Below are 115,070 nucleotides of genomic sequence, written 5' to 3'. Positions count from 1 at the left end.
GCCCGCGATGTGCGTGTCGTAGTCGTAATCGGGCAGCCGGCCGCGCAGATAGCGATGCAGCGCGACCGTATAGAGCAGCGCCTGCAGGTGATACGCGTGGTCGGCCATCGCGACGTCGAGCGCACGCGGGCCATAGGCATCCGGCGTCGTGCCGAGATGGTTCGACTTCCAGTCGACGATCCAGTAACGGCCGTCGTGTTCGACGATCATGTCGATGAAACCCTTGATGAAACCGGCGAGCGTACCCGCCTCCAGTGCAATGTCCGGATAGCCGTGCGCGACCAGCAGCCGGCGCAGCGCCATCAGGTCGAGCGACGGCGCCGGGAACAGGAAGCCCATTTCGTCGAGCCGCCTCGCCGGATCGAGATCGGCGAGCCGCATGCCCGGCACGAGCTCGGTATGCACGACGTCGTCGACGAGCCGCACCATCATCGCCGGCAGGCGCGTCGCAAGCTCCGGCCCGGCCTCCACCGGCCGGTCGTGCAGCGCGCCGAGCGCGGCCGCGTGCCACGATTCGGGCGCCGTGAACCGGCTGAGCTCGAACAGGCGGTGCAGGCATTCGCCGGCCGCCGCGCCGCGCGGGAACGCGAGAATGTCGTCGTCCGGCGGCTCGGCCGCAACCGTATCGGCCAGCATCAGTTCGCCGTCCGGCGTCACCGCGGCGAGCGCATCGTGATCGGGACGCAGTTCGTCGTCGGGCACGGCCGCGACGCCCGCCTCCTCGCGCGCCATCGATGCGGTCAGCGAGCTGAAGCTCGCCATCCGCCACGCATCGCGCAGCACGCGCGTCGCATGGCGCGCCGCGAGCGTCTGCGACGCGTCGTGGCCGGCCACGAGACGCTCGCGGCGTGCAGGCACCGGCAGCGGCGAAACACTCACGGGGCCGCCCGCAAGCGCGCGCCACGCCGCATCGAGCGCGGCTTCGTCGGGTGGCTCGTCGAGCCACGCATCGAACGCATGGCCGGCGCCCGCGACGAGCCAGTTGAGCACGCTGCGCCGCGCTTCGCGCGTCGAGCGCGACGACAGGTAGGGGCCGGCCACGACATAGCAGCGATAGACCGCGCGCGTGAGCGCCACGTAGACGAGCCGCGCGCGCTCCGCGGCCTGCTCGCGCAACACCTGCCGCGCCGCGTGCGCGGCCGCTTCGTCGTCGCATCCGTAATGCAGCACCGCATCGCCCGCGTTGTCGTGATACTCGCGCGCATCGGGCAGCGCGGACGACGGCGGCTCGCGCAGCCCGCCGTCGTTCAGGAACGGACAGAACACGATCGCGTATTCGAGCCCCTTCGACTTGTGCACCGTGACGATCTGCACGAGGTTGCGGTCGGACTCGAGCCGCAGCTGCGCTTCCTCGCCGCCGCCGTCGAGCCGCTGCGCGGCAAGCCAGCGCAGCGTCGGCGCGATGCCCGGCTGCGCGGATGCACGCGCCTGCGTCAACTCGGCCAGATGGTTGATGTCGGTCACGCGGCGCTCGCCGTCCGCACCGGCCATCAGCCGTTCGGCGATCCGCAGCTCGCGCGTGAACGTGCGCCACATCACCGCGAAGCCGCGTTCGCGCCATAGCAGCCGATACCGCGAGAAGCGCTCGACCCAGCTCATCGCATCGGCACTGTCGGCCGCCGCTGCGCCGGGTGGCGCATCGCCGTCGCCCTGCTCCATGCGCCACAACGCGCCGGCATCGAGCCCGAACCAGTCGGACGCGAGCGCCGCGCGCAGACGCCGCAGGTCGCCCGGCGCGTCGATCGCCGCCAGCACGCGTTCGAGCTGCTCGGCGTCGCCGGTCAAGAACACCGACGCCTGCGCCAGTTCGACGCTGCCGATGCCCCACGTCGCGAGCACGCGCTTCACGAGGCTGCCCTGCCGGTGCGTCTGCACGAGCACCGCGATGTCGCCCGGCGACAACGGCGTGTCGCCCAACCGCACGCGCCCGTCACGCGCGCCGCGCATCAGCCGCGCGATCTCGGCCGCGCAGGCTTGCGCGGCCTGCGCTTGCGCATCGCGCTTGAGCAGCGTGCCCTCGCCGCCCGGCAGCGCCCACACGCGGAAATCGCCGGCTGGACCCGGATCGGTTTCGTCGACGAACGGCGCACGCACGCGCGTGCCGGCGCGCACCGCGTAATAGTCGAGCCCGTCGAGCACGAATGCGCGCGGATTCGACATGAAGAAGCGGTTGCACGCATCGACGATCGCAGGCGTCGAGCGCTGGTTCACCGCGAGCGTGTAGCACGCGCTCGCCCGTGCGCGCGCCGCGAGATAGGTGTGTAGATCGGCCGCGCGGAAACTGTAGATCGCCTGCTTCGGATCGCCGACGAGGAACAGCGGGCCGCCCGGCGCGAAGATCCGGTCGAAGATCGCGAATTGCAGCGGATCGGTATCCTGGAACTCGTCGATCAACGCGGCCGGATAACGTGCGCGCAGCGTCTCGGCAAGCCACGGATGCGCGTGCAGTGCGTGATACAAGTTCGCGAGCAGATCGTCGAACGACACGACGCGCCGCGTGCGCTTGCGCTCGGCCAGCGCGCCCGGCGCCATGTCGAGCCATTCGGCGATCAGCGCGAGCCAGCGCGCGCGCTGCGCGGCCTCGGCCGCGGCCACCGCCGCTTCGAGCGCGTCGGCCACTTCGAAGAACGCGTGTGCGGGCGTCGCGCCGCCTTTTTTCGTCGCCTTCGTCAGCGCGGTTTGCGTAAGCTTCAACGCGGCTTTCGGCAGTGCGGCCGTCGCGTCGCCCTGCTCGAAATGCACGGCCCACGCGGCGAGCGCATCGGCAACCGCGTCCGGCTTGTGGGAGCGCTGATTGAGCGCGGGCTGCGCGGCGCGCAGCAGCGCATCGATCGCGTCACGCTCGGCGGCCCACATCCGCGCCGCCTCGGCGAAACATTCGGCCGCCGCCGCTTCGGCCGATTCGTCCGGCTCGGTCACGCCGTCCCAACGCAGCGCGGCGAGCGGCTTCTTCAGCCGGCGCGCGAGCTGCGCATCGAGCGCGGCCGGGCCGGCGCCCGATTCGACAAGCCAGGTCGCGAAGCCCGGCCAGCGCGCGGCCGCCGGCTCGACGCGCGTGCGCCAGAAATCCGCCGCGAGTTCGAAGCGCAGCGACGCATCGTCGGCCTCCATGTCGAACGCGAACGGCATCGCCGCCGCGAACGGCGCTTCCTGCAGCGCGCGCTGGCAGAACGCGTGAATCGTATGGATCGCGGCCTGGTCGAACGCGCGCAGCGCGCGGCGGATCCGCTTCACGGCCGTCTCCGGATCGAGCGCGCCGCCTTCGCCGAGCGTGGTCTCCAGCAGACGCGCGATGAACGGATCGCCGCCGTCGTCGCCCGTGTCGAGCGCATGCGCAAGCTGCGCGAGCCGGCCGCGAATCCGCTCGTGCAGCTCGGCCGTCGCCGCTTTCGTGAAGGTCACGACGAGGATTTCGTCCGCGCCGAGATCCTTTTCGAGCAGCAGGCGCACGTACAACGCGCAGATGTTCCAGGTCTTGCCGGTGCCGGCCGACGCCTCGATCTGGTTGACGCCGTCGAGCGGGCACGCGAACACGTCGAGTTCGAGCGCCTGCTGCGGCTGCGACATAGCGCTCATGCGACCTCCTTCAGATGCTCGACGAGCGGCTCGAACACGAGCCGCGCGAGCGTGCCGAACGGCTCGTCGAGCGACGGATGCGCGCCGCGCCACGCGATCGCGATAGCCGGATCGTCGGCTTCGCTCACGACCCGCTCGTTGATCCACACGCTCGCGGCCTTCGCCTCGCCATCGGATACCCTCGCCCATGCACTGCGCGGGAAAAACCGCAGTGGCATGCGCCGCCCCGCGCGAAACAGCGCGGCCAGCGGCGCGAGCCGTTCGAGCGGCGCCGCAACGGGCGTCAGCTCGAACGCACCGCCGCTGCCGAACCACAGCGTGCGGCGCGGGCCGCCGGGCTCGACCGCGCAATAGACGAGATGGGCGAGCCACGCGGACAGATAGTCGCGCGCGCTCGGCCGCGCATAGCGATAGATGACCTGCCCGGCCGGCGTCAGCCGGTTCAGCGTGCCGTGCAACTCGAGCGGCGCGCTCACCGCGTCGGCCGACAGCATCGCGTCGTCGGCGCCGAACAGCGCCTGCTCGGTGTCGGGCCACTTCGGCACGACGGTGAGCGAGAACGGCCGCCGCTCGATGCCATCGGCGAGCGCGCGGCGTACGTTCGACGCAAGCTGCGTCATCGAACCAAGCGCCTGGTCCCGCCACACCGCGCCCGTCGCGCCGCCGGGCAGCTCGGGGCTCGCGTCCGCGATGCGCAACGCGTGATCGTGCACGCCGCCGTCGCCCGCTTCGATCAGGAGCGGCAGCACGCGCTCGGCCAGCGCGTCGCTACCGGCAAAGTCCAGCGCGAACGGCTCGGTATCGAGCAGTTCGGCTTGCGCGTCGGCCAGCACGATGCCGAGCCGGCCGCGCAGCAACGCTCGCGCCGGATGCCGCCAGAAGCGTTCGAATTCGCTGAATGCGACGGGCTCGACCGGCTCGGCCGGCAGCGGCTGCGCGAAGAACGGCTGCTCGCGCGGCCCGTCGCGCGACGCGTCGGCAGCCAGCAGCGCCGCGAGCGTCGCCCGCTCGGCGTCGTACGAAACGAGATCGCTGCCCGGCTGGAAATATGCGGCGGCGAACGGTTGCAGCGGATGCTCGACGATGAACGCGCGGCGCGCGGCGTCGACCGCGTCCGGTGCGGCGCCGGGCCCGGCCGTGACGATCGCCAGATGATCGAGCAGTTCGTCGACGAGCGCCGCGGGCGGCAACGGCGCATTGTCGCGAATGCTGCGGCCCGTATAGGCGATCAGCAACCGGTCGCGTGCGGCCAGCAGCAAATCGAGAAACAGATTGCGCTCGTCGTCGCGGCGCTGCCGGTCGCCTAGCTTCGGCAGCACGGCCATCAGGTCGAATTCGTCCGCGCGCGCGAGGCTCGGCAGCACGCCGTCGTCCATCCCGAGCAGGCACACGACGCGATACGGCAGCCCGCGCAAGCTCGTCAGCGACGAGAACGTGACGCCGCCCCACGGCACGCCGCCGCGGGCCGGATCGTCGAGCGCCGCCGCGAGCCCCGCGCGGACGACGGCCGCCGGCAACGCCTCGTCGGGTGCGCCCTCCGTCATCGCGGCCAGCATCGCGTCGAGCGCGTCGCGCACGCCGGCCAGCGCGTCGGCATACGCGGCGCCCGAATCGAAGAAGCGCGCGAGCGTGTCGGCAAACAGTTCGCTCCAGCCGCGCGGCGTGTGCGACTCCGCGAGCCGCCGCGCGAAGCCGTCGAGATCGTCGGTGAAGCGCGCGAGCCGGCCGAGCAGTTCGGCCTCGCTGCCGGCGGCCGCCTCGATGGGTAGCCACGCGCCGATCGGAGCCGCGCCTTCGGGCATCGCATAGCCGAGAAAGAGCCGCGCGAGCGCATCGGAGAACGTATGGCGCGGCGCGGGCACGGCCGCGTCGTCGCTCGCGAGCGGCGACAAACCGCGCCGCGCGCCGGCGGCCGCGAGCCAGGTCTGCACCGTTTCGAGCGCGGCCGCGTCGATGTCGTAGCGCGCGGCCACCGCGTCCACGCGCAGCCATTCGACCAGCTCCGGCGCGCCGACCTGCCGCTCCGGCAACGCGAGCCAGTCGAGCAGCACGCGCGCGACCGGGTTCGCCTGCGACGGCGGCAGGCCGGTGATCCGGTAAGGCACGCGCGCGCCGCCGGCGCCGGCCGTGCCGAACACCGCGTCGATCAGCGGCCCGGCCGCGGCGAGATCGGCCACCGCGACGAGCACGTCGGACGGCTGCAGGCTCGCATCGGCATCGAACCACGCGAGCAGCCGGTCGTGCAGCACCTCGAGCTGGCGCGCGAGGCTGTGGCACACATGCACCTCGATTCCGCGCTCGACCGGCGTGTCGCCGAGTTCGGCTTCCGGCTGCAGGTCGAGGATCGCGTTCTGCACGCGCGCGAGCCAGGTGGGCGCGGGATTCTCGACGAAACGCGACGCATCGCCCGACGCGGCGCTTTCCGTCAGTTCGTGCAGCATGTGCAATTGCGCCTGCGTCTGCCTGCCCCATTCGGCGAGCAGCGGATGGCCGACTTCCTGATAGTCGCGCCGCCCGGCCGCATCGAGCGCCTCGGCGTGCGCGGCGGTCACGATGTCGAACCAGAATTCGCGGCACGGGTTCAGCGCGTAGACGCGCACGTCGATCCAGCGCGACAGTTCGCGCAACAGCGCGACGTGCAGCGGCGGCATCGTCGGCAGCGCGAACACGCTGACCGATTCGGGCCAGTCGGCACGTGCGAGCGCATCGGCATCGAGATGGCGCGCCTCGACGAGGAAGCGGTGCGCCGGCGGCGTGCCGCTGTCGCTCAGCTCGGCGAGTAGCGCGCGCCACAGCGCGGCCTGCCAGCGTTCGTCGTCGCGCGCGGCGTCGCCGATCCCGCGCGGTGCGCCGTCGCCCGCGAGCACCGATTCGCCGGCCTGCCACGCGGCCAGCCATTCGGGGCGATAGGTCAGGTAGTGATCGAGCACGGCCGCGACGCGATGGGCCAGTTCGTAGCGCATCGCGTCGTCGGAGGCCGACAGATACGCGGCCAGCCGCGGCGACGCGAGCCACGGCGCGTCGCCTGCCGCCTGCGCGAACAGCCGGTAGCAGCGCCACACGAGGCGGTCGGGCGCGAACGGCGAACGCTTGGGGACCTCCATCACGCGGCCGATCTGCGCCCACAACCATTGCGCGAGATAGGTGAACTCGACGTTCGCGCACACGCCGTTGCGCGCGGCGATGTCGAGCTCGAGGCGGCGGCGCAGCGCCGCGCTCGGCACGATGACCTGTTGCGGCGCCCACGGGCCGCTGCGGGCCGGGAACGCGGCCAGATCCTCGAGCAGCGCGTCGGCCAGCGTTTCGTGACGGTTCGAATAGAAGAGATGGAGCATGAAGCGGGCGTCGGAACCTTGCACCGGCGGGGCCGGGCGAACAGGATCACCAAGGATAGCAAATGGGCCGCCGCCGCGAACCTCGGCCGGAAAGCCAGGTTTTGCGGAACGCGAAATACGATAGACTCGTCGCCAGTCAATACGCCGCCCCGGCGTCTTCGTCTGTCATTCAGCTCATCGATGCGCTATTCGGTCGAAATCAGAAAGTTTTTCTACAGCCAGTACTTTTTCGGCGGCCTGCGGATTGCGGTCGGCGTGTCGCTGCCGGCCGTGTTGTGCCTGATCGTGTTTCACAACCGGGACCTCGGCTTCACGATCTCGACGGGCGCGCTCGGCGCGTGCGTGGTCGACATGCCGGGCCCGCTCAAGTACAAGCACAACGAAATGCTCGCGTGCAGCGTGATCGGCTTCCTCGCCGCGCTCGCGACCGGCCTCGCGACACCGAACATCTTCGCGCTGTGGCTCACGATCGTGCCGCTCACGTTCGTGCTGTCGCTGATCGTCGTCTACGGCAACCGCTGGCCGCAGATCAGCTTCGCGACGCTGTTCATGATGGTGATGACGCTCGAGGAGAAGTTCACGCCGCTGCAGGCGTTCGTCAACGCCGGCTGGATTCTGGCGGGCGGCCTCTGGTACACGTACTGGGCCACGCTCGTGTCGCAATGGCAGGCGCGCCGGATCGAGCAGCAGGCGCTGGCCGAAAGCCTGTTCGCCTGCGCCGACTACCTGCTCGCGCGCGCGCAGTTCTACGATCTCGACGCCGATCTCGACGAGTGCTACCGCAATCTCGTCGCGCGGCAGATCACCGCGGTCGAAACGCAGGAAACCGCGCGCGACATCGTGCTGCGCAACCTGCCGAAGCTGCGGCGCGGCAAGCTCGACGCCGGCCGCACGGCGATGTACAACCTGTTCATCAACAGCGTCGACCTGCACGAGCTGTTCGTCGGCGCGCACACCGATTATCCGCTCGTGCGCAACACGTTCGGCGGCTCGGACCTGATCATTTTCTACCGCGACCTGATCCGCAAGGCCGCCGCCGATCTCGAGGAGGTCGGCCTCGCGGTGCTCGAAAATCGCGCGCCGCATTCGCACATCAGCGTGAAGGCCGAGCTGCGCGCGATCGAGTACGAGATCGAGCTGATGCGCAAGAAGAACTTCGCGGCCACCCACGCGGAAGCCTACGCGGCCGTGCTCGCGACATTCCGGCGCATCTGGAGCGCGACGCGCCTGATCGACCGGATGCGCCGCAACCTGTCGGGCCGCGCCGATCCGCAGCAAACCGAACTGAAGATCGACAAGGCGCTCACGCGCTTCCTGCAGCGCCGCCGCATGTCGCCGCTGCTGATCTTCTCGAACCTGAACATGCGCTCGCCGAGCTTTCGCCATGCGCTGCGCGTGACGATCGCCGTCGCGGTCGGGTTCTGGATCGGCCGGCTGCTGCCGCTCACGAACGCATACTGGATCGTGATGACCACCATCATCATCCTGAAGCCCGGCTATTCGCTGACCAAGCAGCGCAACGCGGCGCGTATCGTCGGCACGCTGATCGGCTGCGCGGCGAGCGTCGCGCTGATCTACACGGTCAAGGATACGCACCTGCTGATCGCGATCATGTTCGGCTCGATGGTGATGAGCTACAGCCTGCTGCTGTTCAACTATGCGGCGAGCGTGGTCTTCACGTCTTCGTACGTGCTGCTGATGTTCCACCTGCTCGCGCCGGGCAGCATGCGGATCATCGGCGAGCGCGCGATCGACACGGTGGTCGGCTGCATGATCGCGATCGCCGCGAGCCGGCTGTTCCCGTACTGGGAATACCGGCTGATGGGCAAGCTCGTCACCGACATGCTGACCTCCACCCGCAAGTATTTCGAGGCCGTGTGGCGCGCCGGGCGCGGCATGTCGCCGCCGCCGGTGCCGGCCGCCGACGGCGCCGCCGTCGTCGCGGGCGTCGCGGCCGCGATCGAGTCGCCGGCCGCCAGCCTCGACGACGACTACCGCTACCGCCTCGCCCGCAAGGACGTGCACATCGCGTTCGCGAACCTCGGGCAGGCATTCCAGCGGATGATGATCGAGCCGAAGGCACATCAGCGCTTCGTGCCCGAACTGAACGACCTGCTCGTGCAGACGCACGTGCTTGGCGCGCAGATCACCGCTGCCGCGCCGCTGATCCGCAGCGCATGCGCGGCCGATGGCAGCCTCGTCCACGACGACGCGCTGCAGCGCGGCCTCGCCGCCGTGCTCGACAATCTCGAAAAGGCCGAGGCCGGCGAACCGCCGCCCGCCGACCAGCTCGAAGCGTCGAAGCAGATCACGCGCGATCTCGACGCGATGGTCGTGTCCGCGGAAAAATCCGACGCGGTCGGCGCCGAGCTCACGCACGACCTGAAGGTGCTCGCACACCAGTGCAAGCAGATGCTCGCGTCGTCGCTGCTGATCCGCAAGGATGCGAGCGTGATCCGCTTGCCCGCCTGACGGCCGATGTCCGCGCCGGCAGGCCGGCCCGCGCACGACGCGGCTCGGCCACCGGCGCGCTCCGGTTCAACGATCCCCCGAAGCATGCCCCGCCCGCTTCAAGCAGCCTGCGCCCGCAGCGCGCGACTGCCCGACGCCCCGTTCCGTTCGCCCGCCATTCTTGGAATACCCGATTCCGGCCGCGAGGTCCGGCTTGTTATCATTCGTTCACATTCAAGTTGTATATACAACTTGACGCATTCGAACCGGCCTCGCGCGCCAGGTTCGTCGCATAACGATATCGGAGACTCGATAAAAAACTTGCAGCGCCATCTGAGCGCGCGGCACATCCGCTTTCTCGCGCTGGGCTCGGCGATCGGCACGGGCCTGTTCTACGGTTCGGCATCCGCGATCCAGCTCGCCGGCCCGGCCGTGATCCTCGCGTACATCCTGGGCGGCGCGGCCGTCTACATGGTGATGCGCGCGCTCGGCGAGATGGCCGTGCGCGAACCCGTCGCCGGCTCGTTCGGCCACTACGCGACCGGGAACCTCGGCCCGTTCGCGGGCTTCGTCACCGGCTGGACCTACACGCTCGAATGGTGATCGTCGCGATCGCCGACATCACCGCATTCGGCATCTACATGGGCTTCTGGTTTCCGGACGTGCCGCAATGGATCTGGGTGCTCGGCGTCGTCGCGATCATCTGCGGGCTGAACCTGTGCCACGTGAAGGTGTTCGGCGAGCCCGAATCGAGCGCCGAAGTCGCCGCGCTGAAGTTCAAGGTGCCGCTGTGGCCCGTCGCGCCGGCGCTGACGATCGCCTTCATGGGCTTCGTGATCGTGATGCTCGGCTGGTTCGACGATACGCGCGTCGCGCTCTACGTCGGCGCGGCGTGGCTCGCGCTGCTCGCGGCCGTGTTCTACATACGGATCCGCCCGAAATTCGCCGCTGCGTCACGTTGACGCACGGCTGACCTGCCGATGCGGCGCGCCGGTTCCGCGCGCGCCTTCCGCCGTCCCGGTTCCGCACGGCGCCCGTCGCGCCGTACACCGCGGAGCCACTCCCTTCGCCTGCCCACGCGCGACCCGGCCGGGCCGCGCACCGGCCCGTCAGTGCGACGCCGCGCTCGCGGCCTCGGCCGGATGGGCCTCGTCGTACGCGTGCTTCTGCGAAATCGCGTTGTACAGGATCGTCCCGATCACGAGCAGCACGGCCACGACGATCAGGATGCTCACATTGCGGACAGGGTTCTTCTTGCGCTGATCGTTCATGGTCGGTGCCGCTCCGTCAAATTCGTCGAAGCGGGCATTCTACGCGCTTGCGCCCGCGCTGCGCCGCCTCGCTCGCCGGTCTCCGCCCCCGGCCGCTCCCCCGCTTTCCGCAAGCTTTCGTTTGTTAATCATTCCCATTTCGATTTAGAATCCATCGTCTTTCAATTTGTAATGCTTCGGGTCGCGCGGGCGGCAGGCGCGCCGCGGAACGCTCCCTCGTCCACCTGCCGCACCGGAGTCTCCATGTCGAATCCGCGCACCCGCCTGCTGCCGCTCGCCGGCGCCCTCGCCCTGACCGCGGCCGCCTTCGCGCCGCTTGCCCAGGCGGCCGAGGAAGTGAGCCTGTACACCACCCGCGAGCCGAAGCTGATCCAGCCGCTCATCGACGCGTTCACGAAGCAGAGCGGCGTCAAGGTCAACACGGTGTTCGTGAAGGACGGCCTGCTCGAACGCGTGAAGGCGGAAGGCGCGCAATCGCCGGCCGACGTGCTGATGACGGTCGACGTCGGCAACCTGCTCGACCTCGTCGACGGCGGGCTCACGCAGCCGGTGCGCTCGAAGGCGCTCGACGACGCGATCCCCGCGAACCTGCGCGGCGCGAACGGCGACTGGTACGCGCTGTCGCTACGCGATCGCGTGCTGTACGTCGAAAAAGACCTGAAGGTCGATGCGTTCCGCTACGAGGATCTCGCCGATCCGAAATGGAAGGGCAAGGTCTGCATCCGCTCGGGCCAGCATCCGTATAACACCGCGCTCGTCGCGGCGATGATCGCGCACGACGGCGAGGCCGCGACCGAGACATGGCTGCGTGGCGTGAAGGCGAACCTCGCGCGCAAGGCGACCGGCGGCGACCGCGACGTCGCGCGCGACATCCTCGGCGGCATCTGCGACGTCGGCCTCGCGAACGCGTACTACGTCGGCCACATGAAGCATGCCGAGGCCGGCAGCGATGCGCGCAAATGGGGCGACGCGATCAAGGTCGTGCGCCCGACGTTCGCGAATGCGAAGAGCGGCGGCACGCACGTGAACATCAGCGGCGCGACGGTGGCAAAGCACGCGCCGCACAAGGCCAACGCGGTGAAGCTGCTCGAATACCTGGTGTCGCCGGAAGCGCAGGCGCTGTATGCGCAGGCGAACTACGAATATCCGGTGCGCGCGAACGTGAAGCTCGACCCGGTGATCGCGAGCTTCGGCACGCTGAAGGTCGACCCGCTGCCGCTCGCGGATATCGCGAAGCATCGCAAGCAGGCGAGCCAGCTCGTCGACAAGGTCGGCTTTGACAACTGACGCATCGCCCGCGGCCCGCGCCTGCCGCGAGCCGCGCGGCCCACGTCCGCGGCCGCGACTACGCGCGGGCAGCCTGTGGCTGCTCGCGGCGTTGACGATCGCCGCGGCGGTCGCGGCGCCGGTCGCGGTGCTCGTGGCCGCCGCGTTCGACGCCGATCTCGCGCACTGGCGGCATCTCGCCGAATTCGTGCTGCCGCAGGCGCTCGTCAATACGCTGCTGCTGCTCGCCGGAGTCGGCACGATCGTGTCGATCGTCGGTACCGGCTGCGCCTGGCTCGTCACCGCGTACGATTTTCCCGGCCGCCGGATCCTGACCTGGGCGCTGCTGCTACCGCTCGCCGTCCCCACCTACATCGTCGCGTTCGCGTATCTCGACCTGCTGCATCCGATCGGCCCCGTGCAGGGCGCGATCCGCTGGCTGCTCGGCTTCGACAGCCCGCGGCAGTTCCGCCTGCCCGACCTGCGCTCGCTGCCCGGCGCGATCTTCGTGCTCGGCTTCGTGCTGTATCCGTACGTCTATCTGAGCACGCGCGCGATGTTCGTCACGCAATCCGCGAGCCTGCTCGAAGCCGCGCGCACGCTCGGCGCCGGCCGCGTCGCGACGTTCTGGCGCGTCGTCGTGCCGCTTGCCCGGCCGGCGATCGCGGTTGGCGTGAGCCTCGCACTGCTCGAAACGCTGAACGATATCGGCGCCTCGGAGTTCCTCGGCGTGCAGACGCTGACCGTGTCCGTCTATACGACGTGGATCACGCGCTCCGATCTCGCCGGCGCCGCGCAGATCGCACTCGCGATGCTCGCGATCGTCGTCGGCATGATCGCGCTCGAACGCTACGGGCGCCGCCGTCAGCGCTACGCGCATGGCCGGCGCATGCGGCCGATCGCGCCGCGCCGCCTGACCGGCCCGGTCGCGCTGGGCGCCGCGGTGCTCGGCTGGCTGCCCGTCCTGCTCGGCTTCGGCGCGCCGGCCGCGTACCTCGCGGTCGAAACGGCCAAGCGGCTGCACCTCGTCGGCGGCGTGTCCGCGCAACTGATGACGGGGCTCGCGAACACGCTGACGATCGCGACCGCCGCCACCGCCGCGACGCTCGCGTGCGGGCTCGTCGTCGCGTGGGCCGCGCGCACGCAGCGCGACAGCGCCCGGGCGGGCCCTGCCCGCCTGTGCGCGCGGATCGCGAGCCTCGGCTACGCGGTGCCGGGCACCGTGCTCGCGATCGGCCTGCTGATGCCGTTCGCGGCGGCCGATCGGCTGTTCGGCGCGGTGCTCGGCCGCGACGGCCTGCTGCTGATGGGCTCGGCCGCCGCGCTCGTAATCGCCTATACCGTGCGCTTTCTCGCGATCCCGGCCGGCGGCATCGAGGCCGGCCTCGCGCGCATTCCGCCGTCGCTCGAACAGGCCGCGCGCTCGCTCGGCGAGACGGCCGGCGGCACGCTGCGCCGCGTCCACCTGCCGCTGTTGCGGCCCGCGCTCACAACGAGCGCGCTGCTGGTGTTCGTCGATGCGATGAAGGAATTGCCGGCCACGCTGCTGCTGCGCCCGTTGAATTTCGACACGCTCGCGACCTGGCTGTATGCGGAAGCCGCGCGCGGCACCTATGAAGAAGGCGCGGTCGCCGCGCTCGCGATCGTGCTGGCCGGGCTCGTGCCCGTGATCCTGCTCGCCCGCACCCGCCACAAGATCGGAGCCTGACACCGTGAACCTGCTCGAACTCGACGACCTCTGCGTCGCCTACGACACGCCGCACGGCCGCCGCATCGTGGTCGACGGCCTGAGCCTCGCGCTGCCGCGCGGCGAGATCGGCTGCCTGCTCGGTGCGTCCGGCTGCGGCAAGACCACCGTGCTGCGCGCGATCGCCGGCTTCGAACCCGTGCGCATGGGGCGTATCGTGCTGGACGGCACGCCGGTCGCGGCGCCGTCGCTCGACGTGCCGCCCGAGCGACGGCGCATCGGCATGATGTTCCAGGATTACGCGCTGTTCCCGCACCTGAGCGCGGCCGACAACGTCGCGTTCGGGCTGCGGCGCATGCCGAAGGCCGAACGGCGGCTGCGCGTCGCGGAGATGCTCGACCTCGTCGGCCTCGCCGATGCCGGCGACGCGTATCCGCACGAACTGTCGGGCGGCCAGCAGCAGCGCGTCGCGCTCGCGCGCGCACTCGCGCCGTCGCCGGAACTGCTGCTGCTCGACGAACCGTTCTCGAATCTCGACGTCGATACGCGCGAGCGACTCGCGTTCGAGCTGCGCGACATCCTGAAGCGCACGGGCCACACCGCGATCCTCGTCACGCACAACCAGGCGGAGGCGTTCGCGATCGCCGACCGGATCGGCGTGATGAAGGACGGCGAACTCGCGCAATGGGACACGCCGTATGCGCTGCATCACCATCCGGCCAGCCCGTTCGTCGCGGATTTCGTGCGACGCGACGCGCTGGCCGACGAACGTGCACGCGCACTGGCGCGCGGCCGCTGAAGCCGCGCCGCCGCGCGGCGGCATGCCCGTCAGGCGGGCTCGGCCAGATCGCGCACGGGCAGCGCGGTCGAATACTTGATCTGCTCCATCGCGAACGACGAACTGACGTCGAACAGCGGCACCGTGCGAATCAGCTGCTTGTAGACGCGGTCGTAGTCGTCGATGCCCGTCACGACGACGCGCAGCAGGTAATCGGTCTCGCCGCTCATCCGGTAGACCTCGACCACTTCCGGCATGTCGCGCACCGCCTGCGTGAAGCGCTGCGCCCATTCCTCGGTGTGCTGGTTCGTGCGGATCGCGACGAACACGGTCGTGCCGACCCCGAGCTTGCGCGGATCGCACAGCGCGACCTGCGCGCGAATCGCGCCGGTTTCCTTCAGCCGCTGCACGCGCTTCCAGCACGGCGTCTGCGACAGGTTCACGCGCTGTGCCAGCTCCGCGATCGGCAGCGTGGCATCCGCCTGCAGCAGCTCCAGCAGCTTGCGATCGATGGCGTCCATTTCTCCCTTCCCTCGTCGATAGAAATTTATTCTATTCATCCTGCCCGACGGGGAACAATATGAAAACTGTCTCGGCGCGTCGACCGGTGTAAATACCGATCCGTCACGCACTCGCCGCGCCAATGAAACAGGCGACGCCACCCACGCGGGTGGCGTCGCCTGAAAGACTGCTCGGTGCGTCGCGGCTTGCGCGTCGCGCCCTGGCCGGCGCGCACGCGCCACCGGCCGTCATGCCGCTCAATACGCGACCGTCGCGACCTCGCGCACGAAGCTGTCCTGCTCGAGCGCGTCGACGAACGCGACCGCGTAGTCTTCCGCCGAGATCTTGCTGTTGCCTTGCGCGTCCACGATCAGCTTGCCGACGCCCGTGCGGAACCTGCCCGTGCGCTCGCCCGGCGCGATCAGCGCGGCCGGCGCGAAGAAGGTCCAGTCGAGATCGGCGACCGTCTTCAGGTAGTCGAGTGCGTCGCGGTGCGCAAGCGCGACCGCCTTGTACGCGTCCGGGAAGCCTTCGGTGTCGACGAGCTGCTTGCCCGGCGCGACTTCCAGCGAACCGGCGCCGCCCACCACGACGAGCCGCTTCAAGCCGGCCTGGCGCGTGCCGGCGACCAGCGCCTTCGCGACCGCGACGACCTGCGCCGCATCTTCCTGCTTCGGACCGTACGCGCTCGCGACGACGTCATGGCCCGGCAGCGCGACCGCGATGCTGGCCGCGTCGAACAGGTCGGCCGCCTTCGCGGTGATGCCGTCGCCGGATGCGCCCGGACGGCGCGACAGCGCCGTGACGCGGTGGCCGCGCCGCACGGCTTCCGCCGCGATGCGCGAGCCGATCATGCCGGTGGCGCCGAACAGCGCGATATTCAACGAACGTTGCGTCATATCGATTCTCCAGAGTTGAAAATATGTAACACTATTAATTACACATAAGGCCGAAAAAAACGGGGCGAAGCCCCCGTTGCGCCGATCGCCGCGCATGCGCGCCGTCCGGCTTCCCGCCCTGCCTGTCGTCGGCACCCCCCGTCGGCACCCGCCGTCGGTCATCCGCCGGTGCGCGCCGCCCGTTGCGTGCGCTGCTCCCGATCCAGCATGTCGGCCGTCACGTCAACGAGCGTGCGCGTGGCGAGCGACGCCTCCATCGCGCGCTGCGCGTCGCCGATATAGCCGGTCAGCACGCCCTGGATGTGCCGCCCGACGAGACATGCCGGATTCGGCGCCTCGCGGTGCAGCGCGAACAATTGCGCATCGTCGACCGCGCGATACACGTCGAGCAGCGTGATCTCGCCGGGCTCGCGCGCCAGCAGCGCACCGCCGCCCGCGCCGAGTTGCGACGTGGTCAGCCCTGCGGCCGCCAGCATCGACAACAACCGGCGAATCAGCGCCGGATTCGTATTCACGCTGCCCGCGATGATGTCGGACGACAACGGTGCGCCTTCCTGCATCGACAGCAAGGCGAGCACGTGAACGGCAAATGCGAACCGGCTGCTGGTATTCATTCGTGACTCACTCGGCGACGCCGCCCCAAACCGCGACCGGCGACATGTGTAACCATCATAATTACATTTTACGGATCGTGCAAGCCCGCGTTATTCGCCGCTCGCGGGTTGGGTCCCCGCGGCGCCCCGCTGGCTCCACTGCTGGAGTTTCTTGCCGGCTTCGGCGATCTTCGCGCCCGCTTCGGAAGCCGCATGCGCGACGACGGCGGACGCCGCCGCGTCGAACTGTGCCTGCGCGGCCGACGCGAGGCCGCTCGCGGACAACGGCGGCACGGCCGACGCCGCGGACGCGATGCCGGCCTTCGCCGCGTTGATCTGTTGATTGACGGTGCTCGCCACCTGATCGAGCGCCTTGGCCGCATTGTTCGCAGCATCGGCGGCCGCGCTCGCGGCCGTATCGGCTTGCGTGGCCGGCGTGCCGGACTTCTCGCACCCCGCGAGCAACAACAGCGCACCGGCGGCCACGGCCGCCAGCACGGACCCGGGCGCGCGACGCGCCCGCGATGTCTTCATGTTCATCAGCAATCTCCGGCCGCGCCTGGCGCGACCTCGTGGTTGGACCGGGGTCGATGATACCGCCTGTGGAACAGGCCCAATGACGACCCGCCATTAAAAATGCCTTTCAATTTCGGATTCGTCTGATTCAATCGCACGCGCCACGCCTCTAAAGTGGGCACGCTTCAATCCGCTTCGTACCTGCCCCCTTTTCCCCGTATGGCTTTCCTCGTTGATTGGCTCATCGCCCTGGCCGCGCTGCTCGCCGCCACCCTGTTCCTGTGCCTGCGTGCGCCATCGGCGCGCCGGCTCGCCGAATCCGGCCGGCCGCGCCGCATCGCCTGTGCGCGCCTGCTCACGCAGGCCGTGATCGGGTTCTGGACGGCCGCGCTGATCGTCGCGCAAGGCATCCTCGGCGCCGACGGCGACGGCCAGTCCCTCGCCAGCTTCGCCGCGCTCGCGTTCGCCGCGCTCGGGCTGGCGACCGTCGCCGCGTACTGGTCCGCGTGCGCGCTGCGGCTGCGCCGGCCGCCCACCCTCTTCCCGCGGCACTGACGCGCCAGATCGGTGCGCGTCAACGCGCCCAGCCGCCCCACCTCGTTCGTCGTACGCACCAGTTCGATACACACCGCACCACGTCCGTGCACCGGGCACCCGCCGCGGCCCACGCGGATCACGCCCCGATCCCGTGCACGATTCACCGGAATACCGCATCGCGCGGGAGCGCGGGCACCAATTCCACGCAATCGTTCACCACGTTGGCTCGATACTTGCATTCTTCGCCCGTTTTTGCGCAAGGAAGCCACGGCATGGATGGTCTGAAATCCGGCGTCGACACACTGTTCCTGTTGATCGGCGCCGTCATGGTGCTCGCGATGCACGCGGGCTTCGCATTTCTCGAACTCGGCACGGTCCGCAAGAAGAACCAGGTCAACGCGCTCGTGAAGATCCTGGTCGACTTCTCGGTGTCGACGCTCGCGTATTTCCTCATCGGCTATACGATCGCGTACGGCGTCGAATTCTTCGACGACATCGGCACGCTGTCGCAGCACAACGGCTACGCGCTCGTGCGCTTCTTCTTCCTGCTGACGTTCGCGGCGGCGATCCCGGCGATCGTGTCCGGCGGCATCGCCGAGCGCGCGAAGTTCAATCCGCAGCTCGTCGCCACGCTGATCATCGTCGGCTTCATCTATCCGTTCTTCGAAGGAATCGCGTGGAACGAGCGCTTCGGTGTGCAAGCCTGGCTCACGCACGCGTTCGGCGCGCCGTTCCACGACTTCGCGGGCTCGGTCGTCGTGCATGCGTTCGGCGGCTGGGTCGCGCTGCCGGCCGTGCTGCTGCTCGGCGCGCGCCATGGCCGCTATGCGAAGGACGGCCGGATCGCCGCGCACCCGCCGTCGAACATCCCGTTCCTCGCGCTCGGCGCGTGGGTGCTCGCGGTCGGCTGGTTCGGCTTCAACGTGATGAGCGCGCAGACGCTCGACAAGATCAGCGGCCTCGTCGCGGTGAACTCGCTGATGGCGATGGTCGGCGGCACGCTCGCCGCGTGGATGGCCGGCCGCAACGACCCGGGCTTCACCTACAACGGGCCGCTCGCGGGCCTCGTCGCGGTATGCGCGGGCTCCGACGTGATGCACCCGATCGGCGCGCTCGTCACGGGCGCCGCGGCCGGCGCGCTGTTCGTCGCGATGTTCACCTGCGTGCAGAACCGGTGGCGCATCGACGACGTGCTCGGCGTCTGGCCGCTGCACGGGATGTGCGGCGCGCTCGGCGGCCTCGCGGCCGGCGTGTTCGGGCTGCCCGCGCTCGGCGGGCTCGGCGGCGTGTCGTTCCTGTCGCAGCTCGTCGGCACGCTCGGCGGCATCGCGATCGCGACCGTGGGCGGCACGCTCGTCTACGGCGCGCTGAAGGCGACGGTCGGCCTGCGTCTCGATCGCGAAGCCGAATTCGACGGCGCGGACCTGTCGATTCACCGCATCTCGGCCACGCCGGAGCGCGATTGAGCGCAAACGCTTGCGGCCGGCGTCCGTCAGCTCACCCGACGGACGCCCGACGCATCATTACGTTTTCGATTCAAAAAACTTTCATCTAGCGTCCTTACACTTCGGTCCAGTTTTCAATACGCCTTCGCGAAGCTTGCCGCTCGCGTGCTTCGCGAAGGCCATGCTTCCAACCACCGAAACTGGACTCCACATGCCCGCGTTGCCCAATGCTTCCCGTCGTCAGGCCCTGAAGATCCTCGCCGGCGCGCCGATGCTTCCCCTTTCCGGCCTCGCGCTGCCCGCCCTGCTGACGGGTTGCGGCGGCGACGACGATCCCGCGTCGACGCCGGTCGCCGCTGCCTATACGTCGGCGGCATTCTCGGCGATGGCCGCGCCGACGCTCGACAACGCGGCCGCGATGGCCACGACGACGGTCGGCTCGACGCTGTCGGTGTCGTTCTCGGACGGCTCGTCGCGCAACTTCAAGCTCGCGTACAAGCCGTTCTTCGTGACGGGTGATCTGGTGCCGGACGGCAACGGCGGCACGACGCTCGCGGGCGGCTACTACGACATCAACAACCAGCCGATCATCGATCGCTCGGTCGCGGGCAAGGAACGCCAGTTCTATTCCGACTGCCCGGACGGCAGTTCGCTGCTCACGCTGAAGAACGCGAACGTGCCCGGCGTGAAGGGCAACGCGGTGTTCGCGGTCGTGCAGTTCGAATACACGACGCGCGACCAGGCGAGCGTGTCGCAGTACGGCCAGTTGCCGTCGCCGATCGCGGTGATCACGCTCGACCAGGACCCGGCCACCGGCGCGCTGAAGGTCGTGAAGTACCACAACGTCGACACGTCGAAGGCGCACGGCCTGTGGATCACCTGCGGCGCGAGCCTGTCGCCGTGGGGCACGCACCTGTCGAGCGAGGAATACGAGCCGGACGCGACGAAGGCCGCGACCGACGCGCAGTTCAAGGCATTCAGCAAGAACACGTTCGGCGACGAGACGAAGGCCAACCCCTACCACTACGGCCACCTGCCCGAGATCACCGTGAATCCGGACGGCACCGGCACCGTGAAGAAGCACTACTGCCTCGGCCGCATCTCGCACGAGCTGATCCAGGTGATGCCGGACCAGCGCACCGTGATGATGGGCGACGACGCCACCAACGGCGGCCTGTTCATGTTCGTCGCGGACAAGGCGGCCGACCTGTCGGCCGGCACGCTGTACGTCGCGAAGTGGACGCAGACGTCGTCCGCCGGCGCGGGCACCGCGACGCTCACGTGGATCAGGATCGGCCACGCGACCAGCGGCGAGATCGAAGCGCTCGCGAATACGCTGAAGGCGTCGGACATCATGGATCTGGTGACCACCGATCCGAACGATGCGAGCTACACGAAGATCCACTTCGGCGGCAAGTTCAACTGGATGCGCGTGAAGCCGGGGATGGAAAAGGCGGCCGCGTTCCTCGAGACGCACCGCTACGCGGCGCTGCTCGGCGGCAGCATGGCGTTCACGAAGCTCGAAGGCACGACCGTGAACGCGAAGGACAAGATCGTCTACACGGCGATGTCGCGGATCGAAACGTCGATGGTCAAGGGCAACGCGGTGTCGCGCGACGTCGCGATCGACAAGAAGATCGCCGCGGGCGCCGTCTACGCGCTGAACCTGAAGGCCGGCCAGCGCGATACGACGGGCGCCGCGATCGACAGCGAATGGGTGCCGGTCGACATGGGCGCGCCGGCCGCGCTGGTCGGCGAGGATCTCGCCGTGGCCGATGCGCTCGGCAACCTCGCGAACCCGGACAAGATCGCGAACCCGGACAACCTGAAGTTCTCCGAAAAGCTGCGCACGCTGTTCATCGGCGAAGACTCGGGCATGCACGTGAACAACTTCCTGTGGGCCTACAACGTCGACACGAAGTCGCTCGCGCGCGTGCTGTCGTGCCCGGCCGGCGCCGAATCGACGGGCCTGCACGCGGTCGACGAGATCAACGGCTGGACGTACATCATGAGCAACTTCCAGCACGTGGGCGACTGGGAATCGCCGCTGCACGACAAGGTCAAGCCGACGCTCGATCCGCTGGTGCGCGCGAACTACAAGGATCGCTTCGGCGCCAGCGTCGGCTACCTGACGGCCGAGCAGACCGGCATCAAGCTCGCGAAAGGCTGATCGGCCGCGCGCGAGGGGGCGTTGCTCGTCAGCCGGGCACGCCCGCCCCTTTCTTCATCATCGTTCATTCGTCGGCGCTCCACGCCGTTTCACGCGCGATGCCCCCTGCGGGCATCGCGCTTTTTTTTGCGTGCGGCAATCGTGCTGGCGGCGCAAATCGCGCGCGCAAGCAGGCGCGACACCGGCCAGCGCGGGTGTTTGCGGCGATGAGGGGATAATACGGGCCTGACGCGTCCGGGCGGACGGTCGAAAAGACGGGCAAAAAAAAGCGCCACGGAGACCGTGGCGCTAAAAAAGTTCTAGCCATTCCGAGGGCCGTGCTAGAACCTGAGAGACTGCGCAAAACATCGTTGCCGGTTAAACTCTTGAAACGATGTTTCGAAAACGTGAGACATTCTTTCCGTTTCCGCCCGACAAGTCAAGCGGTATTTGCACCGGTTCATGCACTTTCCGGCAATGCTCTTTTGAGCGTTTTCCTAATAAACCAAGGGTGAACCCGTAAAATCTCATCCAGTGACCGGATCGCCCGCGGAACGTGCATCCTTTGACAATAGTCCTACAATACCAACAAAATTGAAATCGAGTTTCGGAATTAGAGAGAATCCCTCGTGTCGACACCTGTAACCTCGCCCGCGTCGCGGGACCGTGAATCGTCGCCCGACGAGATCACCGCCCTTGCCCGCGGTCTCGCCGTGCTGCGCCGCATCGCGGCTGCCGACGCCCCCGTCAGCAACCGCGAACTGACCGAATTGACCGGCATCCCGAAGCCGACCGTCTCGCGCATCACCGCGACCCTCGTCAGCGCCGGCTTCCTGTTCCAGTTGCCCGACAGCGAGCGCTTCGTGCTCACCGCGTCGGTGCTCGAACTGAGCCACGGCTTCCTGCGCAACTTCGACATCCGCGCGCGCTCGCGGCCGTTCATGATCGAGCTGGCCGAGCGCACGTCGCTGTCCGTGCACCTCGCGGTGCGCGACCGGCTCGACATGGTCGCGATCGACGTGATCCGCCCGCGCTCGGCCGTGCTCGTCACGCGCCTCGAAATCGGCTCGCGGATGGACATCGCGCGGACGGCCGTGGGCCGCGCGTATCTCGCCGCGCTCGAGGACGACGAACGCCGCCTGCTGCTCGAGTCGCTGCGCGCCACCGCCGGCGACGACTGGCCGCACGTATCCGCCCGCCTGACGCCCGCGCTCGACGAAGCGATGCGCGACGGCCACGCGATCGCGATCGGCGAATGGCGCGAAGGGCTCAATGCGGTCGCGGCCGGTTTCGTCGGCCCGTCGGGCCAGCGCTACTCGGTGAATTGCGGCGGCGCCGCGCATCAGTGCCCGCCCGAATGGCTGCGGGAACACGTGGTGCCCGCGCTGCAGGAATGCATCGCGAAAATCACCCGCGAAATCGGCGGCGCGCCGGCCCGGCGCATCGGCCTGTAATCGTTTCGTCATCGCGCCGTCGCGTTGTGTAACGACCGTAACCCGTTGAAAGATAGACCGCTGGACTGTAACGGGGACGGCACGTAGGATCATGCCCATCGTCGCGCCGCACTCGCGGTGCGCACCGCTCTTTTCCCGCGCGGATCGGCGGGGCCCCGGACCGAGCCGGGCCGCCCCGTCCCGTCACCCGCACGCCCACGCGCGGCCAGCAGCCCGATTTCCGGCCCGCCGCGCCGTCTTCCTGACAGAACACGATGGATAACGAACAAAAGCCCACGCCCCCTTCGAAAGACCCCGCACCCGCTGTCGCCCGGCGCCCGCGCCGCACGCTGCTGATCGGCACCGTCGCGGTCGTCGTGATCGGCGGCCTGTTGTGGTGGCACCCGTGGAGCCGCACGCCGGCGGCCGGCAGCACCGCGAAAGGCGCGGGCGCCAGCGCCGCCGCGGGCAGCCATCGGGGCCGCGGCGGCCCTGCGGCGATGGCGAACATTCCGCAGCCGGTGCAGGTCGCGACCGCGACGCAGGGCGAGATGCCGATCGTGCTGTCCGCGCTCGGCACCGTCACGCCGCTCGCGAACGTGACGGTGAAGACGCAGCTGTCGGGCTACCTGCAGTCGGTGTCGTTCCAGGAAGGCCAGCTCGTCAAGAAAGGCGACGTGCTCGCGCAGATCGACCCGCGCCCGTACCAGGTCGCGCTCGAGAACGCCGAAGGCACGCATGCGCGCGATGAGGCGCTGCTCGCGACGGCCCGCCTCGACCTGAGGCGTTACCAGACGCTGCTGTCGCAGGACTCGATCGCGTCGCAAACGGTCGATACGCAGGCGTCGCTCGTCAAGCAGTACGAAGGCGCGGTGAAGACCGACCAGGCCGCGATCGATTCGGCGAAGCTCAATCTCACGTATGCGCGCATCACGGCGCCCGTCTCGGGCCGCGTCGGCCTGCGCCAGGTCGACCCCGGCAACTACGTGACGCCCGGCGACACCAACGGCATCGTCGTGATCACGCAGTTGCAGCCGATGAGCGTGATCTTCACGACGTCGGAAGACAACCTGCCGCAGATCCTCAAGCAGGTGAACGCGGGCCAGAAGCTGTCGGTCACCGCCTACAACCGCAACAACACGGTGCCGCTCGAGACCGGCTCGCTCGCGACCTTCGACAACCAGATCGACACGAGCACCGGCACGGTCAAGCTGCGCGCGAATTTCGATAACAAGGCAGGCATGCTGTTCCCGAATCAGTTCGTGAACACGCGGCTGCTCGTCGACGTGGTGCGCAACGCGACGATCGTGCCGACCTCCGCGGTGCTGACGGGCTCGATCGGCCAGTTCGTCTATGTCGTGAAACCCGACAACACGGTGACGGTGCGCAAGGTCACGATCGGCCCGGTCGACGGCGAACGCACGAGCATCGTCAGCGGCGTCGCGCTCGGCGAGCGCGTGGTGACCGACGGCTCGGACCGCCTGCGCGAAGGCTCGAAGATCTCGATTCCGGCCGACAAGCCGAAGGGCGCGTCGGGCACGCACGGCGCCAGCGCGGCGTCGGGTGCCTCGGGCGCCGCCGGTCATCGCGGCGGACACAAGCACGGCGCGTCGCAGGCCGCGGCCCCCGCGGCCCAGTAACGCGCGGGCCGCTCGATGAATCCATCCCGTCTCTTCATTCTCCGGCCGGTCGGCACCGCCCTCCTGATGGCGGCGATCATGCTGGCCGGTCTCGTCGCGCTGCGCTTCCTGCCGCTCGCCGCGCTGCCCGAGGTCGACTATCCGACGATCCAGGTCCAGACCTTCTATCCGGGCGCGAGCCCGGAGGTGATGACGTCGTCGGTCACCGCGCCGCTCGAACGCCAGTTCGGGCAGATGCCGTCGCTGAACCAGATGTCGTCGCAAAGCTCGGCCGGCGCGTCGGTGATCACGCTGCAGTTCTCGCTCGACCTGCCGCTCGACATCGCCGAACAGGAAGTGCAGGCCGCGATCAACGCGGCCGGCAACCTGCTGCCGTCCGACCTGCCGGCCCCGCCGATCTACGCGAAGGTGAACCCGGCCGACGCGCCGGTGCTGACGCTCGCCGTCAAGTCGAAGACGCTGCCGCTCACGCAGGTGCAGGATCTGGCCGACACGCGCCTCGCGATGAAGATCTCGCAGATCGCCGGCGTCGGCCTCGTCAGCCTGTCGGGCGGCAACCGCCCGGCCGTGCGGATCCAGGCAAACCCGACCGCGCTCGCGAAGTACGGGATGAACCTCGACGACCTGCGCACGACGATCTCGAACCTGAACGTCAACACGCCGAAGGGCAACTTCGACGGCCCGACGCGCGCGTACACGATCAACGCGAACGACCAGCTGACGAGCGCCGACCAGTACAACAGCGCGGTCGTCGCGTACAAGAACGGCCGCCCGGTGATGCTGACCGACGTCGCGACGGTCGTCGCCGGCTCGGAGAACACCAAGCTCGGCGCGTGGGTGAATGCGGACCCGGCGATCATCCTGAACGTGCAGCGCCAGCCGGGCGCGAACGTGATCGCGACCGTCGACGCGATCAAGGCGCAGTTGCCGAAGCTGCAGGAAACGCTGCCGGCCGCGCTCGACGTCGAGATCGTCACCGACCGCACGACGATGATCCGCGCGGCCGTGCGCGACGTGCAGTTCGAGCTGCTGCTCGCGGTCGCGCTCGTCGTGCTGGTGATGTACTTGTTCCTCGCGAACGTCTACGCGACGATCATCCCGAGCCTGTCGGTGCCGCTGTCGCTGATCGGCACGCTCGCGGTGATGTACATGGCCGGCTTCTCGCTGAACAACCTGTCGCTGATGGCGCTCACCATCGCGACCGGCTTCGTCGTCGACGACGCGATCGTGATGATCGAGAACATCGCGCGCTACGTCGAGGAAGGCGAGACGGGGCTCGAGGCCGCGCTGAAGGGCTCGCGGCAGATCGGCTTCACGATCATCTCGCTGACGGTGTCGCTGATCGCGGTGCTGATCCCGCTGCTGTTCATGGGCGACGTGGTCGGGCGCCTGTTCCACGAGTTCGCGATCACGCTCGCGGTGACGATCGTGATCTCGGCGATCGTGTCGCTCACGCTCGTGCCGATGCTGTGCGCGAAGCTGCTGCGCCATTCGCCGCCGCCGGAGAGCCACCGCTTCGAGGCGCGCGTGCACCGCGCGATCGACTGGGTGATCGCGCGCTACGCGGTCGCGCTCGAATGGGTGCTGAACCGCCAGCGCTCGACGCTCGTCGTCGCGCTGCTGACGCTCGGGCTGACCGCCCTGCTCTACGTGTACGTGCCGAAGGGCTTCTTCCCCGCGCAGGACACCGGCGTGATCCAGGCGATCACGCAGGCGCCGCAGTCGATCTCGTACGGTGCGATGGCCGAACGCCAGCAGACGCTCGCGGCCGCCATCCTGAAAGACCCGAACGTCGACAGCCTCACGTCGTTCATCGGCGTCGACGGCAGCAACATCACGCTGAACAGCGGCCGGATGCTGATCAACCTGAAGGCACGCGACGCACGCACCGAAACCGCCGCGCAGATCATCCGCGACCTGCAGCAGCGCGTCGCGAACGTCACCGGCATTTCGCTGTTCATGCAGCCGGTGCAGGACCTGACGATCGACTCGACGGTCAGCCCGACGCAGTATCAGTTCATGCTGACGAGCCCGAACTCGGACGAATTCGCGACCTGGGTGCCGAAGCTCGTCGCGCGGCTGCAGCAGGAGCCGTCGCTCGCCGACGTCGCGACCGACCTGCAGAGCAACGGCCAGTCGGTCTACATCGAGATCGACCGCGCGAGCGCCGCGCGTTTCGGCATCACGCCGGCGACCGTCGACAACGCGCTATACGACGCGTTCGGCCAGCGCATCGTGTCGACGATCTTCACGCAGTCGAACCAGTACCGCGTGATTCTCGAGTCGGAGCCGAAGGAGCAGCACTACGCGCAATCGCTGAACGACATCTACCTGCCGTCGGCCGGCGGCGGTCAGGTGCCGCTGGCGTCGATCGCGTCGTTCCACGAGCGGCCGTCGCCGCTGCTGGTCGCGCACCTGTCCCAATTCCCGTCGACGACGATCTCGTTCAACCTCGCACCGGGCGCGTCGCTCGGCGAAGCCGTCAAGGCGATCGAGGCCGCCGAGAAGGACATCGGCCTGCCCGGCTCGTTCCAGACTCGCTTCCAGGGCGCGGCGCTCGCGTTCCAGGCGTCGCTGTCGAACCAGTTGTTCCTGATCCTCGCGGCGGTCGTCACGATGTACATCGTGCTCGGCGTGCTGTACGAGAGCTACATCCACCCGATCACGATCCTGTCGACGCTGCCGTCGGCCGGCGTCGGCGCGCTGCTCGCGCTGATGATCACCGGGCACGACCTCGACATCATCGGGATCATCGGCATCGTGCTGCTGATCGGCATCGTGAAGAAGAACGCGATCATGATGATCGACTTCGCGCTCGAGGCCGAACGCGTCGAAGGCAAGCCGCCGCGCGAGGCGATCTACCAGGCGTGCCTGCTGCGCTTCCGGCCGATCCTGATGACGACGCTCGCCGCGCTGCTCGGCGCGGTGCCGCTGATCGTCGGCTCCGGCGCGGGTTCCGAGTTGCGCCAGCCGCTCGGGATCGCGATCGCCGGCGGCCTGATCGTGTCGCAGGTGCTCACGCTGTTTACGACGCCCGTGATCTATCTCGGCTTCGACTCGCTCGCGCGCCGCGCGCGCGGCTGGTTCGAACGCCACGGCCCCGACGCCGGCAAGCGTACGGGTGCGTAATCGATGAACCTGTCGCGCCCCTTCATCACCCGCCCCGTCGCGACGACGCTGCTCGCGCTCGGCGTCGCGCTCGCGGGCCTGTTCGCGTTCATCAAGCTGCCGGTGTCGCCGCTGCCGCAGGTCGACTTCCCGACGATCTCGGTGCAGGCGTCGCTGCCGGGCGCGAGCCCGGAGACGGTCGCGACCAGCGTGACGAGCCCGCTGGAGCGACACCTCGGCTCGATCGCGGACGTCTCCGAAATGACGTCGACGAGCACGGTCGGCAATGCGCGGATCATCCTGCAGTTCGGCCTGAACCGCGACATCGACGGCGCCGCGCGCGACGTGCAGGCCGCGATCAACGCGGCGCGCGCCGACCTGCCCGCCGCGCTGAAGAGCAACCCGACCTACCGCAAGGTCAACCCGGCCGATTCGCCGATCATGGTCGTGTCGCTGACCTCGGAGACGGCGTCGCCCGCGAAGGTGTACGACGCCGCGTCGACGGTGCTGCAGCAGTCGCTGTCGCAGATCGACGGAATCGGCCAGGTCACCGTGAGCGGCTCCGCGAACCCGGCCGTGCGCGTCGAGCTCGAACCGCAATCGCTGTTCCACTACGGGATCGGCCTCGAGGACGTGCGCGCGGCGCTGGCTTCCGCGAACGCCAACGCGCCGAAGGGCGCGATCGAGTTCGGCCCGCAGCGCTTCCAGCTCTACACGAACGACCAGGCGTCCCAGGCATCGCAATACCGCGACCTCGTCGTCGCGTACCGCAACGGCTCGGCCGTGCGGCTGTCCGATCTGTCCGACGTCGTCGATTCGGTCGAGGATCTGCGCAACCTCGGTTTGTCGAACGGCAAGCGCGCGGTGCTCGTGATCCTCTACCGCTCGCCGGGCGCGAACATCATCGAGACGCTCGACCGCGTGCGCGCGGCGCTGCCGCAGCTCACCGCGTCGCTGCCGGCCGACATCACGGTCACGCCGGTGCTCGACCGCTCGACCACCATCCGCGCGTCGCTGAAGGACACCGAGCACACGCTGCTGATCGCGATCAGCCTCGTCGTGATGGTCGTGTTCCTGTTCCTGCGCAACTGGCGCGCGACGCTGATCCCGAGCGTGGCGGTGCCGATCTCGATCGTCGGCACGTTCGGCGCGATGTACCTGTTGGGCTTCTCGATCGACAACCTGTCGCTGATGGCGCTGATCGTCGCGACCGGCTTCGTCGTCGACGACGCGATCGTCGTGCTCGAGAACATCTCGCGGCACATCGAGAACGGCAAGTCGCGGATGCAGGCCGCGTTCGACGGCGCGCGCGAAGTCGGCTTCACGGTGCTGTCGATGAGCATCTCGCTCGTCGCGGTGTTCCTGCCGATCCTGCTGATGGGCGGGATCGTCGGGCGCCTGTTCCGCGAATTCGCGCTGACGCTGTCGCTCGCGATCGCGGTGTCGCTCGCGGTATCGCTCACGGTCACGCCGATGATGTGCGCGCGCCTGCTGCCCGAACAGCACGACCCGCAAAGCGAGGGCCGCTTCGGGCGTTTCCTCGAACGCGGCTTCGCGCGCATGCAGCGCGGCTACGAGCGCTCGCTGTCGTGGGCGCTGCGCCGGCCGCTGCTGATCCTGCTGACGCTGTTCGCGACGATCGGGCTGAACGTCTACCTGTACGTCGTCGTGCCGAAGGGCTTCTTCCCGCAGCAGGACACCGGCCTGATGATCGGCGGCATCCAGGCCGATCAGTCGACGTCGTTCCAGGCGATGAAGCTGAAGTTCTCCGAGATGATGCGGATCGTGCAGGGCAACCCGAACGTGAAGAGCGTCGCGGGCTTCACGGGCGGCACGCAGACCAACTCCGGCTTCATGTTCGTCACGCTGAAGGACCGCACCGAGCGCAAGCTGTCGGCCGACCAGGTGATCCAGCAACTGCGCCCGAGGCTGGCGGACGTGGCGGGCGCGCGCACGTTCCTGCAGGCGGCGCAGGACATCCGCGTCGGCGGCCGGCAGAGCAACGCGCAGTACCAGTTCACGCTGCTCGGCGATTCGAGCGCCGACCTGTACAAGTGGGGGCCGATCCTGACCGAGGCGCTGCAGAAGCGCCCCGAGCTGACCGACGTGAACTCCGACCAGCAGCAAGGCGGCCTCGAGGCGATGGTGACGATCGACCGCGCGACGGCCGCGCGGTTCGGCATCAAGCCCGCGCAGATCGACAACACGCTGTACGACGCGTTCGGCCAGCGCCAGGTCTCGACGATCTACAACCCGCTGAACCAGTACCACGTCGTGATGGAAGTCGCGCCGAAATACTGGCAGAGCCCGGAAATGCTGAACCAGGTATGGATCAGCACGTCGGGCGGCAGCGCGAACGGCTCGCAGACCACCAACGCCGCCGCCGGCACCTACGTCGCGACCTCGGCCGGCACGTCGAGCGCCGGCACGGCCGCGCAGAGCGCCGCGGCGATCGCGTCCGATTCCGCGCGCAACCAGGCGCTCAACGCGATCGCGGCGAGCGGCAAGTCGAGCGCGTCGTCGGGTGCGTCGGTGTCGACGTCGAAGTCGACGATGATCCCGCTGTCGGCGATCGCGACGTTCGGGCCGAGCACGACGCCGCTGTCGGTCAACCACCAGGGGCTGTTCGTCGCGACGACGATCTCGTTCAACCTGCCGCCGGGCGTGTCGCTGTCGCAGGCGACCCAGGTGATCTATCAGACGATGGCGCAGATCGGCGTGCCGCCGACGATCGTCGGCAGCTTCCAGGGCACCGCGCAGGCGTTCCAGCAGTCGCTGAACGATCAGCCGATCCTGATCCTCGCGGCGCTGCTGGCCGTCTACATCGTGCTCGGGATCCTGTACGAGAGCTACATCCACCCGATCACGATCCTGTCGACGCTGCCGTCGGCCGGCGTCGGCGCGCTGCTCGCGCTGCTGCTGTTCAAGACCGAGTTCAGCATCATCGCGCTGATCGGCGTGATCCTGCTGATCGGTATCGTGAAGAAGAACGCGATCATGATGGTCGACTTCGCGATCGACCAGACGCGCAACAACGGGAAGTCGTCGTTCGACGCGATCCACGAGGCGTGCCTGCTGCGCTTCCGGCCGATCATGATGACGACGATGGCGGCGCTGCTCGGCGCGCTGCCGCTCGCGTTCGGCAACGGCGACGGCGCCGAATTGCGCGCGCCGCTCGGGATCGCGATCGCCGGCGGCCTGATCGTGTCGCAGGTGCTGACGCTCTATACGACGCCCGTCGTCTACCTGTACATGGACCGCTTCCGCGTGTGGGCCGAGAAGCGCCGCAACCGCCGCGGCAATACCGGCGGGCCGGCGGTCGCCGGCGAGTGACGAAAGCGGCTGCCCCTCGGGGCAGCCGTCTTTTTGCGCCTGGTTGACGCGCTCGGTTGCCGGCCTTGTTTGCCGGCCGCGATCGGCTATCGTGTGCCCATATCCACCGCCGCCCCGCCGCACGGGAGTCCGCCATGAACGTCCAGCTCAATCACACGATCGTCTGGTGCCGCGACAAGCATGCGTCGAGCCGCTTCCTCACCGAACTGCTGGACTTGCCGCCGCCGACGCCGTTCGGCGCGATGCTGGTCGTCGCGCTCGACAACGGCGTGTCGCTCGATTTTTACGAACAGGCGGGAGAGATCCGGTCGCAGCATTACGCGTTCCTGATCGACGAAGCCGCCTTCGATCGCGTGCTCGCGCGCATTCGCGAACGGGGATTGCCGCACTGGGCCGATCCGGCGAAGCGGCACGCCGACGACATCTACCGCCACAACGGCGGACGCGGCGTGTACTTCGACGATCCGGACGGTCACTTCCTCGAAGTGATGACGCGGCCGTATGTGCTGAACGGGTAGCGCGGCCGGCCGGCGTGGCGCCGGCCCGGCCAGCGCGGCGCGGGTGTCGCCCGGTTGCGGACGAAACCCGGCCGACTGCGCGGCTGCCGCCGCTGCCGTTACTCGGCCGCAGCCGTCGTCTTGCGCGGGCGACGTGCGCGCGGCGCCGCCTTGCGGGCCGGTTTCTTCGGCTTGGCGGCGGCCGGTGCTTCGGGAGCGCCTTCGACCGGTGCGACGTCATGCGACGGGTGCACGGCCTCGTCCCGAGCGCTGGAAGCGCCGTGCGCCGGCTCGGCGGAGGTCGCCGCGTGTCGCTCGTCATGCGCGGCGTCGCGATGCGGTTCATCCGCATGCCGGCCGGGCGCGTGCGCTTCGCCACCGTGCGTCGCATCGCCCTGCGCGGCGACGTCCGGCTTGCCCGCCGCCTGGCGACCGGCGCCCTTCGCGGCCGCCCCCTTCTTCGCGGCGGTCTTCTTGGCCGCGCTCTTGCGCGCGCGCTTGCGGCCATCCTTCGCGTCGCCGTGCGCGTCGGCCACCTCGGGCGTGTCGGGCGTGTCGGGCGTGTCGGGCGTGTCGGCCGGCGCCGCGGCGGCGATCTCGGCAAACGCCGCGTCTTCCGCATCGATCTGCACGCTTTCGTGAACGAGCGCTTCCGCCCGCTGCCCGCGGCGGCGCGCCTCGCGGCCGGCCGGCGCCGGCTCCGCCGCGCGCGCGCCGTGGTGGCCGCCGTGGTGCACCGCACCGCCTTCACCGCCCGCCGCAACGTGCTCGGCTGCGGCCGACTGGCGAGCCCGCGACACGAACGCGCCCGACTTGTCGTCGCGCCCCACTTCGAGCAGGCCGCGCGCCTGCGCCTCGTCGAGCAGGTTGCCGAACGCGCGGAACCCGTAGTACGACTCGTTGAAATCCGGCTTGCGGCGCTTGATCGCGCTCTTGAGCACCGACGCCCAGATCTTGCCGACGTCGTCGCGCTCCGACGCGAGCGCGTCGAACGTCTCGACCGCCAGCGCGATCGCCTCGGCCTTGCGCGCGTCCATGTCGTGCTTGCGCGACGGCTCGTCGGGCCGCTTCGCGCCGCCGTTGCCCGCGCGCTGCTGCTGTTCGCGCTTCGCGAGCGCACGCTGCTGCTCGCGCACCAGATCGTCGTAGAAGATGAATTCGTCGCAGTTCGCGACCAGCAGATCCGACGTCGATTTCTTCACGCCGACGCCGATCACCTTCTTCGCGTTCTCGCGCAGCTTCGACACGAGCGGCGAAAAATCCGAATCGCCGCTGATGATCACGAACGTATCGACGTGCGACTTCGTGTAGCAGAGATCGAGCGCGTCCACGACGAGCCGGATGTCGGCCGAATTCTTGCCCGACTGGCGCACGTGCGGGATCTCGATCAGCTCGAAGCTCGCTTCGTGCATCGACGCCTTGAAGCCCTTGTAGCGATCCCAGTCGCAATAGGCCTTCTTCACGACGATGCTGCCTTTCAGCAGCAGGCGCTCCAGCACGGGCTTGATGTCGAATTTCTCGTACTTCGCGTCGCGCACGCCGAGCGCGACGTTCTCGAAGTCGCAGAACACGGCCATGCTGACGTTGTCCAGGGGTAATGCCATGTGTACTCCAACCGGTGGGCCGACGCGTTATGCACACGTAGCGGCGAAAAATGCATCGCGCACATGATAGCCGGTCGGCGCGTCATTCCCGAATCCGTGTGAATGAATGACCGCCAGCCCCGCGTGCCGGTGTCCGCGTTGCCGGTATGCCCGCTGTCGGTATGCCCCTGATTACACACCCGCCGCCGGCGCCGATTCGACATTACACTTGAGTTATCGGTCGTCCGTCCCTATCTGGACGGATGACGCATCGAGCAAGGAGCGGTTTCATGACGACGAAGGTACTGCTGATTGGCGCGACCGGACGGACGGGTCAGGCCTGCGCGGATCTGCTGCTCAAGCAGCCGGAGTTCGAGGTCACGGCGCTCGTGCGCCGGCACGGCTATGCGCTGGCGGGCGCACGGGTCGTCGAGGCCGATCTGACGAACGATTTCTCGCACGCTTTCCAGGGCATCACGCACGTGATCTACGCGGCCGGCTCGGCCGAATCGGAGGGTGCCACCGAAGAGGAACAGGTCGACCGCGATGCGGTCGCCCGCGCGGCCGACTACGCGCTCGCCTACAACGCGCAGAAGCTCGTGGTGGTCAGCTCGCTGTCCGCCTACCGGCCCGAGGGCGGGCCGCACGCGTTGCACCACTATTCGCAGATGAAGCGCGAAGGCGACGATCGCGTGATCGCGTCGGGCGTCGACTACGTGATCCTGCGCCCGGGCCCGCTCACGGACGATCCGGGCGTCGGCAAGATCGCGCTGACCGACACGTGGCTCGAGCCCGCGCCGCCCGTCTCGCGCCAGGATGTCGCATGGGCCGCGATCGAGGCGATCAAGCTCGGCATCTCGCGCAAGGTCGTCGGCTTCGTCGGCGGCAGCGTGCCGATCGAGCAGGCGCTGCGCGCGTAACGGCCGGTTGTGCGCGGCCGGGAGGCGGCGCATGCCCGTGAACGCGGCCCGCACGACGGGCCGTTTTCACGCGCGGGCCAGCCGCTTACTGCTTCGGATGCGCGTCGGCCCACGCCTTCACGGCGGCGAGCGTGTTCTCGACGTGCTTGTCGGGCGACAGGCTCGTGTATTCGTAGAGAACCTTCCCTTCCGGCGAAATCACGTAGGACACGCGGTTCGCGCGATCGAGCGCCGGCAGCTTCGCGTCGTACTCGCGGATGATCTTCGCGTCCGGGTCGGCCGCCACCGGGAACTTGCTGCGGCACTCGCTCACCGAGAACTTCGTCAGCGTGTCGATGTTGTCGGCCGACACGCCGATCACCGTCGCGCCGTAAGCCTTGTAACGGTCGACCGCGTCCGCGAACGCATGCGCCTCGATCGTGCAGCCCTTCGTGAACGCCGCCGGATAGAAATACAGCACGACCGGCCCCTGCTTCAGCGCGTCCGCGAGCGAGTACGTGTAAGTCTTGCCGCCCAGCGACGCCCGCGTCGTGAAATCGGGCGCCGCGGCGCCCGGTTTCAGTTCCGCCTGCGCCAGCAGCGCATGGCCGGCCACCAGCGCCGCCACGGCGCCCAGCAACAGTTTTCGCTTCATCTGCGTCCTCATTTCTTATAAAGTCGGCCTCAATATAGGCCACGCGGGCGTTCGCCTGACGAACATCCGCCTGAAAGATCCGGCTCCGCGGCAGCGCGCCCGGGGCCGGCCCGTTAAAGATTTCGCACAGTCTGCCGTTATTCCTTCCGGACAACCGGTTCCAGCCCTTCACGTCAGCGAGAAACATGGAAGCCAACAGGAAACAGACGTCACGCAAGGGCTCCTGGCGCAGCGCCTTGCATACGCTGCGCCGCTTCGCTCGGTCGGGCGGCGCGCTGATGCCCGCGCGCGCCGTGGCGCCGCGACGCGACGACTCCGTGCGCAACTGGCTGGAACAGACGGTCGGCACGGTGGATTTCCTCGCCCACGTCGACCGCGAGCTACGCTTTCTGTACGTGTCCGACGCGAGCCTGCGCTTCATCGGCTACCACCGCGACTACCTGCATACGCTGACGCTGCGCGACCTGATCGCCGAACAGGATACCCCGGCGCTCGAAGGCCTGCTCGCTCGCGCCGCGCGTTCGGGCCAGGTCGAGAAGGCGACGATGTGCATCGTCAAGTCGCTCACCTACCCGCTGGACGTCGAGGTTCGCGCGTTCAAGAGCCGCCACCACGGCGTCGACGGCTTCGCGATCGCGGCGTTCGACGTGTCGTCGTGGCGCGCGCTCGAGGCACGCCTGACGTACGAAATGCATCACGACCCGATGACGGGGCTCGGCAACCTGTCCGCGCTCGTGCCGGCGCTGATGCGCGCGCAGCAGACCGCCGACGAGGACGGCACCTGCGCGGCGCTGCTGCTGCTCGACCTCGACGACTACCAGCGGATCAATCGCGCGCTCGGCTACGACGCGGGCGACATGCTGCTGCGCGAGACCGCGCAGCGGTTGAAGGCGCGCATCACGCCGGACGTGCAGCTCGCGCGCGTCGCGAGCGACAAGTTCGCGATCGTGCTGGGCGCGCCGGACCGCGCGCAGGCGAGCCACGCCGCCGATTCGCTCGCGCGCCGGCTGCAGGCCGCGGTGCGCGAGCCCTACGTGTTCCAGGGGCAGACCGTGCACCTGTCCGCGAGCATCGGCATCGCGCTCTATCCGGACGAACGTGCCGCGCCGCATCGCGCGCAGCATCACAGCCCGCTGCTGCGCCGCGCCGACCACGCGCTCTCCCAGGCGAAGGCATCGGGCGGCAACGCGCTCGCGTTCCACGCGCCCGTCGACGATCCGGCCGACGCCGAACGGCTCAAGCTCGAAGCCGACCTGTACGACGGCGTGCGCAACGGCGAGTTTTCGCTGCATTTCCAGCCGATCACGCGCAGCCAGTCGGGCGCGGTGGTCGGCGTCGAGGCGCTGATCCGCTGGCGCCATCCGGTGCACGGCCTCGTGCCGCCGGCCACCTTCATCCCGCTCGCCGAATCGATCGGCCTGATCAACTACCTCGGCAACTGGGTGCTCAAGGCCGCGTGCATGCAGCTCGTCGCGTGGGACGGCCAGGGGCTCGCGCTGCAATACGTAGCGGTCAACGTGTCGCCGCAGCAGTTCCGCGACCCGCGCTTCACGCAAAACGTGCGCGAGGCGATCGCGCTGACCGGCATCGACCCGCGCCGCATCGTGCTCGAAATCACCGAAAGCCTGCTGATGCACGATCCCGCGCACGCGAAAATGCTGCTCGAGGAACTGACCGGTCTCGGCATCCGCTTCGCGATCGACGATTTCGGCACCGGCTACTCGAGCCTTGCCTATCTGCAGCGCTTCCCGCTCGCGAAGCTGAAGATCGACCGCAGTTTCGTCGAGAACCTGCTCACGTCGCGCAACGACCGCGCGATCGTGTCGGCGGTGGTCGGCCTCGCGCAGACACTGGATCTCGAGCTCGTCGCCGAAGGCGTCGAGACCGAGGCGCAGCGCGAGCTGCTGACGGAGATGGGCTGCAATCACATCCAGGGCTGGCTCGTCTGCCAGGCGCTGCCGTCCGAGGAGCTCGCGCGGCGCTTCGAGGCGCAGCAGCTGCACCTGCACGCCGCCGCCTGACGCGCGCGGCGAACCGAACAGATCCGTATGTCAACCACCGAATACCTGCCCCGCACCGCACTGCTCGACAAGCTGTGGGCCCGGATGAACGAACGGGGCGATTTCCCGCTGCTGTCGGAATCGCTGCGCGCGACGATGGCCGCGATGAAGAACGACGACCTCGACTTCACCGCGCTCGTGCGCGTCGTGCTGTCGGACTTCGCACTCACGCAGAAAGTGCTGCGGCTCGCGAACTCCGCGATGTACATGGCGTTCGGCGGCAACATCACCACCGTGACGCGCGCGCTGATGGTGCTCGGCATGGACGCCGTCGGCCATCTCGTGGTCGGGCTGAAGCTCGTCGACCACTTCCATCAGAGCACGCCGCGGCGCATCGACGCGAAGCTGGAGCTCAACCGTGCGCTGCTGTCCGGCTGCGTCGCGCGCAAGCTCACCGAGCACACCGAGCTGCGCGGCGGCGAGGAAGCCGTCGTCTGCACGCTGATGCGCCAGGTCGGCAAGCTGCTGGTGGTCTGCTATCTCGACAGCGAATGGGACCGCATCCGCCGCCGCGCGGCCGAGCTGAACGGCGACGAAGCGGCCGCCTGCGTCGACGTGCTCGGCGTCGGCTTCGACGAGATCGGCCTCGAAGCGGCCGCGCGCTGGCGGCTGCCCGACATGATCCGCGCGGGGATGGCCGACGACGATCACGCCACCCGCGCCGACGCGTTCGACGACGATAACGGTGACGGCCGCCGCTCGGCTTCGGCCGACGACGGTCCGGCCGCGCGCGTCCATTGGCTGCGCGCGGTGAGTCGCTGCTCGACCGACGTCGCCGGTGCGCTCGCCATGTCCGCGGGCGCGCAGCGCGACGCGCGCATCGCGGCGCTCGCGCAGCACTACGGCGCCGAACTCGGCATGGAGTCCGACGCGCTCGTCGAGATCGCCGAGCGGCTGGCCCGCGAGGAAACGAGCGACACCGTGATGCGCGAGATCGTCGAGCTGCGCGCGAACGCCGATGCGATCGCGCGTGCGCAGGCCGAGCCCCAGGCATGCCTCGAAGCCGGCCTCGCCGACCTGCGTGCGCTGCCGTCCGAGCACGTGCTGACGCCGGTGCTCGCGCTCGCGTCGGAAAGCCTGCTGGCCGGCCTCGCGTTCACGCGCACCGTGATGTTCTTGCGGCACGACGACGGCACGTTCGCCGCACGCCTGGGTTTCGGCCCCGGCGTCGATACGGCGCTCGACCGGCTGCATTTCGACGAACGCTTCGAGCCGGACGTGTTTCATCTCGCGATCTCGAACTCGGTCGGTATCTTCATCGAGCAGGCGCAGGAGCCGAAGATGATGAAGCGCCTGCCCGCGTGGTATCTCGACGCGTTCGACGACGCGCGCGCGTTCGTGCTGCTGCCCGTGCACGTCGGCACGACGAGCGTCGCGCTGCTGTACGGCGACTGGGCCGGCGCGCAACCCGCGCGCAAGATCTCGCAGCAGGAGATGGCCGTGCTCAACGAACTCGCGCGCGAACTGGGCCGGTTCTTCGCCGCGCAGCCCGGCTGACGGCCGGCGCGCCTTCCGTCGTTTTCGCTCCGCAAAAGCAAACCGGCCGCATCGGCGGCCGGTTTTTTTACAGCGTGCGCTTGGGCGCGGCGCTTACTTGAGCGTCACGGGCACGCTGAAGTACTTCTTCGCGAGGGTGTCGATCGTGCCGTCGGCCTTCAGGTCCTTCAGCGCCTGATCGAGCGCGGTCTTCAGCGCCGCGTCGTTCTTGCGCAGGCCGAAGCCCACGCCCGAGCCGAGGATCTCGGCGTCGCTGACCGTGCCGCCCGCGAACGCGAAGCCCTGGCCTTGCGGCTTCGTCAGGAAGCCCTTCGAGCCGGCTTCCGAATCCTGGAACGTCGCGTCGAGACGGCCCGACTTCAGGTCGGCATAGGCCAGATCCTGCGTCTGGTACGGCACGACTTCAACGCCGGCCGGCGCCCACTTCTTCTTCGCGTACGCTTCCTGGATCGTGCCCTGCAGCACGCCGACGCGCTTGCCCTTCAGCGATTGCGGGGTCGGCAGCAGGCCGCTGCCCTGCTTCGCGATCAGCTGGTTCGGAATGGTGTAGATCGGATCGGTGAACGCGATCGCGTGCTTGCGCTGGTCGGTGATCGTCATGTCCGAGTTGATCGCGTCGAACTTGCGCGCCTGCAGCGCCGGGATCAGGCCGTCGAAGTCGTTCTCGACCCACACGCACTTCGTCTTCAGCTTCGCGCACACCGCGTTGCCGATGTCGATGTCGAAGCCGGTCAGCTTGCCGTCGGGCGTCTTGTATTCGAACGGTGCGTACGAGGCCTCGACGCCGAACCGGATCTCCTTCAGATCCGCGGCAAACGCGCTGCCTGCCGCCACCGCCGATGCCGCCACCACCGCATGCGCGGCCACTTTACGCCAATCCAACTTCATCAGGTGTTCTCCTCGATACTCGAATGTTCCGGAACAACGGGCGCATGCATCATTGCAGGGTCGGATGACACCGACAATGCCGACGCCGCGCCGTGATGCGGCGCAACAGCCGCAAGGGCGCGATTGTACCAATCCGCGCGCCCCGATACGGCAAAGCGGCCACCGCCGCGCGATGCTGCGCCGCGGGCACGGCGGCCGTCATGCGTGCCGTCGAACTTGCAAGACGATGTCGCAAATACGCAAGCGCGACGCGCGCGCCGTCTGCGCGGCGGGTGGCCGTCATCCCAAAAATGAATGGGCCACGGGACGATGCGCAGACGGCGAGGTCGCCGCGGCCCGCATACTTGCGCATCGATCAGACGAGTGCGGCCAGCGTGTCGCGCGTCGTATCGATCACGAGCAGGCCCGCCCGCAAACCCGGCTTCACGGTCGGGTTCGGAAACACGATGCGCTCCTCGTCGTGCTTCACCGTGTAGCGGTAGTCGCCGTCCTGCGCGAGCACCGTGCCGCGCGCGAACGCGGTGAAGTTCGCGACGTCGGCCGCGACGAACAGCTCGAGCGCATCGCTCTGCTTCGTGATCTGGTCGATCACGGTGAACACGCGCGGCAGCGACGGATGGCCAACCCCGGCCTCGACATCCACCGGCGGACGGCCGCCCCGCGGATGGCCGCCCCACGGATGGCCGCCCCGCGGGTGGCCGCCCCACCCACCCGACACCAGCTTGCGCACCGCGCGGTCGGCCGGCGCGAAGCGCGTCAGGTCGTTCTGGCCGAACGGTCGCACCTTGCCGAGTTCCAGCGTGCACGCGAGCGCGCCGCAATGCTCGGCCGTGAAATGCGAATACGTGTTGCCCTTCGCGGTATGCAGCAGCACGGCCGCGATGCGTGCATCGCCAAGCCATTCGACCATCGCGCGCGTCGGCGGCGTGCCCGTATGCGGCAGCAGCGCGAATTGCTCGAACACCGATGCGCGAATCGCCGTGTGCATGTCGATGTGCCAGCGCGCGCCGCCCGCCGGCGCGGCCGCGAAGAACGCGGCGGCCGCCGCTTCGAGCTGCGCGGCGCGCGGCGCTTCGCGGCTCGCGGGCACCTGCGCGTGACGGCCGCTGAACAGGCGGTTCAGGTCGTCGTCGAGATAGCGCTCGCCCGCGCGCATCGCCGGCACGTTGCCGAGCACGACCAGCAGCCGGCACGCGAGCGGCAGCGTGCCCGCCGCGAGATCGCGCACGAGCAGCGACAGCAGCTCGATCGGCGCGGTTTCGTCGCCGTGCACGCCGGCCGACACGACCACGCTCGCGCGCGTCGCGGCGTCGTCGGCGTCGTCGGCGTCGTCGGCGTCGTCGGCGTCGTCGGCGTCGGCGTCGTCGGCGTCGTCGTCGGCGGCGGCGGCGGCGGCGGCGTCGGCGGCCGGTTCGAGCGCGAGCAGCCCATCGCCGAGCCATTGCCAGCGCACCGCACCGCCCGCGCACGCGCCGGCCTTGTCGGCCGGTGCGCCACCGGCGAGCGTGAACGCGAGGAAGTCGTCGAGCAACGCGTTCGCCGGCATCCGTGCCTCAGCGCTGGAAGTCATACAGCGACCCGACGCGCAGGATCTGCGTGAGTTCGTCGAGCGCCGTGCGCGATTCGTCGAGCAGCGCCGGATCCGCGAGGTCTTCCGGGGCGAGGCGATCGCGATAGTGCGTGTCGATCCACGCGTCGAGCGACGCGAACAGCGTGTCGTCGATCCACACGTTCGACGTGACGGCCGCGCGCTCGGCTTCGGTCAGCACGACGCGCAGGCGCAGGCACGCGGGGCCGCCGCCGTTCTTCATGCTTTCGCGCAGGTCGAACACGAGCACGTCGTGAATCGGGCCGTTGCCGGCGGCGAGCTGGTCGAGATAGGCGGCGACCCGCTCGTTCTCGCGGCATTCCTGCGGCACGACGAGCACCTGCGAGCCGTCCGCGCGCGACAGCAGTTGGCTGTTGAACAGATAGGACGTGACGGCATCGTTCACGCTCACCGCCGCGTCGGGCACCTCGATCACGTTCAGGCGCGCACCGCGTGCGTCGAGCGCGGCGGTCAGCGTGTCGTAGATCGCCTGCTTGTCGACGAACGCGCGTTCGTGCGTGAACAGCGTGTCGCGGTTGCCGACCGAGATCACGTCGTTGTGAAACACGCCCGCGTCGATCACGTCCGGATCCTGTTGCGCGTAGACCGTCGCTTCCTCGGCGAGGCCGTGGCGATGCGCGACCGCGCGGCTCGCCTCGAAGGTCTGGCGCGCCGGGAAGCGCTTCGGTTCGGGGCCGCGGCGGTATTCGGCGCGGCCGTACACGAAGAATTCGATGCCCGGCTTGCCGTATTCCGCGCAGAAGCGCGTGTGGTTCGCCGCGCCTTCGTCGCCGAGCGCCGGCGTGCCCGTCAGCGCTTCGTGCACCGCGAAGTGCGTGGGGTCCGCGAACAGCGTCGACAGCGTGCGGCGCGTCGCTTCGTGCTCGATCGCGCGATGCAGCTTGCTGCACAGGTTCGCCGGCGTGAAGTGCACGCGACCGTCGCTCGTGTCGGCCGACGGGCTGACGGTGGCCGCGTTCGCGGTCCACATCGCCGACGCCGAGCTCGCCGCGGCGAGCAGTTCGGGCGCCTGCTTCGCGGCCTTCGCGATCACGTCCGCGTCCTTGCCGGAGAAGCCGAGCTCGCGCAACAGGCGCAGCGACGGCCGCTCCTGCGGCGGCAGCACGCCTTGCGCGAAACCGAGATCGGCGAGCTGCTTCATCTTGCGCAACCCCTGCTTCGCGGCGGCCTTCGGATTCGCGGCCGACTTCTCGTTGTTCAGCGACGCCACGTTGCCGAACGACAGCCCGGCGTAGTTGTGGGTCGGGCCGACGAGTCCGTCGAAATTGGCTTCTTGTGCGTTCATCGTCGTTCCCTCGATCAGAAATGCAGGCCCGGCGACAGGCTCGCGGGCAAGGTCAGTTGCGTGCTTTCCACCGACGCCATCGGGTACGCGCAATAGTCGGCCGCGTAGTACGCGCTCGGCCGATGGTTGCCCGAGCGGCCCGTGCCGCCGAACGGCGCGGCCGACGACGCGCCGTTGGTCGGGCGGTTCCAGTTGACGATCCCCGCACGGATCGTGCGGCGAAAGTGCTCCCATGCGTTGGCGTCGTCGGCGAGCAGCCCGGCGGACAGGCCGAACGCCGTGTCGTTCGCGCGCTCGATCGCTTCGTCGAACGTCGCATGGCGGACGATCTGCGCGAGCGGGCCGAAGTGCTCTTCGTCCGGCAGGTTCGCGACGCCCGTCACGTCGACGATCGCCGCGTTCACGAAGCCCAGGCGCGGATCGCGCTGCGTCATCGCGACGATCGGCTTCGCGCCCTGCTCGATCAGGCGCGCCTGCGCAGCGACGAGCTTCGCAGCCGCGCGCGCCGAGATCACCGCGCCCATGAACGGCTGCGGATCGGCGTCGAACACGTCGGCCGTGATCTTCGACGTGACGTCGGCGAAGCGTGCGAGGAAGCGGTCGCCGAACGCGCCCTGCGGCACGAAGATGCGGCGTGCGCACGTGCAGCGCTGGCCGGCCGACAGGAACGCCGACTGGATCGTGTGATGCACGGCCGCGTCGATGTCCTCGACTTCACCGATCACGAGCGGGTTGTTGCCGCCCATCTCGAGCGCGAGCACGATTTCCGGACGGCCGCCGAACTGCTTGTGCAGCAGCGTGCCGGTATCCGAACTGCCGGTGAAGAACAGCCCGTCGATCTGCCGGTGATTCGCGAGCGCGACGCCGGTGTCCTTCTCGCCCTGCACGAGGTTCAGCACGCCGGCCGGCAACCCGGCTTCGCGCCACACCTCGACCGTCGCGCGCGCGACGCCCGGGGCGAGCTCCGACGGCTTGAACACCACGGTGTTGCCGGCGATCAGCGCCGGCACGATATGACCGTTCGGCAAGTGGCCGGGGAAGTTGTAAGGGCCGAACACGGCCACGACGCCGTGCGGGCGGTGACGCAACACCGCCACGCCGTCGGCCATGTCCTGGCGCTTCTCGCCGGTGCGTTCCTGGTACGCCTGGATCGAGATGCCGACCTTCGCGGCCATCGCCGCGACTTCGGTGCGCGCTTCCCACAGCGGCTTGCCGGTCTCGCGGCCGATCGCGGTCGCGATCGCTTCCTTGCGTTCGGTGAGCAGCGCGGCGAAGCGCTTGACGATCGCGCAGCGGGCTTCGAAGTCGAGCGCCGACCAGCCGGCGAATGCGCGGCGCGCGCTCGCGACCGCGCGGTCGACGTCCACCGCCGACGCGCTTTCGCCCTGCCACGCGATTTCGTCGGTGCCGGGGTTGCGCGAAGCGAAGACGGGGCCCGAGCCTGCGACCCAGGCGCCGTCGATGAAGAGTTCCGTCATGATTCGTTTATCCCTGTTTGACTTTGAGCGGCAGCACGCGGACCGAATCGCCGGCCTTCACGTCCAGCGCGGCGGCATCGTCGGCCGACAGCACAAACGCGCCGTTCTCGACCACGCCCGGCGCGACGCCGACGCGGAAGTCGCCGAGCGACGTGTTCGATACGAGCGACTTCGGCGCGTCGTCTCGCGCGTCGGGCACGCCGATCGCGACCGGCACGACGACGCTCTCGCGCACCGTGCGCAGATCGTTGACGTGGCATTCGAGCACCGGGCCCGCGTCGAAGATGTCGACGTGATTCTGGTAGCGCAGCCCTTCCGCTTCGAGCATCTTGCGGGCCGGCAGCGTGTCGCGGTGCGTGAGGCCGACCGCGTCCTGCGCGTCCTGCGGCAGCAGGTCGACGTACACCGGGTAGCGCGGCATCAGTTCCGCGAGGAACGACTTGCGGCCGTGCGAGCTCAGGTAATCGGCCGCGTTGAAGTCGATCTGGTAGAAGTGCGAACCGACGGCGCGCCAGAACGGGGACGTGCCGTCCTCGTCGAAGTGGCCGCGCAGTTCCGCGCAGATGCGTTCCGGAAAGCGCTCGCGGAACTGCGCGATGAACATGAACCGCGAGCGCGACAGCAGGCCGCCGACGCCGCCCGTGCGATAGCGCGGGCTCAGGAACAGCGAGCACACTTCCGCGTAGCCCGTGAGGTCGTGCGAGATGTTCAGCGCGGACATCCGCGTCCACACGCCGAGCTCCTGGCTCGCATGCACGACCGTGCTCACGCGATAGTTGTAGAACGGCTGCTCGAGGCCGACCTGCGTTTCGATTCCGCACACGCCCGCGATGTCGCGCGTCTTCGAATCTTCCATCACGAAGAAGTAGCCGGCTTCGCCGGGCGCCGCGCGGCCTTCGAGCGTGCGGCGCGAGCGTTCGATGCGCGCGGCGAGCGCGTCGCGGTCGGGCTTGAACGTGGTCAGGCCCGGCCCGGTTTCCTTCGCGAGCGACACGAGCGCGTCGACGTCGCCCGTTTGTACGACCCGAACGACGATCATGCTGCGTCTCCCTTCAAATCTTCATCGTCGCGGCGATGCAGCGGCACGCAGCGCACGACATCGCCTTCCTTCACGTCGAGCGCCGCGCGCACGTCGCCGGCGAGCGGCGCCTCGGTGCTCCGCGCGTCGGCCGCGTCGCCCGGCAGGTCGGCCAGCACGCAGCGGAACGATTCGCCGCTGCCCGTCGATGTCATGTATGCGACGTCGCCCTGCTGATGCGCGGCCTCGCGCACGACGCGCTCCGACGCCTGCTTCACGCACGCGGTGCGGTCGACCTGCGCGGTCAGCACCGGGCCCGCGTCGAAGATGTCGACGAAGCGGTCGGGCTCGAAGCCTTCCTCGAGATGGATGTCGTACGCGAGCAGCGCCGTTTCGTTCGGCTCGCCGAGCACGCGCTGCGCGGCTTCCGGCAGCAGCGGCACGTACAGCGGATAGGCGGGCATCACTTCCGCGATGAACGTGCGGCTGCGGCCGCCCGACGCGATGTCGACGTCGGTGAAATCGCGGCCGAAGAACTTGCGGCCCACCGCTTCCCAGAACGGCGACGCGCCGTTGCCGTCGCTCACGCCGAGCAGCAGCGTGAACACTTCCGGCGTGAAGCGGCGGCGGTTCGCGGCGATGTACATCATCCGGGCGCGCGAGATCAGGTGCGCGGCCGCGTCGCCGCGCAGCGACGGATCGACGTAGAAGCCCGCGAGCCGGCTCTTGCCGGTCAGCTCGTGCGACATCGTGAGCGCGTGGATCTTGCGGTTCACGTGCAGCTCGCGCGACGCGTGAATCAGCGCGTCGTTGCGGAACGCGTAGAACGGCTCCGAGTAGCCGGCCGCGGCCACGATGCTCGCCGTGCCGAGCAGCTTGCCCGTCGACGAATCCTCGAGCACGAAGAGGTAGAACTCCTCGCCGGCGAAGTCGACGTCCGCGCGAAACGAATCCTCGGAGAGCGCCACGCGTGCTTCGAGCGCCGCGCGGTCGTGCGGCAGCGAGTGCAGGACCGGCTGCGCGGTGCGCGCCATGTGCGCGAGCGCATCGAGATCCGTGAGTTTGCCGGGGCGAACAAATAGCATCGTCGTTCCTGTCTGCGATGGGCGCGCCGATCAGCGCGCGGTGGCTTCCTGGGCCGCGAGCACCTGCTCGACCGCCTTTTCGAAGCGCTTCACGCCTTCGTCGAGCAGGTCGAACGGGATCACCAGCGACGGCACGAAGCGCAGCACGTTCGGGCCGGCGATCAGCATGATCAGGCCGTGCTCGGCGGCGGCGGTGACGAAGTCCTTCGCGCGGCCGTCGAATGCGGCGGTGAGTTCCGCGCCGACCAGCAGGCCCTTGCCGCGCACGTCCTTGAAGAGGCCGAAGCGTGCGTTGATGCGTTCGAGCGCGCCCTTCAGGCGCACGCTGCGTTCGCGCACGCCTTCGAGCAGCGCCGGGTCGCCGATCAGTTCGACGACCTTGTCGGCGATCGCCGATGCCAGCGGATTGCCGCCGTATGTCGTGCCGTGCACGCCGACCTTGAAGTGCGCGGCCAGTTCGTTCGTCGTCAGCATCGCGCCGATCGGGAAGCCGTTGCCGAGCGCTTTCGCGGTCGTGAGGATGTCCGGCGTGACGCCCGTGTCCATGTATGCGTAGAACTGGCCCGTGCGGCCCACGCCCGTTTGCACTTCGTCGAAGATCAGCAGTGCGTCGTGCGCGTCGCATGCTTCGCGCAGTGCCTTCAGGAATGCGGGATCGGCCGGGATCACGCCGCCTTCGCCTTGCACCGGCTCGACGATCACCGCGCAGGTTTTGGGGCCGATTGCGGCCTTCGCGGCTTCGATGTCGTTGAACGGGAGGTGCTTGATGCCTTCCGGCACCGGGCCGAAGCCTTCCGAGTACTTCGGCTGACCGCCGACGCTGACCGTGAAGAACGTGCGGCCGTGGAACGACTGCACGAACGACACGATTTCGTACTTATCGGCGCCGTGGCGGTCGAAGGCGACGCGGCGCGCGAGTTTCAGTGCGGCTTCGTTCGCTTCCGCGCCCGAGTTCGCGAAGAATGCGCGGTCGGCGAAGGTCAGCGATTCGAGGCGCTTCGCGAGGCGCAGCACCGGCTCGTTCGTGTAGCCGTTGCCGATGTGCCAGAGCTTGCGGCCTTGTTCGTCGAGGACTTTCAGCAGTTCCGGATGGCCGTGGCCCAGCGACGTGACCGCGATGCCGCACGCGAAATCGATGTACTCGCGGCCGGACGTGTCCCACACGCGGGAGCCCTCTGCACGGTCCGGCACGAACGGAGCGGGAGAGAATACCGGCACCATCACTTCGTCGAATGTCTGGCGGGTCACGGTCGAGGTCGTCATGGTCGTTCCTTTCGGTTTCGTAAGAGGGTTCAACAGGATCAAGTTTAGGTAAGGGTGACGCAAGCGTCTTGCGGAATTGCGACGGGTTCTATCGGAAGGTTCTGTTTTTGGTTTTGCCCTCTCGGGGAGCGGCTATGCCGTGTCGGTGGGTTTTTCTTACTATCGGTGGTCGGCTTAGGGTGTCGTGAAGCACCTGTGATCGTGTCGGTCTATTAGCGTCGCCCCTCCGCGGGGCAGCGGTCACTTTTCTTTGTCTTGCCAAAGAAAAGTAACCAAAAGAAAGGCGCTCGGATATCGCATGACCTCCCGGTGCCATCGCCAACAGAGTGGTCCGCATAAAAGTGTCCGCGCCAGTCAGGAATCCGGAGTGGTTCGAGCAATGGTTCCGACACCACTCGCTACCCCACGGAGCGGTATACCGTCCGCTAGCTCCGTCCTCGCTTCGCTCGGCCGACAGGTCCATCCCACCCAATACCAGTATCGCCTCCCTCGCGGGACCCGCTGTACTTTCAATAATCGAATTCGCTGCTTTGCCCGCGAGAAAAATGCGGGGCGCAAACACATCGTCGTCGCGAAAAATCATTGTTAAACGATCGGTCACCCAAATGGGGGAGAGCAGAAAAAGTGCCTGGCTGCCGACCTCGGATACAGGAAGCCGAACGCGAGCTCTCGCCTTGAAGTACCTTGCAGCCGAGCGTAGCGAGGATGGAGCTAGCGGGCGGTATACCGCTCCGTGGGGTAGCGAGTGGTGTCGGAACCATTGCTCGAACCACTCCGGATTCCTGACTGGCGCGGACACTTTTATGCGGACCACTCTGTTGGCGATGGCACCGGTAAGTCATGCGATCTCCGAGCGCCTTTCTTTTGGTTACTTTTCTTTGGCAAGACAAAGAAAAGTGACCGCTGCCCCGCGGAGGGGCGACGCTAATAGACCGACACGATCACAGGTGCTTCACGACACCCTAAGCCGACCACCAAACAACCCAATCCCCCCACCTTCAATCCTTCCCGCGCTCGACGAGCGCCCCCGCCCGAGGTTCGCTGCCGCCGCCCGTCTGCTTTTCGAGCCACGCCCGCCGATCCTCCCGAGGCGTCACCCCGAACCTTTCGCGATAAGCGTTAGAGAAGTGCGCAGCAGAAGAGAACCCACAAGCGAGAGAAACCTGAACGACGGACTTACTGGTCCGCTGCAACTGCGTCCGGGCCTTGAGCAGCCGAAGATTGAGGTAATACTTGGAGGGCATCGCCCCGAGATACTGCCGAAAGAGCCGTTCCAATTGCCTCCGGGAAACGCCCACGAGCCCGGCGATCTCATCGGTAGCAAGCGGATCCTCGACGTTGGCTTCCATCAAAAGCAACGCATCATTGAGCCGAGGATGCCGCTCCCCCGGAGCCGTCACGAAAGGAATCCTCTGCCGCTCCTCGCCACTGCGCAAAACCCCGACCCCCAGCGCATCGCCGATCCGCTCCGCGAGATCCACCCCATGTTCCCGGCCAATCATGGCCAACATGAAATCGACGGTCGCCTGCCCACCGGCACAGGTCGCCCGATCGCGATCGATCTCGAAGATCTGCTGCGTGACGATCGACCGCTCGAACTGCTCGGCGAATTGCTGATACGTCTCCCAGTTCACGCTCACGCGATAGCCGGAAAGCTGCCCCGCCATCGCCAGCCACCACACGCCGTGATGAATCCCGGTCACGACCGGCGTGCGCTGCCCGACCCGCGCGAGACTCGCGAGAAACAGCCGGTAATCGGCAAACTGCTGAAACCGCTCGGACACGACGATCAACCAGTCGCACGCGATCGCATCGTTGAACGCCGCATCGGCATGCCACTGCGCGCCGCCCGCGAGCGGCACCGGCCGCCCGTCCCACGAACATACCTGCCAGCGGTACAACAGCCGCCCGTCGATCTCGTTCGCGAGATTCAACGCATCGACGATCGGCCCCACGCCCGACATCGACACGGGCGGCAATGCAACGATCGCCACCTGCGTCGTGCGGGTGGCGCCTGCGGGACGAGACACCGGTACCACGTTGAAACCTGCCCTGTCGCGTTACTTGAGGCTGCCCGACAGGAACTGCTTGAGCCGCTCGCTCTGCGGACGCACCAGCACCTCCTTCGGGTCGCCCTCTTCCTCGGTCCGCCCCTGATGCAGGAACATCACGTGGTTCGACACGTTGCGCGCGAAACCCATCTCGTGCGTGACGACGATCATCGTGCGCCCTTCCTCGGCCAGCTTCTGCATCACCTTCAGCACTTCGCCCACCAGTTCCGGGTCGAGCGCGGAGGTCGGCTCGTCGAACAGCATCACGTCAGGATGCATCGCAAGCGCACGCGCGATAGCCACGCGCTGCTGCTGGCCGCCCGACAGATGCGACGGATACTGCTTCTCGACGCGCGGCGGCAGACCGACCTTCTCCAGGTACTCGCGCGCACGCTCCTCGGCTTCCTTCTTCGAAATGCCGAGCACGTGCACGGGCGCTTCCATCACGTTCTCGAGCACGTTCATGTGCGCCCACAGGTTGAAGTGCTGGAACACCATCGCGAGCTTCGTGCGGATGCGCTGCAACTGCTTGTGATCGGCGACTTCGAGCGCACCGGCGCGGTCGGCCTTCGTGCGCACGGCCTCGCCGTCGACGACGATCTGCCCCGCATTCGGCCGCTCGAGAAAATTGATGCAGCGCAGGAACGTGCTCTTGCCCGAGCCGCTCGCGCCGATGATGCTGATGACGTCGCCGGCCTTCGCGTTCAGCGACACGCCCTTGAGCACCTCGTTGTCGCCATAGCGCTTGTGGATGTCGACCGCGGCAAGCTTGACGGAAGCGGACGCGCTCGTTTGAGTGATCTCGGCCAACTGGCTCTCCTCGAAGTAATTCAATGACGGGCGGCCGCGAGATACGCGAGCCAGTGGCGCTCCGCGCGGCGAAACGCCGCGACGAGTGCGAACGATACCGCAAGATAGATCAGCGCGGCGATCCCGAACGACTGGAACGCCATGTAGGTCGCGGAATTGGCGTCGCGCGCGACCTTCAGGATGTCCGGCACGGTCGCGGTGAACGCGACGGTCGTCGCGTGCAGCATCAGGATCACCTCGTTGCTGTACAGCGGCAGCGCGCGGCGCAGCGCCGACGGCAGGATCACGCGGCGGTACATCGTGAACGGCGACATCCCGTACGCCCGCGCCGCCTCGACTTCGCCGTGCGGGATCGCGCGAATCGCCCCGGCGAAGATCTCGGTCGTGTACGCGCAGGTATTCAGCGCGAACGCGAGAATCGCGCAGTTGAAGCCGCTGCGGAAAAACGCATCGAGCAGCGAGTGCGAGCGCACGAACTCGAGGCTGTACATGCCCGTGTACATCAGCAGCAACTGCACGTAGAGCGGCGTGCCGCGGAACACGTACGTGTAGAACCGCACCGGCATCGACACCCACTTGTTCCTCGACACGCGCGCGACCGCGAGCGGCACCGCGCACACGAAGCCGAGCGAAATCGAGGCGACGAGCAGCCACAGCGTCACCGCGAGGCCGGACAGGCGCTGGCCGTCCCAGAAAAGGAACGCCTTGCCGAATTCCTGGAGGATCTCGATCATAGTTCTGCGTGCCGCACGCCCATGGAATAACGCTTCTCGAGCTGGATCAGCACGAGGTTGGAGACGGTCGTGATCGCCAGATAGATCAGCGCCGCGACGAGGATGAAGAAGAACATGTTGAACGTGCTCTTGCCGGCGTCCTGCGCGGCCTTCACGACGTCCGCGAGACCGATGATCGACACCAGCGCGGTCGCCTTCACGAGCACCTGCCAGTTGTTGCCGATGCCCGGCAGCGCAAAGCGCATCATCTGAGGAAACATGATCCGCACGAACACGCGCGCGCCGCTCATCCCGTAGGCCGAACCGGCTTCGAGCTGGCCGCGCGGCACCGACAGGAACGCGCCGCGAAACGTCTCGGTGAAATACGCGCCGTAGATGAAGCCGAGCGTCAGCACGCCGGCCACGAACGGATCGATGTCGATCTGGTTCCAGCCGACGAGGTCGGTGAACTGGTTCAGCCAGATCTGGATGCTGTAGAACAGCAGCAGCATCAGCACAAGATCGGGCACCGAGCGGATCAGCGTCGTATAACCGGTCGCGATCGCTCGCAACACCCGGTTGTGCGACAGCTTCGCCACCGCGCCGATCAGCCCCAGCGCCACCGCGGTGGCGAGCGACAGCACCGACAGCTCGATGGTCTGCACGGTGCCGGCCCAGAGGACGGGACCAAAGCCGTAAAGGAACACGCGCGTCTCCAGAGTTGAATGAATGCCGACGCGTATGCCTGTCCCACGCCGGGCTGACGCGGATAGTCGCAAGCGAAATTATTTGCCTCAAATCACCGGGCGCGCGATTGCTGCGTCGCAACAATTCATCCCATCATTTCCGCGCACGGCCTACGCCGCTGTTTCAAAAGGAAAAAGCCCGCTTCCTGACAGTCCGATGACACGCCGGGAAGCGGGCTTTTTGCAATTTTCCGGTCGCTTTTTCGATATAGCGCCAGGCGGGCCGTCAGGCCGAACGGGCAGGTCCGGGGCCACGCGACACAATCGCTCGCTCATGCCCGCGACGCGCTGCGCGACCGGTTGCACAAGCGCCGCGCGTGAGCGTCACCGCCCTTTCAGGATGTCGGAGCGCGACGTCGTATAGACGAGCCCGTCCGGGCCGAAATGGACGTTGAAGAACGCGTCGGTGTTGACGCCGTCCTCGAGCCAGCGCCAGCTCCAGACCGTCTCGGGCTTCAGCGGATACTGCGCGACGTCGCCGGGCTTGCCGAGCAGGCGCCGCACCTCGTCCTCGTCCATCCCCGGGCGCACTTTCGCGAAATTCTCGGCGGTCAGCACCTGGGTCGCGCCCGTGTAGCGCCCGTTCGCATCGAGGTCGACGAACCAGGTCTGGTTGCCCATCGGGCCGCGCGGATATTCGAGACGCTTCGAACCATCGGTAAACGTGCGCTCGGTCTCCGGTTTGCCCATCGTGCCGCGCACGTCGGCCTCGGTCGATTCGCCGACCTTCAGCCCCTTGAGCAGCAGCGGCGCGGGCTTGATCGCGTTGAAGAAGTCGCTGATACGTTGCACGTCGAGATGGCCTTGGTCGTCGCAACCGGTCAACGCCAGCGCGGCGGCCAGCATCGTCACGGAAAGCAGCGGGAAACGGAAAATCATCGGAAGAATGGCGCGTGGAGAAAACACGCGAAGGATACCCGCGCGACGCCGAAAGCGCGAGACGGGCCGCGCGGCCCGTCCGGTGTTCAATGCGTCGTTTCGGTTTCGGCCGGGGTTTCGGACGCCCGATTCGCCGGTGGCGCCGCGCGCGGCACGGCCGGCGGCGCACCTGGGCGGCCGCGCGTGCGCATCAGCTCGGCAAGCTGCCACGAGCCGAGCGCGAGGCAGCCGAACAGCACTTCGCGGCCGCGCTTGACCACCGCGAGCGACAGCGCCGTCTCGCGGTCGACGCCGAACATCTGCGCGAGCAGCACGACGGTCGCCTCCTGCACGCCGAGCCCGCCCGGCACCATGAACGCCGCATGCCGCACGGCCTGCGTCATCGCCTCGATCGCGATCGCGCCGCCGATCGACACCGGGTGGCCGAGCAGCGCGAGCGCCCAGTAGATCTCGAGCGCGCCGAGCACGTAGCCGGCCAGTTGCCAGAAAAAGGCGCTGAACAGCAGGCCCGTGCGCGACATCAGCGAATCGATGTCGGCGTCGAGCCGGCGGCCGTCGACGCCCTGCAGCAGCCGGTGCGAATCGCCGAGCAGGCGGCCCGCGAAACGCTCGATCGCGTGGAAGACGCCGCCGCGCCGCATCAGCACGACGCCGAGCATCGGCAACGGCAGCGTCAGCAGCAGCGCGAGGCCGATCGTGCCGCCGCCCATGTTGTCGGTCGTCGCGAGCAGCAGCACGAGGCCGAGCGCCGCGAACGCGTACTGGACCACGATCGTCACGAGCACCTCGACGATCACCGACGCGGTCACACGGCTCGCGTCGGGCACCTGCCAGCGCGCGAGCCGGATGCCGACGATCTCGCCGCCGATCCCGACCACGGGCAGCAGCCGGTTCACGGCCTCGCGCACGGTCGCGATCCACCACAGGAACGCCAGCGACGCGCGCCGGTCGAGCAACTGATGCCATGCATATGCATCGAGCAGCAGCGGCAACGCGTGGAACGGCACGAGCCACAGCAGCGCATAGCCGGCGCGCGCGAGCATCTGCGTCACGTCGCCGACGCCTTCGTGCAGCCCCAGCGCGAGCAGGATGCCGATGCCGATCGGCCAGCCGAGCCACTTGATCCACTTGCTCATGACGGCTGCGCTCCCGGTGCGCGCGACGCGGGCGCGCCGCGCCGTGCCGCGGGCTCGCCGAACACGTCGGCAAAGCCGCCGGTCGCGACGCCCGCCGCCTTCAGCGCGGCGGCAACGCGCGGCGACAGCAGCGCATCCAGTTCGTCGACCGGTCGGTAGCTGGCCATCGTCGGCGTGATCGGGCCGTCGCCGGCTTCGGCCGGATGGCAGTAAATCTCGCCGACGCCCGGCGGCAGCTTCGCGAGCGCGTCGAGCAGTACCGCCTCGTCCATCGCGCCCGTGTGCTCGATGCCGACCACGTAGTCGTTGTGCGCGAGCCCCGCGCGATCGAGCCGCGCGCGCACCAGCGCGATCCACGGCTTGAGCAGCGCCGGCGCGCTCGTTTCGTACGGCAGCCGCACCGCGCGCAGCCCGTAGTCGCGGCCGATCTCGATGATCATCGACAGTACGGTCGGATGCAGGTGGAAATGCTTGTGCGCGTTCACGTGGTCGAGCGGCAGGCCGCTCGCCGCGAACGCGTCGAACTGCGCGCGGATCTCGCGGCGCAGTTGCGCACGCACGTGCGGCAGGAAGAAGAAGCGGCAGCCGTCCTTCGCCATCGCGTCGCCGAAGCGCCCGTCAGGGCCGACGAGCGCGGGAATTTCATGCGCGGGCAGCGTGGCCGGGCCGTCCGCGAGCACCAGATGCAGGCCGACCGCGAGCGACGGCAGCCGCCGCGCGCGTTCGATCGCATCCTGCGCCGCGCTCGCGCCGACCATCAGGCTCGCGGCGTTCAGCACGCCGTCGCGGTGTGCGCGCTCGACCGCCGCGTTGACGCGCGGGTGCAGCCCGAAGTCGTCCGCGGTGAAGATCAGCGCCCGCGCCGCCCGCTGCGTCGCCACGAATCAGGCCTCGTGCGCGCGCAGGAAGCGGAAGAACTCGACGCCTTCGCGCAGGCGGCGCTTCATCATGTCCCAGCTCGTCAGCATCTCGCGCACGATTTCCCAGATCTTCGACGGGCGGAAGTAGAACTGGCGATAGAACTGCTCGAGATGGTGATAGATCTCGTCGCGCGACAGGTGCGGATAGCCGATCGCCGCGAGCTGCACGCCTTCCTTGCTGACCAGGTTGATGGTCTTGTTCTCTTCCATCCAGCCGTTTTCGACGGCCTGCTTGTAGAGCGTCGTGCCCGGATACGGCGCGGCGAGCGAAACCTGGATCGTGTGCGGGTTGATTTCCTTCGCGTACTCGATCGTCTTCTTGATGGTCTCTTGCGTCTCGCCCGGCAGGCCGAGGATGAAGGTGCCGTGGATCTTGATGCCGAGCTTCTTGCAGTCCGCGCTGAAGCGGCGCGCGAAATCGGTGCGCACGCCCTTCTTGATGTTCACGAGGATCTGGTCGTCGCCCGATTCGAAGCCGACCAGCAGCAGGCGCAGGCCGTTGTCCTTCATGATCTTCAGCGACTTGTACGGCACGTTGGCCTTCGCGTTGCACGACCACGTGATGCCGAGCTTGCCCAGGCCGACGGCGATGACTTCGGCGCGCGGCAGGTCGTCGGTGAAGGTGTCGTCGTCGAACATCAGTTCCTTCACTTCCGGCATGTTGTCGCGGATCCACTTCGCTTCCGCGAGCAAGTTCTCGACCGAGCGCGTGCGGTAGCGATGGCCGCTGACCGTCTGCGGCCACAGGCAGAACGTGCAGCGCGACTTGCAGCCGCGGCCCGTGTAGATCGACACGTACGGATAGTTCAGGTAGCCGATGAAGTAGTTGTCGATCTTCAGGTCGCGCTTGTAGACCGGCGCGACGAACGGCAGCTCGTCCATGTTCTCGAGGATCGGACGCGCTTCGTTGTGCTCGATCGAGCCGTCCTTCGCGCGCCAGCTCAAGCCCTTGATCTCGGGGAACGGCTTGCCTTCGGCGAGTTCCTTGCAGGTGTAGTCGAATTCCTCGCGGCACACGAAGTCGATCGCGTCGCTCGCCGTCAGCGAGTTGTGCGGATCGACCATCACCTTCGCGCCGACCATGCCGACCCGCATCGACGGCTTCATCTTCTTCAGATCCTGCGCGAACATCGCGTCGGTCGGGAACGACGGCGTGCTCGTGTGGATGATCACGAGGTCGTAGTCGTTGGCGATCTTCAGCGTTTCCTCGACCGACAGCCCGTCGGCCGGCGCATCGACGACGCGGCTGCCCGGCACGAGCGCGGCCGGCTGCGCGAGCCACGTCGGATACCAGAAGGAACGGATTTCGCGCTTCGCCTGATAGCGCGAGCCGGCTCCGCCGTCGAAGCCGTCATACGAAGGGGCCTGCAAGAACAGCGTTTTCATGAATGCTCCGGTAGCCTGCATAGTTCGTTTCGTTGCAACGATTCAGTCAAAAACCGCGGGTCGCCCTGCCGGCGCCCGCCTCTCTGTTGTGTCGCGCCGCGCGGCTTCGCCGTGCGACGCGTCTCGGCCCGCGGGCCGGGTTCGATCGACGGCCCTAGCGGCCGTCCACTGCTTCCACGGCCGCCGTCGCGCGTTCGCCGCCGACGACCGTCATCCGGGCGCCGCGCCATACCACATGCGTGCCGAACGCGGCCGCGAGCCACTCGAGCGCGAGCAGCGTGTCGCGCACCGCGACGAGCGGCAGGTCGCGCCAGAACGCGCGCCAGCCGTCCTCGCCGCGCGCATGCAGCACGAGCCGCCCGAATGCGCCGAGCGCGGCCGCGCCGCCCGCCAGCGTGCCGGCGAACGTGCCGTCGAGGCGCAATGCCAGCAGCGCGCCGATCGCGAGCCATGGCACGGTAAACGTAATGAACAGGAACGCGAAGCCGGCCGGATTCAGCGAACGGATCGTGCGCAGCCAGCGCGTCTCGCGGTGCCACAGCGGCCCGAACGACGGTTCGATCACGTCGGTCGCGACGTCGACCTCGGACAGCACGGTGCGGCGCCCGAGGCGGCGCGGCAGCTCGGCCAGCCAGAAATCGTCGGCCAGTTCGTCCTTCAGCGCGAAGAGACCGCCGATCCGGTCGAGCGTGTCGCGCGTGAGCGCGAGCGTCGCGCCGAAGCCGAAGCGGCTCGAACCGCCGAGGTGCGTGATCCGCACCGACGGCGCGAACCACGCGTCGACGAATTGCGCGCCGATCCGCGTCCAGAAGCCGCCGACGCTGCGCGCATGATACAGGCACGTGACGACCCCCACCGACGGGTCGGCGAGCGGCGCCGTCACGCGCTCCAGATAGTCGGGCTGCACCGCGATGTCGCTGTCCGCGATCACGATGCGGCCGTATTTCGCGCGCTCGGCGAGATTGATCAGGTTGCTGACTTTCAGGTTCTTGCCATGCACGCGCGCGTCGATCACGAGCGTGATGTCGCAATCCGGATGTTCGGCGCGCAGCCGCTCGACGACGGCCGCGGCCGGATCGGCCGACGATGCGACGCCGAACAGCACCTCGTAGCGAGGATGGCGCTGCACGCAGAAGGTCGCGAGGTTTTCATACAGGTGCGGCTCCGCGCCGCACAGCGGCTTCAACACACTGACCGGCTCGAAGCCGTCGCGCGCGGCCGTGCGCGGTGTGCGCGGCCGCGGCGCGAAGGCCGCGACGAGCGCATAGCCGGCCGCGGCCAGCGTGAACGCGATCAGGAGCCAGTCGAGCAGCGTGGCGGTAGGCGTCATGCGCGATGCCTCCCGGCGACGCGGGCGCCATGGCAAACGCTTGAGCGCGATTGAACGTGATGCGGTATTCCGACGACGACGAACGCGGGCACGACCCGACTCCTTGTTCCTGCAGCGTCTGTAATGGGGGAGGCGCGACCCGTTGTTCGGGTTCGGCCATGCCCGGCTTCGCGTGGCGTATCCCCGCGCAGCGCCCGGACGGCATGCGGGAAGACTCGAATGGCTCCATCGGCACAAGATGGGCAGGCGGCGGATTTTAGCAGTCTGCGCCCCCCCGCGCTCGGCGCTACGCGAAACGGACTAGTGCAATTCCGGCAAAGCTGAGGGATCGACGAGCCTGATCGGCCCGGCCACGTTCACGGTAGCGTAAGCACTTTGCAGGCGTATTGCAGTCTTTAAAATCAAACGTTTCGTGCAAATTTGTGTGTCGACGCGGTTTCACTTCCAATCGCCGTAAAATTTGGTAATTAATCGGTGATTAGATTGATTTTCGCAACGATTGTCGGAAGCCAGCCTGCGCCCCTGTAAGGCGCATGGGTATCCTCGCGCCGCCAGCACGTTCCGGAACCCTTTGGCAAAATCGTCGGCGTCTGTTGCGTCAGCGCATCACCACGCCACCCCGTTTTCGAAGGTCTTCCGATGACACCGTTTTCCGTACTCGATCTCGCCCCCATTCCGGCCGGCGCCGACGCCTCGCAGGCATTCCGCAACACCGTCGATCTCGCGCAGCACGCGGAACGCTGGGGCTACCGGCGCTACTGGCTGGCCGAGCATCACAACATGCCGGGCATCGCGAGTGCGGCCACCGCCGTCGTGATCGGCCACGTCGCGGGCGCCACGCAGACGATCCGGGTCGGCTCGGGCGGCATCATGCTGCCGAACCATGCGCCGCTCGTGATCGCCGAGCAGTTCGGCACGCTCGCGTCGCTGTATCCGGGGCGCATCGACCTCGGCCTCGGCCGCGCGCCCGGCACCGACCAGACCACGTCGCGCGCGCTGCGCCGCGACCTGATCGGCAGCGCCGATTCGTTTCCGGACGACGTCGCCGAGCTGCAGCGCTACTTCGCGGAGCCCGTACCCGGCCAGCGCGTGCGCGCGGTGCCCGGCGCGGGGCTCGACGTCCCGGTGTGGCTGCTCGGTTCGAGCCTGTTCAGCGCGCAACTCGCGGCGATGCTCGGGCTGCCGTTCGCGTTCGCGTCGCACTTCGCGCCCGACTATTTGATGCGGGCGCTCGAGATCTATCGCGCGCAGTACCGGCCGTCGGCCGCCTGGCCGAAGCCGCATGCGATGGTGGGCGTCAACGTGTTCGCGGCCGAGACCGACGACGAGGCGCGGCGCCTGTTCACGTCGCTACAGCAGCAGTTCATCAACCTGCGGCGCGGCACGCCGGGCAAGCTGCCGCCGCCCGTCGACGCGCTCGAGGCGAACGAACTCGAACTCGCGACCGTCGCGCATTCGCTGTCGTTCGCGGCGGTCGGCTCGCGCGACACGGTCCGCGACAAGCTGCGCGACCGTATCGCACAGACGGGCGCCGACGAGCTGATCATCACCGCGCAGATCTACGATCATGCCGCGCGGCTGCGTTCGTTCGAACTGGCCGCGCAGATCCGCGACGAACTCGCGAACGAGGCAAGCTGACGGCACGACCGCGCGCGGCCGCCCGCGCCGGCTCACTGCGGGCGCACGGCGTCCAGCCCGTCGAGCAGCGCCTTGTGGAACGCGTCCGGGTCCTGGATCTGCGGCGCGTGGCCGAGCGCCGGGAATTCGACGAGCTGCGCGCCGGGAATCGCGGCCTGCGTGCGCTTCGCGAGCTCCGGATAGCGGCCGAGCTTCGCGTGCACGTCGGGCGGCGCGACGTCCTTGCCGATCGCGGCCGTGTCCTTGTCGCCGATCATCAGCAGCGTCGGCACGCGAATCGCGCCGAATTCGTAGACCACCGGCTGCGTGAGGATCATGTCGTAGATCAGCGCGGAGTTCCACGCGACCGCGTCGCGGCCCGCGCCGCGATACATGCCGGCGAGCATCTGCACCCAGCGCTCGTACGACGGCGACCACTTGCCCCCGTAGTAGGTCGCCTGCTCGTAGCGGCGGATGCCGTCGGCGTTGGTCTTCAGCTCGCGCGCATACCAGTAGTCGACCGACAGCGGCGGCACGCCGAGCGCCTTCCAGTCTTCGAGGCCGATCGGATTCACGAGCACGAGCTGGTCGGTCGCCTTCGGATACATCAGCGCGTAGCGGATCGCGAGCATCCCGCCCGTCGAGTGGCCGACGATCGTCGCCGACTTCACGCCCAGCGATTCGAGCAGCGCGTGCGTGTTGCGCGCGAGTTGCTGGAAGCTGTACTGGTAGCGCTCGGGTTTCGACGATTTGCAGAAGCCGATCTGGTCCGGCGCGATCACGCGATAGCCGGCGCGGCTCAGCACGCCGATCGTGTCCTCCCAGGTCGCCGCGCAGAAGTTCTTGCCGTGCAGCAGCACGACGGTGCGGCCGTTCGGGTGCGCGGGCTGCACGTCGAGGTACGCCATCTCGAGGGTTTCGCGCTGCGACACGAACGCATATTCGTGCACGGGCGCCGGATACGCGAACCCTTCCAGGCGCGGGCCGTACGCGGGCCCTTCGTTGGCGGCGGGCGTCGCGGCGACGGCCGCAACGGGCATCGCGCACGCGGCGGCGGCGCTCGCGCCGAGCACCGCGGCGCGCGCGACAGACAGGATCTTGCAAATCGAAAGCATGGCGATCACGGTGAGTGGAGACGCGCGCGGGCAGCCGGGTTGCAGCGCGGCTGTCTCGCGCCCCGCGATTCTACGCGGTCGCGTGACGACGGCGCGCAACACTCCAGCGCCGCGCGACTTCCGCGCGTACGACGAACTCGGGTATCGTGTGACGTGACCCTGAAACGCGTGCAGGCGAATTCCCATGAAAAACGTCCTCAGCATTCAGTCGCACGTCATCTACGGCCACGCCGGCAACAGTGCGGCCGTGTTCCCGATGCAGCGCCTCGGCGTCAACGTCTGGCCGCTCAACACCGTCCAGTTGTCGAATCACATGCAGTACGGCCACTGGGCCGGCAGCGCGATCGACGCCGCGAAGATGGAACAGCTCGTCGACGGCATCGCCGCCATCGGCGCGCTCAAGCGGTGCGACGCGGTGCTGTCCGGCTTCCTCGGCTCGCCGCCGCAGGCACGCGCGGCGGTCGAGATCGTGCGCTCGGTGAAGGCGATGAATCCGAACGCGTGGTACTTCTGCGATCCGGCGATGGGCCAGACGGGCGGCGTCCGGCCCGAGCCCGGCGTCGAGGAATTCATCGTCCAGGAGGTGCCAGCGCTCGCGGACGGCATGTCGCCGAACCATACCGAACTGCAGAAGCTCGCCGGGCGACGCATCGAGACCGTCGCGGAAGCCGTCGACGCGTGCCGCACGCTGATCCGCCGCGGCCCGAAGATCATCCTCGTCAAGCACCTGCACGACCGCAACAGCCCGGCCGACCGTTTCAACATGCTCGCCGTCACCGAAACCGAAGCGTGGATCGGCCAGCGGCCGCTGTATGCGTTTCCGCGCCATCCGGTCGGCGTCGGCGACCTGACCAGTGCGATCTTCGTCGCGTGCCGGCTGCGCGGCGACTCGGTGCGCGCCGCGTTCGAACACACGCTCGCGGCCGTGCACGCGGTCGTGAAGGCCACCTACGACGCACGCCGCTACGAGCTCGAGCTCGTCGCCGCGCAGGACGAAATCGCGCGGCCGAGCGAATGGTTCGGCGCGTGGGTGACCGACGCCTGACGCGTGCGTATCGCCCTCCTCGCCGCGGCGGCCCGCCGCTGCGCCTCAGCCGTCCTGCTACTCCCTCGCTGTTCCGCTGTTCCCGCTGTTCTCCGTGTGCCGCGCCTCGCCCGCCGCCGCTTCCCGCAGTCCGTGCGGCGGCGCACCGCCGGCCGCGACCTGATTCACGCGTGCAAACGTTTCCGGACTTCACATGAATGACACCGATTCCTCGCTATGCTCGCGGCGGCACCCACCGGCGCAGCCGCATCCTGCGACCCGGTGTGCGCCGTTCCCGCAGGTCCCGCCAATCGGCTCCCTCTTTACCCCACGATAACGACCATGACCCGATCGAACCGTCGTGACTTCCTGCGCGTCGCCGCCGGCACTGCCGGCGCCGCCGCGCTGAACCTGTTTCCGCCCGTGATCCGCGATGCGCTCGCGATTCCCGCGAACCGCCGTACCGGCACGATCCGCGATATCGAACACATCGTGATCCTGATGCAGGAGAACCGTTCGTTCGACCACTACTTCGGCACGATGCGCGGTGTCCGCGGCTTCGGTGACCCGCGCCCGCTGCGCCTCGCGAACGGCAAGTCGGTGTTTCACCAGCCGGTCGGCCCGGCCGAACTGCTGCCGTTCCACCCGGGCGCCGACAAGCTCGGCCTGCAGTTCCTGCAGGATCTGCCGCACGGCTGGCAGGACATGCACGCCGCCTGGAACAAGGGCCGCTACGACCAGTGGGTGCCGAACAAGGGCACCACGACGATGGCGTACCTGAAGCGCGACGACATCCCGTTCCACTATCAGCTCGCCGACGCGTTCACGATCTGCGACGCGTACCACTGCGCGATCCCGAGCTCGACCGACCCGAACCGCTACTACATGTGGACGGGCTACGTCGGCAACGACGGCACGGGCGGCGGCCCGGTGCTCGGCAACGAGGAAAAAGGCTACGGCTGGACGACCTACCCGGAAGTGCTCGAACAGGCCGGCGTGTCGTGGAAGATCTACCAGGACGTCGGCACCGGGCTCGACGCGAACGGCTCGTGGGGCTGGACGCAGAACCCGTACATCGGCAACTACGGCGACAACGCGCTGCTCTACTTCAACCAGTACCGCACCGCGCTGCCCGGCACGCCGCTGTACGACAAGGCGCGCACCGGCACCAACATCAGCGCCGGCGGCACGCTGTTCGACGTGCTGCAGCAGGACGTGAAGAACGGCACGCTGCCGCAGGTGTCGTGGATCTGCGCGCCGGAAGCCTATTCCGAGCACCCGAACTGGCCGGCGAACTACGGCGCGTGGTACATCGAGCAGGTGCTGAAGGTGCTCGTGTCGAATCCGGAGGTGTGGAGCAAGACCGCGCTCTTCATCACGTACGACGAAAACGACGGCTTCTTCGACCACGTGGCGCCGCCGTTCGCGCCGCAGTCGCGCGACAACGGGCTGTCCACGGTCGCGACGACCAACGAGGTGTTCGCCGGCGACGCGTCGCACATGGCCGGCCCGTACGGGCTCGGGCCGCGCGTGCCGATGCTCGTCGTGTCGCCGTGGACCAAGGGCGGCTGGGTCTGCTCGCAGACGTTCGATCACACGTCGCTGCTGCAATTCATCGAGGCGCGCTTCGGCGCGCAGTATCCGGTCACGGCCGCCAACGTGTCGCCGTGGCGCCGCGCGGTGTGCGGCGACCTGACGTCGGCGTTCGACTTCGCGACCGCGGACGCCGCGTGGCCGACGCTGCCCGACACGAGCGGCTACGCGCCGCCCGACCGCGCGCGCCATCCCGACTACATCCCGGTGCCGCCGGTGCTGCAGACGCTGCCGAAACAGGAGGCCGGCCTGCGTCCGGCGCGCGCGCTGCCGTACGAGCTGTTCGTGCACGGCCGCGTCGAAGCCGCGAACGGCCAGTTCCGGCTGACCTTTGCGAACACGGGTCGCGCGGGCGCCGCGTTCCAGGTCCAGTCGCGCAACCGCGTCGACGGCCCGTGGGCATACACGGTCGAAGCCGGCAAACGCGTCGCCGATACGTGGAGCGCCGCCGCGTCGCTCGGCCTGTACGACCTCGACGTGTACGGCCCGAACGGCTTCTACTGCCATTTCCGCGGCCCGTTCGCGACCGGCACCGGCAGCGCGAACGTGAACCCCGAAGTGATCTACGGCTACGACGTCGCGAACGGCAACATCACGCTGCGCCTGATGAACCGAGGGCACAAGGCCGTGCGGCTGAAGGTCACGAACGCGTACGGCCACGGTCGCGCGCGCACGTTCGACCTCGCGCCGGGCGCGCACGTCGACGACTACTGGGATCTGCGCGGCAGCCACGGCTGGTATGACCTCACCGTCAGCGACGGCCGCCTGCTCGGCTTCCTGCGCCGCTTCGCGGGCCACGTCGAAACGGGCCGCCCGAGCACCAGCGACCCGCTGATCCGCACGACCGCGTCGCACGACGACGCCGAAGCCGCGTCGGACGCCCTGGCCGACTGACGCCGCCCCACGCGCGGCGCGGCCCCGGCGGGCCGCGCCGCGTTTTTACCCCGCACCGCCCCCTTCTTTCTGCCCGTTCCGTTCGCGACGGGAAACTCCCGATACCGGCCGCCCGTGCTCGCGCGGAAGCTATGCGCAAATCCGCATCGAATGCGCGGCAAATTTCCAAGACCCGCGCATATCGGCGACCTATATATCGATGCAATCGGGGCTCTTCGCGGAGCCTGACGGGAGACGTTTCCGAGGATCACGATGCCGACCTCCCCGCCCGATTCCGAGAAGCGGTCGAACCGCCCGCCCGTCGCACGCGCCCGGCCCGCCCGGACGCGCGCGGTACCCACTCGCCGGTGTCGAACAAGAGGAACAACATGAAATTCCGTCATTCCCTGCTGTCGGTGTCCATTGCATCCGCGCTTGCCCTCCTCTCGCAACAGGCCGCCCAGGCTGCCGACGCAACCGACGTGAAGGTCGGCTTCGCCGCGCCGCTCACGGGCGTGAACGCCGGCTACGGCAAGGATCTGCAAAACGGCGTGCAGCTCGCGCTCGACGATGCGGTCGCGCAGAAGGTGCAGATCGCCGGCAAGCCCGCCCACTTCAATCTCGTCGTGCAGGACGACCAGGCCGACCCGCGCATCGGCGTGCAGGCCGCGCAGGCGCTGGTCGACCAGAACGTGTCGGTCGTGGTCGGCCACTTCAACTCGGGGACGACGATTCCGGCGTCGGTCGTCTACGACAAGGCCGGCATTCCGGTGATCGACCCGGCCGCGACCAATCCGACGCTCACGTCGCGCGGGCTCGCGAACATGTTCATGGTGATCGCGACCGACGGCCAGAACGCCGGCAACGCGGGCAAGTACGCGGTCGACGTGACGAAGGCGAAGCGCATCGCGATCATCGACGACCGCACCGCGTTCGGCCAGGGCGAGGCCGACGAGTTCGAGAAGGCCGTGAAGGCCGCCGGCGGCACGATCATCGGCCGCGAGTTCACCAACAACCAGGCGGTCGATTTCCGCGCGCAGATCACGAGCCTGAAGGGCAAGAACCCGGATCTGATCTTCTTCGGCGGCCTCGATTCGCTTGCCGCGAACTTCATCAAGCAGATGCGCCAGCTCGGGCTGAACGCGCAGTTCGTCGGCGGCGGCGGCGTGAAGGACAACGAGTTCATCAAGATCGCGGGCCCGGCCGCCGAAGGCGCGATGGCATGGGAATACGGCCGGCCGCTCGATGAGCTGCCGCAGGGGAAGGATTTCGAGGCGCGCTTCAAGAAGCGCTTCGGCGTCGACGTGCTGTCGTACGCGCAGTTCGGCTATGACGCGGCGTGGGCGGCCATCAAGGCGATGCAGGCGGCCGCCTCGACCGACCCGAAGGTCTATCGCCCGGCGCTGAAGAAGGTCGACTTCGAAGGCGTGACCGGCCGCATCTCGTTCGCGAACGACGGCTCGCTGAAGAGCGGGATGTCGACGCTGTACCAGGTGAAGAACGGCGCGTGGAAGACGATCGTGACGAAGGGAGGCTGATCGGTGAGGCAGGCGGCCGGCGGCGGGAACGCCGCCTGGCCGCGAAGATCGACACGGCTACGCCGACCTCATACGACGACTGATGTTGAGGCGACGACGAGAGCGGGCCCGCGACAGTCGCGAGCCGCCGCGACCCAAGGTCAGCCGGCCTCGGCCTCGGCTGCCTCGTGCGCGCGGCGCAGCCGCTCGCGGCTGTTCGTGAGGTGCGTGCGCATCGCGGCGCGGGCCGCTTCCGGGTCGTGGCGCGCGATCGCCTCGTAGATGTCCTCGTGCTCGTGATTCAGCCGGCCGACGTAACGCTCGAGATCGTCGCCGGCAAAGCGCGCCGAATTCACGCGCGTGCGCGGGATGATCGACGTGCCGAGCTGCGTCATGATGTCGACGAAATAGCGGTTGCCGGTGGATTGCGCGATCTGCAGGTGGAACTGGAAATCGAGCTGCGCGGTGTCGCGGCCGCCGCCCGCGCCCGTCGCGATCGCGTCGAGCGCGCGCCGCAGCGCGGCGAGGTCGGTGTCGTTCGCGCGCTGCGCGGCCAGGCTCGCGCACTCGCTTTCGAGACTGATGCGCAGCTCCAGCACCGCGAGCACGTCGCGCAGCGTCGTGATCGTCGCGGGATCGATGCCGAGCGTCTGGCGGCGCGACGGCTCGAGCACGAAGCTGCCGATGCCGTGGCGCGTCTCGACGAGGCCGCTCGCCTGCATCCGCGAGATCGCCTCGCGCACGACCGTGCGGCTCACGCCCTGCGCTGCCATGACTTCGGTTTCGGTCGGCAGCTTGTCGCCGGGACGCAGCGTGCCGTTTTCGATCTGCGCGGTCAGCGCGTCGACGACATCTTGTGCGAGGCTGCGTGCGCGACGGCGCGGCGCTGCGGGAAGCGTAGGCACGGACATGTGGCCGGTTCCTTTTTGAATGATCGTAATGTGAGCCGAGGGTTTACGCGGGGTTTGAGCGAAAGCCGATGATTCATTATACTGCGTCACAAGTCATCCGACGACTGATGATCTATGCACGGTTCTCCTGTCGACTCAGGTCGGCTATTCAGCCCCGCCTGGTCCCGTGCGTAACGATCCGGCCCCTGTTCGTGTGCTGCGCTCCATGGGCCCGGTTGTCGCTGCCACCCCGTTGCGTCGACATGCGGGGCTTGCGCGCCGCGCACGTCGGTTGTCGAATGATCGCACCTCCCGCCGCGCGCGGCAAAGCTTTTGCCGCACGGCATCGCCTACTCTTTCGCCATCGCCGCCCATGAACGCCGTCACTGCCTCGCCCTCCCCCGACACGCCGCGCATCGTCGACCTGCAAGCGATTCCGGTCGCCGGCCACGACAGCATGCTGCTCAACCTGAGCGGCGCGCACGGCCCCTTCTTCACCCGCAACCTCGTGATCCTGAAGGACAGCGCGGGTCGCACGGGCGTCGGCGAGGTGCCGGGCGGCGAGAGCATCCGCCGCACGCTCGACGACGCGCGCGCGCTCGTCGTCGGCCAGCCGGTCGGCAACTATCATGCGGTGCTCAACGACGTGCGGCGCACCTTCGCCGACCGCGACGCGAGCGGCCGCGGGCTGCAGACCTTCGACCTGCGCACGACGATCCACGCGGTCACCGCGCTCGAAGCCGCGCTGCTCGACCTGCTCGGCCAGCATCTCGGCGTGCCGGTCGCCGCGCTGCTCGGCGAAGGCCAGCAACGCGAGCGCGTCGAGATGCTCGGCTACCTGTTCTACGTCGGCGATCGCACCAGGACGGCGCTCCCCTATCGCGACGGTCGCGGCGCGACCGACGACTGGACCCGCGTGCGCGACGAGGCGGCGCTGACGCCGGAGGCCGTCGTGCGGCTCGCCGAAGCCGCGCATGCACGCTACGGCTTCAACGACTTCAAGCTGAAGGGCGGCGTGTTCGAAGGCGCGCGCGAGATCGAAGCCGTGACGGCGCTCGCCGAGCGCTTCCCCGACGCGCGCGTGACGCTCGATCCGAACGGCGCCTGGTCGCTCGACGAGGCCGTGCGGCTGTGCCGCGATCAGCACCACGTGCTCGCGTATGCGGAAGATCCGTGCGGGGCGGAGAACGGTTACTCGGGCCGCGAGGTGATGGCCGAATTCCGCCGCGCGACGGGGCTGCCGACGGCGACCAACATGATCGCCACCGACTGGCGGCAGATGGGTCACGCGGTACAGTTGCACGCCGTCGACATCCCGCTCGCCGACCCGCACTTCTGGACGATGCAGGGCTCGGTGCGGGTCGCGCAGATGTGCCGCGACTGGGGCCTCACGTGGGGTTCGCATTCGAACAACCACTTCGACGTGTCGCTCGCGATGTTCACGCACGTCGCGGCCGCGGCGCCGGGCCAGGTCACCGCGATCGACACGCACTGGATCTGGCAGGACGGCGAACGGCTGACGCGCGAGCCGCTGAAGATCGAGAACGGGCTGGTGGAAGTACCGAAGCGGCCGGGGCTCGGCATCGACATCGACATGGATGCGGTCGCGCTCGCGCACGAGCTGTACAAGCAGCACGGCCTCGGCGCCCGCGACGACGCGACGGCGATGCAGTACCTGGTCCCGGGCTGGACGTTCAACAACAAGCGCCCGTGCCTCGTGCGCTGAGCACGGGCCGACCGGGCGGCAAGGTCGCCCGGTCATGCGCGGCTGGGCACTCCTGAGCGGGCGTCCCTGACCGGGCGTCCCTGACCGGGCGTCCCTAACCGGGCGTCCCTATCCCCCGCGCCATCCAGGACGCAGCGAACAGTCAGACGATCTGCTTGAGCGCCGCGTCGAGCGCGAGCACCGCGACGCGGTCGCCTTCGGTCGCGAGCGGCGTGCGCATCACGATCTGCCGGTTGTGGCCGACAGCCGCCGGCGAATCCCACAGCAGTTCCACCTTCGGCCGATTGAACAAGCTGCCGCGACGCGGCGGCACGACCGCCGGCTGCGCGCCGTGCTCGCCCGCGGCGGGCGCCGCGTGGCCGGGCCAGCGCACCGACAGTTCGCGCGCGTCGTACTGGCCGACCTTGCGGCTTTCCATCCAGACGATCGCGGTGCGCGTCAGCACGTCGAGCGAGATCGCATACCGGCCGACCGCGAAGCGGCGCGCGGCCACGTTGGTCCGCCACAGCGGCCGCGGCCGGCAGATCCAGACGATCGCCGCATACAGCGCCGGCGCGGCCACGAGCCAGCCGTTGGTCGCCGTCACCGCATGCAGCGCGCGGCGCCAGCCGGCCGCCCACGTGAACGCGCCGATCGACCACGCGGCGAACAGGAAACCGATCAGCGCGAACACGCGCAGCGCCTGGCGCAACCACTGCGGCAGCGGATGGAACGGCCGCTCGGCCCGGGCGGCGGCGCCCGGCAGCGCGAGCAGCAGGAAGATCAGGATGAGATAGAGGAATGCCCACGGCGACGACATCATCGCCGACAGCGACGCGCGATAACCCATCTGGGACATCGAGAACAGCCAGCGCGCGAGCAGCACGAGACCGATCGCGCGCAACGCGAAGATCACACCGGCGCCGGGGGCCGGCGCTGCGCGCGTGGTTTTCGTTCTCGCCAAGACTGCTCTCCTCTGGATAGTCGTACCGGGCCGGATTTCACGGCACGGCGGCCATTATAGGGACATTACCGTCTGGACAGACGGCAGGATGGTGTGCCGGGCCGCTTCCGCGGCCCTTCTCGGCGCCGGGCGCGGCGAGAATACAACACATCCGCGCCGCAGATGTGACAACGCCCCGCCGGAAAACCCGGACGGGGCGTCGTGGCGGCCGCGCGCCGCCACGCGGCGGCGGCCCGCGATCAGCTTGCGTTGACTTCGCGGAGCACCGTGCGGCGCTTCTGGCGCAGCAGTTCCTCGTAGCCCTTCACGTAGTTCTGCGCCATCACCTTCGACGAGAAACGGGCTTCGAACGCGGCCCGAACCTTCTCGCGCGGCAGCGTATCGAGGCGCTTGAGCGCGGCGACGGCCGACAGTTCGTCCTCGACGACGAAGCCCGACACGCCGTTGTCGATCACTTCCGGCACCGAACCGCGCTTGAACGCGATCACCGGCGTGCCGCAAGCCATCGCCTCGATCATCACCAGGCCGAAGGGCTCCGGCCAGTCGATCGGGAACAGCAGCGCATGCGCATTGCCGAGGAATTCGGTCTTCTCCGACTCGCTGATTTCGCCGATGTACTCGACGTGCGGCAGCGCGAACAGCGGCTTGATCTTCTCTTCGTAGTACGCGCGGTCGGCCTTGTCGAGCTTCGCGGCGATCTTGATCGGCAGGCCGGCCTGCTCGGCGATGCGGATCGCCGTATCGACGCGCTTTTCCGGCGAGATGCGGCCGAGGAACGCGAGGTAGCTCGGCTTCACGTTCGGGATCGGCGTCAGCAGGTTTTCCGGCAGGCCGTGGTAGACGGTCGACAGCCAGTTCGCCTGCGGCAGCGGGATGCGCTGGTTGTCGGAGATCGACACGACCGGCACGTCGCTGAACGCGTTGAAGATCGGCTGCAGTTCCGGCAGGTCGAGACGGCCGTGCATCGTCGTCAGATGCGGAACCGGCTGGCGCGAGAACAGCGAGAACGGGTAGTAGTCGATGTGGCAGTGCAGGACATCGAACTCTTCCGCGCGGCGGCGCACCTGCTCGAGCAGCAGCATGTGCGGGGCCATCACGTCGCGGATCGTCGGGTCGAGGCGCAGCGCCTGCGGCCAGCACGCTTCGAGCTTCGCGGAAGTCTGCGAATCGCCGCTCGCGAAGAGCGTGACGTCATGCCCCATCTCGACGAGCGCTTCGGTCAGATAGGACACCACGCGCTCGGTGCCACCGTACAGTTTCGGGGGCACCGCTTCATGCAACGGAGCGATTTGGGCGATTCGCATGCGTAACTCCTAAAAAATCGGCAAAAAACCAGGTATGGGTCGGCAACCTGCCGGTGGTCCGGGCTGGAAACATGTCGTCCGAACCTCGGACGACTCAGCCTGCCGGGGGCGTCGAACCCGCGCTGCTCAAGGAGCGTCGGCGACGCGACAGGCCATAGAACGTTTGAAACGAAGACCCGTTGACAGGGGTTCGTAAAAAAACCTGGAATCGAACCCGGAGCCGATTATCTAGGGTTATTCCCGATACGGCGCACGACATTTCAAACACTTTACTTTGTTACAAAGGCGCAACACTTTGCAACCCGCGGACTCGGGCGTCCGTTCTAGAGTGGAAGGCCGTTTTGGCGATCCTTGTTAACCCGCAGCTGCCGGCAGCGTGATTCCGGCACACGACGGGATGCCGGATTTTATCTCAAAATCGAGCGCGAGCCCCTGGCCAAGGCAAGATTCGCGCAGCGCGACGCGCGGCGTTGTTTACAATGCCGGATTATTCAGTCCGGGCGAACGCCGGCCTGCAACCCAGCCGCCACGCTCACTCACCGAATCACCGCACCCATATTTTGGAATCTCTCACCCCCGCCCAGCGCAACGCCCACAACGCGAAGCTGTCGAGCTACGCGCATCGGCCGATCGCGTTCCTGTTCCGCTACATCCGCCTCCACCCCGTCGCGCACCTGATCGTGCTCTGCAGCGTGCTGGCCGCCGTCGGCTGCGCGCTCGGCTCGCAATATGCGATCAAGCACCTGATCGACGTGCTCGCGACCGGACGCCATCACCCGGGCCCGCTGTGGAGCGCGTTCGCGCTGCTCGTCGGGCTGATCGCGGCCGACAACATGCTGTGGCGCGTCGGCGGCTGGGTCGCCGCGCACACGTTCGTCGCGGTCACGGGCGACCTGCGGCGCGACCTGTTCCAGTACCTGATCGGCCATTCGCCGACGTATTACTCGGAGAAGCAGCCGGGCACGCTCGCGAGCCGCATCACGGCCACGTCGAACGCGGTCTACACGTCGGAGAACACGATGGCGTGGAACGTGCTGCCGCCGTGCATCGCGGTGATGGGCGCGATCCTGATGATCATCGTCGTCAATCCGCTGATGGCGGCCGGCCTGCTCGGCTGTTCGGCCGTGCTGTCCGTCATCCTGTTCAAGCTCGCCGGCCGCGGCTCCGCGCGCCACCATGCGTTCGCGGCGAAGGCCGCGGCGGTCGACGGCGAGCTCGTCGACGTGATCGGCAACATGGGCCTCGTGCGCGCGTTCGGGATGACGCTGCGCGAACAGAAGCGCTTCAGCGCGACGGTGAAGGCCGAGATGGACGCGCGCCAGCAAAGCCTGCTCTATCTCGAAAAACTGCGCCTGCTGCACGCGGTGATCACCGCGATGCTGTCCGCCGGCCTGCTCGGCTGGGCGCTGTGGCTGTGGGACCAGGGCCGCGCGACGTCGGGCGACATCGTGCTCGTCAGCTCGCTCGGCTTCACGATCCTGCACGGCACGCGCGATCTCGCGGTCGCGCTCGTCGACGTCACGCAGCACGTCGCACGCCTGTCCGAAGCGGTGAAGACGCTGCTCGAGCCGCACGGGATGCCGGACCGCTCCGACGCGCAGCCGCTGTCGGCCACGGGCGGCCGCGTCGACTTCGAGCGCGTGACGTTCGCGTACCCGCACCGTCGCGCGATCCTCGACCACTTCGACCTGCATATCGAGCCAGGCCAGCGCGTCGGCCTGATCGGCAAGTCGGGCGCGGGCAAATCGACCGTGCTCGCGCTGCTGCAGCGCTTCTACGACACGCAGGACGGCGTCGTGAAGGTCGACGGCCAGGACGTGAAGGCCATCACGCAGGACAGCCTGCGCCACGCGATCGCGCTGGTGCCGCAGGACATCTCGCTGCTGCACCGGACCATCTACGACAACATCGCGTACGGCCGCCCCGACGCGACCCGCGACGAAGTGCTCGCCGCCGCGCGCGACGCGCGCTGCGCGGAGTTCATCGAGGCGATGCCGGAAGGCTATGACACGATCGTCGGCGACCGCGGCGTCAAGCTGTCGGGCGGCCAGCGCCAGCGCATCGCGATCGCGCGCGCGATCCTGAAGGATGCGCCGATCCTGCTGCTCGACGAAGCGACGTCGGCGCTCGACAGCGCGTCCGAGGAGGCGATCCAGAGCGCGCTCGACCGGCTGATGGTCGGCCGCACGGTGATCGCGATCGCGCACCGCCTGTCGACGCTGCGCAACTTCGACCGCATCATCGTGATGAGCAACGGCAAGGTGATCGACGACGGTCCGCCCGAGGTGCTGCGCAACCGCCCCGGCCTGTACCGCGACCTGCTCGCGAAGCAGCACGGCCGCCATCATGCGGCCCCGGACGGCAACGCGCCGACCGGCGAACGCGTGGCCTGACGCACCGGCATCCCGCCGACGAAAAAAGCCGCCGTGCTTCACGCACGGCGGCTTTTTCAATTGCAGCGGCAGCAACGGACGGGATCAGACCTGCTGCAGATCGCGCAGGAAATTGTCCCGCCACACCGACACGTTGTTCTCGCGCAGTTGCGCGATCATGTCCGCGTAGCGCGCGCGCCGTTCGGCGAGCGGCATCGTCAGCGCCTGCGACAGCGCATCGGCCATCCCGTCGATATCGATCGGATTGACGATCAGCGCGCCCGTCAACTCACGCGCGGCGCCCGCGAAGCGCGACAGCACGAGCACGCCCGGATCGTCGGGATTCTGCGCGGACACGTACTCCTTCGCGACGAGGTTCATCCCGTCGCGCAGCGGCGTGACGAACCCCACGCGCGCGAGCCGGTACAGCGCGGCCAGCACTTGCCGGTCGTACTGGCGGTGAATGTAGAGGATCGGCGCCCAGTCGAGCTCCGCGTAGCGCCCGTTGATGCGCCCCGACTCCGCTTCGAGCTGCAGCCGGATGTCCTGGTATGCGCGCAGGTCCGCGCGCGTCGACGGCGCGATCTGCAGGAACGATACGCGGTTGCGAATCGACGCCTGATGCTCGAGCAGCTTCTCGAACGCCCGGAAGCGCTCGACGAGCCCCTTCGAATAATCGAGCCGGTCGACGCTCATGATCAGCTGCCGCCCGCGCAGCGACGTCGCGAGCGTGCGCACCGCCTTGCCGTGCTCGCCCGCCTGCGCGAGCGACGCGATCTCGTCCGGATACACGCCGATCGGATAGGCGGCCGCGCGCAACGTCTGGCCGAACGCCCGTACGCGCACCGTGTGCCCGTCGTACTCGACTTCGCCGTCCGCCTCGAACTCGACGTAGTCGCAGAACGCGCGCAGATCGGGCTCGGTCTGGAAGCCGAGCAGATCGAACGCGCACAGCGACTCGACGAGCTCGCGGTGCGGTGGCACGTTGACGAGCACCTGCGCGGCCGGAAACGGGATGTGCAGGAAGAAGCCGATGCGGTTCTTCACGCCCGCATCGCGCAGCGCGCGGGCGAACGGAATCAGGTGATAGTCGTGCACCCAGATCACGTCGTCGTCCTGCAGCAGCGGCACGAGCTGCTGCGCGAGCCACACGTTGACGCGGCGGTAGCCGTCGAATTCGTGGCGGTCGTACTGGATCAGGTCCGCGCGGTAATGGAACGCGGGCCACAGCGTCGCGTTCGAGAAACCGCGGTAGTACTGGTCGTAATCGCGGCGCGTCAGCCCGACGGTCGCGAACGTCACGGGCCCGCGCTCCTCGATGCGGATCTGCGGCTGCGGCGCGCCGGACGCGACCACTTCGCCGCTCCAGCCGAACCACATGCCGCCGGTTTCCTTCAGCGCGTCGTAGACGCCGATCGCGAGACCGCCCGCCGCCGGTTCGCCTTCCGAAATCGGCGCGACGCGGTTTGAAACGATGATGAGCCGGCTCATGCGTGCGGTTGCCCCGCGCCGAGCCAGCGTGCGATCTGCTCATGCAGCGCGTCGACCGAATCGAGCCGCATCCGCGCGGACGTCTCGCCCGCGCCAACCTTGATCGACAGGCCGCCGCGCGCGTTGACCACCGCGAAGCCCTTCTCGTCGGTCAGGTCGTCGCCCGCGAACAGCGGCACGCGGCCCGCAAAGGGCGGCTCGTCTAGGAAAGCGGCCAGCGCACGCCCCTTGTCGACGCCCTTCGGCTTGATCTCGAACACCATCTTGCCCGGCTGCAGCACGTACGCATCCGGATAGTCGGCGACGAGGCGCTCGGCCGCTTCGCGCGCCACCGCCTCGCGCTCGGGCGCATTGCGAAAGTGCAGCGCGACGGCCGCGCCCTTGATTTCGAGCAGCATGCCCGGATGGCGGTCGACCACGCCGGCAAGCTCGCGCTCGATGCGCAGCAGGCGCTCGTCGTTGAAGCCGATGCGCTGCGTGTCGCCGTTCGCGTCGCGGCGCTCCGCGCCGTGCAGGCCGGCGATCGGCAGGCCGGGCATCTTCAGGAACGTGTCGAGGTTGTCGATCCCGCGACCGGACACGACCGCGACCGCGCCGTGAGAGCGGCGCGACAACTCGTCGAGCAGCGTCGGCAGCGACGGCGGAACGTGAATGCTGTCGGGGGTCGGCGCCAGCTCGACGAGCGTGCCGTCGAAGTCGAAGAAGAACGCGGTGTCGGTCAGGGACAGGGAAGCCGGAACGGATTGCATCGATTCGATAGTCTGAGGGCGACCGGAAAATGCCGGGCGCCGCTGCGCGAATGGAGTTGTGCGCATCTTACCGCGCCTGCGCCCCCAGATGGGCGAAACCGGGGCCACGCGAACATCGCTCCGCCCGCCGCGTCAACTGCGACATATTGCCCCGCTCGCCCGCGCCGTATTGGTTTCGAAAGGACGCGGGCGCGCGAATTGCGCTACAGTCGCAACCGCCTGCCGCGCGTCGCTCGTTCGGCGCGGCCGAACGGCGCTCCTTACTCCTTGCCCTATGAGCAATTTCGGACATTCGCATGCGCGTTCCATATGGAAACGGTCCCTAAGATGCCGTCCCGCCTCTCCCGCCTCATCCGCACGGCCGCGGCCCTCGCCGCCGCCGTGGCGCTCGCCGCGTGCACGCACGACGAGCCGCGCTGGAACCTGACCAACGTCACCGGCCACCTGCCCGACCTGTCGTTCGAGCTGACGGGCGGCGACGGTCACCCCGTCGACGCCGATGCGTTCCGCGGCCGCGTCGCGCTCGTCTACTTCGGCTACACGCACTGCCCCGACGTCTGCCCCGAAACGCTGGCGCGGCTGATGGAAGTGCTGGCGAAGCTCGGCCCGCAGGCGGACGACGTGCGCATCCTGTTCGTCTCGGTCGATCCCGCACGCGATACGCCGCAGGCGATGCAATCCTATGTCGCCGCGTTCGACGCCGCGCACGCGCGCGGCCTGACCGGCACCGACCGCCAGATCGAATCGCTCGCGAAGCGCTATCGCGTCGCGTACCAGATGGAAAAACGCGATCCGTCCGGCGGCTACGAAGTGACGCACAGCTCGGCCGTCTACATCTTCGACGCGACCGGCCGTGCGCGCCTGCTCGCGACCGATCGCGATTCGCCCGACGCCATCGCCGCCGATGTGCGCCGGATCATCGACACTGCCTCCACGACCTGAATTCCGCCATGAACACGAAAACGACCCTCAAGACGTTCGCCCTCGTCGCCGCGCTGTGCGCCGGCGCGCACGCGTATGCCGCCGGCGCGATCAGCGCGCAGAACGCGTGGGTGCGCTGGCTGCCGAACAAGCTGCCCGCGGGCGGCTACGTGACGCTCGTGAACACCGGCGACAAACCGATCGACCTCGTCGACGTCGACAGCCCCGACTACGGGATGGCGATGCTGCACCAGACGGTATCGAACGGCTCGACGCAGAAGATGGAAATGGTCGACAAGCTGACGATCCCCGCGCGCGGCAAGGTCGACATCGCGCCGGGCGGCTATCACTTCATGCTCGAGGAGCCGAAGCACGCGATCAAGCCGGGCGACACCGTGCACCTGCGCCTGAAGTTCTCCGACGGCGAAACGGTCGATGCGCCGTTCGCCGTGAAATCGCCGACCAAGACGAAGTGATGCGCGCGCGATGAACGTCCTGTACTGGCTCGATCCGTGGGAACCGTCGCCGACCGTGGTCATCGCGGTGCTGACGGCCGCCGTGCTGTTCGCGCGCGGCGTGAAGAAGGCGAAGGTGTCGCCGCTGCGGCAGTTCTCGTTCTGGTTCGGGCTGACGGCGCTCTACATCGCGCTGCACACGCGGCTCGACTATTTCTTCGAGCACGAATTCTTCATGCACCGCGCGCAGCACCTCGTGCTGCATCACCTCGGGCCGTTCTTCATCGCGCTGTCCTACCCGGGCGCGGCGATCCGTGCGGGCATTCCGTTCCGCTGGCGGCAGCGCTTCGTGCGCCCCGCGCTCGCGTGGGCGCCGGTACGGGCGACGCTCGACGTGGTGTTCCATCCGGTCGTCGCGGTCGTGCTGTTCGTCGGGCTGATCTATTTCTGGCTGCTGTCGCCGATCCACTTCATCGCGATGCTCGACTGGCGTCTGTATCGCGTGATGAACTGGAGCATGGTGATCGACGGGCTGCTGTTCTGGTGGCTCGTCGTCGATCCACGTCCCGCGCCGCCCGCGCGGCTGTCGCCGGGCCGCCGGATCCTGATCGTCGTCGCGGCGATCCCGCCGCAGATCGCGCTCGGCGCGCTGATCTTCTTCACGCCGCACGAGCTGTATCCGATCTACTCGATCTGCGGCCGCGCGTTCACGTGGCTGAGCCCGCTGCGCGACCAGCAGATCGGCGGCCTGCTGCTGTGGATTCCCGGCTCGATGATGAGCGTGATCGGTGCGCTGATCGCACTGCGGCACTGGCTGCGACTATCCGCGCGCGGGCGCCTGATCGGCGAGCGGGCCGCGCAGCGCGGGGACTCACCACCGGTCGCGCGCACCGCGCACTGACCGCCGCGCAGCGCGGCGCGCGTCACGCGCGCGCGCTGCTCATCCACACGTGCGGGATGCCGTCCTCGTCGTGCACGTCCGAACTCGGCGCGAAGCCGAATGCCCCGTAGAAACGCTGCAAGTGGGCCTGCGCATGCAGGCTCACCGGCGTGTCCGGCCATTGCGCGCGGATATGCTCGAGCGCGCGCGACAGCAGCCCGTTGCCGAGGCCGGCGCCGCGAAACGCGGCGGTCGTCAGCACGCGGCCGATGCGCACGTCGGTGTGCTGCGCATCCGGCAGCAGCACGCGCAGATAGCCGGCCAGGCGACCCGCCGGATCGAATGCCGCCAGGTGCCACGCGGCCTGGTCCGCGTCGTCGATGTCGCGGTACACGCAGTTCTGTTCGACGACGAACACGGCGCTGCGCGCCTCGAGGATCGAATAGATTTCGCGCGCCGTCAGCGCGTCGAAGGGTTTCCAGCGCCAGTCGAGATCGGCGGTGCTCGAGGATGCGGCGGGTGCGGAAGCGTTCATGGTCGGTCCTGATTCGGGCGCGCCGGCCGGCGCGCGGCAACCGTCGATTATGCCTCGAAGCGCCTATCGCGCGCGATCGCCTGCCCGTGCGCGAAAAAAGGCCCCGCATCGCGCGGGGCCTGCTCGTCATGCCGTCATGCCTGCATCTCGCCGAAGCGGCCGCTGTTGAAGTCCTCGATCGCGGTCCGGATTTCCTCTTGCGAGTTCATCACGAACGGGCCGTAGCCGACGATCGGCTCGTCGATCGGCTCGCCGCTCAGGATCAGCAGCTTCGCGTCGCCGTTCGCTTCGATCTCGACGTCGCTGCCGTCGCGGCCGAGTTGCACGAACTGCGCTTCGCGCGCCACCGTCTCGCCGTTCACCAGCACGGTGCCGCTCAACACGACCACCGCGAGCGTCCGCCCTTCGGCGACGGGGAACCGCGCATGGCCGCCCGCCACGAGCCGCACGTCCCACACGTCGATCGGCGTGTGCGTGCGGGCCGGGCCGCGCCGCCCGTCGAACTCACCGGCGATGATCCGCGCGCGTCCCGCGCCGTCCGGCAGCTCGACCACCGGAATATCGGCGTTCAGCAGCGTCTGGTAGCCGGGCGCGCCCATCTTGTCCGCGGCGGGCAGGTTCACCCACAGCTGCACCATCTCGAGCGGGCCGCCCCGCTCCGTGAACGCCTCCGAGTGGAATTCCTCGTGCAGGATCCCGCTCGCGGCCGTCATCCACTGCACGTCGCCCGGGCCGATCGTGCCGCCCGCACCCGTCGAGTCGCGGTGCGCGACTTCGCCGTCATAGACGATCGTCACCGTCTCGAACCCGCGGTGCGGATGCTGGCCGACGCCGCGCGGCGCGCTCGCCGGTTCGAACGTCGCCGGACCGGCGTAATCCAGCAGCAGGAACGGGCTCAGGTGCGTGCCGTGAGACTGGTAGCTGAACATCGAACGCACCGGGAAACCGTCGCCGACCCAATGGCCGCGCGGCGCACTGTACACACCCTGGATCTTCTTCATTGCCCCTCTCCATATTGCGGCGAAACCCGTGTTTCGCATCCATGAGTCACAATATAGAGATGGAACGATCGATCCGGTAGACTGCCGAAATCGCACTCAGCGTTCCATTTCATGAACGATAAAGCGCGGGATCTGAACGATCTCTACTACTTCGTGCAGGTCGTCGAACATGGCGGCTTCGCGCCGGCCGGGCGCGCGCTGGACATGCCGAAATCGAAGCTGAGCCGCCGCATCGCGCTGCTCGAGGCACGGCTCGGGATGCGGCTGATCCAGCGTTCGACACGCCGCTTCACGGTCACGGACGTCGGCCAGACCTATTACGCGCATTGCCGCGCGATGCTCGTCGAGGCCGATGCCGCCGACGAGGCGATCGCACTGCTGCACGAGGAGCCGCGCGGCATCGTGCGCGTCAGTTGCCCGATCGTGCTGCTGGATTCGCTGGTCGGCACGATGATCGCCGCGTTCATGGCCGCGTGCCCGCGCGTCGAGATCCACCTGGAAGCGACCAACCGGCGCGTCGACGTGGTCGGCGAAGGGATCGACGTCGCGATCCGCGTGCGGCCGCCGCCGCTCGAGGACAGCGATCTCGCGCTGCGCGTGCTCGCCGAGCGCGGCCAGTGCCTCGTCGCGAGCCCCGCGCTGCTGCGCGAGCATGGCGTGCCGGCCGTTCCCGCCGATCTGACGCGCCTGCCGAGCCTCGACCACGGCGTGCCGCAGTCCACGCACGTGTGGCGGCTGCGCGGGCCCGACGGCGCGCACGCGGAGATCCATCACCAGCCGCGCTTCGTGACGGGCGGCATGCTCGCGCTGCGCGCGGCGGCCGCCGCAGGCGTCGGCGTCGTGCAGTTGCCGACGATGATGGTGCGCGACGAGGTGTCGCGCGGTGAACTGGTCACGGTGCTGCCGGACTGGGCGCCGCGTCGCGAAATCGTGCACGCGGTGTTCGCGTCGCGCCGCGGGCTGCTGCCCGCGGTGCGGGCGCTGCTCGACTTTCTGGCCGAGCGGTTCGCCGAACTCGAACCCGATTGAGCGCGCCGCATCGCACACAGCCATGCGCTGCAGAGCGCCCGCGCGTGCCGTAGACTGCGGTACGCGCAGTGCGCATTTTCCAACCCCTATCGCTTTCCCGCCATGTTCACGCTGTCCAACGACCCTACCGCCTCCAAAGCCGATCAATACGCGACGCTCGTCGAGCAGGCACGCGCGCTCGTCGAATCCGAACGCGACCTGACCGCGAACGCGGCGAATTTCTCCGCGCTCGTCTATCACTCGCTCGATCGGCTGAACTGGGCCGGCTTCTACTTCTTCGACGGCGCCGAGCTCGTGGTCGGCCCGTTCCAGGGCAAGCCCGCGTGCGTGCGGATCGCGCTCGGCAAGGGCGTGTGCGGCACGGCCGCGCAGACGCGCGAGACGCAGGTCGTGCGCGACGTGCACGACTTCCCCGGCCATATCGCGTGCGATGCGGCGTCCGAATCGGAAATCGTCGTGCCGTTGGTGGCCGGCGACGGTACGCTGATCGGCGTGTGGGACGTCGACAGCCCGGTCGCCGCGCGCTTCGACGACGAAGATCGCACAGGGATGGAAGCGCTGTGCCGCGTGTTCGTCGAACACGCGTGGCAAAAGGCCCGCGGTTAAGCGCCGCGAACGACACGGGCCCCGCAAAGGGGCCCGTTTCATTGCAACACCGCGCCGCCGCATGCGACGCACGGCCTGCGTCAGACCGCGTGCGTGCCCGAAAGCGCCGCGAACGCCTGCGGCTTCGCGTCGTCGGTCAGCACCTCGAAGCCCGTTTCCGTCACCACGACCATGTGCTCCCATTGCGCGGACAGCGAATGGTCCGCCGTGACGACGGTCCAGCCGTCGGCCAGCACGCGCGTGTCGCGCTTGCCCGCGTTCAGCATCGGCTCGATCGTGAAGATCATCCCCGGCCGCAGCGGCAGGCCTGTGCCCGGGCGACCGTAGTGCAGCACCTGCGGCTCGTCGTGATAGACGTCGCCGATGCCGTGCCCGCAATACTCGCGCACCACGCTGAACCCTTCGCGATGGGCGACCTGCTGGATCGCATAGCCGACATCGCCGAGCGTCGCGCCGGGACGCACCGCGCGGATGCCGGCATGCATCGCCTCGTAGGTCGACACGACGAGCCGCCGCGCGAGCTCGTTCGGTTCGCCGACGAAATACATGCGGCTCGTATCGCCGAACCAGCCGTCCTTGATCACCGCGATGTCGAGGTTCACGATGTCGCCGTCGCGCATCGGCCGCGACGTCGGAATGCCGTGACAGACCACGTGGTTCACCGACGTGCACAGCGTCTTCGGGTAACCGTGGTAGCCGATGTTCGCGGGGATCGCGCCCAACTCGTCGACGATGTATTCGCGACAGCGCGCATCCAGCTCGTCGGTGGTGACGCCCGGCTTCACGTGCTCGGTGATCATCGTCAGCACCTGCGACGCGAGCTTCGCGGCTTCGCGCGACTTGGCGATTTCCGCGGCACCGCGGATCGGGATTTCGCGTTTCGCCATTACGCCACCTGCTCGATGCCTGGCGCGACCGTCTCGGCCGGCCCCACGTCGCCGCCCCGCGCCTCGGCCTCGATCAACATCTTGCAGATGTCGCCGTAGGACAGCGCCGGGTTGAGTTCCGCCAGCATCCCGACGCGCAGCCAGTGTTCGGCCTGCGCGTTGATCGAACGGCTCAGCGCCGTGCTCGTCGAGCGCAGCCGCTCGTGCATATGCTCGGAAATCTTGATGATACCCATATATCCCCAATTAAACGAAACGTAGCTGTTTCGTATATTACGCCACGCACGACGACGGGACAAGCCGTTCGTATCCCACCTCCCGCCGCCCCGCCGCGGGAAATACCGTTGACATTGAATTCCAGTTTGCTGGAAAATCAATCCATCATGAAAGAATCAGCGAACACCACGGCCGACGATACCGGCATCAACGAGCGCATTGCCCGGCGCGTGCGCGACCTGCGCGCCGTTCGAGGCTACACGCTCGACGCGCTGGCCGCGCGTTCCGGCGTCAGCCGTTCGATGATCTCGCTCATCGAACGCGCGTCGGCCAGCCCGACGGCCGTCGTACTCGACAAGCTCGCGGCCGGCCTCGGCGTATCGCTGGCCGGGCTGTTCGGCGGCGACCGGGACGACGCGCCCGCCCAGCCGCTCGCACGGCGCGGGCAGCAGGCCGAATGGCGCGACCCGGCGTCCGGCTATGTGCGGCGCAACCTGTCGCCGGCCGGCTGGCCGTCGCCGATCCAGCTCGTCGAGGTCGATTTCCCGCCCGGCGCGCGCGTCGCGTACGACAGCGGCGGACGCGAAAGCGCGCTGCATCAGCAGGTGTGGATCATCAGCGGCCGCGTCGACGTCACGTTGGGCGATTCGCTTCACGAACTTCGCGAAGGCGACTGCCTCGCCATGCGGCTTGACCGGCCGCTGATCTTCAGCAATCCGTCGTCGCATGCCGCGCGCTATGTCGTCGCGATCTGCGATGCGTCCGCCGCCGGCATGCGAAGCGCGTGATGCGCGCATCGTGCGCACCACCGGTTTAAAGCCAAACAGGAAGGAACCCGTATGAATGCCCCGACACAGCGCGACGACGTGCGCCTGATCGATTGCAGCGAGGCCGAGCACGCAGCGGCCATTCTCGAGATTCTCAACGACGCGATCGTGAACTCGACCGCGCTGTACGACTACCAGCCGCGCCCGCCGGAAGCGATGGTCGCGTGGTTCGCGACGAAGCGCGCGGGCGGTTTTCCGGTCATCGGCGCCGTCGACGCAGCGGGCACGCTGCTCGGCTTCGCGAGCTGGGGTACGTTCCGCGCGTTCCCGGCCTTCAAGTACACGGTCGAACACAGCGTCTACGTGCGCAACGATCAGCGCGGGCGCGGGCTCGGCGAACTGCTGTTGCGCGAAGTGGTGCGGCGTGCGCGCGACGCGCAAGTGCACGTACTGGTCGGCTGCATCGACGCGGCCAATGCCGGCAGCATCGCGCTGCATACGAAGCTGGGGTTCGCGCACTCGGGCACGGTCGCGGAGGCGGGATTCAAGTTCGGCCGCTGGCTCGACGCGGCGTTCTATCAGTTGAAGCTCGAGACGCCGGCGCAGCCGGTGGATGGGTGATCTCGCGTGGTGGCCGTCGCATGCATCGTGCGCGACGGCTTTCCGGCGATGCAAAAAGAAAAGCCCCGCCGAAGCGGTAATGCCGTTCAGTTAAGGTTCTTTTTAAGGACGCGGACGGCATAGCGTTTTGGCACGGCCTTCACGGCCCGCTCGAATTTTCGAGCGGGCCGTTCTTCTTTGAGTAGCGCGACCAGACGTAGTCGCAGTCGTTGCAGCAGGGCTGGGAGTTTGCCCTGCGCACGGGTAACCGCGGCCCAGTGCAATTCGTACTGGATGACGTGGAAGGCGCGCACGAAGCTAATCTCGGTCGGCTCGCACTTCACCGCAAGCGCGGCCTTGGCAATCTCCAATCGCACGAGGTTGTAGGCAATCAGCGCGCCCCAGATTTCCTGATACACCCCCTCAACGCTGCGGCTGCGCAGGATCGGCGCCATGCCCATCATCGTCTGCTTGAGTTCTCGATAGCTGGTTTCAATTTGCCAGCGGCGCGCATAGCAGGCCACGATATCGGCGCTCGTGTAGCGTTTTCGGTCGAACAGTGACGTCAGCAGTACGCGCTTGCGGGCACTTGAGTCGACCAGGGTGACGGCTCGCGCCTGCCACACCTCTGGCAGGTCCGGGCATTTCTTGCGTGCCTGGGGCGACACGCGCATGCTTACCACCGCATCATCAGGCGTTCCCTCGATGACTTCCCATTTGGTGTTGGCCTTGGCCGGGATGAGGAAGTGACGGTTCGAACCCGCGCGGCTCAAGCCACACAGGATTTCTGCAGATAGAAACCCCTTGTCGAATACCGTCAGCGAATCATCGGGGATGGCGTCGAGCAGATCCTTGGCATATAGCATCTCGTTCGTGCCATACGGACCGAACGCCGCGCTGCGGATCAGGTGCGTGGGCACGGCAGTCAGCGTCACGCCACGGACCTGCGGATAACTGGCGATGGTGTTGCCGGCATAAACCTGGGCGCCGAAATGAGCCCGATGTTCGGGGGTGTCCGCCGTCCTGAGCGTCGTGCCATCCATCGCAAACAGGCTCAACCCCTTGAACAGGTATTGTTTGCGGTCCTGCTCGGCCCACGCCTTGGCCGACAATTCGAACAGCGCCTTCAGTGGTTGCGCGCCCAGGCGCTGCCGGGCCTGAGCGACAGCGCTCTTGCTGACGAACGGCGCCTGCATATCCGGTAGCGCAAGATCGAGATCGTCGACAACCTCGCTGATCGATTGATGCCGATACAATGCCAGCGCAATAACCAGCCAAACAACCTGTTCAGCGGGCAAGCGGCGTTGCCGGATGCTCGCCCGTCCCGTGTAAGCCACCACCTGCTCAATCCACTCGTAGGGCAAGTGCTCACCCAGACGAGCCCAGTCGGGCGTCTCCTGTTCTTCAGCGAGAAAATTCAGGGTGTCATCAAGCATGGCGACGCAGGTTAACAGCCTCCATCACCGTTTACAACACCCAAAACAAAAATGCCGTTCAGTTCTTAACTGAACGGCATTACCGCCGAAGCGGGGCTTTTTCTGGAGGCGCGAGCCGGAGTCGAACCGGCCTAAACGGCTTTGCAGGCCGCTGCATAACCGCTTTGCTATCGCGCCAAAAGCGGACTGTCCGGATGCCGTGAGGCAAGCGACAGATTTCCATTCGAGGACCGGAAGTCCATCAAATAAAAAGGGAAGCGTGGCTTCCCCATTACTGGAGCGGGAGACGAGTCTCGAACTCGCGACCTCAACCTTGGCAAGGTTGCGCTCTACCAACTGAGCTACTCCCGCATTGTCCTGCACCTGCAGCGCTTCGCCGACCAACACGCTGCCAGAAAAAATCTGGAGCGGGAGACGAGTCTCGAACTCGCGACCTCAACCTTGGCAAGGTTGCGCTCTACCAACTGAGCTACTCCCGCATGTGTCCTGCATCTGCAGCGCTTTGCCGACCAACACGCCGCCAGAAAAATCTGGAGCGGGAGACGAGTCTCGAACTCGCGACCTCAACCTTGGCAAGGTTGCGCTCTACCAACTGAGCTACTCCCGCGTATTGCTACGCTACTGCTTCCCCGTCACACACTTAATTCGTCGTGCAGCGGAGAAGCGAGATTATGTCGAAGGCACATTCGTGTGTCAAGGGCTTTTCCAGCCCTTTTTACAAAAACCGCTGCCGAACAGGCGCGCGGGTCACGCGCCGCCGCGCTCGCGAATCTGCGGCCACGCGAGCTTCATGTAGTACAGCATCGACCAGATCGTCAGCACCGCGGCCAGATACATCAGCCACTCGCCCCACACGCGCGTATCGATCGTCACGACGCCGAGCGGCAGCGGCCCGTAGAACAGCAGCATCGGAATCGCGACCATCTGGCACGCGGTCTTGAACTTGCCGAGCTGGTTCACCGCGACGCTCTTCGACGCGCCAATCTGCGCCATCCATTCGCGCAACGCCGAAATCGCGATCTCGCGACCGACGATCACGAGCGCGATCGCCGCGTCGACCCGCGAAATCTGCACGAGGATCAGCAGCGCGGCCGTCACCATCAGCTTGTCCGCCACCGGGTCGAGAAACGCGCCGAACGACGACGTCTGGTTCCATTTGCGGGCCAGGAAGCCGTCGAACCAGTCGGTCAGCGCCGCGAGAATGAAGATCGCCGCCGCCGCGAGATTGCGGTGCGCGCCGCCCATCACCGTGTCCGGCAGATAGAACACGCCGACGACGAGCGGAATCAGCACGATCCGTACCCACGTCAGGAAAATCGGGAAATTGAACGGCATGGCATGCGGGACAGTAAAGGATTCGCAATTGTGCCGTGTCGACCGGCCTGCCACAAGAACGCTGGCAACGCCGCCGGCCGCACGGCCGCGTCAGTGAAGCTGCTTGTAGATCTGCTCGGCGAGCGCGTGCGAAATGCCTTCGACGCTCGCCAGCTCCTCGATACTTGCGGCCACCACGCCGCGCAGCCCGCCGAAGCGCGCGAGGAGCCGTTGGCGGCGCTTCGCGCCGACGCCTTCGAGCTCCTCGAGCCGCGACGTCTGGCGCGCTTTCGCCCGCTTCGCCCGCATGCCGGTGATCGCGAAGCGGTGCGCCTCGTCGCGGATTTGCGCGACGAGCATCAGCGCGGCGCTCTCCTTGCCGAGTTCGAGCGGCGCGCGGCCGTCCGCGAACACGAGCGTCTCGAGGCCGACCTTGCGCCCCTCGCCTTTCGCGACGCCGACCAGCATCGACGTGTCGAGGCCGAGCTCGGTGAACACCTGCCGCGCGATCTCGACCTGACCCTTGCCGCCGTCGATCAGCACGATGTTCGGCAACAGGCTCGACGCTTCGGCCTCCCGGGTCGATTCGCCGTCGATGCCGGCCGCTTCGTCGGCGGCCGCCGCCTGCGCGGCCTGCTCGACCATCTTCTCGTAGCGGCGCGTGAGCACCTGCCGCATCGCCGCGTAATCGTCGCCCGGCGTGATGCCCGTGATGTTGTAGCGACGGTATTCGCTCGACTGCATCTTGTGATGGTGATAGACGACGCACGACGCCTGCGTCGCCTCGCCCATCGTATGGCTGATGTCGAAGCATTCGATCCGCAGCGTCGCGAGATCGTCGCTATCGTAGCTCAGCGTATCCGCCAGCGCGCGCGTGCGCGCCTGTTGCGAGCCTTGCTCGGACAGCAGCCGTGCGAGCGCGAGCCGCGCGTTCTGCTCGGCCATCGCCAGCCACGCGCGCCGCTGCCCCTGCGGTTGCCGCACCAGCGACACCTTGTAGCCGGCCTGCTCGGACAGCAGCGCCAGCAGGTCGCGGCTCGCGGGCGCATGGCTGACGACGAGCACGGGCGGCACGCGGTTGCCGAGATAGTGTTGCGCGATGAATGCATCGAGCACCTCGGCCTCGACCGACGCTGCCGCCGCGCCGCGCGCGCTGCCCGCCTCTTCCGCGGGCTGATCGGGCACCGCATCGACCGGCGTATCGACCGTCGCACCGGCCGCCTCCGCCGGCTCGGTCTCTTCGCCGAGGCCGCCTTCGGCGAGCGTCAACGCGCTCTCGACGTGCGTCGGGAAATACGCCTTGTCGCCAAGGTGCCGGCCGCCGCGCACCATCGCGAGGTTCACGCACACGCGTCCGCCCAGCGCGACGACGGCCAGGATGTCCACGTCGCTGTCGCTGCCGACCTCGATCGCCTGCTGGTGCAGCACCGTCGCGAGCGAGCTCATCTGGTTGCGCACGGCCGCCGCCTGCTCGAATTTCAGCTCGGCCGCGAACGCGTGCATCTTCTGCTCGAGTTCCTTCATCACTTCGGACTGCCGGCCGAGCAGGAACCGCGCGGCGTTCGACACGTCGACCGCGTAATCCTCGTCGGAGATCGCGCCGACGCACGGCGCCGTGCAACGCCCGATCTGATGCAGCAGGCACGGCCGCGTGCGGTTGTTGAAGACCGAGTCCTCGCAGGTCCGCAACTGGAACACGCGCTGCAGGATCTGGATGCTCTCGCGCACGGCCCATGCGCTCGGGAACGGCCCGAAGTACTGGTTCTGCTTGTCGACCGAGCCGCGGTAGTAGGCCATCCGCGGAAAGCGGTGCGCGGTGAGCTTCAGGTACGGATACGACTTGTCGTCGCGAAACAGGATGTTGTATCGCGGCGCGAGCGCCTTGATCAGGTTGTTCTCGAGCAACAGCGCTTCGGCTTCCGAGCGCGTGACGGTCGTTTCGATGCGCGCGATGCGCGTGACCATCATCGCGATGCGCGGCGACAGTTGCGTCTTCGTGAAATAGCTCGACACGCGCTTTTTCAGGTCGCGCGCCTTGCCGACGTAGAGGACGGCGCCCGCCGTGTCGTAATAGCGATAGACGCCCGGCATGTGCGGCAACTGCGCAAGGATCTTCTTCGGTTCGAACGGAGTATCGGGGGCTTCTGGGGATGTCATGCGTGATCCGGGCGCCTTGTAACGCGGAACGGGTCTATTAGAATCGCCAGTTTAGAGCATTCACCCGTCCGCTTCGATGCCACCCACCGCCGCTGCTCCCCTCTCCGCCGTCCCGCTCGCACCGGGCGAACCGATCGCTTGCGACCTCTTCTGCACGGTGATCGACAATTTCGGCGACATCGGCGTGTGCTGGCGCGTCGCGCGCCAGCTCGCGCACGAGCACGGCTGGCAGGTTCGGCTGTTCGTCGACGACCTGCACACGTTCGCGCGCCTGCTGCCGGAAGTCGATCCCGACGCGGGGCGGCAGGCGGTCGACGCGATCGTGATCGAGCACTGGCATGCGGAAGTCGGCGACGCGCTGGACATCGCCGATGTCGTGATCGAGGCGTTCGCATGCGAGCTGCCCGGCGCGTATCTCGCGGCGATGGCGCGGCGCGCGCGGCGCCCCGTGTGGATCAACCTCGAATACCTGAGCGCCGAGGACTGGGTCGCCGATTTCCATTTGCGGCCGTCGCCGCATCCGCGCTACCCGCTGCTGAAGACGTTCTTCTTCCCGGGCCTGTCGGCCGGCACCGGCGGCGTGCCGAAGGAGCGCGACCTCGACGCGCGCCGCGCGGCCTTCGATGCCGATCCGGCAGCCCGCGCCGCGTGGTGGCAGCGCGCGACCGGCGGGGCGCCCCCCGCGCCCGGCACGACGGTCGTCAGCCTGTTCGCCTATGAAAACCCGGCCGTCGACGCGCTGCTCGCGCAGTGGCGCGACGGCCCGTCGCCGGTCGTCGCGCTCGTGCCGGCCGGGCGGCTGTCGCCCGCCGTCGCGCGCTTTTTCGGGGTCGAAGCGTTCGCGGCGGGCGCGCACGCGCGCAGCGGCAACCTGACCGCCCATGGCCTGGCGTTCGTTCCGCAGGCCGACTACGACCCGCTGCTGTGGGTCGCCGATCTCAATTTCGTGCGCGGCGAGGATTCGTTCGTGCGCGCGCAGTGGGCGCGCAAGCCGTTCGTGTGGCACATCTACCCGCAGGCCGACGACGTGCACCTGCCCAAGCTCGATGCCGCGCTCGCACACCTGTCGGGCGGCCTCGCCGATGCGCCGCGCGCGGCGCTCGAGCGGTTCTGGCATGCGTGGAACGGCGTCGGCACGCCCGACTGGGCCGATTTCTGGCAACACCGCGCCGCGCTGGACGCCAATGCGCTCCGCTGGGCCGACGCGCTCGCGGCCGTCGGCGATCTCGCGGGAAAGCTGGCGGAATACGCAAAATCTCAGTTAAAATAAGCGGTTATCCGACGGCTGACCACGCAAGCGCTCGCGCATGGGCACTTGGCGCCCACCGGAACGCCCCGCCGCTTGCGCCGTCAGCCGTTGCGCAACGCTCAGGCACCTATTTATTTGATTGGATCAGGACAGTTTTTATGAAGACCGCACAGGAACTCCGCGTAGGCAACGTCGTGCAGATCGGCAGCGAAGCATGGGTCATCGCAAAGGCGGAATACAACAAGTCGGGTCGTAACTCGGCCGTCGTCAAGATGAAGATGAAGAACCTGCTGACGAACGCAGGTCAGGAATCGGTCTACAAGGCCGACGACAAGTTCGACGTCGTCGTGCTCGACCGCAAGGAAGTGACGTACTCGTACTTCGCCGACCCGATGTACGTGTTCATGGACGCCGACTACAACCAGTACGAAGTCGAAGCCGAAATGATGGGCGAAGCGCTGAACTACCTTGAAGACGGCATGGCTTGCGAAGTCGTGTTCTACAACGAGAAGGCGATCTCGGTCGAACTGCCGACCATCCTCGTTCGCGAAATCACCTACACGGAACCGGCCGTCAAGGGCGACACGTCGTCGGGCAAGGTGCTGAAGAACGCGAAGCTGGCGACCGGCTTCGAACTGCAAGTGCCGCTGTTCTGCAACACCGGCGACAAGATCGAAATCGATACGCGCACGAACGAATACCGCAGCCGCGCGTAATCGTCAGCGATACCGCATCGAACAAAGCGCCCCTCGGGGCGCTTTTTGTTTGTCCGGCGACAACAGCTGCCACAAGTCGGCGCGAGAAGCAGCACAAAAGCCACCGGTAAAGATATTCAATTTGTATCATCGGTAACTGTTTTATAGCGCCGGAGAAATAATGCGCGTGACGCGTTCGGCGGGGCATAAAATCAGTCTTTAATCCGACATGCGGCTGCGGTCCGCTGCCCGACAGCCCGCCTCTCTTGACTCGACTCGCGTCCACCATGCCACACGCCCTGATTGTCGAAGACGATCCCAACAGCCTGTCAGGCCTCACCGCGCTGCTCGCCGCAGACGGCTTCTCGGTCGACACGGCCACGTCGCTCGCCGAAGCGCGCACGGCGCTCGGCCGCTCGATTCCCGACGTCGTGCTCGTCGACCTGAACCTGCCGGACGGCAGCGGCTTCGACCTGCTCCAGCACCTGCCGCAGCAACAGCCGAACGGCTCGCTGCCCGTGATCGTGCTGACGGGCAACGCGACGGTCGAGAGCGCCATCGAAGGCCTGCGTCACGGCATCTGGGACTACCTGCTCAAGCCGATCAACATCCCGCGGCTGCGCAGCCTGCTCGCGCGAATTCCCCGTCCTTACGAACTGATCGACGAAGTGCAGTCGCTGCGTGCATCGCTGCGCCATCTCGGCCGCTTCGGCGCGCTCGTCGGCCGCAGCGACGCGATGCAGCACGTGTACGACATGATCGAGCACAACGCCCGCACCGAAACGGCCGTGCTGTTCTCGGGCGAAGCCGGCACCGGCAAGAAGCTGGCCGCGCGCACGCTGCACGAACTGAGCCGGCGCCGCAAGGGGCCGTTCGTGTCGTTCGACTGCCGCCTGCTCGCGCAGGGCGGCCGGCACGGCGCGTCGCTCGATAGCGTGCTGTTCGGCCACGAACGCGGCGCGTTCGACGGCGCCGAACGCCGCGAATCGGGCCTGTTCGAGCAGGCCGGCGGCGGCACGCTGTTCCTCGACGAAATCACCGCATTGCCGCTCGTGCTCCAGGAAGCGCTGCTGCACGCGCTCGATTCGCAGAACTTCATGCGGATCGGCGGCACGAGCTCGATCACCAGCGATTTCCGGCTGATCGCGGCCACGCGCCGCCCGGCACGCGAAGCGGTGGCGAACGGCACGCTGCGCGAGGATCTGTGGCTGCGCCTCGACGCGGCGTCGATCACGATGCCGCCGCTGCGCGAGCGCGACGGCGATGCGCTCGCGATCGCCGACGCGCAGATCGACGAATTGAACCGCGAAGCGCGCGCGACCGGCCGCAGCACGACCGACAAGCGGGCGGCGCCGGGCTTCGTGCGCGAATGCCTGTCGTACGAATGGCCGGGCAACGTGCGCGAACTGCAGGAGCGCGTGCGTTTCGCATACGACGCCTCGGGCGACTTCATCGAGACGCTGCGTGCGGGCGAGGCCAGCTTCTCCGCCGGCGCCGCGCTGAACGGCAGCAGCGTGCAGATCAAGGTCGGCACCCCGCTGTCGGACGTCGAGGATCTGCTGATCCGCGCGACGCTCGACGCGGTCGGCGGGACGCGCCACCGTGCGGCGACGCTGCTCGGCATCAGCCCGAAGACGCTGTACAACAAGCTGCAGCGGATGAAGGTGAACTGAGCGGGCGGGCTCGAATACGGGCACTGCCGGATCTGACCGTTAGTTGCGCAGAAGCGCGTTCCGACGACTGCACGATCGGGCTGTCGCAGCCCATGAAAAAGCCGCGCAACCGCGCGGCTTTTCGTTTGGCGCGACCGTATCGGGACGGCGCGCGGCGCGCCCTCCCCGGCCGCTTACGCCAGCGCGCTGCTCAGCAGCGCCTGCGCCTGCCGATATTCGGGCTGCGCGATCAGCTTGTCCCACTTGAGCGCCTTGCCGCGCGCGCGCATCCGCTTGATGCGCCGCGCCGACTCGGCCGAGGCCCGCGCCTTCAATCCGTTCAACACGACTTCGGCCGCGTCCGGCTGGTTGCAGACGAGCACCATGTCGCACCCGGCGGCGAGCGCGGCGTCGGCGGCCTGCGTGAGCGTGCCGCCTTCGCGGGCGGCTTCCATCGACAGGTCGTCGCTGAAGATCGCGCCCGTGAAGCCGAGCTTGCCGCGCAGGATGTCCTGCAGCCACACGCGCGAGAATCCGGCCGGCCGCTTGTCGACCTGCGTATAGATCACGTGCGCGGGAATCACCGCGGCAAGCGACAGCCCGAGCCAGTCGTACGGCGCGACGTCCTGCTTAAGGATCGCCTCGAGCGTGCGGTCGTCGGTCGGGAGCGCGACGTGCGAATCGGCCTCCGCGAAGCCGTGCCCGGGGAAATGCTTGCCGCAGTTCGCCATGCCCGCGAGCGACAGCCCGTGGTTCAGGCTCTTCGCGAGCAGCGTGACGACGCGCGGGTCGCGATGGAATGCACGATCGCCGATCACCTTCGAGTGCCCGTAGTCGAGATCGAGCACGGGCGTGAAGCTCATGTCGATCCCGCACGCGCGCAACTCGGCGGCCAGGATGTAGCCGACGGCGGTCGCGACCTTCGTCGCGAGCAGCACGTCGCGATCCCACAGTTCGCCCAGGCGGCGCATCGCGGGAAGCACCGTGAAGCCGTCGGTGCGGAACCGCTGCACGCGCCCGCCCTCGTGATCGACGGCGATCAGGATGTCTTCGCGCACCGCGCGGATCGCGTCGGTCAGCGCGGTCAGTTGCGCACGGTTCTGGAAGTGCCGCGCGAACAGGATCACGCCGCCGGTATTCGGATGCGCGAGGCGCCGCGCATCGTCGCGCGACAGGGTCGTGCCGACGACGTCGAGCATGACCGGGCCGGGAGTCGTTTTCATCAAATCGGGAATTCCGTCAGGAGGAGGTTCGGGAAACAGGTGCAGGTGCAGGTGCAGGCGGCGCGGCGTCCGTTTCGGCGACCACGAACGACACCGCGTAATCGCGTTCGTCGCTGACCGTCACGCGCGCCGTGATGCCGCGCGCGGCCAGCCAGTCGGCCAGCTCGCCCGATGCGAGCACGTACGGCTCGCCGCTCGGGTGATTGAGCGTCTGCAGCGCGCGCCACGTCATCGGCCAGTGCATGCCGAGCCCGATCGCCTTCGAGAACGCTTCCTTCGCGGAGAAGCGCGTCGCGAGAAACGCGATGCCGCGCGCCTCGGAACGTGCGCGCCGCGCGCGGAACACGCGCAGTTCGTCGGGGCCGAGCACCTTCTCGGCAAACCGGCCGCCCGTGCGTTCGAGCACGGCCGCGACGCGGCTCACCTGCGCGATGTCGGTACCGATGCCGTAGATCGCCATGTCAGTCTCCGTCGGCACGCCCCGGCGAGACCGGGTCAGGCGCGTCGCACACGGCGTGCGTGGCACGGCCTCGCATCGTCACCGCGCGCCGCCGTGCAGCGCGGCGACGCGTGCGGCAACCATGATCGCCTTCATCTCGCGCACCGCGTTGTCCCAGCCCGCGAAGATCGCGTGCGCGACGATCGCGTGGCCGATGTTCAACTCGACGATGCCGTCGATCGCGGCGATCTGCTGCACGTTCGTGTAATGCAGCCCGTGGCCCGCATTGACCTTCAGGCCGAGCCGCGCGCCGGCCTGCACGCCCGCGACGATACGCTCGTATTCGCGCTGCTGCTCCGCTTCGTCGTGCGCTTCGGCGTAGCGGCCCGTATGCAGCTCGATCACCGGCGCGCCCGCTTCGTGCGCGGCGCGGATCTGCGTGTCGTCCGGATCGATGAACAGCGACACGCGCACGCCCACGTCGGCAAGCTGCTTGCACGCCGCACGCACGGCCTCGAAGTGACCGGCCACGTCGAGCCCCCCTTCGGTCGTCAGCTCCTCGCGCTTCTCCGGCACGAGGCACGCGTCGTGCGGACGCACCTCGCACGCGATGTCGAGCATCTCGGCCGTCACCGCGCATTCGAGGTTCATGCGCGTCTTCAGCAGCGGGCGCAGCTCGCGGACGTCCGCGTCGACGATGTGGCGACGATCCTCGCGCAGGTGCAGCGTGATCGCATCCGCACCGGCCTCTTCGGCCGCGAGCGCCGCGCGGATCGGATCGGGATAGCGCGTCCCGCGCGCATTGCGCAGCGTCGCGACGTGGTCGATGTTCACGCCAAGATCGATGGCGGTGGGCGTGGTCAGGAAGAAGCTCATAGGTTTTGCAGGTCGATCAGGATCTGACGCGTAGCGAGCGGCGTACCGCCGAGATAGGTGTTCAGCAGGAAGCGCATCAGCGTCTTGCTCTGCGCAACCGTCTGGGCTCGATGGTAATCGTCCTGCTCCATGTCGAGCAACGTCTGTCCGGTAATCACCGGCCAGTGCGACGGCACGTCGTCGTCCGCATTGCGCACGCCGCGCTCGGGATCGAACACGTAGCGGCGCTCGGGTTCGACCGCGCGGCGGGCGACCGTGCGGTTCAGCGCCATCGCGTAGCCGGTCTCGCGCAGCAGCACGCGCTCGAACGAGCGCAGCACCTGCACGGCGGGCTCGCCGTGCGCGAGACGCGTAAGGGTCAGCACGTAATGATTGAACAGCGGCGGCTGCGGATCCTCGCGCGCGCAGAATTTCACGAGCAGTTCGTTCGCGTAGAAACCGCACAACAGCCCATCGCCGCCGAGCGGCAGCATCCCGCCGACCCACTCGGCGCCCGTCAGCGTGCGCACCTCGGATTTGCCCGACCACGACAGCAGCAGCGGCTGGAAGGTCTGCAATACACCGCGCAATGCGGAGTGCGGGCGCTTCGCGCCCTTCGCGACGAGCGCGAGCCGGCCGTGGTCGCGCGTCAGCACGTCGACGATCAGGCTCGTTTCCCGATACGGATAGCTGTGCAGCACGAACGCCGGCTGCTCGGCGACGCGGAAATCGGACGTGCGAGACGTCGCGCGCCGCGCCTTGCGCGGCGGTTCGGGCGGTGCCGGCAGCGGCGCGTCGTTCGCGCCGGCCGTCACCGCGTCTTCGGTCGACGTCAGCGCGTCATTCGTACCCATAGGCACGCAGCCCCGCCTCGTTGTCGGCCCAGCCGCTCTTCACCTTCACGAAGGTCTCGAGGTACACGGGGCCGTCGAACAGCTTCTCCATGTCCATCCGCGCCTCGGTGCTGATCTGCTTGAGCTTCTCGCCCTTCTTGCCGATCACCATCGCCTTGTGCGAATCGCGCTCGACGAGGATCGTCGCGAAGATGCGCTTCAGGCGCCCCTCCTCCTCGAACTTGTCGATCAGCACGGTGCTCGTGTAGGGCAGCTCGTCGCCGGTCCAGCGGAATACCTTCTCGCGCAGGATTTCGGCCGCGAGAAAGCGCGAGCTGCGGTCGGTCAGCTCGTCCTCGCCGTAGATCGGCTCGCCTTCCGGCAGATACGGCTTGATCGTGTCCAGCAGGCGCTTGATGTCTTCCGGCTTCTGCGCCGACAGCGGCACGAGCTCGGTGAATTCGCGCAGCCCGCTCACCTTCTGCATGAACGGGAACAGCGTGGCCTTGTCGTTCACGCGATCGATCTTGTTCGCGATCAGCAGCGTCGGCATGCCGGGCGGGATCAGGTCGAGCACCTTCTGGTCGTCGGGGCCGAAGCGGCCGGCCTCGATCACGAACAGGATCACGTCGACCGAGGTGAGCGTCGACGTGACCGCGCGGTTCAGCGACCGGTTCAGCGCGGTGCTGTGACGGGTCTGGAAACCGGGCGTGTCGACGAACACGAATTGCGCGTCGTCGAACGTGTTGATGCCGGTGATGCGGTGACGGGTCGTCTGCGCCTTGCGCGACGTGATGCTGATCTTCTGGCCGACGAGTGCGTTCATCAACGTCGACTTGCCGACGTTCGGACGGCCCACGATCGCGATCATGCCGCAACGGAAACCGGTAGGAGCGGGAGTGTTCATATCGTTTGGGAGACAGGTTCGGAAACGGCCGCGCGACGCGCGGCACGATCGATGGGCAATTCAGTGGTCGGCATCGGCCACGCGCGCCTGCGCGGCAGCCAGGCTCGCGCCGCCGGGCGGCGTATCGGCGTCGGGTGCCGCGGCATCGCGTGCGCGCGCCGGCGTGCGCGCGGCGGAATCGGTGCCCGCGGCAAGCTTGTCGGCCGACGACGATGCCGGATCGGCTGCATGGCCGGCCGGCTTGTCGGCTGCGCGCGGCGCGGCCTCGGCGGGCTTGTCTGCGGCCTTGTCGGCCCGCTCGGCCGGTTTGTCGGCAACCTTGTCGGCCGCCGGCTTCGCCGCCCGTTCGCCCTTGTCCGTCGGCGGCTCGACATGCGCCGCGCGAATCGCGGCCATCGGCGCGACGGCCGGCTCGGCGCCCGCAGCCCCGGCGGTTGCAGCTGCGGCGGTTGCCGCCGGCACCGCACCACCCGCCCGGGCCTCGCGCGCCGCCGCACGTTCCTTCCGCTCGGGCGAGCGCAGGTCGAGCGCTTCCTGCACACCCTTCACACCCGGCACGATCTCGGGCTCGACATGCTTGGAGCCGCGCGCGTTTTTCGAGCGCTTCGGCTTCGCGGCCAGCATCGGCGCGGCCGCCATCACTTCGTCGAGCGCCTTCTTCGCGGCGGCCTGCTCGGCCGCGCGCCGGCTCGCGCCGGAACCCGCTACCTTCACGTCCAGCTTCGGCACCGTGCACTCGACCTCGAACTGCTGATTGTGCGCCGCACCATGCGTCGCGACGACCGTATAGGTCGGCAGCGCGATCTTGTGCCCCTGCAGGTATTCCTGCAGCAGCGTCTTCGCGTCCTTGCCGAGCGTGCGCGGATCGATGTGGTCGAGAATCGGGATATAGAGGCGCTTGATGACCCCTTGGGCGGCTTCGAAGCCGCCATCGAGGAACACGGCCCCGATGATGGCTTCGAACGCGTCCGCGAGGATCGACGGGCGACGGAACCCGCCGCTGCGCAGCTCGCCCTCGCCCAGCCGCAGGCCGTCCGAGATATTCAGGGCCTGAGCGATTTCGTACAGCGACTGCTGTTTGACGAGGTTGGCGCGTACGCGCGACAGGTCGCCTTCGTCCAGCTTGCCGAAGCGCTGGAACAAAAGGGCGGCCACCGCGCAATTCAGAACGGAATCGCCGAGAAACTCGAGCCGTTCGTTGTGCGTGGCACTGTGACTGCGATGGGTCAAAGCCTGGCGCAACAATTCCGCATTGCGAAATTCGTAGCGCAGCCGGCTTTCCAGCTGGGATGAGGGCATGTGCAGGAGTATAACGCGGGCGGCCGGTCGGGCCGAAACGGCACGGCCGGACACGAAAAGGCGTGACGAGGCGGTGTTACCGCCGGTTCTTAAAGTAGTTCGGCAATACGCGACGCGGCCCGTGCGTCGCGTATTGCGTGTGCATCGAATGCGATCAGTTGAAGAAACCGATGCGCTTCAGGTCGCTGAAGTTCATCCAGATGAAGAACGCGCGGCCGACGATGTTCTGGTCCGGCACGAAACCCCAGTAGCGGCTGTCCGCGCTGTTGTCGCGGTTGTCGCCCATCATGAAGTAGTGACCGGGCGGCACCTTGCAGATCACGCCGCGGCTGTTGTACGTGCAGTTGTCGCGATACGGATAGTCGTATGCGCCCATCACGAACGGCGGCACGGCCGGGTTGTTGAGGATCGCGTTCTTCTTGTTGCCGATCGTTTCCTCGAACTGCTTCGCGTAATTCTGGCGCTCGTCGTCGAAGAAATCGGGCAGCGGCGTTTCGGGCACCGGCTGGCCGTTGATCGTCAGTTGCTTGTCCTGGTACGCGACGGTATCGCCCGGCAGGCCGATCACGCGCTTGATGTAGTCGACCGACTCGTCCTTCGGATAGCGGAACACGACGACGTCGCCGCGCGACAGCGGGCTGCCCTGCGTGATCTTCGTGTTGGTGATCGGCAGGCGCAGCCCGTACTCGAACTTGTTGACGAGGATGAAGTCGCCGACGAGCAGCGTCGGCACCATCGAGCCCGACGGAATCTTGAACGGCTCGACGACGAACGAACGCACGACGAACACGGCCAGGATCACCGGGAAGAAGCTTGCCGTGTACTCGAGCCACCACGGCTGGCGTAGCTTTTCGTCACGCAGCTTCGAACGCGTCTGCGCCGCGTTTTCGTCCGCGAAACGCTTGTCGATGCGCGACTGCTGGCGATCGAACTCTTCGATCGCCGAGTCGGCCGCCTTGCGACGCCGCGGCAGGAACACCAGTTTGTCCAGCACCCACGCTACGCCCGTCACGACGACGAGCACAAAAAGAATCAGCGCAAAATTCATAAAAGGATCAGTCCTGTTATTTGTCTTCGACGCGCAAGATCGCGAGGAACGCCTCCTGCGGGATCTCGACCGAACCCACCTGCTTCATGCGTTTCTTACCTTCTTTCTGCTTCTCGAGCAGTTTCTTCTTCCGCGTGATGTCGCCGCCGTAGCACTTCGCGAGCACGTTCTTGCGCAATGCCTTGATGTTCTCGCGCGCGACGATGTGCGGGCCGATCGCGGCCTGGATCGCCACGTCGTACATCTGGCGCGGAATGATCTCGCGCATCTTCGCGGCGACTTCGCGGCCGCGGTATTGCGACTGCGACCGGTGCACGATGATCGACAGCGCGTCGACCTTGTCGCCGTTGATCAGCATGTCGACCTTCACGACGTCCGACGAGCGGTATTCCTTGAACTCGTAGTCCATCGACGCATAGCCGCGCGACACCGACTTCAGGCGATCGAAGAAGTCGAGCACGATCTCGGCCATCGGGATCTCGTACGTGAGCTGCACCTGGCGGCCGTGATACTGCATGTTGATCTGCGAGCCGCGCTTCTGCTCGCACAGCGTGATCACCGAGCCGACGTAATCCTGCGGCATGTAGAGATTCACGGTGACGATCGGCTCGCGCACTTCGGCGATGCGGCCGGGCTCCGGCATCTTCGCCGGGTTCTCGACCATGATCGTCGAGCCGTCGCTCTGCACGACCTCGTAGACGACCGTCGGCGCGGTCGTGATGAGATCCATGTCGAATTCGCGCTCGAGCCGCTCCTGCACGATTTCCATGTGCAGCAGCCCGAGGAAGCCGCAGCGAAAACCGAAGCCGAGCGCCTGCGACACTTCCGGCTCGTACTGCAACGAGGCGTCGTTCAGCTTCAGCTTCTCGAGCGATTCGCGCAGCGCATCGTACTGGTTCGCCTCGACCGGATAGAGCCCCGCGAACACCTGCGGCTTCACTTCCTTGAAGCCCGGCAGCGGCTCGGCGGCGGGCTTGGCGGCGTGCGTGACGGTATCGCCGACCTTCGCGGCCGTCAGCTCCTTGATGCCCGCGATGATGAAGCCCACCTGCCCGGCCGACAGCGACTCGAGATTGCGCGACTTCGGCGTGAATACGCCGACGTGCTCGACCGGGTACTGCGCGCCGGTCGCCATCATCTTGATCTTGTCCTTCGGACGCAGCGTGCCGTTGACGATGCGCACGAGCATCACGACGCCGACGTAGTTGTCGAACCACGAATCGATGATCAGCGCCTGCAGCGGCGCGGCCGGGTCGCCCTTCGGCGGCGGCACCTTCGCGATCAGCGATTCGAGCACGTCTTCCACGCCGAGGCCCGTCTTCGCGCTGCAGCGCGTCGCGTCGGTCGCGTCGATGCCGATCACGTCCTCGATCTCCTCGATCGCGTTCTCGGGGTTCGCGGCCGGCAGGTCGATCTTGTTCAGCACCGGCACGACCTCGACGCCGAGCTCGATCGCCGTGTAGCAGTTCGCGACCGTCTGCGCCTCGACGCCCTGGCTCGCGTCGACCACCAGCAGCGCGCCTTCGCACGCGGACAGCGAACGGCTGACCTCGTACGAGAAGTCGACGTGCCCCGGCGTGTCGATCAGGTTCAGGTTGTAGACCTTGCCGTCGCGTGCGCGATAGGACAACGCGGCCGTCTGCGCCTTGATCGTGATGCCGCGCTCGCGCTCGATATCCATCGAGTCGAGCACCTGCGCTTCCATTTCACGGTCGGCGAGGCCGCCGCATACCTGGATGATGCGATCCGCGAGTGTCGACTTGCCATGGTCGATGTGCGCGATGATCGAGAAATTGCGAATATGATCCATTCAGTGCCGATCAAGCGAAAAAGGCGCGCTCGACGACTGCGGAGCACGCCTTGTGTAAGTCGGTGAAAAAACGGCTTATTTTAGCCGAAAAGGCTTACGCCGGGCGGGATTTCGGACGCCCGCCCCGCGCGAGCCCGGCGGGGGCGCCCGCCGGATCAAACCCCGTACGAGCGGCACGGGCCGGCGGCAGGCCAGGCTCAACGCCGGGCCGCCAGCGCGCCGCGCACCCGCACGTCGTCGAACCGGTGGCGGCACACTTCCACGCCGTCCAGCAGCAGCACCGGCACGTCCTCGTCGTAACGCGCGACGAGCGCCGCATCGGTGTCGATGTCGACGTAGTCGACCGCGACGCCGAATTCGGCCGCCACAGGCGCCAGTGCGTCGCGCATGTCGTCGCACAGGTGGCACCAACCGCGGCCGTAGAGCGTGAACATCCGCGCGTTACTTCTGGGTCGCGCGCGGCCGCACGGGCACGAACTGCGTGTTGTCGCCACGCCGCACGAGCACCGCGACCGCCTTCTGCGGATCGAGCTGCGCGGTCACGTCGGCGAACTGCTTCGCGTTCGCGATGTCGATGTCGCCCACGCGCAGCACGATGTCGCCGCGCTGCAGGCCCGCGCGGGCGGCCGGGCCGTCGACACCGTCGATCTGCACGCCGTTCTTCAGCTTCAGCGTCTTCATCTGCTCCGCCGTCAGGTCGCTGACCGTCAGGCCGAGCGAATTGGTCTGACGGGGCTTCTGCGGCGCGTTCTTGCGCTGCTCGGCCTTCGCCGTCGACTCGGCCGGCGTCTCCGCGATCGTGATCGGCAGATCGCGTGCCTGACCCTTGCGCCACACGTTGACCGTCGCCTTCGTGCCGGGCTTCGTATCGCCGACCATGCGCGGCAGGTCCGACGCCGCATCGACCGGACGGCCGTTGAACTTCAGGATAATGTCGCCCGGCTGGATGCCGGCCTTGTCGGCCGGGCCGCCCGGCTCGACGCTGCTGACGAGCGCGCCTTCGGCCTTCGGCAGCCCGATCGAGTCGGCCACGTCCTTCGTCACCTCGCCGATCGCCACTGCGATCCGGCCGCGCGTGACCTTGCCGGTCGCCTTCAGCTGGTCGGCCACGCGCATCGCCTCGTCGATCGGAATCGCGAACGAAATGCCCATGAAGCCGCCGGTGCGGCTGTAGATCTGCGAGTTGATGCCGATCACCTCGCCCTGCATGTTGATCAGCGGGCCGCCCGAGTTGCCGGGGTTCACGGCGACGTCGGTCTGAATGAACGGCAGGTAGTCACCCGTGTTGCGGCTCTTCGAGCTGACGATACCGGCCGTGACCGTGTTGTCGAGGCCGAACGGCGAACCGATCGCGACGACCCACTCGCCGACGCGCACCTTGTTCGAATCGCCGATCGCGACGACCGGCAGGTTCGACGCCTGAATCTTGACGACCGCGACGTCCGTGCGGTCGTCCACGCCGATCAGCTTCGCCTTGAATTCGCGCTTGTCGGTCAGCGTCACGTAGATGGTGTCGGCATCGTCGACGACATGCGCATTGGTCATCACGTAACCGTCGGCCGACACGATGAAGCCCGAGCCGACGCCACGGTTCTGCTCGGTGTCGGGCCCGTTGTCCGGCGCCGGCGCGTTCTTCGGGCTACCGCCGTTGCCGCCGCCACCATTGCCGGGCGCCTGCGGCAGCGGAATGCCGAAGAAGCGCCGGAAGAATTCCGACATGTCGCCGTTGTCGAAGCCGGGCGGGAGCACGCCGCGCGGGCCGGGTACCGGCACGTTCGCGGTGGTCCGGATGTTCACGACCGCGGGGCCGACCTTTTCGACGAGGTCGGCAAAATCGGGCAGGCTGGCAGCGGGAGGCGTGACAGCGACCGCGGTTTGCGGGACGAGCGGCAGGCAGGCACACAGCGCCGCCGCCGCGAGCACTTTGCGCAGCGTGAGTTTCGTCATGTCGGAAGCCGTAGCGTTACTTGGAAGCCTTGTATTCTATGGCAGACGCGAACTGCTGCAACGTTGCCGGCGGCACTTCGCCGAGCACGGTGATCCAGTAGTCGCCGCGGCGCTTCACGAGAACGTGCGTCGCACCGGTGCTGCCCGCGCCTTCCTTGCGCGTATTTTTCTCGGCCGGCTCGATGAAGACCGAGACCGTCGCGAGGCCGTCGGTGAAAACGGCCTGGTCGACCGGGATCGGCGGATCGCCCGCATCGCGCGCGGCCATCGGCCGGCGCACTTCACGAATCTTCTGGAAACCGGCGACGCTCGGCGCAAGTTGCCAGCCCTGCGCTTCCATGTCGACCGTCGCGACCGGCGGGCGCACGACCGTCCAGCCGCTCAGGTTGCGCATGCCGGCTGCAATCGCGGCCTTGTCGCCGCTTGCGCCGCCCGTCTGCACTTGCGAGAACGCGATCTGTTCGAGCACGCGATCGTTCGCGTCGAGCGTCTGCGAACGCAGCAGCAGCCCGGTGCGCGCATCGGCCCACAGCTTGTACGTGAAACGGTACGCATCCTTCGGCACGAGTTCGACGACCTGCGCGTCGATCCCCGCCACGCGGTCCTTGCCGAGCGACTTCGCATCGTAGACGGACATCACGTGCTCGCCGCTCGCGCCGAGCAGCGCGGGGAACGCGTCGCGCGTCTGACGGCGCTCGACCACGCACAGCTTGCGCTCGGGCACGAACGTGTACAGCTCGTCGTTGTGCCGCAGCAGCTTGCGCGGCTTGCCGTCGAGCGTCTCGATCCGCTCGAACTCGCCGTCGCGGGACGACACGTGCGCGATGCGCGACGACTGCACGTACCCGCCGCGCTGATAGACGAACGTACCTTCGTAGCTCTGCTGCTGCGCGGCCTGCTGGACGCGGTCGAGCCAGTCCGCAGCGCCCTTGCGGGTCGCGACGGGATCGTCCGGTTGCTGGGCGCTGGCGGGAAGGGAGTGAACGGACAACAGGGCGGCTGCGCAAAGCAGGAGGGCCGGCAGCCGCTTCCATCCGGAGATGGCGTGATTCAACTGCAATGTCCGCATCGGGTTTATTGGCCTGGCGTGGTGGTCACGGCAGCGCGGATCAGCGGCATCGAACCCGTGACGACGGGCTGCTGCGCGAATTGCTGGTGCGCTTCAAGGTATTGGTCGAGGCTCGCATCGCGGATGATGTTGACGTCTTGCAGACCCGGCTGGGCCGATGCCTGCGCAACCGTCACGCGCTGCAGGTTGCCGTTCTGCGGCGCGCCTGCCGATGCGACCTGAACGGCGCCTGGCGCACCGGCCGTCTGCATCTGCGGGACGACGATCCACGTCAGCGTGGCGGCCGCGGCGGCCACCGCGAACGCGGGCACGACACGGCGGCGCAGCGACAGCAGCTTGCGCGCGCCCGGCGCGGCCGCCGGTGCCAGCAGGTGCGGCTCGCTTTCGAGCGCGGCCGACATGCGCGCGGTGAACGCGACGCTCAACGCGGGCGACAGGGCGAGCTCGTCCGAGCGCAGCGCATCGCCGATCAGGTGGTAATGGGCCCACACGGCGCGATCCGCGCGGTCGAGCTCAGCCAGAAACTGCCCGTGATCCGGGCCATCGAACATTTCGCCGTCGACCAGCGCGGAAAGGCGCTCGCCGCGCGAGCACGCTTGCGATTGCGTATTGACCGACCCCATGATGCTCCCCATCTTGCACACCCCGTCGTGACTTCACGACTCTATCCGTAACTAGACCCCGACCCGCGTCGCTCCGCCTGTCGCGCTTACCAGCGCTTTCCTTCGGGCGTATCGAGCAGCGGACGCAATTTGGCAGCGATTGCTTCGCGCGCGCGGAAGATCCGCGACCGGACCGTCCCGATCGGACAGCCCATCATTTCCGCGATCTCTTCGTAGCTCAGGCCCTCGATCTCGCGCAGCGTGATTGCCTGGCGCAGTTCTTCGGGCAGCAGAGCCATTGCAGCGTTGACCGTTTCGGCAATCTGCTTGCTCATCAACATCGACTCAGGCGTGTTGATATCCCTTAGTTGGTCTGCGTCGGAGAAAGTTTCCGCTTCCTCCGCATCGGCCTCGGTCGAGGTCGGCGCCCGGCGGCCTTGCGTCGCAAGGTAGTTCTTCGCCGTGTTGACGGCAATTCGGTACAACCACGTATAGAACGCCGATTCGCCGCGGAATTGCGGCAGCGCACGATACGCCTTGATGAACGCGTCCTGGGCCACGTCCTCGACCTCGGCGGGATCCCGCACGAGGCGCGAGATCAGCCGAATGATCTTGCGGTGGTATTTGGAGACCAGGAGTTCGAACGCCGCCTTGTCGCCCTTCTGTACGCGCTCGACCAGAGCCTGATCGATTTCTTTTTCACTCACCTGACAAATCCGTTAACTAGGGATGCAACGCGGAGCGTTATTGTAGCGTTCCGGCGCCGGCCGCTGGTTACGGTCGGTAACTGCCGCCGTCATGCGCGCCCCGCCGCCCCGGCCGTTCTCGCCAGCACCGACAGCGCGCTGAACGACGCGGCATCGAGCGCGTCGGCCGGAATCAGCAGCGGCCGCGCGCGCCGGGCGCCCTGCCCGACCGACAGCACCAGCAGCAGGCTGCTCCAGTGCGCATGGCCCGTCACGCGGCCGCGAGCCAGCAATCGCCCGGTGCGGCCAAACGCCGCAATCTCCCCGAACGCATCGATTTGCAGCTCGGCCGGCAACCGGCGGGCGCAAGCCCGCGCCGCGCATACGGCCAGCAGGGCCGCCGTCGCGGCCGACACGCCAGCGCCGGCGGCAGCGCCCGCGCGCGGCGCCCAGAACAGGTACGCCGACGCGGCAGCCGACGCGACGAACGCGGCCAGCACGAGATACGACACGGCCGAGGCCCGCAACGCAAAGCGCTGCGGACGCCCGGCCGGAGCATCGAATGGACTCGTCAAGCGATTCGACGTCAGACGCGCTTGAACACCAGCGTGCCGTTGGTCCCGCCGAAGCCGAAGTTGTTCTTCACGGCCACGTCGATCTTCATGTCACGTGCGGTGTTCGCGCAGTAATCGAGATCGCACTCGGGGTCCTGGTTGAAGATGTTGATGGTCGGCGGCGACACGTTGTTGTGCAGCGCCAGCACCGTGAACACCGATTCGAGGCCGCCCGCGCCACCCAGCAGGTGGCCCGTCATCGACTTCGTCGAGTTGACCACCATCTTGTACGCGTGCTCGCCGAAGGCCGCCTTCACCGCGTCGGACTCGTTCTTGTCGCCCAGCGGCGTCGACGTGCCATGCGCGTTCAGGTACTGGACCTCGTCGGGGTTCACGCCGGCGTCGCGCAGTGCAGCGACCATGCAGCGGCGCGGGCCGTCCATGTTCGGCGCGGTCATGTGGTACGCGTCACCCGTCATGCCGAAGCCCGAGACTTCCGCGTAGATCTTCGCGCCGCGCGCCTTCGCCGCCTCGTATTCCTCGAGCACCATCACGCCGGAACCCTCGCCCAGCACGAAGCCGTCGCGGTCCTTGTCCCATGGACGCGACGCGGTAGCCGGATCGTCGTTGCGGGTCGACAGCGCGCGCGCTGCCGCGAAACCGCCGATGCCGAGCGGCGACACCGTCGATTCGGCGCCGCCCGCGACCATCACGTCGGCGTCGCCGGCCTGGATCAGGCGCGCGGCGAGGCCGATGCTGTGCAGGCCGGTCGTGCAGGCCGTGACGGCGGCGAGGTTCGGGCCCTTCAGGCCGAACATGATGCTCAGGTGGCCCGAGATCATGTTGATGATCGAACCCGGCACGAAGAACGGCGAAATCCGGCGCGCACCGCGATCGACGTAGGTCTGGTGCGTATCCTCGATCATCGGCAGGCCGCCGATGCCGGACCCGACCAGCACGCCGATGCGTTCCGCGTTGGCTTCGGTCACTTCCAGCCCGCTGTCCCGCATGGCCTGGACGCCGGCGGCAATGCCGTAATGGATGAACGTATCCATGTTCCGGGCTTCCTTCGCCGGGATGTATTCCTCGGCGCTGAAACCCTTCACTTCGCCCGCGAAATGGCACGCGAGGTTCGACGCATCGAACTTCGTGACGGTGGCGATACCGGACTTGCCGGCGACGAGATTGGCCCAGCCGTCGGCAACATTATTGCCAACAGGCGAAATCAGCCCCAGGCCTGTAACGACAACACGACGGCGGCTCACGGTAACCTCTTTTCCATTATTGGATGACAAAAACAAAAGCCACAGTGGCCACAGGAACCAGCCCTGCGAGCCCTGTGGCTGTTAGTCCGTCCGGCGCGAAGCCGGCAGGATGGCGCGTCAATCGCGAAGATCGCGGCGACGTGGCGGACAAGCGCGAAAGGCGCTTACGCCTTGACGTTTGCGCGAGCGTAGTCGATCGCTTGCTGAACGGTCGTGATCTTCTCTGCTTCTTCGTCCGGGATTTCCATGCCGAACTCGTCTTCCAGAGCCATCACCAGTTCGACCGTGTCGAGCGAATCGGCGCCCAGGTCGTTCACGAACGAAGCTTCGTTCTTGATCTCGGCTTCCGCGACGCCCAGTTGCTCAGCGACGATCTTCTTGACACGTTGTTCGATGTTGTCCATTACCCCTCCGAGGGAAAGTTCAGATTTACAAGTGCGCGCATTTTATCAGGTTTGCTGACGGCAAAACGCGCGTTGGCTTGATGGTCGATCAAGCGCCGATCCGCCTGAAAAACGGGATACGGCGCGGATGGTAAACGAAAACCGTTACGACATGTACATGCCGCCGTTCACGTGCAGCGTCGTGCCGGTGATGTAACCGGCCTGCGGCGATGCGAGGAACGCGACGGCATGGGCGATGTCCTCCGGGCTGCCGAGGCGGCCGAGCGGAATCTGGGTCTTGAGCGCGGCCTGCTGTTCTTCCGGCAGCGTCTTCGTCATGTCGGTGTCGATGAAGCCTGGCGCCACGCAGTTCACGGTGATGCCGCGGCTGCCGATCTCGCGCGCGAGCGCCCGCGTCATGCCCGCGACGCCGGCCTTCGCGGCCGCGTAGTTGACCTGACCCGGATTGCCGGCCGAGCCGACCACCGACGTGATGTTGATGATGCGGCCGCCGCGCGCCTTCATCATCGGGCGCAGCACCGCGCGCGACAGGCGGAACACCGACTTCAGGTTGGTGTCGATCACCGCGTCCCAGTCCTCGTCCTTCATCCGCATCGCGAGCTGGTCTTGCGTGATGCCCGCGTTGTTGACGAGCACGTTCAGCGCGCCGAATTCCTTCACGGTCGCATCGATCAGCGCCTCGGCGGCGGCCGCGTCGTTGACGTTCAGCACCGCGCCGCGGCCCGTGACGCCCGCTTCCGCGAACGCCGCGGTGATCGCGGCGGCGCCCGACTCGCTCGTCGCCGTACCGATCACCGTCGCGCCCAGGCGCGCGAGTTCGAGCGCGATCGAACGGCCGATGCCGCGCGACGCGCCGGTCACGATCGCAACCTGTTTATCGAGAGTCTTGTCCATGAATCGAATATCCGTTGCTTGGGAAAAAGCGCCGCGTCAGGCGGTCGCGAGCTTGAGCGCTTCGTCGAGCGAAGCCGGATCGAACACCGAGGCGCCGACCAGGTTGCCGTCGATGCGCTTCGTCAGGCCGGCGAGCACCTTGCCCGGACCACATTCGATCACGTGCGTGACGCCGGTGCTCGCGATGTGTTGCACGCACTCGACCCAGCGCACCGGGCCCGCGGCCTGGCGCACCAGCGCGTCCTTGATCGCCGCCGGATCGCTGACCACCGCGACGTCGATGTTGTTGACGACCGGAATCTGCGGCGCCTTCACGTCGACGTTCGCGAGATAGTCGCGCAGTTGATCCGACGCCGGCTTGAGCAGCGACGAATGGAACGGCGCCGACACCGGCAGCGGCAGCGCGCGCTTCGCGCCCTTCGCCTTCGCGATCTCGCACGCCTTGTCGACCGCGCCCTTGCTGCCTGCGATCACGACCTGCGCGGGTGCATTGAAGTTCACCGCTTCGACGACGCCCGCTTCCGCGGCTTCGGCACACACCGCGCGCACCGTGTCGTCGTCGAGGCCCAGGATCGCGGCCATGCCGCCCTGGCCGACCGGCACGGCCGTCTGCATCGCCTGCGCACGGAAGCGCACGAGCGGTACCGCGTCCTTGAACGCGAGCGCGCCGGCCGCGACGAGCGCCGTGTATTCGCCGAGGCTGTGGCCGGCGACGATCGACGGCGCCGGGCCGCCTGCCTGTTGCCACGCGCGGTAGCACGCGTACGCGGCGGTCAGCATCACGGGCTGCGTGTTGGTGGTCAGGTTCAGCTCTTCGGCCGGACCTTCGGCGATCAGCTTGCCGAGATCCTGATTGAGCACATCGGACGCTTCCTGGAGCGTCTCGCGCACGACGGCCAGATCGGCGAATGCATTGAGCATGCCGATCGCTTGCGAGCCCTGCCCCGGAAAAACGAATGCAAATTTCATATCGTCCCCAATTGAATCGATTCGGACGGCGCGCATGAACGGCGCGCCGACGGGATCCGCGCGCGGCTTGTCGCGCGCCGCGGATCAGAAGCGGAAGACCGACGCGCCCCAGGTGAAGCCGCCGCCGACGCCTTCGATCAGCACGTGCTGGCCGCGCTGGATGCGGCCGTCGCGCACCGCGGCGTCGAGCGCCAGCGGAATCGACGCGGCCGACGTGTTGCCGTGCTGGTCGACCGTCACGACCATGCGCTCCTGCGGCAGGCCGAGCTTGCGGCAGGTGCTGGTCATGATGCGGATATTGGCCTGATGCGGAATCAGCCAGTCGATTTGCTCGGGCGCGAGATTCGCTTTCGCGAGCGCTTCGATCGCGACCTTTTCGAGCACGTTGACCGCAAGCTTGAAGACGGCCTGCCCGTCCATGTGCAGGAACGCGCTACCGTCGATCACGCCGCGATTGACGTTGCCCGGCGTGCACAGGATGTTCGAGTAGCTGCCGTCCGCATGCAGCGCGCTGCCGAGCACGCCCGGCTCTTCCGACGCGGACAGGATCACCGCGCCCGCGCCGTCGCCGAACAGCACGCAGGTCGTGCGGTCCTTGAAGTCGAGAATGCGCGAGAACGTCTCCGCGCCGACGATCAGCGCGGTGCGGTGCTGGCCGCTGCGGATGAAGCTGTCGGCGGTGGCCATCGCATACGCGAAGCCCGAGCATACGGCCTGCACGTCGAATGCCGCGCCGCCGCTCTTGATGCCGAGCTTGTTCTGCAGCAGGCACGCGGTGCTCGGGAACACGAAATCGGGGGTCGAAGTCGCGACGATGATCAGGTCGATCGACTGCGGATCAACGCCGGCCGCTTCGATCGCACGACGCGACGCCTCGAGCGCGAGATCGCTCGTCGTGACGTCGGGTGCGGCGAAATGGCGCGCATGGATGCCCGTGCGCGCCACGATCCATTCGTCGCTGGTCTCGATGCCTTCCTTCGCAAGACGATCGGTCAACTGCTGGTTCGTGACGCGGTCGGGCGGCAGGTAGCTGCCCGTGCCGAGCACGCGGGAATAGAGAGTCGATTGGGCCATTTATGCTTTAGAGGATTGCGCGGCGGAAGGTTCGGCGTGATGGCCTGCGGCCGGGCTTGCCTGGCCCGCGCCGCCCGCGTCGTGTCCGCCGTCGCCGAGCGACACTGAATTATCCGCCATCGCGCGCGCGAGGCGCTCCAGCACCCCGTTTTTGACGGCATCATACCCGCGTTTGATCGCCCACTCAAACGCGTACGCGTCGGCCGAACCGTGGCTCTTGATCACGAGGCTCTTCAGCCCCAGCAGCGCCGCGCCGTTGTACTGGCGGTGGTCGACGCGCTTCTTGAAGCGCATCAGCACCGGCAGCGCGAGCAGCGCCATCAGCTTCGACATCAGCGAACGGCCGAACTCCTCGCGGATGATGTCCGACAGCATCTGCGCGAGGCCTTCGGACGTCTTCAGCGCAACGTTGCCGACGAAGCCGTCGCACACGATGACGTCGACGGTGCCCTTGTAGATGTCGTTGCCTTCCACGTTGCCGCGGAAATTGAGCGTGCTGGCGCGCAGCAACTCGCCTGCGCGCTTGATCGTCTCGTTGCCCTTGATGACCTCTTCGCCGATGTTCAGCAGGCCGATGGTCGGGCGCTCCTTGCCTTCGAGCGCGGCCACGAGCGCGTGCCCCATCTCCGCGAACTGCAGCAGGTGCTGCGGCTCGCAGTCGACGTTCGCGCCGAGGTCCAGCATCATCGTGTAGCCGCTCGGGTTCGGCAGCGCGAACGCGATCGCGGGCCGCTCGATGCCGGGCAGCGTCTTGAGGACGTAACGGGAAACGGCCATCAGCGCGCCGGTATTGCCGGCGGAGATGCAGGCCTGCGCCGCGCCTTCCTTGACGTGGTTGAGCGCGACGCGCATCGAAGAATCCTTCTTCTTGCGCAGCGCCACTTCGACAGGGTCGTCCATCGCCACGACTTCGGTGGCGGGCACGATGGTCAACGCGGGATCGTCGAGGGCTTTCAGCTTCTTCAGCTGAGCGCGAATCGCGCTTTCGATGCCGACGAGCATCAGATGCGCATCGGGGTGCGCGCGGACGAACTTGACTGCCGCGGGAACGGTCACGGACGGGCCGTGGTCGCCTCCCATGCAATCGATTGTGAGCTTTACGGTCATGGAATGCGACGAATTTCAGGCACAAAAAAGCGGCAGTTGAATGCCGCCTTTTTGTTGAGCCAGGAAAGTGTCAAGCGAACCAGTTGTCACGCGAACGGCGAGCGTAGCGCGCAACGCGTGACTTGACGCTTGGTCGTTCTTCGTCTTGACGACTTTCTTGCCGCGATAGTAGCCGTTCGGGCTGACGTGGTGACGCAGATGCACTTCACCCGTGCTCGGCTCGACTGCCAGCGGCGCTGCCGTCAGGAAATCGTGCGAACGATGCATGCCGCGCTTCGACGGCGACTTCTTGTTTTGCTGGACTGCCATGACTAACTCCTAAATAATTTTCCGGATTCTAACACAGCCCGATCCGGCGCTTAACTACCCTGGCCCAAAGCCCTTACGCCTTCCCGCGCCACAACTGCTTAGTGTTTCTTGGTGCCGTCACCGTCCTTCTTCAGCGCCTGCAGCGCTGCGAACGGATTCGGCCGTTTGCCTTCGTCCCCGGCTTCGTCGGACTCCTCGTCCGCTTCTTCCACGGGACCGCTCGCGCCCGACACGAGGCTTTCGTGAACTGCCGGGCAAACCTCGTGCTTGGGCACGAGCGGCAACGAAAGCAGCAACTCCTCTTCGATCAAGTCGACGAGATCGAACTGGCGTGAGCCCACGATCACATCGGCTTCATCGTCGTCGAGCGGAAATTCTTCAGCTTCTTCTTCGGTCGCGACGACCCGGTACGTCATGTCGACGTCGAACGTCTGGTCGTACGGCGTCACGCAGCGCTGGCACGTGAGCCACGCATGGCCGTGCACCGCGAGGCGCAGATACGGCTGCTGCCCGTCGGCGCCGTCGTCCTGCAATTCCTTCTGCGTGAACCCTTCCGCCTGCCACGTGAAGACCGTGTCGCGATCTGGCGCGTCCGTCGGCACTTCGTTTAACATGCGCGGCAGTTGCGAAAGGCGCACCGCCCCGGCTGCCTGCCGCCCGCTGCGGGCGAACTCGAACAGGTCGACCGCGTGCGGATCGAGCGCCGCCGCAGGTTTGCCAGAAGAAGTGTTCATGTGCGCTCCTGCCTACAGGCTGACTTGCGGATCCGGCTTGGCACCGCTCGCGTACGGCTCATCGAAGGATGACGTACTTTACTTCCGAAGACCCGACAGGCGCCACCAACGAAAGCCTGCCGACGAAAAGCGGGAAAGCATACCTGTTTTACCTTTTGCGGTCAATCACTTAAGCTTGCGTCCGCGCAACGCCGCGCCCCACCTCACGACTCACCGATCCAACCGACCATGCCGGATACCGTTTGCCGCCCGCCGCGGCTGATTCTTGCCTCCAGTTCCCGCTACCGCCGCGCGCTCCTCGAGCGCCTGGGCGTGCCGTTCGACGTCGTGTCGCCCGACCTCGACGAAACCCCGCTCGCCGGCGAAACGCCGGCCGCGACCGCGCTGCGCCTCGCCAGCGCGAAGGCGCGGGCCGTGGCCGCGACGATCGACGCGCCGGACGGCGTGCTCGTGATCGGGTCGGACCAGGTCGCGACCTTCGACGGGCACCAGATCGGCAAGCCCGGCACGCACGAGCGCGCACTCGCGCAACTCGTGTCGATGCAGGGCCGCGACGTCGAATTCCACAGCGCGCTCTGCCTGTACGACAGCCGCACCGACGAAGCGCAGGTCGAGGACGTCGTCACGCACGTGCGCTTCCGTTCGCTGCCCGAGGCTGAACTCGACGCCTACCTGCGCGCGGAAACGCCGTACGACGTGGCCGGCAGCGCGAAGTCCGAAGGGCTCGGCATCGCGCTGCTCGACGCGATCGACTCGGACGACCCGACCGCCCTCGTCGGCCTGCCGCTGATCGCCCTCACGCGGATGCTGCGCGCCGCCGACTACCCGCTGTTCGCCATCTCCCGAGGAGACCGCGCATGACCGCCGGCACGCTTTATCTCGTCCCGAACACGCTCGGCGAAGGCGACGAATCGATGCTCGCCGCCGTGCTGCCCGCCGCCGTGCAGGCGCGGGCCGGCACGCTCGGCTATTACATCGGCGAGAACGCGAAAACGACGCGTGCGTTTCTGAAGAAGATCGGTACGACGCGACCGATCCAGGAAATCGAGATCAGCGAGCTGAACGTCAATACGCCGGCCGGCGCCATCGACCGGCTGCTCGCGCCCGTGCTCGCCGGTGCGGACGCGGGCCTCGTGTCGGAAGCCGGCTGCCCGGCCGTCGCGGACCCCGGCGCGCTGCTGGTGCGCCGCGCGCACGAGCGCGGCGTGAAGGTCGTGCCGCTCGTCGGGCCGAGTTCGATCCTGCTCGCGCTGATGGCGTCGGGCCTGAACGGCCAGAGCTTCGCGTTCAACGGCTATCTGCCGGTCGATGCGGCCGCGCGCGCGAAACGGCTGCGCGAACTCGAGCAACTGTCGCGCAAGGCGCGCCAGACGCAGATCTTCATCGAAACGCCTTACCGGAATCACGCGATGCTCGACACGCTGGTCGCGACCTGCGCGCCGTCGACGCAGATCTGCGTCGCGGCCGACCTGACCCTCGCGACCGAGACGATCGCGAGCCGCACGGCGGCCGACTGGAAAAAAGCGCCTGTGCCGAATCTGCACAAGCGCCCTGCGATCTTCCTGCTGCTTGCCAATTGATGCCGAGAACGGCGACCAGCTGACTCGCCGAAAGGCGGGCCGTCGCGGCCCGCCGGTTGCCGTCAGCGCAGGCTGACCGACGCGCCGCCGGCCGTCAGCGCCTTCATCGCGGCGCCCCCGACGGCCGCGCCGAACTTGCGCGCGACGCGATTCGTCAGGCTTTCCTTCACCGTGTAGTCGACCAGATCCGGCGCCTTCAGCACGTCGCGCGCGACCGTATCGGTCGTGCCGTAGCCGTCGGCGAGACCGAGCTCGACACTCTTTTCACCCGTCCAGAACAGGCCGGAGAACATGTCGGGCGTCTCGTGCAGCCGCTTGCCGCGGCCATCCTTCACCGCCTTGATGAACTGCGCATGCACCTGGTCGAGCAGTTCTTGCGCATGTGCGTCCATCTTCGGCGTTTCGGGCGAGAACGGATCGTAGAAGCCCTTGTTTTCGCCCGACGTGTGCAGGCGCCGCTCGACGCCGAGCTTGCCCATCAGTCCGGTGAAGCCGAACCCGTCCATCAGCACGCCGATCGACCCGACGATGCTCGCCTTGTCGACGAAGATCTTGTCGGCCGCGGACGCGATGTAATAGCCGCCCGATGCGCACATGTCGGTCACGACGACGTACAGCGGCTTGTCCGGATACTTGCCGCGCAACCGCTGGATCTCGTCGTAGACCATCCCGGCCTGCACCGGGCTGCCGCCCGGGCTGTTGATCCGCAGCACGACGCCGACCGTGCCGTCGTCGTCGAACGCGGCGTCGAGCGCCGTGTTGATGTCGTCGGCGTTCGCGTTGACGCCGGCCGCGATCTCGCCGTCGATCGTCACGAGCGCCGTGTGCCGCCCGCTCGACGAGAATTTCGAGTCGCTCGAGAAATCGATCAGCGCGAACGCGAACAGCACGAACACGCCGAGAAACGCGAAGCGGAAGAAGATTTTCCAGCGCCGTGCCGCGCGCTGCTCCTTGACGGCCGCGAGTGCGATCCGCTCGAGCGCCGCGCGCTCCCAGCTCGGTTCACGGCTGTCGGGACGGGAGGGGGAATCGGGGGAATTCGGTTGGTCGGCCATTCAGTGGTGTCGTCAGTCGGTCGTGGCGGAAGTGGCAGGATGCAGATCGGCATCGGGCACCCAGAATACCGCACGGCCGTCGGGCGTGTCGCGCTCGTCGACCTCGACCGGCCGCAGGCGGCCGCCGCGGCATGGGCCACCGACGCACTTGCCGGTATCCGGCGCGTAGATCGCGCCGTGTGTCGCGCACATCAGATAGAGGCCCGACGATTCGAAGAACTGCCCTTCGGCCCAGTCGAGCTCCATCGGCACGTGCGCGCAGCGGTTCAGGTAGCCGTAGGCACGGCCGTCGTAGCGCACGAAAAACACGACGGCCTGCTCGCCGCGCAGCGTCGCGTCGACCCGCACGCCGGCCCCGCCGTCGGTCAGCGCGCTCGATGCGCACACGCGCACGGCGTCCGGCGCCGCGCTCATGCGTGCTCCCGCAGCCAGGCAGCCAGCGCGCCGACGTCCGGCGCGACGAAGCGCGGCGTGAGCGCCGCCAGCGCATCGGCCGTGTGCGCGCCGTACGCCACGCCGACGCCGGCCGCGCCGGCGCTGGCGGCCATCTGCAGGTCGTGCGTGGTGTCGCCGATCATCACGGTGCGCGACAGGTCCTGCCCCAATTCCCGCGACAACTCGTGCAGCATGGCCGGATGCGGTTTCGAGAACGTCTCGTCCGCGCAGCGCGTCGCGTCGAACCAGCTCGTCAGCTTCGACTGGTCGAGCACGCGGTTCAGCCCGACCCGGCCCTTGCCGGTCGCGACGGCGAGCAGGTAGCCCGTGTCGCGCAGCTCGGCGAGCAGCTCGCGCACGCCGGCGAACAGGGCGATGCGCTGGTCGTCGAGCAGATAGTGATAGCGGTAGCGCTCGGCCAGCCGCGCGTAGTCGGACGGATCGAGGGTCGGAGCCGCGATCTGCAGCGCGTCGCGCAGCCCGAGGCCGATCACGTAGCGGGAAGCTTCGTCGGACGGCGTGGGCAGGCCGAGATCGCGGCATGCCGCCTGGATGCTGTGCGCGATGTGCGCGGTCGAATCCATCAGCGTGCCGTCCCAGTCGAAGACGATCAGGTCAAATTGCTGTCGGGCCATGCGGTTCAGGCGGTATCGCGCAATGCGCTGAGTTGATCGAGGAAGCGCCGGCAGTCGGCCGGCAGCGGCGCATCGAACTGCAGCGCCTCGCCGGTCAGCGGGTGCGCGAGCTTGAGGCGGTGCGCATGCAGGAACATCCGTTTCAGCGACGGCTGCGCGTTCGCGCGCGCCAGCGCCTTGTTCAGTGCGAAATCGCCATACTTGGCGTCGCCGGCGATCGGCAGGCCGAGATGCGCGAGGTGCACCCGAATCTGATGGGTCCGACCCGTTTTGAGTTCCGCTTCGACGAGCACGTAGTCCGGCCAGCGGTCGACGAGGTTGAACACCGTATGCGAGGCCAGCCCGTCGTCCTGCACGCGCACGCGGCGCTCGCCTTCCGGGGTCGAATACTTGAACAGCGGCGCCTTCACCGCGCGGCGGCGGCCCCAGTCGGGCTGCCATTCGCCGTGCGCGCACGCGAAGTAGCGCTTGTCCATCCGGTTCTCGCGGATCTGCTCGTGCAGGCCGACGAGCGCCGTGCGCTTCTTCGCGAGCATCAGGATCCCGGACGTCTCGCGGTCGAGCCGGTGCACCAGTTCGAGGAATTTCGCGCGCGGGCGCGCCTGGCGCATCTGCTCGATCACGCCGAACGCGACGCCGCTGCCGCCGTGGACCGCGACGCCGGCCGGCTTGTCGATGACGAGCATCGCGTCGTCCTCGTACAGCACGTCGAAATTCGCGGGCGGCACGACGGGCGTGTCGGCGCGCGCGAGGTCGGCCGCCGCCACGCGCACCGGCGGCACGCGGACGAGGTCGCCCAGTTCGAGGCGGTACTGCGCATCGATCCGGCCCTTGTTGACGCGCACTTCGCCGCTGCGGAGGATCCGGTAAATATGGCTTTTCGGCACGCCTTTACAGACGCGCAACAGGAAGTTGTCGATGCGCTGACCGGCCGAGTTTTCGTCGATCTCGATCATCGATACCTGGCCGCTTGCGACCGAATTCTGGGATATTTTGCCTAACTCATTCATACTGAATATAATTTTGCCCAGCCTGACGTTGTGGGTGGCCTGACCGGCCGGCCCCGGCTGAATCGGGCAAGGCGCAAGCGCAAACCGCTATTTTACTTGCGCCGGGGGTCCGCTGCTCGCCCCTAATCAACGAGATGCAGCAAGTTGCACGCACGGCGCCGCCCGTCGGCAAGGATCGCGCCCACAGGCGGATTCGGTCGGCAAGGCGCCGCGGTAACGGAAAGTTGGTTGAAAAGAATTTGATCGGCAGCCCGACGGCGCGCAGTGCGTCCGCAGGCTGCCGGTTGCGAAAATTACGGCGTTGCGCCCGATTTGGCCCCGCGAAGCGTGCGGGGCTTGGCGACGTCAAACCAGGGAAGTACACCCCAAGCGGGAAAGTCGGGCTGGATTCGATACTCCCCGCTGCG

General features: G+C 67.7%; 96 protein-coding genes, 4 tRNA genes and 2 pseudogenes (1 of these 102 running past the window's edge). 34 read left to right on the top strand and 68 right to left on the bottom strand.

What is annotated here, in order from left to right:
* Both recB and recC read right to left on the bottom strand, forming a co-directional pair.
* Window positions 1-3,576 carry the 5' portion of an exodeoxyribonuclease V subunit beta gene (gene recB / locus CFB89_RS05635; protein WP_089467053.1) on the bottom strand. The gene continues 135 nt to the left of window position 1, outside the view, so the window shows 3,576 of its 3,711 coding nt (coding positions 1-3,576); it begins with the start codon at window positions 3,574-3,576; the stop codon falls past the left edge of the window.
* The gene (gene recC, locus CFB89_RS05630) at window positions 3,573-6,911 is read right to left on the bottom strand and encodes an exodeoxyribonuclease V subunit gamma (RefSeq protein WP_089467913.1); all 3,339 of its coding nucleotides are present in this window, start codon (window positions 6,909-6,911) and stop codon (window positions 3,573-3,575) included. The genes recB and recC overlap by 4 nt, the downstream gene beginning before the upstream one ends.
* A gap of 180 nt (window positions 6,912-7,091) precedes the next feature.
* Here recC and CFB89_RS05625 point away from each other — a divergent pair, with 180 nt between their 5' ends.
* Window positions 7,092-9,383, top strand: a complete 2,292-nt coding sequence (locus CFB89_RS05625) for an FUSC family membrane protein (protein WP_089467052.1) — start codon at window positions 7,092-7,094, stop codon at window positions 9,381-9,383.
* A 291-nt stretch (window positions 9,384-9,674) separates the two neighbouring features.
* Window positions 9,675-10,324: pseudogene (locus tag CFB89_RS05620) on the top strand (amino acid permease).
* A gap of 147 nt (window positions 10,325-10,471) precedes the next feature.
* On the opposite strand, the gene CFB89_RS05615 reads toward CFB89_RS05620, so the two are convergent.
* The gene (locus CFB89_RS05615; RefSeq protein ID WP_006476417.1) at window positions 10,472-10,633 is read right to left on the bottom strand and encodes a hypothetical protein; all 162 of its coding nucleotides are present in this window, start codon (window positions 10,631-10,633) and stop codon (window positions 10,472-10,474) included.
* Window positions 10,634-10,876: 243 nt separating this feature from the next.
* Between CFB89_RS05615 and CFB89_RS05610 the strand changes: the two genes are divergently transcribed.
* Genes CFB89_RS05610 through CFB89_RS05600 form a run of 3 tightly spaced genes read left to right on the top strand, consistent with a single transcriptional unit; the run spans window position 10,877 to window position 14,385 of the window.
* Window positions 10,877-11,920: a Fe(3+) ABC transporter substrate-binding protein gene (locus CFB89_RS05610; protein ID WP_089467051.1), complete on the top strand. Its 1,044-nt coding sequence runs from the start codon at window positions 10,877-10,879 to the stop codon at window positions 11,918-11,920.
* Window positions 11,910-13,607, top strand: a complete 1,698-nt coding sequence (locus CFB89_RS05605) for an iron ABC transporter permease (RefSeq protein WP_089467050.1) — start codon at window positions 11,910-11,912, stop codon at window positions 13,605-13,607. The genes CFB89_RS05610 and CFB89_RS05605 overlap by 11 nt, the downstream gene beginning before the upstream one ends.
* A gap of 4 nt (window positions 13,608-13,611) precedes the next feature.
* The gene (locus CFB89_RS05600) at window positions 13,612-14,385 is read left to right on the top strand and encodes an ABC transporter ATP-binding protein (RefSeq protein ID WP_089467049.1); all 774 of its coding nucleotides are present in this window, start codon (window positions 13,612-13,614) and stop codon (window positions 14,383-14,385) included.
* A 29-nt stretch (window positions 14,386-14,414) separates the two neighbouring features.
* Here CFB89_RS05600 and CFB89_RS05595 read toward each other — a convergent pair whose 3' ends face one another.
* The 4 genes from CFB89_RS05595 to CFB89_RS05580 form a co-directional block, all read right to left on the bottom strand.
* Window positions 14,415-14,885, bottom strand: coding sequence for an Lrp/AsnC family transcriptional regulator (locus CFB89_RS05595; protein WP_089467048.1), 471 nt, complete (start codon window positions 14,883-14,885; stop codon window positions 14,415-14,417).
* Between the two features lie 237 nt (window positions 14,886-15,122).
* A complete protein-coding gene (locus CFB89_RS05590; RefSeq protein WP_089467047.1) occupies window positions 15,123-15,764 on the bottom strand; it encodes an NAD(P)-dependent oxidoreductase in 642 nt (213 codons plus the stop codon).
* Window positions 15,765-15,922: 158 nt separating this feature from the next.
* Complete coding sequence (locus CFB89_RS05585) at window positions 15,923-16,378, bottom strand: Rrf2 family transcriptional regulator (protein ID WP_089467046.1); 456 nt, start codon at window positions 16,376-16,378, stop codon at window positions 15,923-15,925.
* A gap of 90 nt (window positions 16,379-16,468) precedes the next feature.
* Window positions 16,469-16,897, bottom strand: coding sequence for a hypothetical protein (locus tag CFB89_RS05580; protein ID WP_089467045.1), 429 nt, complete (start codon window positions 16,895-16,897; stop codon window positions 16,469-16,471).
* A gap of 195 nt (window positions 16,898-17,092) precedes the next feature.
* Here CFB89_RS05580 and CFB89_RS05575 point away from each other — a divergent pair, with 195 nt between their 5' ends.
* The 8 genes from CFB89_RS05575 to CFB89_RS05540 all read left to right on the top strand — a co-directional run bounded on the left by CFB89_RS05575 (window position 17,093) and on the right by CFB89_RS05540 (window position 31,036).
* On the top strand, window positions 17,093-17,428 hold the full coding sequence (locus CFB89_RS05575) for a hypothetical protein (RefSeq protein WP_089467044.1): 336 nt from the start codon (window positions 17,093-17,095) through the stop codon (window positions 17,426-17,428).
* A gap of 254 nt (window positions 17,429-17,682) precedes the next feature.
* Window positions 17,683-18,876: an ammonium transporter gene (locus CFB89_RS05570; protein WP_089467043.1), complete on the top strand. Its 1,194-nt coding sequence runs from the start codon at window positions 17,683-17,685 to the stop codon at window positions 18,874-18,876.
* 190 nt (window positions 18,877-19,066) lie between these two features.
* The gene (locus tag CFB89_RS05565; RefSeq protein ID WP_089467042.1) at window positions 19,067-21,025 is read left to right on the top strand and encodes a PhoX family phosphatase; all 1,959 of its coding nucleotides are present in this window, start codon (window positions 19,067-19,069) and stop codon (window positions 21,023-21,025) included.
* 608 nt (window positions 21,026-21,633) lie between these two features.
* Window positions 21,634-22,458 carry an IclR family transcriptional regulator gene (locus CFB89_RS05560; RefSeq protein ID WP_089467041.1) on the top strand — a complete coding sequence of 275 codons (825 nt, stop codon included), beginning with the start codon at window positions 21,634-21,636 and terminating at the stop codon, window positions 22,456-22,458.
* Between the two features lie 254 nt (window positions 22,459-22,712).
* Window positions 22,713-24,077 (top strand): MdtA/MuxA family multidrug efflux RND transporter periplasmic adaptor subunit, encoded by a 1,365-nt coding sequence (locus CFB89_RS05555; protein WP_089467040.1) that lies wholly within the window; start codon window positions 22,713-22,715, stop codon window positions 24,075-24,077.
* Between the two features lie 15 nt (window positions 24,078-24,092).
* On the top strand, window positions 24,093-27,206 hold the full coding sequence (locus tag CFB89_RS05550; protein WP_089467039.1) for an MdtB/MuxB family multidrug efflux RND transporter permease subunit: 3,114 nt from the start codon (window positions 24,093-24,095) through the stop codon (window positions 27,204-27,206).
* Between the two features lie 3 nt (window positions 27,207-27,209).
* Window positions 27,210-30,518 carry an efflux RND transporter permease subunit gene (locus CFB89_RS05545; RefSeq protein ID WP_089467038.1) on the top strand — a complete coding sequence of 1,103 codons (3,309 nt, stop codon included), beginning with the start codon at window positions 27,210-27,212 and terminating at the stop codon, window positions 30,516-30,518.
* Window positions 30,519-30,652: 134 nt separating this feature from the next.
* The gene (locus CFB89_RS05540) at window positions 30,653-31,036 is read left to right on the top strand and encodes a VOC family protein (RefSeq protein WP_089467037.1); all 384 of its coding nucleotides are present in this window, start codon (window positions 30,653-30,655) and stop codon (window positions 31,034-31,036) included.
* A 98-nt stretch (window positions 31,037-31,134) separates the two neighbouring features.
* On the opposite strand, the gene CFB89_RS05535 is transcribed toward CFB89_RS05540, so the two are convergent.
* Window positions 31,135-32,619: an NYN domain-containing protein gene (locus CFB89_RS05535; protein WP_089467036.1), complete on the bottom strand. Its 1,485-nt coding sequence runs from the start codon at window positions 32,617-32,619 to the stop codon at window positions 31,135-31,137.
* Between the two features lie 269 nt (window positions 32,620-32,888).
* Here CFB89_RS05535 and CFB89_RS05530 point away from each other — a divergent pair, with 269 nt between their 5' ends.
* Entirely contained in the window at window positions 32,889-33,518 is a 630-nt protein-coding gene (locus CFB89_RS05530) for an SDR family oxidoreductase (protein ID WP_089467035.1), read from the top strand.
* 85 nt (window positions 33,519-33,603) lie between these two features.
* On the opposite strand, the gene CFB89_RS05525 is transcribed toward CFB89_RS05530, so the two are convergent.
* The gene (locus CFB89_RS05525; RefSeq protein WP_089467034.1) at window positions 33,604-34,152 is read right to left on the bottom strand and encodes a peroxiredoxin; all 549 of its coding nucleotides are present in this window, start codon (window positions 34,150-34,152) and stop codon (window positions 33,604-33,606) included.
* Between the two features lie 278 nt (window positions 34,153-34,430).
* Here CFB89_RS05525 and cdpA point away from each other — a divergent pair, with 278 nt between their 5' ends.
* Window positions 34,431-36,173 (top strand): cyclic di-GMP phosphodiesterase CdpA, encoded by a 1,743-nt coding sequence (gene cdpA / locus CFB89_RS05520; RefSeq protein WP_218828341.1) that lies wholly within the window; start codon window positions 34,431-34,433, stop codon window positions 36,171-36,173.
* Window positions 36,174-36,200: 27 nt separating this feature from the next.
* Window positions 36,201-37,709: an HDOD domain-containing protein gene (locus tag CFB89_RS05515; RefSeq protein WP_089467032.1), complete on the top strand. Its 1,509-nt coding sequence runs from the start codon at window positions 36,201-36,203 to the stop codon at window positions 37,707-37,709.
* Window positions 37,710-37,802: 93 nt separating this feature from the next.
* Here CFB89_RS05515 and CFB89_RS05510 read toward each other — a convergent pair whose 3' ends face one another.
* From CFB89_RS05510 to hpnI, 16 genes are all read right to left on the bottom strand, one after another.
* Window positions 37,803-38,597, bottom strand: a complete 795-nt coding sequence (locus tag CFB89_RS05510) for an ABC transporter substrate-binding protein (protein WP_089467031.1) — start codon at window positions 38,595-38,597, stop codon at window positions 37,803-37,805.
* A 355-nt stretch (window positions 38,598-38,952) separates the two neighbouring features.
* A complete protein-coding gene (gene astE, locus CFB89_RS05500) occupies window positions 38,953-40,143 on the bottom strand; it encodes a succinylglutamate desuccinylase (RefSeq protein WP_179233411.1) in 1,191 nt (396 codons plus the stop codon).
* Window positions 40,144-40,150: 7 nt separating this feature from the next.
* Window positions 40,151-41,491, bottom strand: a complete 1,341-nt coding sequence (gene astB / locus CFB89_RS05495; RefSeq protein WP_089467029.1) for an N-succinylarginine dihydrolase — start codon at window positions 41,489-41,491, stop codon at window positions 40,151-40,153.
* Between the two features lie 14 nt (window positions 41,492-41,505).
* Window positions 41,506-42,969 (bottom strand): succinylglutamate-semialdehyde dehydrogenase, encoded by a 1,464-nt coding sequence (gene astD / locus CFB89_RS05490; protein ID WP_089467028.1) that lies wholly within the window; start codon window positions 42,967-42,969, stop codon window positions 41,506-41,508.
* Between the two features lie 7 nt (window positions 42,970-42,976).
* Window positions 42,977-44,008, bottom strand: a complete 1,032-nt coding sequence (gene astA, locus CFB89_RS05485) for an arginine N-succinyltransferase (protein WP_089467027.1) — start codon at window positions 44,006-44,008, stop codon at window positions 42,977-42,979.
* Entirely contained in the window at window positions 44,005-45,072 is a 1,068-nt protein-coding gene (gene aruF, locus CFB89_RS05480) for an arginine/ornithine succinyltransferase subunit alpha (protein WP_089467026.1), read from the bottom strand. Before aruF ends, astA begins: the two co-directional genes overlap by 4 nt.
* A gap of 30 nt (window positions 45,073-45,102) precedes the next feature.
* Entirely contained in the window at window positions 45,103-46,335 is a 1,233-nt protein-coding gene (locus tag CFB89_RS05475) for an aspartate aminotransferase family protein (protein ID WP_089467025.1), read from the bottom strand.
* Window positions 46,336-47,333: 998 nt separating this feature from the next.
* Window positions 47,334-48,374 carry a GlxA family transcriptional regulator gene (locus CFB89_RS05460; protein ID WP_089467024.1) on the bottom strand — a complete coding sequence of 347 codons (1,041 nt, stop codon included), beginning with the start codon at window positions 48,372-48,374 and terminating at the stop codon, window positions 47,334-47,336.
* A 21-nt stretch (window positions 48,375-48,395) separates the two neighbouring features.
* Window positions 48,396-49,196 (bottom strand): ABC transporter ATP-binding protein, encoded by an 801-nt coding sequence (locus tag CFB89_RS05455; protein ID WP_089467023.1) that lies wholly within the window; start codon window positions 49,194-49,196, stop codon window positions 48,396-48,398.
* Window positions 49,197-49,216: 20 nt separating this feature from the next.
* The gene (locus tag CFB89_RS05450) at window positions 49,217-49,930 is read right to left on the bottom strand and encodes an ABC transporter permease (protein WP_006476443.1); all 714 of its coding nucleotides are present in this window, start codon (window positions 49,928-49,930) and stop codon (window positions 49,217-49,219) included.
* The gene (locus tag CFB89_RS05445) at window positions 49,927-50,616 is read right to left on the bottom strand and encodes an ABC transporter permease (protein WP_011544981.1); all 690 of its coding nucleotides are present in this window, start codon (window positions 50,614-50,616) and stop codon (window positions 49,927-49,929) included. The genes CFB89_RS05450 and CFB89_RS05445 overlap by 4 nt, the downstream gene beginning before the upstream one ends.
* A gap of 363 nt (window positions 50,617-50,979) precedes the next feature.
* On the bottom strand, window positions 50,980-51,534 hold the full coding sequence (locus tag CFB89_RS05440) for a hypothetical protein (RefSeq protein ID WP_089467022.1): 555 nt from the start codon (window positions 51,532-51,534) through the stop codon (window positions 50,980-50,982).
* 86 nt (window positions 51,535-51,620) lie between these two features.
* Complete coding sequence (locus CFB89_RS05435) at window positions 51,621-52,670, bottom strand: lysylphosphatidylglycerol synthase domain-containing protein (RefSeq protein WP_089467021.1); 1,050 nt, start codon at window positions 52,668-52,670, stop codon at window positions 51,621-51,623.
* On the bottom strand, window positions 52,667-53,551 hold the full coding sequence (hpnK, locus tag CFB89_RS05430; RefSeq protein ID WP_089467020.1) for a hopanoid biosynthesis-associated protein HpnK: 885 nt from the start codon (window positions 53,549-53,551) through the stop codon (window positions 52,667-52,669). The genes CFB89_RS05435 and hpnK overlap by 4 nt, the downstream gene beginning before the upstream one ends.
* Before the next feature lie 3 nt (window positions 53,552-53,554).
* Window positions 53,555-54,997 carry a hopanoid biosynthesis associated radical SAM protein HpnJ gene (gene hpnJ, locus CFB89_RS05425; RefSeq protein ID WP_306427118.1) on the bottom strand — a complete coding sequence of 481 codons (1,443 nt, stop codon included), beginning with the start codon at window positions 54,995-54,997 and terminating at the stop codon, window positions 53,555-53,557.
* A gap of 133 nt (window positions 54,998-55,130) precedes the next feature.
* A complete protein-coding gene (gene hpnI / locus CFB89_RS05420; RefSeq protein WP_089467018.1) occupies window positions 55,131-56,306 on the bottom strand; it encodes a bacteriohopanetetrol glucosamine biosynthesis glycosyltransferase HpnI in 1,176 nt (391 codons plus the stop codon).
* A gap of 639 nt (window positions 56,307-56,945) precedes the next feature.
* Between hpnI and CFB89_RS05415 the strand changes: the two genes are divergently transcribed.
* Entirely contained in the window at window positions 56,946-57,944 is a 999-nt protein-coding gene (locus CFB89_RS05415; RefSeq protein WP_050011426.1) for an LLM class flavin-dependent oxidoreductase, read from the top strand.
* A 32-nt stretch (window positions 57,945-57,976) separates the two neighbouring features.
* Here the strand turns inward: CFB89_RS05415 and CFB89_RS05410 are convergent, their stop codons facing one another.
* On the bottom strand, window positions 57,977-59,038 hold the full coding sequence (locus CFB89_RS05410) for an alpha/beta fold hydrolase (RefSeq protein WP_089467017.1): 1,062 nt from the start codon (window positions 59,036-59,038) through the stop codon (window positions 57,977-57,979).
* A 184-nt stretch (window positions 59,039-59,222) separates the two neighbouring features.
* Between CFB89_RS05410 and pdxY the strand changes: the two genes are divergently transcribed.
* The 3 genes from pdxY (at window position 59,223) to CFB89_RS05395 (ending at window position 64,066) form a co-directional block, all read left to right on the top strand.
* Window positions 59,223-60,083: a pyridoxal kinase PdxY gene (pdxY, locus tag CFB89_RS05405; protein ID WP_089467016.1), complete on the top strand. Its 861-nt coding sequence runs from the start codon at window positions 59,223-59,225 to the stop codon at window positions 60,081-60,083.
* Between the two features lie 321 nt (window positions 60,084-60,404).
* Window positions 60,405-62,549 carry a phosphocholine-specific phospholipase C gene (locus CFB89_RS05400; RefSeq protein ID WP_089467015.1) on the top strand — a complete coding sequence of 715 codons (2,145 nt, stop codon included), beginning with the start codon at window positions 60,405-60,407 and terminating at the stop codon, window positions 62,547-62,549.
* 368 nt (window positions 62,550-62,917) lie between these two features.
* Window positions 62,918-64,066, top strand: a complete 1,149-nt coding sequence (locus CFB89_RS05395; protein ID WP_089467014.1) for a branched-chain amino acid ABC transporter substrate-binding protein — start codon at window positions 62,918-62,920, stop codon at window positions 64,064-64,066.
* A gap of 140 nt (window positions 64,067-64,206) precedes the next feature.
* Here the strand turns inward: CFB89_RS05395 and CFB89_RS05390 are convergent, their stop codons facing one another.
* The gene (locus CFB89_RS05390; protein ID WP_089467013.1) at window positions 64,207-64,956 is read right to left on the bottom strand and encodes a FadR/GntR family transcriptional regulator; all 750 of its coding nucleotides are present in this window, start codon (window positions 64,954-64,956) and stop codon (window positions 64,207-64,209) included.
* Window positions 64,957-65,308: 352 nt separating this feature from the next.
* On the opposite strand from CFB89_RS05390, the gene gudD reads away from it, so the two are divergent.
* Window positions 65,309-66,661, top strand: a complete 1,353-nt coding sequence (gudD, locus tag CFB89_RS05380) for a glucarate dehydratase (RefSeq protein WP_089467012.1) — start codon at window positions 65,309-65,311, stop codon at window positions 66,659-66,661.
* Window positions 66,662-66,803: 142 nt separating this feature from the next.
* Here gudD and CFB89_RS05375 read toward each other — a convergent pair whose 3' ends face one another.
* Window positions 66,804-67,604: a hypothetical protein gene (locus CFB89_RS05375; protein ID WP_089467011.1), complete on the bottom strand. Its 801-nt coding sequence runs from the start codon at window positions 67,602-67,604 to the stop codon at window positions 66,804-66,806.
* A gap of 239 nt (window positions 67,605-67,843) precedes the next feature.
* Window positions 67,844-68,908: a glycosyltransferase family 4 protein gene (locus CFB89_RS05370; RefSeq protein ID WP_006476459.1), complete on the bottom strand. Its 1,065-nt coding sequence runs from the start codon at window positions 68,906-68,908 to the stop codon at window positions 67,844-67,846.
* 560 nt (window positions 68,909-69,468) lie between these two features.
* Between CFB89_RS05370 and CFB89_RS05365 the strand changes: the two genes are divergently transcribed.
* Window positions 69,469-71,301 (top strand): ABC transporter ATP-binding protein, encoded by a 1,833-nt coding sequence (locus CFB89_RS05365; RefSeq protein ID WP_089467010.1) that lies wholly within the window; start codon window positions 69,469-69,471, stop codon window positions 71,299-71,301.
* A gap of 84 nt (window positions 71,302-71,385) precedes the next feature.
* On the opposite strand, the gene otsA is transcribed toward CFB89_RS05365, so the two are convergent.
* Window positions 71,386-72,771, bottom strand: coding sequence for an alpha,alpha-trehalose-phosphate synthase (UDP-forming) (gene otsA / locus CFB89_RS05360; RefSeq protein ID WP_089467009.1), 1,386 nt, complete (start codon window positions 72,769-72,771; stop codon window positions 71,386-71,388).
* Window positions 72,768-73,520, bottom strand: coding sequence for a trehalose-phosphatase (gene otsB, locus CFB89_RS05355; RefSeq protein ID WP_089467008.1), 753 nt, complete (start codon window positions 73,518-73,520; stop codon window positions 72,768-72,770). The genes otsA and otsB overlap by 4 nt, the downstream gene beginning before the upstream one ends.
* Window positions 73,521-73,829: 309 nt before the next feature.
* On the opposite strand from otsB, the gene CFB89_RS05350 reads away from it, so the two are divergent.
* The 3 genes from CFB89_RS05350 to CFB89_RS05340 are packed head-to-tail and all read left to right on the top strand — an operon-like array spanning window position 73,830 to window position 75,797.
* Window positions 73,830-74,462 (top strand): SCO family protein, encoded by a 633-nt coding sequence (locus CFB89_RS05350; RefSeq protein ID WP_089467007.1) that lies wholly within the window; start codon window positions 73,830-73,832, stop codon window positions 74,460-74,462.
* Window positions 74,463-74,470: 8 nt separating this feature from the next.
* Entirely contained in the window at window positions 74,471-74,917 is a 447-nt protein-coding gene (locus CFB89_RS05345) for a copper chaperone PCu(A)C (protein WP_089467006.1), read from the top strand.
* A gap of 10 nt (window positions 74,918-74,927) precedes the next feature.
* Entirely contained in the window at window positions 74,928-75,797 is an 870-nt protein-coding gene (locus CFB89_RS05340) for a cytochrome c oxidase assembly protein (RefSeq protein WP_089467005.1), read from the top strand.
* 22 nt (window positions 75,798-75,819) lie between these two features.
* On the opposite strand, the gene CFB89_RS05335 is transcribed toward CFB89_RS05340, so the two are convergent.
* Window positions 75,820-76,311: a GNAT family N-acetyltransferase gene (locus tag CFB89_RS05335; protein WP_089467004.1), complete on the bottom strand. Its 492-nt coding sequence runs from the start codon at window positions 76,309-76,311 to the stop codon at window positions 75,820-75,822.
* Window positions 76,312-76,445: 134 nt separating this feature from the next.
* On the bottom strand, window positions 76,446-77,312 hold the full coding sequence (locus CFB89_RS05330) for a pirin family protein (protein WP_089467003.1): 867 nt from the start codon (window positions 77,310-77,312) through the stop codon (window positions 76,446-76,448).
* 111 nt (window positions 77,313-77,423) lie between these two features.
* On the opposite strand from CFB89_RS05330, the gene CFB89_RS05325 reads away from it, so the two are divergent.
* Window positions 77,424-78,341, top strand: coding sequence for a LysR family transcriptional regulator (locus CFB89_RS05325; protein WP_050011446.1), 918 nt, complete (start codon window positions 77,424-77,426; stop codon window positions 78,339-78,341).
* A gap of 102 nt (window positions 78,342-78,443) precedes the next feature.
* Window positions 78,444-78,947, top strand: a complete 504-nt coding sequence (locus CFB89_RS05320) for a GAF domain-containing protein (RefSeq protein ID WP_089467002.1) — start codon at window positions 78,444-78,446, stop codon at window positions 78,945-78,947.
* 80 nt (window positions 78,948-79,027) lie between these two features.
* On the opposite strand, the gene map is transcribed toward CFB89_RS05320, so the two are convergent.
* Window positions 79,028-79,834 (bottom strand): type I methionyl aminopeptidase, encoded by an 807-nt coding sequence (gene map / locus CFB89_RS05315; protein ID WP_089467001.1) that lies wholly within the window; start codon window positions 79,832-79,834, stop codon window positions 79,028-79,030.
* Window positions 79,834-80,070 (bottom strand): ParD-like family protein, encoded by a 237-nt coding sequence (locus CFB89_RS05310; RefSeq protein ID WP_089467000.1) that lies wholly within the window; start codon window positions 80,068-80,070, stop codon window positions 79,834-79,836. The genes map and CFB89_RS05310 overlap by 1 nt, the downstream gene beginning before the upstream one ends.
* A 147-nt stretch (window positions 80,071-80,217) precedes the next feature.
* Between CFB89_RS05310 and CFB89_RS05305 the strand changes: the two genes are divergently transcribed.
* Window positions 80,218-80,838, top strand: a complete 621-nt coding sequence (locus CFB89_RS05305) for a helix-turn-helix domain-containing protein (protein ID WP_089466999.1) — start codon at window positions 80,218-80,220, stop codon at window positions 80,836-80,838.
* Between the two features lie 51 nt (window positions 80,839-80,889).
* Window positions 80,890-81,438 (top strand): GNAT family N-acetyltransferase, encoded by a 549-nt coding sequence (locus tag CFB89_RS05300; protein WP_089466998.1) that lies wholly within the window; start codon window positions 80,890-80,892, stop codon window positions 81,436-81,438.
* Window positions 81,439-81,524: 86 nt separating this feature from the next.
* Here the strand turns inward: CFB89_RS05300 and CFB89_RS05295 are convergent, their stop codons facing one another.
* From CFB89_RS05295 to uvrC, 7 genes are all read right to left on the bottom strand, one after another.
* A complete protein-coding gene (locus CFB89_RS05295) occupies window positions 81,525-82,853 on the bottom strand; it encodes an IS4 family transposase (RefSeq protein ID WP_089466718.1) in 1,329 nt (442 codons plus the stop codon).
* Between the two features lie 103 nt (window positions 82,854-82,956).
* Window positions 82,957-83,030: transfer RNA gene (locus tag CFB89_RS05290), tRNA-Cys, on the bottom strand.
* Window positions 83,031-83,128: 98 nt separating this feature from the next.
* Window positions 83,129-83,204: transfer RNA gene (locus CFB89_RS05285), tRNA-Gly, on the bottom strand.
* A gap of 52 nt (window positions 83,205-83,256) precedes the next feature.
* Window positions 83,257-83,332, bottom strand: a tRNA-Gly gene (locus tag CFB89_RS05280).
* Between the two features lie 52 nt (window positions 83,333-83,384).
* Window positions 83,385-83,460, bottom strand: a tRNA-Gly gene (locus tag CFB89_RS05275).
* Window positions 83,461-83,600: 140 nt separating this feature from the next.
* Window positions 83,601-84,188 carry a CDP-diacylglycerol--glycerol-3-phosphate 3-phosphatidyltransferase gene (pgsA, locus tag CFB89_RS05270; protein WP_011544951.1) on the bottom strand — a complete coding sequence of 196 codons (588 nt, stop codon included), beginning with the start codon at window positions 84,186-84,188 and terminating at the stop codon, window positions 83,601-83,603.
* A 90-nt stretch (window positions 84,189-84,278) separates the two neighbouring features.
* Window positions 84,279-86,324 (bottom strand): excinuclease ABC subunit UvrC, encoded by a 2,046-nt coding sequence (gene uvrC, locus CFB89_RS05265; protein WP_089466997.1) that lies wholly within the window; start codon window positions 86,322-86,324, stop codon window positions 84,279-84,281.
* 76 nt (window positions 86,325-86,400) lie between these two features.
* Here uvrC and earP point away from each other — a divergent pair, with 76 nt between their 5' ends.
* The 3 genes from earP (at window position 86,401) to CFB89_RS05250 (ending at window position 89,941) form a co-directional block, all read left to right on the top strand.
* Window positions 86,401-87,594 (top strand): elongation factor P maturation arginine rhamnosyltransferase EarP, encoded by a 1,194-nt coding sequence (earP, locus tag CFB89_RS05260; RefSeq protein ID WP_089466996.1) that lies wholly within the window; start codon window positions 86,401-86,403, stop codon window positions 87,592-87,594.
* Window positions 87,595-87,731: 137 nt separating this feature from the next.
* On the top strand, window positions 87,732-88,289 hold the full coding sequence (gene efp, locus CFB89_RS05255) for an elongation factor P (protein ID WP_044844759.1): 558 nt from the start codon (window positions 87,732-87,734) through the stop codon (window positions 88,287-88,289).
* A gap of 266 nt (window positions 88,290-88,555) precedes the next feature.
* Window positions 88,556-89,941 (top strand): sigma-54 dependent transcriptional regulator, encoded by a 1,386-nt coding sequence (locus CFB89_RS05250; protein ID WP_089466995.1) that lies wholly within the window; start codon window positions 88,556-88,558, stop codon window positions 89,939-89,941.
* 173 nt (window positions 89,942-90,114) lie between these two features.
* Here CFB89_RS05250 and nagZ read toward each other — a convergent pair whose 3' ends face one another.
* The 22 genes and pseudogenes from nagZ to CFB89_RS05140 all read right to left on the bottom strand — a co-directional run bounded on the left by nagZ (window position 90,115) and on the right by CFB89_RS05140 (window position 109,948).
* On the bottom strand, window positions 90,115-91,143 hold the full coding sequence (gene nagZ / locus CFB89_RS05245; protein WP_089466994.1) for a beta-N-acetylhexosaminidase: 1,029 nt from the start codon (window positions 91,141-91,143) through the stop codon (window positions 90,115-90,117).
* Between the two features lie 16 nt (window positions 91,144-91,159).
* Window positions 91,160-91,603, bottom strand: coding sequence for a holo-ACP synthase (gene acpS, locus CFB89_RS05240; protein WP_089466993.1), 444 nt, complete (start codon window positions 91,601-91,603; stop codon window positions 91,160-91,162).
* 78 nt (window positions 91,604-91,681) lie between these two features.
* Window positions 91,682-92,458 carry a pyridoxine 5'-phosphate synthase gene (pdxJ, locus tag CFB89_RS05235; RefSeq protein WP_011544945.1) on the bottom strand — a complete coding sequence of 259 codons (777 nt, stop codon included), beginning with the start codon at window positions 92,456-92,458 and terminating at the stop codon, window positions 91,682-91,684.
* A complete protein-coding gene (gene recO, locus CFB89_RS05230; protein WP_006476492.1) occupies window positions 92,455-93,291 on the bottom strand; it encodes a DNA repair protein RecO in 837 nt (278 codons plus the stop codon). Before recO ends, pdxJ begins: the two co-directional genes overlap by 4 nt.
* Window positions 93,278-94,177 carry a GTPase Era gene (era, locus tag CFB89_RS05225; protein WP_050011463.1) on the bottom strand — a complete coding sequence of 300 codons (900 nt, stop codon included), beginning with the start codon at window positions 94,175-94,177 and terminating at the stop codon, window positions 93,278-93,280. Before era ends, recO begins: the two co-directional genes overlap by 14 nt.
* Window positions 94,178-94,237: 60 nt before the next feature.
* On the bottom strand, window positions 94,238-95,476 hold the full coding sequence (rnc, locus tag CFB89_RS05220; RefSeq protein WP_089466992.1) for a ribonuclease III: 1,239 nt from the start codon (window positions 95,474-95,476) through the stop codon (window positions 94,238-94,240).
* Between the two features lie 154 nt (window positions 95,477-95,630).
* Complete coding sequence (gene lepB / locus CFB89_RS05215; RefSeq protein ID WP_089466991.1) at window positions 95,631-96,524, bottom strand: signal peptidase I; 894 nt, start codon at window positions 96,522-96,524, stop codon at window positions 95,631-95,633.
* A 16-nt stretch (window positions 96,525-96,540) separates the two neighbouring features.
* Window positions 96,541-98,334, bottom strand: a complete 1,794-nt coding sequence (lepA, locus tag CFB89_RS05210) for a translation elongation factor 4 (RefSeq protein WP_089466990.1) — start codon at window positions 98,332-98,334, stop codon at window positions 96,541-96,543.
* Between the two features lie 197 nt (window positions 98,335-98,531).
* Window positions 98,532-98,768 (bottom strand): glutaredoxin family protein, encoded by a 237-nt coding sequence (locus CFB89_RS05205; RefSeq protein WP_089466989.1) that lies wholly within the window; start codon window positions 98,766-98,768, stop codon window positions 98,532-98,534.
* 7 nt (window positions 98,769-98,775) lie between these two features.
* Window positions 98,776-100,281 (bottom strand): DegQ family serine endoprotease, encoded by a 1,506-nt coding sequence (locus CFB89_RS05200; protein ID WP_089466988.1) that lies wholly within the window; start codon window positions 100,279-100,281, stop codon window positions 98,776-98,778.
* Window positions 100,282-100,297: 16 nt separating this feature from the next.
* The gene (locus CFB89_RS05195; RefSeq protein WP_089466987.1) at window positions 100,298-101,350 is read right to left on the bottom strand and encodes a MucB/RseB C-terminal domain-containing protein; all 1,053 of its coding nucleotides are present in this window, start codon (window positions 101,348-101,350) and stop codon (window positions 100,298-100,300) included.
* 5 nt (window positions 101,351-101,355) lie between these two features.
* Window positions 101,356-101,973: a sigma-E factor negative regulatory protein gene (locus tag CFB89_RS05190; protein ID WP_089466986.1), complete on the bottom strand. Its 618-nt coding sequence runs from the start codon at window positions 101,971-101,973 to the stop codon at window positions 101,356-101,358.
* A gap of 86 nt (window positions 101,974-102,059) precedes the next feature.
* A complete protein-coding gene (gene rpoE, locus CFB89_RS05185) occupies window positions 102,060-102,659 on the bottom strand; it encodes an RNA polymerase sigma factor RpoE (RefSeq protein WP_006490873.1) in 600 nt (199 codons plus the stop codon).
* 89 nt (window positions 102,660-102,748) lie between these two features.
* Complete coding sequence (locus CFB89_RS05180) at window positions 102,749-103,213, bottom strand: hypothetical protein (protein ID WP_089466985.1); 465 nt, start codon at window positions 103,211-103,213, stop codon at window positions 102,749-102,751.
* Between the two features lie 11 nt (window positions 103,214-103,224).
* Window positions 103,225-104,457, bottom strand: a complete 1,233-nt coding sequence (gene fabF / locus CFB89_RS05175) for a beta-ketoacyl-ACP synthase II (RefSeq protein ID WP_059574009.1) — start codon at window positions 104,455-104,457, stop codon at window positions 103,225-103,227.
* Window positions 104,458-104,621: 164 nt separating this feature from the next.
* Window positions 104,622-104,861: an acyl carrier protein gene (gene acpP, locus CFB89_RS05170; RefSeq protein WP_004197638.1), complete on the bottom strand. Its 240-nt coding sequence runs from the start codon at window positions 104,859-104,861 to the stop codon at window positions 104,622-104,624.
* 144 nt (window positions 104,862-105,005) lie between these two features.
* A complete protein-coding gene (gene fabG, locus CFB89_RS05165; protein WP_006476504.1) occupies window positions 105,006-105,755 on the bottom strand; it encodes a 3-oxoacyl-ACP reductase FabG in 750 nt (249 codons plus the stop codon).
* Between the two features lie 36 nt (window positions 105,756-105,791).
* On the bottom strand, window positions 105,792-106,724 hold the full coding sequence (gene fabD, locus CFB89_RS05160) for an ACP S-malonyltransferase (RefSeq protein ID WP_089466984.1): 933 nt from the start codon (window positions 106,722-106,724) through the stop codon (window positions 105,792-105,794).
* A gap of 84 nt (window positions 106,725-106,808) precedes the next feature.
* Window positions 106,809-107,798 (bottom strand): beta-ketoacyl-ACP synthase III, encoded by a 990-nt coding sequence (locus tag CFB89_RS05155; RefSeq protein WP_089466983.1) that lies wholly within the window; start codon window positions 107,796-107,798, stop codon window positions 106,809-106,811.
* Window positions 107,799-108,905 carry a phosphate acyltransferase PlsX gene (plsX, locus tag CFB89_RS05150; protein WP_089466982.1) on the bottom strand — a complete coding sequence of 369 codons (1,107 nt, stop codon included), beginning with the start codon at window positions 108,903-108,905 and terminating at the stop codon, window positions 107,799-107,801.
* A 132-nt stretch (window positions 108,906-109,037) separates the two neighbouring features.
* Window positions 109,038-109,214: pseudogene (gene rpmF / locus CFB89_RS05145) on the bottom strand (50S ribosomal protein L32); the annotation flags it as partial.
* A 98-nt stretch (window positions 109,215-109,312) separates the two neighbouring features.
* Complete coding sequence (locus CFB89_RS05140; RefSeq protein WP_027783927.1) at window positions 109,313-109,948, bottom strand: DUF177 domain-containing protein; 636 nt, start codon at window positions 109,946-109,948, stop codon at window positions 109,313-109,315.
* 228 nt (window positions 109,949-110,176) lie between these two features.
* Between CFB89_RS05140 and CFB89_RS05135 the strand changes: the two genes are divergently transcribed.
* The gene (locus tag CFB89_RS05135) at window positions 110,177-110,809 is read left to right on the top strand and encodes a Maf-like protein (RefSeq protein ID WP_089466981.1); all 633 of its coding nucleotides are present in this window, start codon (window positions 110,177-110,179) and stop codon (window positions 110,807-110,809) included.
* Window positions 110,806-111,528, top strand: coding sequence for an SAM-dependent methyltransferase (locus CFB89_RS05130; RefSeq protein ID WP_089466980.1), 723 nt, complete (start codon window positions 110,806-110,808; stop codon window positions 111,526-111,528). The genes CFB89_RS05135 and CFB89_RS05130 overlap by 4 nt, the downstream gene beginning before the upstream one ends.
* 62 nt (window positions 111,529-111,590) lie before the next feature.
* On the opposite strand, the gene CFB89_RS05125 is transcribed toward CFB89_RS05130, so the two are convergent.
* Genes CFB89_RS05125 through CFB89_RS05110 form a run of 4 tightly spaced genes read right to left on the bottom strand, consistent with a single transcriptional unit; the run spans window position 111,591 to window position 114,663 of the window.
* Entirely contained in the window at window positions 111,591-112,583 is a 993-nt protein-coding gene (locus CFB89_RS05125) for a S49 family peptidase (RefSeq protein WP_089466979.1), read from the bottom strand.
* A 12-nt stretch (window positions 112,584-112,595) separates the two neighbouring features.
* Window positions 112,596-112,997, bottom strand: a complete 402-nt coding sequence (locus tag CFB89_RS05120) for a Rieske 2Fe-2S domain-containing protein (RefSeq protein ID WP_059574322.1) — start codon at window positions 112,995-112,997, stop codon at window positions 112,596-112,598.
* Window positions 112,994-113,653, bottom strand: a complete 660-nt coding sequence (locus tag CFB89_RS05115; RefSeq protein WP_089466978.1) for an HAD-IA family hydrolase — start codon at window positions 113,651-113,653, stop codon at window positions 112,994-112,996. Before CFB89_RS05115 ends, CFB89_RS05120 begins: the two co-directional genes overlap by 4 nt.
* A gap of 5 nt (window positions 113,654-113,658) precedes the next feature.
* Window positions 113,659-114,663, bottom strand: coding sequence for an RluA family pseudouridine synthase (locus CFB89_RS05110; RefSeq protein ID WP_089466977.1), 1,005 nt, complete (start codon window positions 114,661-114,663; stop codon window positions 113,659-113,661).
* Window positions 114,664-115,070: the final 407 nt, after the last annotated feature.

This window comes from Burkholderia sp. AU16741, assembly GCF_002223345.1.
Taxonomy (GTDB): Bacteria; Pseudomonadota; Gammaproteobacteria; order Burkholderiales; family Burkholderiaceae; genus Burkholderia; species Burkholderia sola.
Note: the sequence above shows the minus strand (reverse complement) of the source record. Positions and strands in the feature narration are given on the sequence as shown.

What these genes read in the sequence shown, in the direction of transcription:
- recO (WP_006476492.1), bottom strand. Translation starts at nt 93,291, where the DNA reads ATGGGTACGAATGACGCGCTGACGTCGACCGAAGACGCGGTGACGGCC.
- CFB89_RS05320 (WP_089467002.1), top strand. Translation starts at nt 78,444, where the DNA reads ATGTTCACGCTGTCCAACGACCCTACCGCCTCCAAAGCCGATCAATAC.
- CFB89_RS05310 (WP_089467000.1), bottom strand. Translation starts at nt 80,070, where the DNA reads ATGGGTATCATCAAGATTTCCGAGCATATGCACGAGCGGCTGCGCTCG.
- astB (WP_089467029.1), bottom strand. Translation starts at nt 41,491, where the DNA reads ATGAACGCACAAGAAGCCAATTTCGACGGACTCGTCGGCCCGACCCAC.
- plsX (WP_089466982.1), bottom strand. Translation starts at nt 108,905, where the DNA reads ATGACCGTAAAGCTCACAATCGATTGCATGGGAGGCGACCACGGCCCG.
- map (WP_089467001.1), bottom strand. Translation starts at nt 79,834, where the DNA reads ATGGCGAAACGCGAAATCCCGATCCGCGGTGCCGCGGAAATCGCCAAG.
- efp (WP_044844759.1), top strand. Translation starts at nt 87,732, where the DNA reads ATGAAGACCGCACAGGAACTCCGCGTAGGCAACGTCGTGCAGATCGGC.
- CFB89_RS05390 (WP_089467013.1), bottom strand. Translation starts at nt 64,956, where the DNA reads ATGTCCGTGCCTACGCTTCCCGCAGCGCCGCGCCGTCGCGCACGCAGC.
- CFB89_RS05130 (WP_089466980.1), top strand. Translation starts at nt 110,806, where the DNA reads ATGACCGCCGGCACGCTTTATCTCGTCCCGAACACGCTCGGCGAAGGC.
- CFB89_RS05325 (WP_050011446.1), top strand. Translation starts at nt 77,424, where the DNA reads ATGAACGATAAAGCGCGGGATCTGAACGATCTCTACTACTTCGTGCAG.
- CFB89_RS05550 (WP_089467039.1), top strand. Translation starts at nt 24,093, where the DNA reads ATGAATCCATCCCGTCTCTTCATTCTCCGGCCGGTCGGCACCGCCCTC.
- CFB89_RS05580 (WP_089467045.1), bottom strand. Translation starts at nt 16,897, where the DNA reads ATGAACATGAAGACATCGCGGGCGCGTCGCGCGCCCGGGTCCGTGCTG.
- rnc (WP_089466992.1), bottom strand. Translation starts at nt 95,476, where the DNA reads ATGCCCTCATCCCAGCTGGAAAGCCGGCTGCGCTACGAATTTCGCAAT.
- pdxJ (WP_011544945.1), bottom strand. Translation starts at nt 92,458, where the DNA reads ATGAGCTTCTTCCTGACCACGCCCACCGCCATCGATCTTGGCGTGAAC.
- CFB89_RS05575 (WP_089467044.1), top strand. Translation starts at nt 17,093, where the DNA reads ATGGCTTTCCTCGTTGATTGGCTCATCGCCCTGGCCGCGCTGCTCGCC.
- recC (WP_089467913.1), bottom strand. Translation starts at nt 6,911, where the DNA reads ATGCTCCATCTCTTCTATTCGAACCGTCACGAAACGCTGGCCGACGCG.
- CFB89_RS05625 (WP_089467052.1), top strand. Translation starts at nt 7,092, where the DNA reads ATGCGCTATTCGGTCGAAATCAGAAAGTTTTTCTACAGCCAGTACTTT.
- CFB89_RS05335 (WP_089467004.1), bottom strand. Translation starts at nt 76,311, where the DNA reads ATGAACGCTTCCGCACCCGCCGCATCCTCGAGCACCGCCGATCTCGAC.
- astE (WP_179233411.1), bottom strand. Translation starts at nt 40,143, where the DNA reads ATGCCGGCGAACGCGTTGCTCGACGACTTCCTCGCGTTCACGCTCGCC.
- CFB89_RS05195 (WP_089466987.1), bottom strand. Translation starts at nt 101,350, where the DNA reads ATGCGGACATTGCAGTTGAATCACGCCATCTCCGGATGGAAGCGGCTG.
- fabG (WP_006476504.1), bottom strand. Translation starts at nt 105,755, where the DNA reads ATGGACAAGACTCTCGATAAACAGGTTGCGATCGTGACCGGCGCGTCG.
- CFB89_RS05190 (WP_089466986.1), bottom strand. Translation starts at nt 101,973, where the DNA reads ATGGGGTCGGTCAATACGCAATCGCAAGCGTGCTCGCGCGGCGAGCGC.
- CFB89_RS05410 (WP_089467017.1), bottom strand. Translation starts at nt 59,038, where the DNA reads ATGCTTTCGATTTGCAAGATCCTGTCTGTCGCGCGCGCCGCGGTGCTC.
- CFB89_RS05595 (WP_089467048.1), bottom strand. Translation starts at nt 14,885, where the DNA reads ATGGACGCCATCGATCGCAAGCTGCTGGAGCTGCTGCAGGCGGATGCC.
- gudD (WP_089467012.1), top strand. Translation starts at nt 65,309, where the DNA reads ATGAACGCCGTCACTGCCTCGCCCTCCCCCGACACGCCGCGCATCGTC.
- CFB89_RS05305 (WP_089466999.1), top strand. Translation starts at nt 80,218, where the DNA reads ATGAAAGAATCAGCGAACACCACGGCCGACGATACCGGCATCAACGAG.
- CFB89_RS05440 (WP_089467022.1), bottom strand. Translation starts at nt 51,534, where the DNA reads ATGATTTTCCGTTTCCCGCTGCTTTCCGTGACGATGCTGGCCGCCGCG.
- CFB89_RS05295 (WP_089466718.1), bottom strand. Translation starts at nt 82,853, where the DNA reads ATGCTTGATGACACCCTGAATTTTCTCGCTGAAGAACAGGAGACGCCC.
- otsB (WP_089467008.1), bottom strand. Translation starts at nt 73,520, where the DNA reads ATGCAATCCGTTCCGGCTTCCCTGTCCCTGACCGACACCGCGTTCTTC.
- CFB89_RS05125 (WP_089466979.1), bottom strand. Translation starts at nt 112,583, where the DNA reads ATGGCCGACCAACCGAATTCCCCCGATTCCCCCTCCCGTCCCGACAGC.
- CFB89_RS05120 (WP_059574322.1), bottom strand. Translation starts at nt 112,997, where the DNA reads ATGAGCGCGGCGCCGGACGCCGTGCGCGTGTGCGCATCGAGCGCGCTG.
- CFB89_RS05535 (WP_089467036.1), bottom strand. Translation starts at nt 32,619, where the DNA reads ATGGCATTACCCCTGGACAACGTCAGCATGGCCGTGTTCTGCGACTTC.
- CFB89_RS05475 (WP_089467025.1), bottom strand. Translation starts at nt 46,335, where the DNA reads ATGACGACCTCGACCGTGACCCGCCAGACATTCGACGAAGTGATGGTG.
- CFB89_RS05555 (WP_089467040.1), top strand. Translation starts at nt 22,713, where the DNA reads ATGGATAACGAACAAAAGCCCACGCCCCCTTCGAAAGACCCCGCACCC.
- CFB89_RS05400 (WP_089467015.1), top strand. Translation starts at nt 60,405, where the DNA reads ATGACCCGATCGAACCGTCGTGACTTCCTGCGCGTCGCCGCCGGCACT.
- CFB89_RS05200 (WP_089466988.1), bottom strand. Translation starts at nt 100,281, where the DNA reads ATGACGAAACTCACGCTGCGCAAAGTGCTCGCGGCGGCGGCGCTGTGT.
- otsA (WP_089467009.1), bottom strand. Translation starts at nt 72,771, where the DNA reads ATGAGCCGGCTCATCATCGTTTCAAACCGCGTCGCGCCGATTTCGGAA.
- lepB (WP_089466991.1), bottom strand. Translation starts at nt 96,524, where the DNA reads ATGAATTTTGCGCTGATTCTTTTTGTGCTCGTCGTCGTGACGGGCGTA.
- CFB89_RS05530 (WP_089467035.1), top strand. Translation starts at nt 32,889, where the DNA reads ATGACGACGAAGGTACTGCTGATTGGCGCGACCGGACGGACGGGTCAG.
- pdxY (WP_089467016.1), top strand. Translation starts at nt 59,223, where the DNA reads ATGAAAAACGTCCTCAGCATTCAGTCGCACGTCATCTACGGCCACGCC.
- lepA (WP_089466990.1), bottom strand. Translation starts at nt 98,334, where the DNA reads ATGGATCATATTCGCAATTTCTCGATCATCGCGCACATCGACCATGGC.
- aruF (WP_089467026.1), bottom strand. Translation starts at nt 45,072, where the DNA reads ATGCTATTTGTTCGCCCCGGCAAACTCACGGATCTCGATGCGCTCGCG.
- CFB89_RS05565 (WP_089467042.1), top strand. Translation starts at nt 19,067, where the DNA reads ATGCCCGCGTTGCCCAATGCTTCCCGTCGTCAGGCCCTGAAGATCCTC.
- CFB89_RS05525 (WP_089467034.1), bottom strand. Translation starts at nt 34,152, where the DNA reads ATGAAGCGAAAACTGTTGCTGGGCGCCGTGGCGGCGCTGGTGGCCGGC.
- CFB89_RS05345 (WP_089467006.1), top strand. Translation starts at nt 74,471, where the DNA reads ATGAACACGAAAACGACCCTCAAGACGTTCGCCCTCGTCGCCGCGCTG.
- CFB89_RS05340 (WP_089467005.1), top strand. Translation starts at nt 74,928, where the DNA reads ATGAACGTCCTGTACTGGCTCGATCCGTGGGAACCGTCGCCGACCGTG.
- CFB89_RS05300 (WP_089466998.1), top strand. Translation starts at nt 80,890, where the DNA reads ATGAATGCCCCGACACAGCGCGACGACGTGCGCCTGATCGATTGCAGC.
- hpnI (WP_089467018.1), bottom strand. Translation starts at nt 56,306, where the DNA reads ATGACGCCTACCGCCACGCTGCTCGACTGGCTCCTGATCGCGTTCACG.
- CFB89_RS05370 (WP_006476459.1), bottom strand. Translation starts at nt 68,908, where the DNA reads ATGCGAATCGCCCAAATCGCTCCGTTGCATGAAGCGGTGCCCCCGAAA.
- CFB89_RS05155 (WP_089466983.1), bottom strand. Translation starts at nt 107,798, where the DNA reads ATGGCCCAATCGACTCTCTATTCCCGCGTGCTCGGCACGGGCAGCTAC.
- uvrC (WP_089466997.1), bottom strand. Translation starts at nt 86,324, where the DNA reads ATGACATCCCCAGAAGCCCCCGATACTCCGTTCGAACCGAAGAAGATC.
- acpP (WP_004197638.1), bottom strand. Translation starts at nt 104,861, where the DNA reads ATGGACAACATCGAACAACGTGTCAAGAAGATCGTCGCTGAGCAACTG.
- CFB89_RS05140 (WP_027783927.1), bottom strand. Translation starts at nt 109,948, where the DNA reads ATGAACACTTCTTCTGGCAAACCTGCGGCGGCGCTCGATCCGCACGCG.
- pgsA (WP_011544951.1), bottom strand. Translation starts at nt 84,188, where the DNA reads ATGCCGTTCAATTTCCCGATTTTCCTGACGTGGGTACGGATCGTGCTG.
- CFB89_RS05570 (WP_089467043.1), top strand. Translation starts at nt 17,683, where the DNA reads ATGGATGGTCTGAAATCCGGCGTCGACACACTGTTCCTGTTGATCGGC.
- hpnJ (WP_306427118.1), bottom strand. Translation starts at nt 54,997, where the DNA reads ATGCAGGCTACCGGAGCATTCATGAAAACGCTGTTCTTGCAGGCCCCT.
- acpS (WP_089466993.1), bottom strand. Translation starts at nt 91,603, where the DNA reads ATGGCGATCTACGGCATCGGTACCGACATCGCGCAGGTGAGCCGCGTC.
- CFB89_RS05350 (WP_089467007.1), top strand. Translation starts at nt 73,830, where the DNA reads ATGGAAACGGTCCCTAAGATGCCGTCCCGCCTCTCCCGCCTCATCCGC.
- CFB89_RS05615 (WP_006476417.1), bottom strand. Translation starts at nt 10,633, where the DNA reads ATGAACGATCAGCGCAAGAAGAACCCTGTCCGCAATGTGAGCATCCTG.
- CFB89_RS05135 (WP_089466981.1), top strand. Translation starts at nt 110,177, where the DNA reads ATGCCGGATACCGTTTGCCGCCCGCCGCGGCTGATTCTTGCCTCCAGT.
- era (WP_050011463.1), bottom strand. Translation starts at nt 94,177, where the DNA reads ATGAACACTCCCGCTCCTACCGGTTTCCGTTGCGGCATGATCGCGATC.
- astD (WP_089467028.1), bottom strand. Translation starts at nt 42,969, where the DNA reads ATGACGGAACTCTTCATCGACGGCGCCTGGGTCGCAGGCTCGGGCCCC.
- CFB89_RS05510 (WP_089467031.1), bottom strand. Translation starts at nt 38,597, where the DNA reads ATGAAGTTGGATTGGCGTAAAGTGGCCGCGCATGCGGTGGTGGCGGCA.
- CFB89_RS05585 (WP_089467046.1), bottom strand. Translation starts at nt 16,378, where the DNA reads ATGAATACCAGCAGCCGGTTCGCATTTGCCGTTCACGTGCTCGCCTTG.
- astA (WP_089467027.1), bottom strand. Translation starts at nt 44,008, where the DNA reads ATGATCGTCGTTCGGGTCGTACAAACGGGCGACGTCGACGCGCTCGTG.
- CFB89_RS05330 (WP_089467003.1), bottom strand. Translation starts at nt 77,312, where the DNA reads ATGAAGAAGATCCAGGGTGTGTACAGTGCGCCGCGCGGCCATTGGGTC.
- CFB89_RS05450 (WP_006476443.1), bottom strand. Translation starts at nt 49,930, where the DNA reads ATGATCGAGATCCTCCAGGAATTCGGCAAGGCGTTCCTTTTCTGGGAC.
- CFB89_RS05110 (WP_089466977.1), bottom strand. Translation starts at nt 114,663, where the DNA reads ATGAATGAGTTAGGCAAAATATCCCAGAATTCGGTCGCAAGCGGCCAG.
- CFB89_RS05540 (WP_089467037.1), top strand. Translation starts at nt 30,653, where the DNA reads ATGAACGTCCAGCTCAATCACACGATCGTCTGGTGCCGCGACAAGCAT.
- CFB89_RS05415 (WP_050011426.1), top strand. Translation starts at nt 56,946, where the DNA reads ATGACACCGTTTTCCGTACTCGATCTCGCCCCCATTCCGGCCGGCGCC.
- CFB89_RS05250 (WP_089466995.1), top strand. Translation starts at nt 88,556, where the DNA reads ATGCCACACGCCCTGATTGTCGAAGACGATCCCAACAGCCTGTCAGGC.
- CFB89_RS05515 (WP_089467032.1), top strand. Translation starts at nt 36,201, where the DNA reads ATGTCAACCACCGAATACCTGCCCCGCACCGCACTGCTCGACAAGCTG.
- nagZ (WP_089466994.1), bottom strand. Translation starts at nt 91,143, where the DNA reads ATGAAAACGACTCCCGGCCCGGTCATGCTCGACGTCGTCGGCACGACC.
- CFB89_RS05590 (WP_089467047.1), bottom strand. Translation starts at nt 15,764, where the DNA reads ATGACGCAACGTTCGTTGAATATCGCGCTGTTCGGCGCCACCGGCATG.
- CFB89_RS05610 (WP_089467051.1), top strand. Translation starts at nt 10,877, where the DNA reads ATGTCGAATCCGCGCACCCGCCTGCTGCCGCTCGCCGGCGCCCTCGCC.
- CFB89_RS05395 (WP_089467014.1), top strand. Translation starts at nt 62,918, where the DNA reads ATGAAATTCCGTCATTCCCTGCTGTCGGTGTCCATTGCATCCGCGCTT.
- CFB89_RS05205 (WP_089466989.1), bottom strand. Translation starts at nt 98,768, where the DNA reads ATGTTCACGCTCTACGGCCGCGGTTGGTGCCACCTGTGCGACGACATG.
- cdpA (WP_218828341.1), top strand. Translation starts at nt 34,431, where the DNA reads ATGCCCGCGCGCGCCGTGGCGCCGCGACGCGACGACTCCGTGCGCAAC.
- CFB89_RS05115 (WP_089466978.1), bottom strand. Translation starts at nt 113,653, where the DNA reads ATGGCCCGACAGCAATTTGACCTGATCGTCTTCGACTGGGACGGCACG.
- earP (WP_089466996.1), top strand. Translation starts at nt 86,401, where the DNA reads ATGCCACCCACCGCCGCTGCTCCCCTCTCCGCCGTCCCGCTCGCACCG.
- CFB89_RS05545 (WP_089467038.1), top strand. Translation starts at nt 27,210, where the DNA reads ATGAACCTGTCGCGCCCCTTCATCACCCGCCCCGTCGCGACGACGCTG.
- fabD (WP_089466984.1), bottom strand. Translation starts at nt 106,724, where the DNA reads ATGAAATTTGCATTCGTTTTTCCGGGGCAGGGCTCGCAAGCGATCGGC.
- CFB89_RS05435 (WP_089467021.1), bottom strand. Translation starts at nt 52,670, where the DNA reads ATGAGCAAGTGGATCAAGTGGCTCGGCTGGCCGATCGGCATCGGCATC.